Source organism: Nevskia soli DSM 19509 (assembly GCF_000711955.1).
GTDB lineage: Bacteria > Pseudomonadota > Gammaproteobacteria > Nevskiales > Nevskiaceae > Nevskia > Nevskia soli.
Map to the genome: position 1 here is coordinate 1 of NZ_KL543999.1, position 113,956 is coordinate 113,956.

The following is a 113,956-nucleotide window of genomic DNA, read 5'->3' on the forward strand; positions in this document are numbered from 1 at the left end:
TAGAGCATTTTTGATTTAACAATCAACATTTGGTAAACATTCCTCAGGTTCTACGGGAGGAATGTATGCGCGCGTATCCACAGGAGTTTCGGGACCGGGTGTTGGCGGCGCTAGGACGTGGGGAGAAGGCCAGCGAGATTGCCCGGCGGCTGGAAGTGAGTCGGTACTTTGTCTACCAAGTGCGCGATCGGTTCGTACTGGAAAGCGAGCGTGGCATCCGCCAACTGGGAGGCTATCGACGTTCAGCCATCGAGGGGATGGAATCCACGATCCAAGGTTGGCTCAAAGCCGAGCCAGACCTGACACTGCGGGACATGTGCGACCGGCTATCTTCCCAGGGCAGGGTCCTGAAGGTGCCGGCACTATGGCACCAGTTGAATCGGATGGGCCTGACGCTTAAAAAAAACCCTGCACGCCAGCGAGCAAGAGCGCGCCGACGTGCAGCAAGCACGGCATGAATGGAAGACCACCTTTCAGCCGACCCTGGATCCGGCCAAGCTGGTCTTCCTGGATGAAACCTGGGCCAGCACCAGCATGGCTCGCCGTTATGGGCGAGCGCCCCGAGGACAGCGCTGCGTAGCTGCCGTGCCTCATGGGCATTGGAAGACCACTACTTTCATCGCTGGGTTGCGCCAGGGTGGCCTGACGGCCCCTCTGGTGATCGATGGCCCCATGGACGGGGAAATATTCCTGGCTTATGTGCGGGACTTTCTATGCCCCACGCTCAAGCCTGGCGATACCGTCATCGCCGACAATCTGGGCAGCCACAAGGTTGATGGGGTGCGGCAGGCTATTGAAGCGGTAGGCGCAAGCATCCGTTACCTGCCGCCCTATTCCCCCGACCTCAATCCGATTGAGCAAGTCTTCGCCAAGCTCAAGACCCTGCTGCGCAAAGCCGCCAAACGTACCGTCGATGCGCTCTGGGACCACATTGGCAGCCTCCTCGACGCATTCTCTCCGGAAGAATGCAGAAACTATCTCACCAACGCAGGGTATGTCGATTAGTAAATCGAAAATGCTCTAGAACCCGTCCGGCATGCACTTTCCCGGTCCGGGTCATTCAGAAAGCCCGGATCGGTTCGCCGCGCCGCCAGCGCTCGACCGCACCCTCGGCGCCGAGGCGACGCAGGAACGGCCATTCCAGGGCATTTTCTTCCACGATCTTGCCCTCAGCTTCGTCAGCAAGGACCGCCGCCACGTGCACCGCGGTGGCCGCGCCGAAACGCGTTTCTCCTGAAGCGGATGGTCGATGATGGCAGGCTACGGCATCGATCAGGGGCAGGGGCAGGCCCCATAGCGCCAGCACCTGCGCGCCAATCTCAGCGTGGTCGCAGCCCAGTTTGTCCATCTCGACCCGCTCGATGGAAGTTGCACGGTCGAAGGCCTCGTCGCGCAATGACGTGTATTCAAGACGCAGGTTGACCGCGAGCATCAGATAAGCGATGTGGTGCAGCATGCCGGCGGAGAAGGCGGTTTTGATCTCCTCGGGGTCGCTGAGCATGGATACGGCCAGCCTTGCGACATGCGCCGAGTGGGTCTGCAGGACGTCCAGGGAAAAACCGGTGGGCAGGTCGCTGGCGTGGATCAGCCTGGACATTCCGGCAAGCAGAGCGATACTGCGTAGCGGCTCCAGGCCGAGCACAGTGGCGGCGTCGCGCACCGAGCGCACCTGCCGCTGCGCGCCGAAGAATGCGGAGTTGGCAAGCTGCAATACCCGGGTGGTGATGGCGGGATCCTGTTCGATGATGGCTGCCACCGAAGCGGAGTCAGCCCGTGGCCGTTCCAGTTCTCCGGCCAGCTCCCAGTAGATCCTCGGCAGTACCGGCAGGTTTGCCAGCATGCCCAGTACACGTTGTACGCTGGGTCGCTCGCGGCGCCGCAGCAGCTTGCAAACACGCTCGATGCAGCGCTCCAGGCCCCGCGTGTCGCTTGCATTGCCCAGCACCTGGTGCGCCAGCGGCATTACCCGGTGCATGTCGGAGATGCTGGCCTGGCCGCAGATTACCAGGCGAGCGGCCCGGGGCTGGTGCCGGTGCACATGCTGCAACAGCTCGGCACCGTCCATGCCGCGCAACGCCATCTCCGTCATCACTACTTCGAACGGCGACGCATCGATGAACCGGACGGCCTCATCGCTGCTGCGGGCGATCACCACCTTCCAGTCTTTTCGCGCAAGGGTCAACTGCTCGTACAACTTGAGCAGGTCCCTGGATTGGTCGCCTACGATCAATATGCGGATCATCTTCTGCCGCCAACGACTTTCTGGCGGCGCGATTACGCCGCTGATGCATATATCGGCAGCGCCGTATCCGCGGCGTATGGTAAAAACAGACCAGGCGGACGTCCGGCCGAACGGATCGATTCCGCCGGAGCCACAGGCAAAACCCCCGGCTATGCTCTGGTCAGCCTGAAGGCGCGACGGATGTCGGGGCGGCCAGGGTATCAAGCTTGACAACGCGGCAGCGCGGCACCGGGTGGTTTTTCGCGCCGACCCACCGCAGCAGCATGCCGCCGCTGCGGTGGCCGTCGGTATCGATAAAATTGCCGACACCCCGATCTTCCGCGGCGATGACCAGGGTGACGCTGCCATCGGCGTTGTAACGCGCGCCGCGCTGGTTCACCGACACCTGTCGGTGCACGGTATCCAGCGATTCCAGCCAGTAGTTGGCCAACTGGAAATTCCAGTACGGACAGTCCGGCACCTCGCTGTCGATCACCAGGGCCTCGTCCGGTGCCAGGCGCCAGAAGCCGTGGTAGTAGCAGATCTTCGGGTCGCCGCCGACGCGCATCGCAGCGGCCGCGTAGGGCTCGGCGGCCAGCTCGTTGGGCCGCTGCGCCACCATCTGCGCCCAGTCCGCCACCAGCCTGGCGGTGCCCTGCACGAAGGCGCTGGCCCGTGCCAGGCCGCCGCTGAGCGCCGCGCCGGATAGCGGTGCCGGGGCGGGCGGGGCGCCGATGCGCTCGATGCCGAGTTGTGCCGGGGTTTCGGTGGCACGGTCGAGAAAGGTCTGGCGCACGATCACCATGCTGGAGTCCTCGGCCATCGGCAGCCAGTTGCCCGGCTGCGGCTGGCGGCTCAGCACGAGCTCGAAGCTGCCGTCCGGCGCGATCTCCATATCCGCCGCTTCCAGTTCGCCGGTGGAGGCCATGGTGCCATCGACGGCATAGCGATTGGCCTTGGTGCCGAAGGACAGGTAGGCGACGCTGCCGCGCTGACCTCGGATACGGTACTCGCGGTCGCCGGCGATGCTGGCGTTGCAGTAGATGTTGTCCGGATTGGGCAGGAACACCTTGATGGTGTCGTCCGATGCGGCGTAGAACACCGGGAAGTCCGGATCGGCGAACTCCAGCATCATCTGCAGGCCGAGCCGGGTGTAGCGGCTGAGCAGGCGCCAGCCCTCGGTGCGATCCAGCAGGGTGTCCGGCGCTTCCGGCCGCTGGATGGTGCGGCCGGCAGCCTTCAGTTCATCGCAGAAGCTGTCCCAACTGGCTTCGACGGTATCGGAGTGCGCAGTATCGACCTTTTGCACGGCGGCATTCCTCAGCGGTTGCGGTCAGAACATCGGGTACTGGCTGGTCGGCACCACGTCCAGCCGCTCCATGTCGATGAAGCGGGCCACGCTGTCCATCATGCGCTTGAGGTTGTGCTGGAATTTCGCCTCGTCGCCCTCGGCATCGAAGAACACATAAGGGTCGGTCATGGCCGCCGCCGGGAAGCATTCCTCGACGATGGCATCGTAGGCCGGCCCGTCCGGCGTGAGCCGCCGCACCACCAGGTTCTGGATGTACTCGAAATTCGACTGGGTCTCGACCGCCACCGCGGTGTGCGAGTTATGCCAGATGTCGAGCCATTCCTCGTAGCCGAGTTTTTCCGGGCGCCGCAACAGGGCCATCTGGGCGAAGCCCTCGGTGCGCTCGCCGGGTTGCGGCTGACGGCGCCGGTTGCGCAGCGGCTGCGACTCGCTCACCAGGTAGGCGGCGTAGCGCAGGCTATGCGCGGCGATGACGGCGTCGAAGGGCTGGCGCTGGCTGGCGATGGCGCTGTCGACCCAGACGTTGATGAAGGCGTCGGCCTGCGGCAGGACGTGCATCTGCCGCAGGCCGGCGGCCGGCTCCACCGCCGTATCCGCCACATTGATTTTCAGGCCGCGCGCCCCGGCATCGCGCAGGCCGGCGGCGAGGCTCAGCCGCAGGCGCTGCGCGTACGCGTCCGGTGTTTCCACCGGATCGCGCCACAGGACATAGATCACTTTTTCCATGGTGTAGTGCCCGGTTGGGGAGCCTCTGATCGATCCCAGGCTCTTAGGGCATGTAGTGGCCGCCGTTGACGTCGAGCGTGGCGCCGGTGACCACGCTGGCGTAGTCCGACACCATGAACAGGGCGGCGCGGGCGCATTCCTCATCCGGCGGGATGCGGCCGATCGGGATCTGCGAGGAGATCTGCTTGATCAGGCTCTCCACCGGCACGCCGTTCTCCTTGGCCTGCCAGTTCATGTAGCCCTCCACCGGCGCGCCCCACATCCAGCCCATGTGCACGGTGTTGACGCGGATGCCGAACGGTCCCAGTTCCTTGGCCAGGAATTTGGAGGCGACGGCCAGCGCGCCCTTGGACGAAGCGTAGCCGGCCTCACCCAGCGGCGGCGGCACGCGCGCGGCCATGGTGTTGATCATGACGATGGCGCCCTTCTTCTGCTGCTTCATCTGCGGCAGCACCGCCTGGGTCAGCCGCAGGGTGCCGAGCAGGTTGGTTTCCAGGGTGGGAATCCAGGAGTCCAGCTTGGCGGTGGAGGCGTAATCCATGTCGCCGTGGAAGTAGGCGCTGTTGACCAGGGCGTCGATGCGGCCGAATTTCTCCGCCGCGGCCTTGGCCAGGCCTTCGCAATCCTTGTCCTTGGTGATGTCGGTGACCACTTTCAGCACCGGGGTCTTCAGGCCCAGCTCGCGGATGCGCGCTTCGGCCTCGTCCAGCTTGGCGGCGGTGCGGGCGGCGGCCACGATGCCGGCGGCGCCTTCGCGCGCGGCTTCGATGGCCAGCTTGATGCCCAGGCCGGGGCCGATGCCGGATACGACGACGATCTTGTCTTTGAGTAGCATTTTATTTTCCTCCAGTGAATCAGTGGTTAGTGATTAGTGGCTAGTGATTAGTAAAAACAGAACAATTGGCCGTGGCTTTTAACTGGCCACTGACCACTAGCCACTAATCACTGCTTTGTATGTATTTCTGCCGGTAGTCGGCAAAGTCGCGCCGCAACTGCCCGGCGCTGAGGCCGAACTTCTCCGGCGGGTAGTCGTGGCGGCCGTGGCGGGTCTTCTCGTCCTCGGTGAGCCAGTCCTGCATGCGCTTCTCCAGTTCGGCGCTCATCGGCAGGCCGAGGAAGGCATAGACCTGGCGTGCCACTTCCAGCGGGCGCTGCACCGTGTCCTTGAAGCGCACGTCGAAGAACTGGCCTGCCGGCGCCGTCTCGCGCAGCTTCATGGTGTGGCTGAGGCCGCGATGCATCACGTCGTTCCAGGCGCGGCCGGCGGAGACCGGATCGGGGTTTTCGCCGTAGATGCCCCACAGGGTGTGGATGAAGCTGGCGATGGACGGGATGCTCTGCACCGGGTCACGATGGGTCTGGATCACCTTGGTGCCCGGGAACACCTTGAGCAGGGTATCCATGCGCAGCAGGTGGTGCGGCGCCTTCAGCACCCAGCGCTCGCCGACGATGCCGCGCTGGCGTTTCTGCCATTGCAGGAACTGCATGCAGCGCTGCAGGAAGCGGTAGGGCGGGGTCTGGTCCTGCTGGTCGAGCCAGGCCATGTAGCCGGGCACATCGGCATAGGCATTGAGGCCGCAGAGGAAGGAATGCTCCATCAGGATGAATTCCTCGTCCGCCAGGTCCGCGTTCATCGGGTGGATGGCGGTGAGCGCCGGCATGGCCTGGACCATCATCTCGACGTCGGCGCGGCCCCGGGCGATGCGTCCCTCGGGATGCCCGGGCGTTTCGTCCGCGAAGGGCACGGGGTAGCAGGCCTCCCACCACGCCATCCACCAGAAGCGCGGATCGCAGGCCAGCAGGCGGTGCAGCTTGGTGGTGCCGGTGCGCGGCAGGCCGACGATCACCACCGGCGGTTCCAGTTTTTCCTGGGCGATCTCCGGATGGCGCTTGAAATAGTCCTCGATGCGCAGCCGGTTGACCAGCTGGTTGACGAACTTCATGCGGAACAGGTAACGCCCGGTGCCGGACAGTTTCGCCTCGTGCTCCAGCGCCTCGCAGCTGCGGGCCAGGCCGGTGCGGAAGGTGGGATCGCCGAAGTCGGTCGGGCCGTCGGCGAGCTTGAGGGCCTCCTCGATCATGCTGTCCGGGGCCAGGGAAATCTGATCGGGTGCGACGCTCATGCCTTCAGCTCCCGCGCGAGTGCGGATTGTTTCACCACGCGCGTGGTGGGATGGATATGTTCGCTGGCGCCGACCCAGCGGAAGCACAGGGTGCCGCGATCATGGCCGGCGGTTTCCAGCCAGTTGGCGTGGCCCGGGTCCTGGTGGGCGATGACGATGGTCACGCCGCCGTCGGCGTCCGCCTTGGCCGTGTGCTTGTTCAGGCTGATGCGGTAATAGCGGTAGTCCAGCGACTCCATCCACCAGTTGCTGACCTGGAGGTTCCAGAAGCGGCAGTCCGGAATGCGCTTCACGTGCACCAGCAGCGCCTCGTCCGGCTTCAGCTCCCAGTAGGAGTGGTAGTAGAAGATGTTGGGATCGCCGCCGACGCGCTGGCACAGGGCCTGGTCGGCGGGCGGCAGTTCATTGGGATGCTTGAGGTAGCTCTGCGACCAGTCGGCGAACAGGCGGGCGGTGCCTTCGACAAAGCGTGAGGCATTCCCGAGGCCGGCCTGCAGGCGTTGGGCCGACAGCGGCGCCGGCTTGGCCTCGGCGCCGGCGCGCGCGATGCGCATCTGCGCCGGCTTCTCCTTCGCGCGATCCATGAAGGTCTGGCGCACGATCACGGCGTTGCTCTCCGGCTCGATGCGCAGCCAGTTGCCCGGCTGCTTTTCCTGGCTCAGCCGGATCTCGAAATGGCCGTTGGCATCGGTCTGCAATTGCGCCGAGTCGATGGCGCCGGTGGGCTCCATGCGGCCGTTGGTCTCGTAGCCGCCCTTCTGCGTGCCGATGCTCAGGTAGGAAACGCTGCCGCGCTCGCCGCAGATGACGTACTCGTGCTTACCGTTGATGCGCGCGAACAGGTAGTGGTTGTCGGGATTGTCGGCGCCGATCTTGCCGGTCTCGTGCGAGGGCAGGAAGAAGCCCGGGAAATCCGGATCGGCGAATTCCAGATGCATTTCCAGGCCGATGCGCAGCAGGCGGCTCAGGTAGCGGAAGCCCTCGGCGCGATCCAGGGCGCTGGTGGGCGCTTCCGGGCGCAGGATCTGCTGGCCGGCGCGCTTGAGCGTGTCGCAGAACTCGTCCCAGACGCGGCCGCTGATGACGTCGGCTTCGACGCCCTTGTCGGACTGCATGCCGGCTTTCCTCCAGAAATTGTCCGGCGGGGGATGTGCCGGATCGTTCGGAAGAGGCTAGTGCCCGGGGGCGGCCGGGGCTTCATCTATTCGGACTAAAGGACCGCGCTGAATTGGGCCTCGGTTTCGGGGTTTTTTCACCCGAAATCCGCGCCAAAAACGAGGCCGCTCAGGCGCGACGCCTGACCCAGGAGCGGATCGAGCGGATGCGATCGAGCAGGCGCCCGGTGCCGGAGCTCGGCGGCGGTGGTTCCGGAGTATTGGCGACTTCGTAGCGCTGGTGCAGCTCGGGGCTGTGGGACAGGCGTTCGTGCTGCTTCAGCGCCGAGTTCACCGTGATCTTGCAGGCGTTGTCGATGATCGGCTTGGTGATGAAGCGGTAGATCTGGCCCTGGTTGATCAGGTCGATGGCGGCGCCGGCGTCGGCGCGCTCGGTCAGGATCACCGAGACCAGTTCCGGGTGGTGCTGCTTCAGCGTACCGATCAGGTTGACCACCGGGTGGTCCTGTACCCGCGTGTCGGAAATCACCACGCCGATATGCTCGCGCTCGAGCAGATCCACGGCCTCGCTCATGGTGGTGGCACCGAAGACGCGGCACTCGTTGCCGAGGATGGCCTGGATCTGCGGCGGCACCCGCGCGTCGTCGTCCATCACCAGCACCGCCGGCAGCGGTCCGCTCTGCGCCGGGGCGGGCCTCTCATCGGCCTTGGCCGTCATGGCGGCGCTGGCACGGGCGGCGGTGACGGCGCGGGCCACGGTGGTGGAGAGGTCGTCGTTGGACCAGGGCTTGTTGACGAAGCGGAAGATCTCGCCTTCGTTGATCGAGCCGATGATGGCGTTGAGGTCCGAATAGCCGGTGAGCAGGATGCGCATGGCGTTCGGATTGAGCTCGCGCGCCGCGCGCAGCAATTCGATGCCGGTCATGCCGGGCATGCGCTGGTCGCTGACGATGACGTCCACGGCCTGTTTCTTCAGCAGTTCCAGCGCCTGCGTGCCGCCCTCGGCGAAGTACACCTCGTAGTGGGCGCGGAACAGCATGCGCATGGTGGTCAGCACGCGCGGCTCGTCGTCGACGAACAGTACTCGGGCCTTGGCGGCGGGCGAGTTGATCAAGAGTTCTTCCTCCAACTGCACTTGCTGCTAAGCGGCGGCGAGCGCCGCTTCCTGAGCCGTTTCGGCCTGCTTTTTCTGTCTGAGCGGCAGGTGGATCGCGAATTCGCTGCCTTTGCCCGGGGTGGAGCGCACGTCGATCCGGCCGCCGTGTTCCTCGATGATACGGAAAACGATGGACAGGCCAAGCCCGGTGCCCTTGCCGACCGGCTTGGTGGTGAAGAAGGGCTCGAAGATGCGGCTGCGCACGTCCTCGCTCATGCCGCAGCCGGTGTCGAGGATGCGCACGTCGACGCCGTCCGTTCCGGACAGGGTGTGCACGTAGATGCGGCCGTTGCCCTCAATGGCCTGGGCGGCATTGGTGAACAGGTTGAGGAACACCTGGTTGAGCTGGGAGGGCGAGCATTCGATCTGCGGCAGTTCACCGTATTGCTTGACCACCTTGACGCGGCCCTTGATCTGGTTCTGGCAGATCTTGAGGGCGGAGTCGATGCCGTCGTTGACGCTGAACAGGTCGGTGCGCGAGCGATCGACGCGGGAGAAATCCTTCAGGCTGGAGACCAGTTCGCTGATCTGGCCCAGACCGTGGTCGGTGTCCTGCAGCAGGCCGTGCAGGTCGCCCAGCAGCTCTTCGGGCGCCAGCGCTTGGTTCTGCGCTTCGGCGGCTTCCATGGCGGCGGCGATTGCGGCCTCGGAGGCGTCCGGCGCGGTCAGCAGGCTCAGCGCCTTCTGCTGCGCCGCGCACAGGCCACGCACGTCGGCGAGGGAGTTGCGCACGATCTCGGTGTTGCTGCGGGCATAGCCCAGCGGCGTGTTGATCTCATGGGCCACGCCCGCGACCATCTGGCCAAGCGAGGCCATTTTTTCGGACTGCACCAGCTGTGCTTGCGAGGAGCGCAGATCCTGCAGCGCGGCGCTGAGGTCGTGGGTGCGCGATTCCACCTGGGCTTCCAGGGTTTCGTTGGCGCGGGTCAGGCCGGCGTTGGCGCGGTCCAGGTCGCGGTAGCTGGTGCGCAGGCGCAGGCCGAGCCAGGCCAGCACGCCCAGCAGCACCACGGCGTAGGCTACCAGCCCCAGTCGGTAGCGGCCCGCCAGGACCACCTGGCCGGCGTACCAGGAGGAGTAGGCCTGTTCCACGTCCTGCAACTGCGGGCCGGTGGGGCGATCGAGGAAGTCGCGCATCTTGCTGACCAGCTCGTCCTTGTCGCCGATCACGTCCTGGCAGCTCTGGTGCAGGCGCTGCAGGGCTTCCTGGAAAGCGGCGGACTGGCGCGGGGCCAGCTTGTCGAGGCCCTCCAGCAGCATCTGGATGTCTTTCTCGTTGGACGGCGAGGGCGTCACGCTGAAAGTGACGATCTGCGTGTTGAGCTGCTCGCCGAGGTCGCGTACCTGTGTGCGCGCCGCCGGCGTGGCGGCGGCGGCGAGGGCGGCGATATTGGTGGGCAGCGCATTGGTGCTGTTGATCAGGCGCTGGTTGAGCAGGGTGCTGCGCGCCTCGATGTCGAAGTCCAGCTCGAACTTGGACTGGATGGTATCGAGGAACTTGTCCAGTGCCTTGTCCAGCTCCGGGCTGAGGCCGTGCAGGGAATGGGTGCCTTTGTCGATGGCGTCCAGCGCTTCGCCCAGCTGGCTGGTGATGACCACGCGTTCGTCGCCCTCGTCCGACAGCGAGGCCACCCGGGCCTGCGTCAGCACGCGGTTCAGCTGCACATCGAGGTTGTTGATGGCGCGGATGTTGGCCAGGCGCTGCAAGTGCAGGTCGCTGTCCGCGCTCTGCGTCATGCGCAGCAGGAAGATCAGCACACCGATCGCCAGGCCGGCCAGTACGGCCGGCAGCAACATGCGCAGGTTCATCGCCCTTACTCCCTTTCCGCACCAGCTTCCTGAGACCTGGGGAGGGCATCCGGTCCACTACCGCAGTGAAGCCGGCAGGGGGAAACCACGCGTACCTGGGCTTGCCTGTGAGGAGGCCTTGGGGCCGCATCATGAGGCTAGGCCCGGACCATCTGTCGCAACCGCCTGGAGCGGCTGCCTCCCGGGGCAGTGCCGGCGGCTTCGAGGCCGCCAACTACTTGTTCTGTCTGGACAATAGTGCCACGAGGTGACGCAGGCATCACCTGTTTGGAGTAGTTGGCCCCCCATTCACAGGCGTATGGGCGAGCCGGAAAAGACAAAGGTCCAGTGGACCTTTGTCCCGGCGAACGCCCGGCCAGGGATGACCGGGCCGGGGTTTCCCGGTGTGCTGAAGCCCGCCAGGGACGGCAGTGCTGCCGGCCCTGGATCGATCAAGCCCGGATCAGGGCCGGATCAGGCTGTCTCAAGCAGTTTCCGTTCCTTGGCCATGGTCAGCGCGGTGTCCTCGATCATGTCTTCCTGGCCGCCGACCATGCGGCGCCGGCCCAGCTCAAGCAGGATTTCGCGGGCCGGGATGCCGTAGCGCTTTTCCGCCCGCTTGGCGAACAGCAGGAAGCTGGAATAGACGCCGGCATAGCCCAGCACCAGGGCGTTACGGTCGATGCGGATCTGGAAGTCGAGGATCGGCTGGATCAGGTCTTCGGCCACGTCGGAGATCTTGAACACGTCCACGCCGGTTTCGATGCCCATGCGGTTGCACACCGCCACGAACACTTCCGTCGGGGTGTTGCCTGCGCCGGCGCCGAGGCCGCCGCAGGCCCCGTCGATGCGCCGCGCGCCCGCTTCGATCGCCGCCAGCGAGTTGGAGATGCCCATCGACAGGTTGTGGTGGCCGTGGAAACCGATTTCGGTTTCCGGCTTGAGCTTCTCGCGCAGCGGCGCGATGCGGGCACTGACGTCGTCCGGCAGCATGTAGCCGGCCGAGTCGGTGACGTAAATGCAGTTGGCGCCATAGCTCTCCATCAGCAAGCCCTGCTCGACGATGGTTTCCGGCTCCACCATGTGCGCCATCATCAGGAAGCCCACCGTATCCAGGCCCATCTTGCGTGACAGCGAGATGTGCTGTTCGGATACGTCCGCCTCGGTGCAGTGGGTGGCGACGCGGATGGTGTGCACGCCGCAGTCCGCCGCCATGCGCAGGTGGTCCACGGTGCCGATGCCGGGGATCAGCAGGGCCGAGATCTTGGCGTTCTTCATCCCCGGAATCACCGCGCGCAGGTATTCCTCGTCGCTGGCGGCCGGGAAGCCGTAATTGACCGAGGCGCCGCCGAGGCCGTCGCCGTGGGTGACTTCGATCAGCGGTACGCCGGCGGCATCCAGCCCGCGGGAAATGCTCTGCATCTGCTCGATGGTGATCTGGTGCCGCTTGGGGTGCATGCCGTCGCGCAGCGACATGTCGTGCACTTTGATGCTGATGCCTTTGAGGTTCATCTCATTGCTCCTGTCTCCCCTCTCCCTCCGGGAGAGGGGTTGGGGGTGAGGGACCGCGGTCCCTTTGAAGTGGGCGCTCCGATCCGGCTGCGCCCCTCACCCTGACCCTCTCCCGGAGGGAGAGGGGACTGAATGCCTTTACGCCGCCACCGGTTCCAGATTGAGCCGGCCGGACAGCATCTCTTCCGCGAACATCTCCGCCGTGCGCGTGGCCGAGGCGGTCATGATGTCGAGGTTGCCGGCGTACTTGGGCAGGAAGTCGCCCAGGCCTTCCACTTCGAGGAAGGTGGTGACGCGGTTGTCCTCGAACACCGGGCCGTTCTTCAGGCGGTAGCCGGGGACGTACTTCTGCACCTCGGCGATCATCTCGTGCACCGACTTCTCGATCTCCGCCTGTTTCGGCGCGTCCACGGTGAGGCAGTGGATGGTGTCGCGCATGATCAGGGGCGGCTCGGCCGGGTTGATGACGATCAGCGCCTTGCCCTCTGCGGCACCGCCGATGCTGGCCACCGCGCCGGCGGTGGTGCGGGTGAACTCGTCGATGTTCTTGCGCGTGCCGGGGCCCACCGACTTGGACGACACCGTGGCGATGATCTCGGCGTACTTCACCTTCTGCACGCGCGACACGGCATAGACCATGGGGATGGTGGCCTGGCCGCCGCAGGTGACCATGTTGACGTTCATCTCGCGCTTGCCGGCGTGCTGCTTGAGGTTGATCGGCGGCACGCAGTAGGGGCCGATGGCGGCGGGAGTGAGGTCGATCATCATCACGCCCAGCGCATTGAGCTTGTCCGAGTTCTCCTTGTGGACGTAGGCCGAGGTGGCGTCGAAGGCAATCTGCACGCCGTCGGCGACAACGTGGGGCAGCATGCCGTCCACGCCCTTGTCGGTGGTCTTGAGGCCCAGCTCACGGGCGCGGGCCAGGCCCTCGCTGGTGGGGTCGACGCCGACCATCCACACCGGTTCCAGCACCTTGCTGCGGCGCAGCTTGTACAGCAGGTCGGTGCCGATGTTGCCCGGACCGATGATGGCGCATTTGATTTTCTTCATTGAATCACTCTGATTAAGCTTCGAACGAAATCGAAGCGGTGCCGATGCCGGTGAGGCTCATGTCGAAGCGGTCGCCGGGCGTGATGGGCAGCAGCGGCGCCAGCGAGCCGGACAGGATGATCTCGCCGGCGAGGAAGGGGATGCCGAAGCGGCCCAGGGTATTGGCCAGCCAGGCCACCGCGGCGGCCGGGTGGCCCTGCACGGCGGCGCCGGTGCCGCTGGCGATGTGGGTGCCGTTCTTCTGGATGTCCATCTTCACCGCGGCCAGGTCCAGGGCGTGCGGCGCGATGCGCGCCTCGCCGATGACGAAGACGCCGCAGGAGGCGTTGTCGGCCACGGTATCCTGGATGCGGATCTTCCAGTCGCGGATGCGCGAGTCGACGATCTCGAAGCAGGGGGAGACATAGTCGGTGGCGTCCAGCACCTGCTCCATGGTGACGCCGGGCTCGCGCAGGTCCTTCTTCAGCACGAAGGCGATCTCGCCTTCGGCGCGCGGCTGGATCAGGCCGGCCTGGGCCAGGCTGACGCGGCTGCCGTCCGGGATGTGCATGCGGTCGGTGAGGAAGCCGAAGTCGGGCTGGTGCACGCCGAGCATGTCCTGCACCGGCTTGCTGGTGACGCCGATCTTCTTGCCGATGACGCGTTCGCCGTCGGCCTTGCGGCGCTTCAGCATATGCAGGGAGATCTTGTAGGCGTCGTCCACCTCGATGGCCGGCTCGCGCGTGGTCAGCGGGTCCAGCACGTGGCGGCCGCGCAGGGCGGCGTAGAGCTCGTCGCCGAGACTGACGATCCGGGTCTGGTCGAGCATCAGCCGTTCTTCAGGAAGTCGAGCGTCATGCGGTTGAACAGGTCGCGGTGCTCGATCATCACCCAGTGGCCGGCCTGCGGCACCAGGATCATGCGCATGTGCGGCATGCCCTTGGCCAGCTTGAGGATGCCGGTCTCCGGCATGATCTGCTCGTTCATGCCCCAGAAGCCCAGGGCCGGGCACTTGATCTCGCCAAGGCGGTCGGCCATGTTCGGCACCTTCATGGTCTTGATCACCTGCGGGTTCTGCAGCTTCATCAGCTCGAAGCGCTCATGCGCCAGCTCGTCGTCGACGCAGGCGGCGTTGACCACGAAGGTCGACTGGAAGAAGGCCTTCATACGCGCTTCCGTCACCGGCTCCGGCGACATGAACAGCTCCTTCATCTTGGCCATGCCGGGCATGAGGAAGTAGTCCGGCTGGTTCTCGATGCCGCCGGGCGCCATCAACACCAGCTTCTCGACATGGGCGGGGTGGTCGACGGCGAAGCGCAGCGCCACCGCGCCGCCGAGGGAGTTGCCGACCAGGGTGTACTTGCCGGCGCCGACATGGTCCAGCGTCTGCTTGATGCACTCGACGAACAGCTCGATCGGGTACTCGATGTTGTCCGGCTTGTCGGAGTAGCCATAGCCGAGGTGGTCGATGACGATGTTGCGGTAGCCGTGCTCGACCAGGTAGGGGTAGTTGCCCTTGAAGTTGCTGTGGCCGCTGGCGCCGGAGCCGGAACCGTGCAGCCAGACCACCACCGGGCCCTTGCCCTGGTCCAGGTAATGGATTTTGTGGCCGTTGGGGAGCTTGACGTAGTGGCCTTCGGGTACGGGTTTGCTCGACATGGGAATCCTGTTTTTGGCAACGGATTGATGAGCCGCGCCCGCAGGCGCCAGCATGGTCCGGCAGACCGCGCCATGTTGAGGCCCGGGGCGCATCCGGGCTTCACCCTTTTGGACTACAGTGAGCGCGTGGTAATGGCCTAGGATGCGCGACTGCAAGTCATTCATACGCAACAGGAAGGTACTCGTGGAACAGCGCAGGGTGGTGCTGGTTACCGGCGGCGGCAAGGGCATCGGGCGCGGCATCAGCGAGCGCTTCCTCGCCAGCGGCGCCGCGGTGGTGATCTGCGGCCGCGAGCAGCCGGCCGCGCTGCCGCAATTCCAGGGGCGCAGCGCCGAGTTCATCGCCGCCGACGTGCGCGACCGCGCCGCGGTGGACGCCCTGTTCGCGGAGATCGCCAGCCGCCATGGCCGGCTCGACGTGCTGGTCAACAATGCCGGCGGCGCGCCTTTCGCCATGGCGGACAAGGTCTCGCCCCGTTTCCACGAGTCGATCTTCGCCCTCAACCTGCTGGCGCCGCTGCACCTGGCGCAGAAAGCCAATGCGCTGATGCAGGCACAGGAGGCGGGCGGGGTGATCGTGTTCATCGGCAGCGTCAGCGCCTCGCGGCCTTCACCGGGCACCGCCGCCTACGGGGCGGCCAAGGCGGCCATCCTCAGCCTGACGCAGTCGCTGGCGGTGGAGTGGGCACCGAAGGTGAGGGTGGTGGCGGTCAGCCCCGGCCTGGTGCACACCGAGCAGTCCGACCTGCACTACGGCGATGAGGCCGGCATCGCCGCCGTCGCCGCCACCATTCCGCAGGGAAGGCTGGCGCAGCCGGCGGAAATCGGCGATGCCTGCGTCTGGCTGTCCTCGCCGGCGGCGGCCTATGCCTCCGGCATCAACCTGCTGCTGCATGGCGGCGGGGAGCGCCCTGCCTTTCTGGCGGCGGCGAGTGCGAACAAGGTCTAGAAGCGCTTCACGATCCAATCGTCGTCCCCGCCTTCGCGGGGATGACGCAGGATGAAAGATCAGCGCGCCAGGAAGCCGCCATCCACGGCGAAGACCGCGCCATTGGCGTAGGACGCGCGATCCGAGCACAGCCATACCACCATGTTGGCGATCTCCTCCGCCGTGCCGACGCGGGCGCTCGGCACCGTGGCGGCGACCATGTCGCGGAATTGCTGCACCTCGAACACCGGTTTGGTCATCGGCGTTTCGATCAGGCCGGGCGCCACCGCGTTGCAGCGCACGCCCTGGGCGCCGTACTCGATGGCGATGGTCTTGGTCAGGCCGACCACGCCGTGCTTGCTGGCGACATAACCGGGCACGCCGGCGAATCCGATCTGGCCGGCGATGGAGGCGGTGTTGACGATGGCGCCGCCGCCGTTCTTCAGCATGGCGCGTACCTGGTAGCGCAGGCAGTAGAACACGCTGGACAGGTTGACCGCGATGAGACGGTCCCACAGTTCCAGCGGGTAGTCGATGGTGCCGGGCGGCAGGGGGCCGTCGGAGATGCCGGCGTTGTTGAAGGCGGCATCGAGGCGGCCGAATTTCTGCACGGCGGCCTGCACCAGCGCTTCGCACTCGGCCGCCCTGGAAACGTCGGTGCGCACGAAGACCGCTTCGCTGCCCTTGCCGCGCAACTCGGCGGCCAGGGCCTCGCCTGCTTCGACGCCGATGTCGGCCAGCACCAGCCGCGCGCCTTCCTCGGCGAAGCGCAGGGCCGCGGCGCGGCCGATGCCGCTGGCGGCGCCGGTGATGATGGCGACCTTGTTGCTGAGTTCGTGCATGGGGCTCCTCGCTGTTTCCGAATCATGGATTTATGCGGTGAACATTCGGTCATGAGCGAGATGGCCGCATCGTCTGCGTGGACTATCGGGTGTTCTGGTCATCCTGAGCGGCCGCAGCCTAGGCCTCGAAATCGATCACCTGATTCGCCTCACGGTTCCCGTCCCATTCCCGTGCCGCCTTCATGCCGCTGGCGAAGTTCTCCAGCACCACCGGCGCGGCCTCGATGAATTCCAACAACAGGCCGGGCTCCGCAGCGGATTCCATGTAGGCCACGCGCACCACGCCGTTGCTGGCTTCGAAAGCGGGCGCCAGCCCGCGCTGCTTCGCTTTGGCCACGTCGGCGTCGATGTCCTGCGACAGCCAGGCGATGTGGTGCATCCCGATCAGGCTGCGGCCGTCGGCGTCCTGGTAGGGGGAGGGCGTCTTGCTGTTGACCTGGATCAGCTCGATCTGCACCTCGCCCTGATAGGACAGGCCCACGTTCATCTTCACCGCCGTCTCCACGCCGCGGCAGTGGCCGCGCATGGTGGCGTTCTTGTAAACGGTCCAGGGGCCGATGCCGGCGAAGTCCATCCAGTGGCGGATGGCGGCGTCGAGGTCCGCCACGATGTAGGCGACCTGGCGGATCGGGCCGTAAGCTTGGGTATTCATGCGGTGCCGGCCTTCCGTATTTCGAGCGGACGCTGGTAGGAGATATCGTTGCGGTCGCGGCTGGAGCGGCTGTTGCGCATCAGCGCCGCCACCGCCTCGCGCATCTGCGGGTCCACCTCGGACTCGCCCGCCAGGCTGCTGATCCACTCCACCACGCAGACCCGGCGTGCGATGGCCCAGCGGCCCGCGCGCCGCTCCAGTCGGTCGATGTAGCGGTTGCCGATGACGTCGATGGTGCCGCTGCGGTTGACGCCGATGTAGAGGCAGTAGGTCTCGCTATGCGCGGTGTCGCCGTCCAGTTCGCAGCTGTGGTTGAGAATCAGGTGGTTGGTGTGCTTCTGGTGTTCGCGGTGATGGGGCAGGGCCCAGTCGGCGAAGTCCGCCGGCTTGCCGACGAAGGCGCCGTGATCGTCGATGGCGTCGGCATGGTAGGCGGAGAGCAGCAGTTCGCGGTCCAGGCGGTCGACGCCGCGCGTGTAGCGGTGCAGGCAATCCTGGATCGCCTGGCGGTCGAGCAGTTGGCGCAGTTCCGCCTGTTCGCGCTCGTTCATGGCCTGGTTTCTCCTGCGTGGTTTTCCTGTGCGTCAACCATCGGCCAGGGCCGGCCGGACCGCATCGTCTGGAAAGACGACCGGCACGGGCCCCGGCCGGTCGTCTCAATGGATGATGCCCGGCTGGCGCCGCCTCCCAATAATGCGTTCAACCGGAGGAGCCATAACAATGCAACAGAATGCGCAAAACGACTTTCCGCAGGGCGCGGTGCTGGTGTTCGGCGGCAGCGGCGGCATCGGCCAGGGCGTGGCGCTGACTTTCGCCCAGTCCGGCACGGATGTGGCCATCGCCTACCGCTCGAAGAAGGATGTGGCCGAGCGCGTCGCCGGCGAAATCCGCGGCTTCGGCCGCAAGGCCAGCATCCATGCCACCGACGTCACCGACCCCAAGCAGGTCGAAGCGGCGGTGGAAGCGGCGTTGAAGGAGCATGGCCGCATCCATACCGTGGTCTTCGCCGCGGGCCCGGTGGTGGAGCAGGTGCTGCTGGGCGATACCAGCCACGCCCTGTTCAAGCGTTCCATCGACACCGAGGTGATGGGCTTCTTCAACGTGGTGCAGGCGACGCTGCCGAAGCTGCGCGCGGCCGGTGGCGGCTCCTACGTGCACCTGGGCTCGGCCGGCCACGTCTGGTGGCCGCCCAAGGATGGCCTGTCCGTCGCGCCCAAGGCGGCCAACGAAGCCCTGATCAAGGGCATCGCCAAGGAAGAGGGCCGCAACAACGTGCGAGCCAACAGCGTGCTGGTGGGCGTGATCGAAGCCGGCATGTTCCTGGAGCTGCTCAAGCGCGGCGTGTTCGACCAGGCCTGGATCGAGGAAACGCAGAAATTATTGCCGTTGAAGCGCTGGGGCAAGCCGGAGGAGATCGGCCATACCGCCGTGTTCCTGGCCTCCACGCGCGGCGGCTACATCACCGGACAGCAGATCAATGTGTCGGGCGGTTTCGGCATCTGAGGTGGAACCAGCAACAGCGTCATACCGGCGGAAGCCGGTATGACGTATCGATTTTAGTTTTGACCTGCAAGCCGAGCCAGTTGATCCGCTCGATTATTGTCATCCAACAAAACGGAGGAAAACCATGTCCCTGCCACTCGAAGATCTCGAGCTGATCAAGCGCCTCAAGTACGCCTATTGCCGCTGTATCGACACCGCCAACATCAAGGAAGTGCGCGAACTGTTCACCGAGGACGCCGGCGTCTGCTACGTCGGCGGCACCTACCGCTTCGAGGTGCAGGGCCGCGACAAGATCGTCGAGGCCCTGGAAAACGCCTTCCACTCTGAAGCCATCGCGTTCCACCATGTCAACCACCCGGAAATCGACTTCCAGTCGCCGACCGAAGCCACCGGCACCTGGTACCTGAAGGACTGGTTCCTCGACCTGCGCCACAAGATCATCACCGACGGTTCCTCGCTGTACAAAGACCGTTACGTCAAGCGCAACGGCAAGTGGCTGATCCAGTTCGCCAGCTATGAGCGGGTGTTCGAGATCGTCACACCGGTGACGCAGGTACCGAACATCACCGCGCATTACCTGGCCAAGCACGGCAAGAAGCTGCCGCCGCTGTAAGCGGCCGGGGAGCACCGATGCGCGCAGCCGTGACGGGTGGGGGCGGTCGCCTGGGTTGTTCCCTGGTGCGCGCCCTGCTGCAACGCGGCCACAGCGTGCGCGTGCTGGAGCCGGGCGCGGCCACGCCGGCCTCGCTGGCTGGTCTCGACGTGGGGCTGGTGCACGGCTCGGTGCTGTCCGCCGATGACGTGGCGCGGCTGGTGGATGGCGTGGACGTGGTGTTCCATCTCGCCGCCAAGGTCAATCTGGACAAGGACCGCGACGGCAGCATCCGCGCGGTGAATGTCGACGGCACGCGCATCGTCGCCGAAGCCTGCCTTGCGCGCGGTATCCGCCTGGTGCATTGCTCCTCGCATCATGCCCTGGTGCGCCATCCGCTCGAACAGCCGCTGGACGAATCACGGCCGCTGGCGCTGGAAGAGCCCTGTGACTACCACCGCTGCAAGGCGCTGGCCGAGAAAATGATCCAGGAGCTGGTGCGCGAACGCGGCCTCGATGCCGTGGTGGTCAGCCCCGGCACCATGATCGGCCCGCAGGACTACGAGCCCTCGCTGATGGGCAAGGCCCTGATCGACCTCTACCACCGGTGCATCCCGATGCTGATGGAAGTGGTCAGCGATTACATCGACGTGCGCGACGTCGCCGCCGGCATGATCGCCGCTGCGGAGAAGGGGCGGCGCGGCGAGCGTTACCTGCTGACCGGCGCGGTGCACGATCTGCGCACCATCAGCGGCTACTGGCAGGAACTGACCGGTGTGACCATGCCCAAGGCGGTGATGCCGCTGTGGGTGGCCTGGGCCATGCTGCCGTTCACCACGCTGGCCTCGCGCTTCAGCGGCAAGCCGCCGCTGTTCACGCCGGGCGTGTTGCGCGCCAGCGTGTCGAATACCGTGGTATCGCATGCCAAGGCCGAGCGTGAACTGGGTTTTGCGCCGCGCGGGACCCGTGAGTCGCTGGCCGATGCGCTGGCGTTCTACCAGGAACAGGGCTGGCTGGAGCAGAAGCTGGCCGCCTGAGTAGCTGCCCGGGTTGCGCTACACGCTTCCCGGGCTACGGATTTTCCTGATCAGCCCAGCGTGATGACGCTGTTCAGCAGCAAGCGCACCAGCATGGTCTGACGCGTCACCCCGGTCTTGCAGAAGATCGAGCGCAGATGGGTGCGGGCGGTGTTGCGGCGCACGTCCATCTTTTCCGCCGCCTCGTCCAGGGTCAGGCCCTCGGCCAGCAGCAGGGCCAGGGCGGCTTCCATACGGGTCAGGCCGAACAGGCGGCGCACCAACTCGTGCGAGGGCTGGGCGGCGCTGGATTCGGGGTCGCGCAGGAACACCGCCACGGCGGGGCGCTGGCGGCTTTCCGACCAGGTGCCGAGCGGAATCTGCCGCACCAGCACGCCCAGCTTGGCGCGGCCGGAAGGGCGGGTGACGGACATGGCCTCGACCACCGCCGGTCCCTTGTCGGCGACGGTGCCGCTGAGCGCCTGGCGCACCATGCGCTGCAGCTCGCGGCCTTCCTGCGTCACTTCCACCGAGAGGTTGTTGCCGCTGAGCCAGATGCCGTCCTTCTCCGACAGGATGCGGCGCGCTTCCTGGTTGGTTTCGAGGATGGCGCCGTTCTGCGAGAAGCTGATGATGCCCAGCTGCATGCGGTTGACGGTACCGGCGAAGAGCTGCCGTTCGCACTCCAGGAAATCCAGGCGGGCATGCAGCTGGATGGAGCGCTTCAGGTGCGGCAGCAGGAAGCGCACCAGCGCCTTGTCCTCGCTGCTGAAGGGCTGGGCTTCGTGCGAGCGCGTCACACGCAGGCGGCACTCGATGCCTTCCTTGGTGTAGATGTCGGCGCCGAGCAGGTGGCGCACGCCCAGCGGGCGCAGGTATTCCTGGTACACGGTGCTTTGCAGCCACTGCTTGCCGATCAGCTCTTCCGCCGTGACCACCTCGCCCTCGGCCAGGCGCACGAAGGGGTCCATGGAGAAGAAGTGGGTTTCGTAGGACTCGATGCCCTGCTTGGTGACGGTGCCGGTATTGATCATCACCCCGGCGTTTTCCGAGGATGGCGGCCGCAGCATCAGGGTGACGTGGGCGGCCTGCAGGCTGTCGCGCATCAGTTGCAGTGCGGCCTGCCACGGCGGCGATTCCATGGCGCCCTCGTAGATGGCGCCGATCAGGCGGTCCAGCGGGGCCAGGCCCACGGCTTCCGCCAGGTTGTCCAGGGAAAACTTGCCGCCGTTGCGGCCGATGGACCCTTCATTGTCGGTAAATGTCGACTTCGCTACCAAAGGCATTGACCCTCCTCACTCTGTCATGCCGAACTTCATCCCCGGCGTTTTGGGATATTGGTATGAACGCCGCGGGTGAAGCCTGAAAATTTCGGTCGGTTCTGTTGGTCGGTCCTCGTACCGTAAGGCGGCTTACCTAAGTCAGCCTGCTCTCAATGGCCTAAGTATATGCCAGTGTGTAACCCGAACGGACGATTCTGGAGGATAGCCGGTCGGCGGAGCATGGCGCATTGACATTAGCCGCCAGCAGGGCCGTTTTGCGGCCCTTGACGGCAGCCCTCCACTGACCGACGGAAATCCGGATGCCCAGCGAAAAACTGATGAAACAGGGGATGCAGGCCTATATCGACGCCTTCAACCGCTCGGACGCCGACGGCGTCGCCGCCCTGTATGCCGACGATGCCACCGTGGAAGACCCGGTCGGCAAGGACGTGATGGTCGGCAAGGCGAAGATCGCCGCGTTCTACAAGATGTCCATCGCCACCGGCGCCCGCCTGGCGCTGGCGGCGCCGATCCGCGCCTCCCACGGCAATTCCGCCGCCATGGCCTTCGACGTGCAGCTCAACATGCCGCAGGGCAAGGCGGTGATCCGCGTCATCGACGTGATGACCTTCAACGAGGACGGCAAATTCACCTCGATGCGGGCTTTCTGGGGACCGGGCGATATGGAAATGGTCTGAGGCCGGGCGGGTCCAGGGAGCGTTGCCCGGAGGGAGGCAGTGATGAAGCGTCTGATCGTGATCGCCATGGTCGGATTCCTGCTGTGGCATGGCTACACCAGATACCGCTCGCTTCATCCGCCGCGAGCGGCCGCGCAAGGCATTGCTGAAATCCCGGCGTCGTCGCCGGCCATTGCGCCCGCGCAGCCGGAGCCCGATAGCGCTGGCCAGTTCAAATGCGACGGACGCACGTACTGTTCGCAGATGACTTCCTGCGCGGAAGCGACGTACTTCCTGAAGAACTGCCCGAACGTGAAGATGGATGGGGACAACGACGGCATTCCCTGCGAAAAACTAATGGTGTGGCCGGTAACAGGACGGCATTTGCCATTGATCACTAGTCATTTCGGACGATGACGCAACCTTCGTTTTCTGTGAAAAAGATCATCGACAAAAGCCGGTTTCCGCGCCCCACGTTTTCACGCCGCAACCGGAACCAAAAAACCGATCCAATTCTTTGAGTTTCAGGAGGACGCTGTGCCCACCCAAGCCCAGAAAGCCACGCCGCTGGTCAGCCCCGAGATCCTGCTGCAGCGCGCCCGCGAAATGGTGCCGGTGCTGGCCTCGCGCGCGAAGAAGACCGAGGAGCTGCGCCGCGTGCCGGACGAGACCGTGGCCGAGATGCAGGCGGCCGGCTTCTTCCGCGTGCTGCAGGCCAAGCAGTACGGCGGCTACGAGATGGACCCGCAGGTGTTCTACGACATCTGCATGACCCTGGCCGAAGGCTGCATGTCCACCGCCTGGATCTACGGCGTCATCGGCGTGCACAACTGGCAGCTGGCCTGCTTCGATCCGCGCGCTTCCGAAGACGTGTGGGGCAAGGACACCTCGGTGCTGGTGGCTTCGACCTATATGCCCAAGGGGCAGGTCAAGCCGGTCGAGGGCGGCTTCCAGTTCAGCGGGCGCTGGGGCTTCTCCAGCGGCATCGACCACGCCCAGTGGGTGCTGCTCGGCGGCCTGATCTTCCCGGCCGACGGCAAGGGCCCGCCGGAGTACCGCACCTTCCTGCTGCCGCGCAAGGATTTCGAAGTCATCGACACCTGGCACGTCATGGGCCTCAAGGGCACCGGCAGCAAGGACATCGTGGTCAAGGACGTGTTCGTGCCGGAATACCGCACGCACAAGGCCACCGACGGCTTCATGGGCACCAACCCGGGCCGCCACACCTTCACCGCCGACCTGTACAAGCTGCCCTTCGGCCAGATCTTCGTCCGCGCCGTGTCCTCGGCCGCGATCGGCGGCCTGCAGGGCGCGCTCAACACCTTCCTCGATTTCGCCAAGGTGCGCGTCGGCGACATGGGCAACAAGACTTCGGAGCAGGCGCCGGCGCAGCTGGCCGCCGCCGAGACGGCGCAGTCCATCGACGAGATGAAGCTGGTGCTGCACCGTAACTTCGACGTGCTGATGGGCAAGATCCGCGCGAACCAGCCGCTGGATGATATCGCCCAGCGCTCGCACTTCCGCTTCCAGGCGGCGCAGGTGGTGGACCGCTGCGCGCGTCACGCCTACCAGCTGTTCTCGGCTTGCGGCGGTCGCGGCATCTTCACCGACTTCCCGCTGCACCGCTACATGCACGACATCTATGCCGCACGCGGCCACTACGCCAACAACCCGGAGCAGTTCGGGCGCAACTACGGCAGCGTGTTGCTGGGGCGCGACAACACCGATTATTTCCTGTAGCAGGAACTGTCCCCTCTCCCTCCGGGAGAGGGTTAGGGTGAGGGGCGCAACTTGCCCTGCAGTGTGCTTCATGGAGAGTGCCTCCCTCACCCCCAACCCCTCTCCCGAAGGGAGAGGGGAGTTGAATGACCGAGACTCCGGATGGTGTGTGCGATGGGCATGAATGAAACGGCGCTCGCCGCAGCGGCGCCACGCGAGTACGACGTGATCGTCGTCGGTTCCGGCGCCGGCGGCATGACCGCCGCGCTGTGCTGCCAGGCGCAGGGTTTGTCGGCGCTGGTGATCGAGAAGCAGGACGTCTACGGCGGCACCAGTGCGGTGTCTGGCGGCGGTATCTGGATTCCCTGCAACGAGGACATTCCCAAGGTCGGCGGCACCGACTCCTTCGAGGAGGCGCTGACCTACCTCAAGGGCCTGATCGGCGAGGCGGTGCCGCAGAGCCGCATCGAGGCCTACCTGCGCCAGGCGCCGGCGATGGTTCGCTTCCTCAAGGAACGCTTCGGCATCGCCTTCCGCGCGGTGAAGAAGTACCCCGATTATTTCCCGGATGCGCCCGGCGGCAAGCCGGGCTACCGCACCATGGAACCGGTGGATTTCGACGCGTCCCGGCTCGGCGCGGAGTTCGAGCGCATGCGCGGGCCCTACAAGGGCACGCAGCTGATGGGCCGCATCTCGATGGACCAGGTCGAGGCGCACATCCTCTTCACCCGCGCGCCCGGCTGGATCTGGCTGATGCTGCGCATGATGGGCCGCTACTGGTTCGACCTGCGCTGGCGCCGCCGCACGCAACGCGACCGCCGCCTGGTGCTGGGGCAGGGCCTGGTGGCTTCGCTGCGCCAGGCCATGCTGGAGCAGAAGGTGCCGCTGTGGCTGGAGACGGGCTTTGAATCCCTGGTGGTGGAGAACGGCCGCGTCAGCGGCATCGAAGCGACGAGGAACGGCCAGCGCCTGCGCCTCAGCGCGCGGTGCGGCGTGATCATGGCCAGCGGCGGCTTCGAGGCCAACCAGCAGATGCGCGAGCAATATCTGCCCAAACCGACCAGCGTGGAATGGACCGCGGCGCCGCCGATCAACCACGGCGAGGGCATCCGCGCCGGCCAGGCGCTGGGCGCCGCCACCGATTTCATGAACCTGACCTGGGGCTCGCCCACCGTCGTCACCGGCAAGGGGCCGGCCTGCGGCATCTTCGTCGAGCGCGCCCTGCCGGGCAGCGTGGTGGTCAACAAGCTGGGCAAGCGCTTCGTCAACGAGGCCGCGCCCTACACCGAGTTTGTCTACGCCATGTACGACGAACAGGCGCGCAGCGGCGGCGGTGTGCCTTGCTGGCTGGTGTTCGACGCCACCTTCCGCAAGAAGTACCCGATGGGACCGCTGCTGCCCGGACAGATCCAGCCGGACTCGTCCCTGCCCAGGCACTGGCTGGACAAGGTCTACTACCGCGCCGACACCCTGGATGCGCTCGCCGCCAAGATCGGCGTCGACGCCGCCGGCCTGAAGGACACTGCGCGGCAGATGGGCGAGTTCGCCGCGCAGGGGAGCGATCCGCAGTTCAAGCGCGGCGGCAATGTGTTCGAGCGCTACTACAGCGACCCCAGCGTGAAGCCGAATCCCTGCCTGGGGCCCATCGTCAAGCCGCCGTTCTACGCCGCGCGCCTGGATGCCGGCGAGCTGGGCACCAAGGGCGGCCTGCTCACCGATGCCGCGGCCCGCGTACTGCGCGAGGACGGCGGCGTCATCGAAGGGCTGTATGCCGTCGGCAACTGTTCGGCGGCCGTGATGGGCCGTACCTATGCCGGGCCGGGCTCCACCCTGGGGCCCGCGATGACCTTCGCCTATGCCGCCGCGTGCGAAATCGCCAAGACGGCGGCGCAGCCAAAGGCGCAGGCTGGAGTGGCCGCAGCGGCCTGACGGTGTTGTCATCCTGAGCGCGGCGAAGGATCTGGCTCTGCGCTGAAGCCGGATTTTTCGCCGTGCTCAGGATGAAGGTATTTCCAGTTCGGCTCCTGCTTTCAGACAAGGACCATTCATGAGCAAACTCAAAGGCAAAGTGGCACTGGTGACCGGCGCCGGCCAGGGCGTGGGGCAGGGCATCGCCTTCGCGCTGGCGCAGGAGGGCGTGGCGGTGGCCGTCACCGGCCGCACCCTGTCCAAGGTGGAGAAGACCGCCGCCGAGATCGTCAAGCGCGGCGGCAAGGCGCTGGCGCTGGAGTGCGACGTCAAGGATGCCGCCTCCCTCCAACGCAGCGTCGAGCAGACGGTGAAGCAGCTCGGCGGCCTCAACATCCTGGTCAACAACGCGCAGGAAGTGCCGCTGGGCCCGCTGCTGGGCGTCAGCGACGAAGGCTTCACCAATGGCTGGGAGTCCGGTCCGCTGGCCACCTTCCGCCTGATGAAGCTGAGCCATCCGCACCTCGAGGGCGACGGCTGCATCATCAATCTCGCCAGTCCCGCCGCGATGCGTTGGGACGCCAGCAACTACGGCGTCTATGCCGCGGTGAAGGAAGCGATCCGTTCGCTGACCCGCGCCGCCGCCTGCGAGTGGGCCAAGGACGGCATCCGCACCAACGCCATCCTGCCGCTGGCCAACTCGCCCGGCATGGAGTGGTGGACGCGCGAGCATCCGCAGGAAGCGGCGGCCTTCATCGCCACCGTGCCGATGCAGCGGGTGGGCGAGTGCGAGGCCGACATCGGCCGCTTCGTCGTCTCACTGTGCTCGGACGATTGCCGCTACATCAACGGGCAGAGCATCGCCGTGGATGGCGGCCAGGCGTACCTGGGTTAAGACATTCAAGCGTCATACCGGCTTTCGCCGGTATGACGACAAGGAAATTGGTGACGGAGGAGCAATGAGCACGGAGCAACTGGTGTCCCTGAGCCATACGCCGGACGGCGTGGTGACCCTGAGCATGGGCGTCCCGGGCAAGCCCAGCGTGGTCACGCTGGAATCCGGCAAGGCGATGCAAGGGGCCCTGGCCGAAGTGGCCGCCATGCCGCAGGCCCGCGTGCTGGTGCTGCGCAGCGCCGGCAAGTCGTTCAATGCCGGCGGCGATCTCAAGGCGATCAAGGACACCCTGGTCGATTCCGATCGCCTGCTCGGCGCGGTCATCGATGCCTTCCACGGCGCCATCCTGGCGCTGCGCCGCCTGCCGATTCCGGTGATCGGCAGCGTCTACGGCGCCGCGGCCGGCGGCGGCTTCTCGCTGGCCCTGGCCTGCGATCAACTGGTGGCGGCGTCCAACGCCCGCTTCGTGGTGGCCTATCCGGCGCTCGGCACGTCTTCCGACGGCGGCCTCAGCCATTTCCTGACCAAGCGGCTGGGCGCGATGAAGGCGTTCGAAATCGTCCTCGGCAGCGGCGCCATCAACGCGGCGGAAGCGCAGGCGCTGGGGTTGGTGGCGAAGGTGGTGGAGGATGCCAGCCTCGATGCCGAAGCCGCCGCCTACGCCGCGAAGCTCGCCCAGCTCGCACCGCAGTCGGTACGCGAGTTCAAGCGCCTGATCGGCGGCGCCGAGGACGGCGAGCTGGAAGCACAGCTGCAACGCGAGAAAGAGGCTTTTCTGCGCTGCGCCAGGACCGAGGATTTCCGCAACCGCGTCACGGCGTTCCTGCAAAAGCGCGCATGAGCGCGGCCAGCACCGCCGAGCTGCTCGACGAAGCGCATGTGCGCGCGGGCTTGCAGCGGGTGCTGCGGCAGCACATCGGCGCCGAAGTCGGCATCGGCGGCTTGAAGCGCTTTCCGGTGGGCTACTCCTGGCTCACCTATGGCTTCGAGGCGAGCTGGGATTCCGCCGCCGGCCCGCAGCGGCGCGAGCTGATCCTGCGCCTGGGGCCGCCCAACGGCCTGTTCGCGCCCTACCTGGCGGGGCCGCAGTTCATCACCTTGCAGGCGGTGCGCGGCAGCGGCGTGCCGGTGCCGGAAGTGCACTGGTACGGCGACACGCCGGAAGTCTTCGGCGCGCCCTGGTTCATCTGCGAGAAGGTTTCCGGCCGCGCGCCGGTGATGTGGGGCGAACATTTCAGCGACAAGACCCGCACCGCCCTGGGCGAACAACTCGCTGACTCCCTGGCGGCGCTGCACCGCTTCGAATGGCGCGGCACGCCGATCGAAAGCCTCGGCAAAGGTGTCACGGTGGAAAACGCGGCGCGTACCCAGGTGGACTACTGGGAGCATGCCATGCGCGGCTGGGAGCTGCGGCGCATGCCGATGGCCGAGTCGGTGCTGGGCTGGCTGCGCCGCAACTGCCCGGTGGCCCCGAGGATCAGCGTGGTGCACGGCGACTACCGCATCGGCAACTTCCTCGCCGAAGGGGACCACATCACCGCCATCCTCGACTGGGAACTGGTCCACCTCGGCGACCCGCACGAAGACCTGGGCTGGATGTGCCAGCGCACCTTCCGTCCCGGCACGCCGCTGATCTGCACCCTGATCCGCCGCGAGGACCTGTACGCGCGCTACCAATCGCTCACCGGCATCGAGATTTCCCCTAGCGCCGTGCACTTCTACGAGGTGCTGGGCCTGTTCAAGTTCTACGTCATCGACGTCGGCGCGGAGCGCTGCTTCGAGGAAGGGCGGCACAACGACCTGCGCCTGCCCTCGATGAGCATGCAGGGGCCGCGCCTGCTGCTCCAGCTGGAAAAGCTGATCGCGGAGGCGCCATGAACAATTCGCTCGACCGGCTCTTCGCCGGCATCGTGGCCAGTCTCGGCAGCGAGATCATCCCGCGCCTGGAGGACGAGTTCGCCCGCGGCCAGGCCTATGCCATCGTCGACCTGCTGACCAACCTGCGCCCGCGCATCGACTGGGCGGTCGGCCCCCTGGCCGAACAGATCGCGGCACAACTGGCCGCGGCGCGGCGCGTCGATGAGTTGGCGCAGGGCCTGCAAGACGGCCCGCCGAATTTGCCGCCGGCACTCGCGGCCCTGCCCGAACCCGCTGCCGGCGAAACCCTGCGGCGCCTGCGCGACCAACTCGACGAACACCTGTGCAAGGTCATCGACTGGCAGAACCAGCCGCCCGCGGGCGTGCCCGACGCGGCGCTTGCCGCCATCATCGCGGTGACCGCCAAGTACATGCAGGAACAGGTGCGGCGCGAGGTCAGCCTGCTGGCCAAACCCCTGTTCGGCGAGATCGCCGGCAATACCGGCACGAAGAAGCAGCCGGATAAAAACCAGTAGCAGGAGGCGTAAGCATGCTGACCCCACAGGACGACTGGATCGGCCACCAGCTGCCGACCACCTTCGACCACGTCGGCACCAGCGACCCGGCCTGGATGGAGCGGCTCTGGTACACCGGACACCTGACGCCGTCCGGCGAGGTCATCTTCGATCTCGGCCTGGGTTATCACGCCAACCGCAACGTCATGGACGCCTTCGCCGGCGTCACCGTCGGCGGCAAGCAGTACAACTTCCGCGCTTCGCGGCACCTGCGCCCCGATCCGCTGGCAACGAAGGTCGGCCCACTGGAATTCACGGTGATCGAAGGCTTCCGCCGTCACCGCCTGAGCCTGGCCGAGAACGACTCCGGCGTCAGCTTCGACATCGAATTCCTCGGCGCCTTCAACCCGCACGAGGAAGCCCAGCGCTTCCGCCGCCGCAACGGCCGCATCACCGAGAACCTGGCGCGTGCGCAGCAGCTCGGGCGCTATTCCGGCTGGCTCAAGGTCGATGGCCAGCGTTACGAATTGCGGCCTGAACAATGGTGCGGCCAGCGCGACCACTCCTGGGGCATCCGCGGCGAGCTGCGCACCGACGAGACCAGCCCGCCGCTGACCCACTTCCAGCCCTCGTTCTGGACCTGGGTGGCGGTGCAGTTCCCCATGCGTGGACTGCTCTGGTCCTTCACCGAACGGGCGCCGGGCGACATCGCCTACCTGACCGGCGAGGAAACCCTGCCGCTGGGCCAGCGCGCCAGCCGCGGCCTGCATGTCGATGACGTCAAGCATGAATTGAGTTGGGCCAAGGACGGACTCGGGCAGACGCTCGAACACGGGGTGTTCGACCTGACCATGGCCAACGGCAGCAGGCGGCACCTGGAGCTGCGTACCCTGCCGGCGCGCTACTTCCTCAAGGGCGGCCTCTACGGCGGCCTGCGCGGCTGGTTCCACGGCGACGATCGCGGTGCGCTGTACGTCGAGCACGACCGCTGGAACCTGCGCGATGCCGAAACCCGCCGCATCGCGTGCACCCTCAGCGACCATGTGGTCGAGGTGCGCGAAGGCGACGAGGTCGGCTACGGCGTCATCGAGTACGCAGTGGCCAAGGGCTATCCGAAGTACGAGGAAGTGCAGCAGTTTCCGGCATATTGAACCTGGTCCCTGTCATCCCGAGCACAGACATGAGCACACCATCCGCCTTCGATCCCATCCGCATCGGCCCGCTGCAACTGCGCAATCGCTTCATCAAGTCCGGCGCCAACGAGGGCATGGCCAAGGGCGGCACGCCGTCGAAGATGCTGGTGGAGCACCATCGAGCCATCGCCGCGGGCGGCGCCGCCATGACCACCGTGGCCTATTGCGCGGTCAGCGCGGACGGGCGCACCTTCGTCGACCAGGTGCAGCTCGAGCCGGGCTCGGTCAGGCACCTGCGCGTCCTGACCGATGCGGTGCACGGCGAGGGCGCGGCGGCCTGCGCCCAGATCACCCACGGCGGCGCCTTCACCTTCCTGCCGGAACTGAGCACCCGCTACCCGCGCAGCGCATCAGGCGGCTTCAACGCCGCCGGCGTCATCAGCGGCCGGCTGTTCCGCACCGGCATGAAGCCGGACGACCTGGAACGTACCGCCAATGAGTTCGTCGCCGCCGCCAGGCTGGCGCGCGAGGCCGGCTTCGATGCGGTGGAGCTGCATATGGGCCACGGCTACCTGCTCAGCCAGTTTCTGTCGCCGGCCTACAACAAGCGCCGCGACCAGTACGGCGGCAGCACCGAGAACCGTGCCCGCTTCCCGGCCATGGTGCTGCGCCGCGTGCTCGACGCGGTGGGCAAGGACCTGGCCGTGACCTGCAAGGTCTGCGTCACAGAGGGCTTCAAGGGCGGCGCCACCGCCGAGGACGCGGCCATCGTCGCGCAGGTGCTGGAACGGGAAGGGGCGCACCTGCTGGTGCTGAGCGGCGGCATGAACGTCGAGGCGCCCTGGGCCATCTTCGGCAGCCCGATGCCGCGGGCCGCCACCGAAGGCTTGCAGAACCCGGTGATCCGCACCGCCACCCGCATCATGCGGCTGTGGGAGCCGAAGATCAGCTTCCATGAACTGTATTTCATGGAGCACTCGCGCAAGGTGCGCGCCGCCGTGCGCATGCCGCTGGCCTACCTGGGCGGCGTCAAGTCGGTCGCCGGCGTGGAGCAGGCCATGGCCGAGGGTTTCGACTGCGTGGTGATGGCGCGCGCCCTCATCCACGACGCGCAGCTGGTCAATAAATTCCGCAGCGGCGAGGCCACGCAGTCCGGCTGCACCGCCTGCAACGAATGCGTGGTGATGATGTACACGCCGGGCGGCACCAGTTGCGTGCTCAATGCCCCCAACGACGCCGAACTGAACCGGACGCCAGCCGCTTCCTGACCGAAACCCGTAGCCCGGGAAGCGCGCCAGCGCTACCCGGGAGGCCTTGGCGCCAAAGCTCCAGACAGTCGCGGTGCCGAAAGCCCCGGGTAGCGCTGGCGCGCTTCCCGGGCTACGTTATGTCTCTATGGTCCAATATCGGCGAAATCGGGTGCCCGGTGGTACTTACTCTCTGACGTTGGCGCTGCGGGATCGTGGAGCGCGTTACTTGGTAGATCACGTAGAAATCCTGCGACAGTCGTTTCGACAGGTGCGAGCTACGCGTGCTTTCTCCGTCGATGCTGTTGTGGTCATGCCGGACCATCTGCATCTGCTTTGTACGCTTCCGGAAAGGGACACCGATTATTCGGAGCGTGTGCGTTTGATCAAGCGATACTTCACCCAATCTTTGATTGCGGCGGGTGTCGTACGCCGTGGAATCTGGCAACCACGTTTCTGGGAACACACCATCCGCGACGACGAGGATTTTCGCCGGCACGTGGATTACATTCATTTCAATCCGGTCAAACATGGTTATGTCTCCGGGGTGAGTGAATGGCCGCATTCATCGTTTCATCGATATGTACGCCAAGGTCTGTTACGGTCCGATTGGGGTGGTGACATGGCTGACGTTCCAGGCGAAGGGGTCGGAGAGTAGGCAAGACCGGCCCCCCCCCCGCGGCAGCCTAGCGCCGCGACGCGCGCATCAGGCTCAGCGCCATCCAGATCACCGACGCGGCGGCGAGCACCAGCACCGCCCACAGCAGGATCTGGCGCAAGGGCGTCGGCCTGGGCAGCGGCGACAGCACGGCCACGCCGCCGAGCTCGCGGACCGCGCCGGCCTGGGCCGTGCCGATCATCGCTTGCAGTTCCGCCGGCGGCAATCCTTGCAGCAGCGCTTCGCAGCCCGGCGCGGGAGGAATCTCCGCACGGGCGCTGCCGTAGGCCAGCAGGAAGTTGCCGCTGCCTTGAACCAGGAAGCGCAGGCGCGCCGGGATGTAGCCGAGGCGCAAGGCCGGCACGCCGGCGCCCAGCGAGTCCGCACCCTGCTGCACCTGGACGCGCCAGTAGCGGTCGCTGTCCGCCGCGAAACGCAGGTCGTCGTTGTGATGCTCGGCCGCGCCTGCGCCGACCGAATACACCGCGCCGCTCCACACGGTGCGCCAGGTTCCGTCGGCGCGCGCGCGGCTTTGCAAGGCCAGTTGCAGGGTCATGTTGCCGGCGGGCAAGGCGATCTGCGCGGTATGCACCGGCGCCAGGCGGGCGGCGTCGAAGACGTAGCCGTGTTCGGGGTCCCGCGGCAGCACCGCCGGCGCGAACCAGCGCGCCTGCTCCAGCGCCTTGCCCCCCTGCAGCTCGGCGATCACGGCGTCGAGCGCGGGTGCCGGGCCGGCGTCATTGCGGGTGACGCGCAGGTAGGCATGGCGCCCGCTCGGCAGCGGAATGCGCTCGCGCTGCAAGGTCTGGCCCGCGCTGCCGGCCTGCACCAGCGTCGCCTGCGGTACCAGCGTGGTCCAGCGGTCGAGGTCTTCGCTGCCCTCCACGCGTACCTGCAATTCCGAGGCGCCGTCGGCGGTATGCCAGCGGAAGCGCAACGCATCCAGCGGTCTCTCGGCGCTGCGCGCGTCGATGACGTAAGCGGAGACTTGGGTCTGTGCCGCCGCGGCTTCCCCGGTGGGTTTGACGTCCACCGTCACCGCGCCGCCGCTATCGACCTCCAGCCGCGTGCCGGCACCCGCCGCGGCTTTCGCCGCCTGCAGCGGATAGACCTTGAGCGGCAGTTCCTGGACCGCACCGGCCGGTGCCGGCGGCGGCGTGCACAGCGCGGCGGGGACCGGCGTGCTCTCGGCGTTGAATACGCGCAGGTCGCCCAGGTCGGCCCGGGTCACGCCCTGGTAGATGGCGTCGGGCAGGTCCAGCTCGGCGATCGGATGTCCGGCCTGCGGCAGCAGCTCGATGCCGGAACGGAAGTCCTGTGGCCCGGCGCTTCCTGCCGCGGCGGACAGGGCCAGGAGCGAGAGCATCAATACGGGAAGGGATTTCATGGGTAGGTATCGGTGTCCGAAGCTGGGTCCGCCGGTTCCGGGGCATCCTTGCGCGGCGGCAGCGGCGACAGGTAGCCGGTCACCAGCAGCAGCGCGCCGACGATCAGGAAGGAGACGATGCGCGCAAGGGTGCCGCGGCCGGCGGTGTCCACCAGGAACAGTTTCACCAGCAGCACTGCCATCAGTCCGGCGCCGGCCAGCCAGGTGCTGCGCTGTGCGCGTCGCGCGGCGAGCGTCATCGCGGCAAAGGCGAGCAGGCCCCAGAACACCGAGAGCGAGGCCTGTACGGTGATGGAACGGGCGATGCCGTCGAGATCCAGCGGTGTTCCCGCCAGGTAGTGCAGGGCGCGGATCAGTGCGGCGTTGAGCCATAGGAAGACCAGGGCGGCGGCGATACCGGGGAGGATGCGCGGATCGGCCGGGGTGAAGCGCGCGCGCCGCTCCGGGCCCAGCGACTTCCAGTGCAGGGCCTGCGCCGTGAATACCAGGGCGACGCCCAGGTCCAGCGGATTCAGCAGGGGCAGGTAGGGCAGCTCGCGCGGGTCGCCGTCGCTGAGCAGGTTCATCGCCACCGTCCACAACGCGGCGAACAGGCTCAGGGGCAGCGCCGCCAGCTCGCGATAGGTCTGTTCATGCCGCGCCAGCGGCCATGCCGGAATCAGGCAGGCCCGGCTGAGCCAGCCGAGCAGCAGCGCCGGCACCACGCCCCAGGGCAGGGCCTGCCAGACGCCGCCGATTGCCTGGCCGATGCGCCAGGACAATTCCCAGGCGACGAGCAGCGCCAGCAGCCACACGGTGGCGGCATGCAGGCCCGGTAGCGTACTGCGCAGGACCGTATCGTCGCTCCGCTCGAGCCGGAACAGGATCCACCATGCCGCGGCCAGCAGCAGCGGCCAGCCCAGCCAGGCAGCTTCGGCCAGGGGATGAACGGCGTGCAGCGAAGCCGCAAGGCCGCACCAGACCGCAAGCGGCAGCAGGGCGACGGCGACGCGCAACAGCAGCGGCCACGACAGGCGCGCACTGAGTCCGCACAGCGCCGCCGCGCTGAAGGCGACGAAGGCCAGCCCGCTGCCCATCACATAGGGATGGGCCGAGCGGCCGATCTCCGCCAGGCCGCCGCCCAGCCACCAGGCGATGCCCCACAGCGCAAAGCCGGAGTCCAGGCGCGCTTCGTAGGCGGCTTGCCGCGGACGGTTGCGGAACAGCCACCAGCCGCTGGCCAGGCCGGCGGCCGCCAGCGCCACGCTGCCAAGGTACTGGCTGTTGAGCACGGGATGCCCGGGGATGTGTCCGGCGCGATCCGCCAGGCAGGCGAACCCGGCGATGAACTGCAGCAGCACGCCGAAGGCGCGCGCCAGCTTGCGCTCCTGGCGCACGCCCAGCCACACCAAGCCGGCGCCTTCGATGGCCCAGGCGGTCGCGGCCGTATCGCGTTCGAAACCCAGCGGTATCGCCAGCGTGGCGAAGATCACGCCGAGCGCGGCGAAGGCTTCGACCAGCAGGCGCAGGTTGTCGACCCGGCTGCGCAGCAGTGCCGCCGCCAGCGCGAGGTAGAACACGCCCAGTCCCAACGCGCTCCAGGCCAGCACCAGGCCCTGGTGACCGACCACGCTGCCGTGCAGGGTGAATACCGCCAGCGGCAGGCCGAACACCAGCGAGCCGGAGACGTAACCCTTCAGATCGGGCTTCTGTCGCAACGAGAACAGCACCGAGACCGCGACGTACATGAGGAAGAACAGCCACAGGAAGAAGTCCATGGTGGACTGCTGCTGCGCCGTGTAGGCGGTGGCGCGGAACAGTCCGGCCACGCCGAAGGTGAAGACGAAGCCGACCAGATTGAGGACCCGCCAGGCGCGGAACCAGGCGACCGCGAACACGCCCAGGTTGAGGATCGCGTAATAGGTGAACAGGGCGGCGAGGCTGCCGCCGCCGGTGGAGAGCAGGATCGGCGCCAGGAAGCCGCCGCTGGTGCCGATCACCGCCAGGGCCAGCGCGTCCTGCGCCACCGCCAGCACCGCGGCGCACAACGCCACCACCACCATCAGGCCCAGCGCGGCCTGGGTCGGCAGCAGTCGATAGAGGCGGGTGGCGGCGAACACGGTGAGATAGAAGCCGGCGATGCCGCCGCCCTGCAGGGTCTGCGCGTACAACGGACGCGCGCCGCGCAGGCGCCAGCCGATCAGCAGCAGGGCCAGGGCGCCGACACCGAGCGCGGCCATGCGCAGTTCGATCGGGAACATGCTGTGCTCGGCGGCGTATTTCGCCAGGAAGCTGCCGCCGAAGAACAGGGTCACGATGCCGGCGCGCGCCAGCGGATTGCCGCGCTTGAGCCAGGCCAGCGCCGCGGCGAGGGCGCGGTCGAGCGGACCGGGTTCGGCCGGCGGCATGGGCGCGGGGGCGGGGCGCGGGACCGGCGGCGGCCGGGGCGCCTCGGGCTGTGCGGTGGGCACGGGCTGGCTGATCGCGGCCGTGGCGGGCTGCGGGCCTTGTGCTTCCGATGGCCGGGGCGCAGGGGCCTGCGGCACTGCCGCGGGAGTAGCCGGAACAACCGCCTGCTGTTCCAGGCTTTGCAGGCGCTGTTCGAGAGCGCCGACGCGATGGCGCAGCCGATACAGCAGGGCGACGGCAAAACCCAGCAGGACGCCGATGACGCTGGCGCCGGAACCTTCGGCCGCCAGCGAGGCGATGACCGCCACCCCGATGAACAGGACCACGCTCAGCCAGACGCTAGGCGCCGCTGTCTTCGACATCGATTTCCGCTCCCCCGTGTCCCGGCTCGCCCAGTCTAGCCCGGCGCGGCCGCCGGCGGCGCGGGCCGCGGGATCAGGCGCGTGCTTCGAGCACGCTGACCCGGTCAGCGCCGGAGATGTGCGCGATGTCCCGCACCGCCGGGATGCCGCGGGCCTGATGCACGATAGCCTCACGGAAGCCGCAGTCGCGCAGGCGCTGGTTGGCCTGTGCCTCGCAGTTGAAGTGCGTGTGCATGCGGCCGCGCACGAAGGCCTGCATCAGCTTGCCGAAGGCGCCGACCACGGCGCCGTTGTTGCGGTTGTCCAGGTACAGGTCGGACAGGTAGATGCCCTGCGGGAAGCGCGCCAGCGCCCGGGCGAAGCGGCGCCACACGTCCCGCGCCACCTCGGGTGCGAAGTAGTTCATCAGGCCCTCGGTGATGATGGCGGTGCCGACCTTGGGGTCCAGCGTCTCCATCACCGCTTCCAGCGCGCGGGGACCGTCGGCGGCCAGCACGTCCAGTTCCACCACGCGGTGACGTGCCGACAGCAGCCCGGCGCCTTCGAGCAGCTGCCGCTTGGTCGCGGCCATCGCGGGCAAATCCGTTTCCAGATAGGTCAGGCGCCGCTCGTAGCGCCGCATGAAGTCCCAGCCGCGCGGCGACAGTCCGGCGGCGACCTCGACCACCTGGCCGACACGGCCCTCCTCGATGGCGCGCGACAACACGCCGTCGATGCCGCGATGCCGCGCCAGCAGCAGCGCATCCATCGACAGGCCGCCGAAGATCCGCGTTCCGGCGATGAATGGCCGGAAGGCATAGTGCAGGCGCCGGCCCTGGGCCGTGGCCAGGGCCGGGTGGGACATGCCCTGCTTGTACCAGAAATAACCGGTGGCGTAGGCCGTCGGGCTGATCCTGCCGGTACCGCCTTCCACCGGTTTGTCCAAACAGAGGCTCCCTAAACGCCGGGTGCGCCCGGGAAGCCGACATAGTACTGGCCGGTGAGCATGCCGCCGTCCACCGCGATCTCCGCGCCGCAGAGGTAGGAGGAATCGTCGCTGGCCAGGAACAGGCTGGTGCGCGCGGCCTCGATCGGGTCGCCCACGCGCTGCAGCGGCACCATGGTGTAGCGCTTGTTCACCTCGGTGCGGTTCTCGCTGTAGGGATTGCCCATGGCGGTGTCGATGCCGCCCGGGTGGATCGAGTTGACGCGCACGCCCTTGTGGCCGAATTCCATCGCGGCGACGCGGGTCAGGCCGCGCAGGCCCCACTTGCTGGAACTGTAGGCGCCCAGGCTATTGGCGCCCTTCATGCCGTCGACCGAAGAGACGTTGACGATGGAGCCGTTGCCGCGCTCGATCATGTGCGGCGCCACCGCCTTGATGCCGAGGAAGGCGCCCATCAGGTTGACGCCGAGCACGCGCTCGTAGTCGGCCTTGCTGGTATCGAGCAGGGTCTTGAACAGCAGGATGCCGGCGTTGTTGACCAGGATGTCGACCTTGCCGAAGGTGGCGATGGCCTTGGCCACCACATTGGCCCAGCTGGCCTCGTCGGTGACGTCGTGGTGCTGGAAGATGGCCGAGCCCTTCAGCTCCTGCGCCAGTTCCGCGCCTTCCTTGTCGAGCACGTCGGCGATGACCACCTTGGCGCCCTCCGCCGCGAACAGCCGTGAAGTCGCCCCGCCCATGCCGCGGGCGCCGCCGGTGATGATTGCCACCTTGCCGTCCAGTCTAGCCATCGTTCTCCTCCAACCGCTCGTTATCGTTTCGTTGTTTTTGAACCTGCTTCAAGGGCCCAGCGTACCGCGCAGTCCTATTCCACGACGGCCGGATGCGCCTGCGTCGGCCCGCCCAGCATCGGGCGGTGCGAGGGTGGCTGCGCGCCGTCGATGTCCTTCATGCCGTATTCCAGCGCCAGCTCCGCGCCGATGATGACCTGGCCGGATTTCTCCATGCGCTTGGGATCGCGGTAGATGCGGCTGATGAGGTGCCCGGTGAACTCCGGGTTCTCCGCCATGTCCCAGAAGCCGGCGTACTTGGCCGCGTCCGCATCCATCACGCGGCGCGTGCGGTCGGTCTTGAGCATGCCCATCCAGATCGAGACGGCGGCGACCTCGTGCTTGCGCAGGTCCACCGCCATGTCCTTGGCGAACTTGTCGACGCCGACCTTCTGCGCGCCATAGGCCGGCCCATGCATGTAGCAGCTCGCGCCGAAGGAGGAGGTGAAGGCGATCAGGCCGCGCTTCTGCGCCACCATCAGCGGCGCCGCGTACCAGCTCGCCACGTAGCCGGAGCGCAGGCCCACGTCGAGGATGTCCACCTGCTCCAGCGGCTTCTCCCAGAAGCCGCCTTTCTCGATCAGGGTGTCGTGGATCACCGTGGCGTTGTTGACCAGGATGTCGAGCCGGCCCTGTTCCTTCTTCACCTGTTCGAACAGGCGCTTGACCTGCGCATCGTCGGCATGGTCCACGATCACGGCGATGCCCTTGCCGCCGGCCTTGGTCACGCCATCGGCGGTGGCTTGGACGGTGCCGGGCAGCGGCGCATCGCCTTCCTTCTGCGAGCGGCCGGTGACGTAGACGGTGGCGCCCTCGGCGCCCAGGGCGAGGGCGATGCCCTTGCCGGCGCCGCGCGAGGCGCCGGTGACGACGGCGACCACGCCCTTCAGCGGTTTGTCCTGACTCATGGATGTGCTCCTCCGGGTTTGGTTTATTGGTTGGATTTAATGCAAAGCCCGTTCGCCCCGAGTGCGTTGCGGAGCAACGTGTATCGAGGGGCCAGCGCGAACGGTGCGGCTGGTCCCTCGATACGTCCGCTGCGCGGACACTCGGGACGAACGGACATGGGCAATGATAGGGAGGTCATGCCGACGCCGCCGCCTTGCGCAATTCGAACTTGAGCACCTTGCCCGAGGCATTGGTCGGCAGGCTGCCGACCACCTCGACGAAGCGCGGCACCTTGTAATTGGCCATGTGCTCGCGGCACCAGGCGATCAGCGCCTTCGGCTCCAGCGCAGTGTGCGGCCGCAGCACCACGAAGGCCTTGCCGACCTCGCCCAGGCGCTCGTCCGGCACGCCGACCACCGCCACCTGGGCCACCGCCGGGTGCCCGGCGACGATGCGCTCGATCTCCGCCGGGTAGCAATTGAAGCCGCCAGCGATGTACATGTCCTTGAGGCGGTCGGTGATGCGCAGATAACCGCGCGCATCGAGGATGCCGATGTCGCCGGTATGCATCCAGCCATCCGCGTCGATGGTCTCCGCGGTAGCCTTGGCGTCGTCCAGGTAGCCCTGCATGACGTTGTAGCCGCGCACCACGATCTCGCCGGCCTCTCCCGCCGGAACCGGTTTGCCGTCGCCATCGACGCAGCGTACCTCGGTGCCGGGCAGGGGCTTGCCGCTGGTCAGGGCCACCGTTTCGGCGTCGTCGCCGGCGCCGCACAGCGAAACCACGCCGCAGGACTCGGTCAGGCCGTAGCCGGTCAGCACCACCTTGAAGCCCAGCTCCGCGCGGATGCGCTCGATCAGGGCGGGCGCGACGGCCGCCGCCCCGGTGATGGTGGCGCGCAGGCTGGACAGGTCCGACGCACCGCGCCGTGGATCGTTGAGGATGCTGATGAACAGTGTGGGCGGCCCCGGCAGCACCGAGATCCGCTCCTGCGCCACCCGCGCCATCAGCGCGGCAGCGTCGAATACCGCATGCGGCAGCACCATGGCCCCGGCAAGCAGGCCGGCGAGCCAGCCGAACTTGTAGCCGAAGGTGTGGAAGAAGGGATTGACCACCAGATAACGGTCTTCCGGCACCAGGCCCATGTGACGCGACCACTCCGCCACCGTGCGCAGGTTCTGCCCGTGCGAGGTCATCACGCCCTTGGGCAGGCCGGTGGTGCCGGAGGTGAAGATCACATCCATCAGGCTGTCCGGCGTCACCGCGCGTTCGCGCTCCGCCACCGCTTCGGCCGGCACGCCCTCGGCGCGGGCCAGGAAGCCCTGCCAGTCGAGATCGCCGGCCTGCGCATCGCGCATCACCACGATGGTGTGCAGGCCCTTGGGCCGGTGCGGCGCCAGCAGTTCGGGGTAGTACTGGTCGAGGAAGCGCCCGGCGCTGAACAGCAGGCGTGCGCCGCTGCGTTCCAGCACATAGGCCACTTCGCTGCCGCGCATGCGCGTGTTCACCGGCACCACGGCCGCGCCGACGCTGTGCACGGCCAGCGCCGCGATGATCCATTCGACGCAGTTCTGCCCCCACAGGCCGACCCGCTCGCCCGGCTGCACGCCCAGGGCGAGCAGGGCGCGCGCCGCATCCAGGCGCAGACGGTCGAGCTGCTCGAAGCTCAATACCTGTCCATCTTCGCCGACCACGGCAATGCGGCCGGCATGCCGCTGCACGGCGGCGGCGAAAGCCCTGGGTACGGTATCGTTCATGGCGGTCACGGGGACTACCTCACGTAGCGCACGCGGATGCGCGGCGTCTTCGGCACGGACTGGCAACCGAGAATCCACCGCTCGTCCAGTTCACCCTGGTCGAGCACATGGTTTTCCAGCATCTCCACTTCGCCTTCCTCCAGCTTGCAGATGCAGGACGCGCAGGCGCCGGCGCGGCAGGAGTAGGGCGGCGACAGGCCGGCATCCTCCAGCGCCTCCAGCACCAGCTGGCCCGGATAGGCGGTGACGATGTGCGAGACGCCGTCGAGTTCCGCTTCGATGGTGACTGGGCCGTTGTGATGAACCATGATCAGCTAGCTATCCTGCTTATTTGAATAGTCGGCGCCATGGATGGCGCCGTCTTGTTCAGGACGAACATTTAGTCCGCCCACATCAAATAACCGTTGTCGATGCGCATCTCGGCGCCCTGGATGAAGCGCGACTCGTCCGAAGCCAGGAACAGCACCAGGTTGGCGATGTCCTGCGGCTCTGCGAAACGGGCCATGATCTGCTTGGGGTCCTTCTCGCGCACCGAGGGCATCTGCCCGGGCTTCAGTGTGGTGTGCAGGCCGGAAACCATCGGCGTCTTGATGCCGTCCGGGTGGATCGAATTGCAGCGGATCTTGTAGCCCTTGCTGCGGCAATGCGCCGCGATGCTGCGCGTCATCGCCGCCACCGCGCCCTTGGAGGCGCTGTAGGCGCAGAACGAGGACACGCCGCCGATACCGGCCATCGAGGACATGTTGATGATCGAGCCGCCGCCGCGCTCCTTCATCGCCAGCAGAGCATGCTTGCAGCCCAGGAAATAACCGTCCGAATTCACCTTCTGGATCTTCTGCCACAGCTCCAGGGAGGTATCCTCGATGGTGCCGTAGGCCAGGATGGCGGCGTTGTTGACCAGGATGTCGAGGCCGCCGAAGCTTTCGTGGGTGAGCTTCATCACCTTGAGCCAGTCGTCCTCGGAGGCGATGTCATGGCGCACGAACAGCGCCTGCCTGGCCCCGATCTGCTCGGCGACGGCGCGGCCGGCTTCCTCGTTGACGTCGGTCAGCACCACCCTGGCGCCTTCCCTGGCCAGCAGGATCGCATCTTCCTTGCCCACGCCGCTGGCGGCCCCGGTGACGATGGCGACCTTGTCCTGCACCCTGCCCATGTGCTGCTCCTCGATTGATGGATGTTTTGAAAAGCCGATAGCGCGCTCCGCTTCGCTGCGATTTCATCCGGAAACGGCCTGGAAAAGGCCGGAAAAGGGGACGGGGCGCAAGGCGGGAGAATCCGTTACGCCATTATTTCCATTCGCTTAGGCGATTCATCATCCAATGAGACTAGCCAAGTGGAGCATTCCTGCTCAAAGGTCTCGTCTAATTGGGTGAAGCAGTACCCCCCGCCGGGTCTTGATAATTGCGGTCATCCAACCCAATCCAATCAATATACGGCGGACACCCCATGGTGAAGATCGACGCACTGGCCTACGTCGTAGCGGAAAGCACCGATGTCTCCAAGTGGAAGCACTTCGGCGAAGAGGTGCTGGGCGTGGCCACCGCGGAGGCCCCGGAAGGCGGCCTGTACCTGAAACTGGACGAGCGCAAGTATCGCATCGCCATCGTCAAGGGTAAGGAAGACCGCTACCAGGCTTCCGGCTGGGAAGTGGCCAACGAGACCGCCTTCGACGCCGTCGCCGCCGCCCTGAAGCAGGCCGGCGTGACCACCACCAAGGGCAGCGAGGCGCAGCGCAAGGCCCGCTGCGTGCAGGACCTGCTGTCCTTCACCGATCCCTCCGGCAACCTGCACGAAGTGTCCTGGGGCTTCACCACCGACTTCGCGCGCTTCGTCTCGCCGATCGGCGTCGAAGGCTTCGTCACCGGCGAGCATGGCGTCGGCCACACCGTGCTGCCGGCGGTGGAGTTCGACGCCACCTGGGCCCTGTTCCGCGACGTGCTCGGCTTCAACCTCTCCGACATCTTCCGCCACAAGTTCACGCCGGACCCGAACGAGCCGGTCAAGCGCATCTACTTCACCCACTGCGCCAACCCGCGCCACCACAGCCTGGCGCTGTTCGAGATGGCCATGCCCAGCGGCTGCGTGCACATCATGATCGAAGTGCCGAGCATGGACGAAGTCGGCCGTGCCTACGACCGCATGCAGAAGCAGGGCGTCAAGCTGATGGCCACGCTTGGCCGTCACGTCAACGACCGCATGACCTCGTTCTACATGAACACCCCGTCCAACTTCGCCCTCGAATACGGCTACGGCGGCCTGATGGTCGACTGGGAACATCACCAGGCCTTCGAATCCACCGCCGTGAGCCTGTGGGGCCACGACTTCTCCGTCGGCTTCAAGTAAGCCCAAAAGAACCAAGCAAGAATGGCACTGAACAAGGAATTGACGGCGGCAGCGGCAATCGCCCAGCTGCGCTCCGGCATGACGCTCGGCATCGGCGGCTGGGGCCCGCGGCGCAAGCCGATGGCCCTGGTGCGCGAGATCCTGCGTTCCGACCTGAAAGACCTGACCGTGGTCTCCTACGGCGGCCCGGACGTCGGCATGCTCTGCGCCGCCGGCAAGGTGAAGAAGCTGATCTTCCCCTTCGTCACGCTCGACGCCATCCCGCTGGAGCCGTACTACCGCAAGGCACGCGAGGGCGGCAGCATCGAGGTGATGGAACTGGATGAGGGCATGTTCGAGTGGGGCCTGCGCGCCGCCGGCATGCGCATGTCCTTCCTGCCCACCCGCGTCGGCCTCGCTACCGACGTGCTGGCGAAGAACCCGCAGATCAAGACCATCACCTCGCCCTATGAAGACGGCGAAGTCTATGTCGCCATGCCGGCGCTCAAGCTCGATGCGGCGCTGCTGCACGTCAACGAGTGCGACCGCCTCGGCAATACCCTGGTGCGCGGCGCCGATACCTTCTTCGATCACCTCTTCGCCCGCGCCGCCGGGCGCTGCTACGTCAGCACCGAAGTGCTGCACGACAAGCTGGCCCTGGACGCCGAGACGGCCAAGCTCAATCCCTACGAGCGCTACCTCGTCGCCGGCGTGGTGCACGCTCCGTGCGGCGCGCATCCGACCTATTTCGGCCCGAACTACGGCTGGGACATGGAGCACCTCAAGCGCTACAACAGCTCCGCCACCGAGGACAACGGCTGGCACAAATACCTGGACGAGTTCGTCGCGGGCGGCGAAGCCGAGTACCTGACGAAAGTGGGTGGGGCCGAGCGCATCGGCAAGCTCAAGCTGCCGGTATTCTGAACATGACCACGAATACTGAAATCACCCTGGCCGAGCTGATGATCGTCGCCGCTTCCGAAGCCTGGCGCGACAACGGCGAGGTGCTGGCCTCCGGCATCACCACCATCCCGCGCCTGGGCGCCTCGCTGGCCAAGCTGACGCACTCGCCCGAGCTGCTGATGACCGACAGCGAAGCCTTCCTGGTATCCGAGCCGGTACCGGTCGGCCCGCGCGGCGACTACCAGCCCAAGTACGAAGGCTATATGTCCTTCGACCGCGTGTTCGAATGCGTCTGGGGCGGCAAGCGCCACGCCATGATCGGCCCGACGCAGATCGACCGCTGGGGCCAGACCAACCTGTCGGCGGTGGGCGACTACGCCAAGCCCAAGTCGGCGGTGCTGGGCGTGCGCGGCCTCCCCGGCAACAGCATCAACCACATCAACTCCCTGTTCGTGCCCAACCACGGCCCGCGCGTCTTCGTCGCCGGGGAAGTGGATATGGTTTCCGGCGTGGGCTACAACCCCAAGCGCTGGGGCGAGGGCATGAACCAGGATTTCCTCGACCTGCGCCTGATCGTCACCGACCTCTGCGTGCTCGATTTCGGCGGTCCGCAGCATGCGATCCGGGTCAAGTCCCTGCACCCCGGCGTCAGCTTCGAACAGGTCCAGGCCGCCACCGGCTTCCCCCTGCTCCAGGCCGAAGGGATGGGCGAGACGCCGCTGCCGACCGCCGAGCAGCTGGCCATCATCGGCCGCCTCGACCCGCACAACCTGCGCGGCGCGATACTCAAAAACAACCCGCCGGCGCGGAAAGCCGCCTGATGGACACCCCGGTCAAGACCCCGGTGCTGGAAGGCTGGTTCACGCTCGATGAGCGCGAGCCGCACCTGCTCGGCGCCCGCTGCGCCGCCTGCGGCACCTATTACTTCCCCAAGGCCATCAAGTTCTGCCGCCATCCGGATTGCGCCGGCGAGAGCTTCGAGGAAGTGAAGCTGTCGCGCACCGGCCGCATCTGGTCCTATACCAATGCGGCCTACAAGCCGCCGGAGCCTTATATCTCCAACGATCCCTTCGTGCCCTACGGCATCGCCGCGGTGGAGCTGGAGCAGGAACGCATGATCGTGCTCGGTCAGGTCGCCAGCGGCGTCGGCGTCGAGGCGCTGAAAGTCGGCATGCGGGTGGAACTGATACTGGAGCCGCTGGACGACGGCAAGCTCAGCTGGAAGTGGAAGCCGCTGCCGGAGAACAAGCCTTGAACAAGGACATCGCCATCCTCGGCGTCGGCATGCACCCCTGGGGCAAGTGGGGCCGCAATTTCGTCGAATACGGTGTCGTCGCCGCGCGCGCCGCGCTGGCCGATGCCGGCGTCAACTGGCGCGACGTGCAGTTCGTCTCCGGCGCCGCCACCATGCGCAACGGCTATCCCGGCTACGTCGCCGGCGCCACCTTCGCCCAGGCCCTCGGCTGGCAGGGCGCGCAGGTCAACACTTCTTACGCCGCCTGCGCCTCCGGTTCGCAGGCCCTGGCTGCCGCGCGCTCCAAGATCCTCTCCGGCGAATGCGAAGTAGCCATGGTCATCGGCGCCGACACCACGCCCAAGGGCTTCCTGGCGCCGCAGAAAGGCGAGCGACCGGACGATCCGGACTGGGTGCGCTTCCGCGTCGGCATCACCAATCCCACCTATTTCGCCCTCTATGCGCGCCGCCGCATGGCGCTGTACGGCGACACCCAGGACGACTTCGCCCTGGTCAAGGTGAAGAACGCCGAACACGGCTTCGACAATCCCAACGCCCGCTACCGCAAGAAATTCTCCGCGCAGGACGTGGCCGCTTCCGCCATGGTCGCCGACCCGCTGCGCCTGATGGACATCTGCGCCACCTCCGACGGCGCCGCCGCCCTGATCGTCTCCAGCCTCGACTACGCCCGCCGCATCGGCAAGAAGGATGCGCCGCGCGTCGCCGCCGTCTCCACCGTGACCCCGACCTTCGCCACCGACACGGTGGAGATGCCGGACCTCGCCACCGACTCCGCCGTCGCCGCCGAGCCGCAGCGCTTCCGCGCCGCGCTGCCGCGCAAGGCCTATGAGGAAGCCGGCATCGGCCCGGAAGACGTCAGCCTGGCCGAGGTCTACGACCTTTCCACCGCGCTGGAACTGGACTGGATGGAAGACCTGCAATTCTGCGCCCGCGGCGAAGCGGCGAAGCTGGTGCGCGAGGGTGTCACCCGCATCGGCGGCCGCCTGCCGGTGAATCCTTCCGGCGGCCTGGCCTGCTTCGGCGAAGCGGTACCCGCCCAGGCCCTGGCCCAGGTGTGCGAGCTGACCTGGCAGTTGCGCGGCCAGTCCGGCTCGCGCCAGGTGCAGGGCGCCAAGGTCGGCATCACCGCCAACCAGGGCCTGTTCGGCCATGGCTCGTCCGTGATCGTGAAGCGCTGACGATGAGCCAAACCTCTACGCCCATTACCAATGTCCGTTCGCCCCGAGTGCCCGCGAAGCGGGTGTATCGAGGGGCCAGCGCACCACCGGCCCCTCGATACGCGTTGCTGTGCAACGCACTCGGGGCGAACGGACTTAGGTGCTTGTGAGATGAACAGCATAAGCTCCTTGCCCAGCATTCTCCACACGGTCCTGTGTGAACGCCTCGGCTGCCGCTATCCCATCGTGCAGACGGCGATGGGCTGGGTGGCGGACGCGAAGCTGGTCGCCGCCACCAGCAATGCCGGCGGCTTCGGCTTCCTCGCCGCCGCCACCATCCAGGCCGACGTGCTGGAAGCGGAAATCCTCAAGGTGCGCTCGCTCACCGACCGCCCCTTCGGCATCAACTTCCACATGTTCCAGCCGAACGCGCAGCAGGTGATCGACCTCACCATCAAGCACCGCCTGCGCGCCGTCAGCTACGGCCGCGGGCCGGACGCCAAGACCATCGGCCGCTTCAAGCAGGCCGGCGTGCTGTGCATGCCCACCGTCGGCGCGCTCAAGCACGCGCAGAAGGCCGTCGAGCTGGGCGCCGACATCATCACCGTGCAGGGTGCGGAGGGCGGCGGCCACACCGGCTCGGTGCCGACCACGCTGCTGCTGCCGCAGGTGCTGGATGCGGTGAAGGTGCCGGTGGTCGCCGCCGGCGGCTTCTACAACGGCCGCGGCCTGGCCGGCGCGCTGGCCTTCGGCGCTTCCGGCATCGCCATGGGCACGCGCTTCCTGATGACCGCCGAGTCGCCGGTGCCGCGCGCCACCCTGCAGAAATACCTCGACGCGAAGGATCCCGCGAAGATTCGCGCCTCCACCGCCGTCGACGGCATGCCGCAACGCATGATCGACAATCCCTACCTGCTGCGCCTGGAGAGCGGCGGCCTGCTGCATCGCCTGTTCGTGGCGCTGAACAGCGCCTGGCAATGGCGCGCCCACACCGGCATGTCCATCGCCCACATGCTGCGCACCGCCATCACCGCGCTGGGCGAGGGCGACTCCGCCATCCAGACCATGATGGCCGCCAATGCCCCGGTGCTGATCCAGCGCGCCATGGTCGAAGGCCGGCCGGACGAAGGGGTGCTGCCCAGCGGCCAGGTCGCTTCCAACATCGACAGCCTGCCCAGCGTGGCCGAGCTGATCGCCGCCATCGTCGGCGAGGCCGAGGCGCGCCTGGCCGCACTGACTGCGCAAACCAATAAAACAGAGGCCGCCGCATGAGCGTTCCCGCAAGCCGGCAGTTCAGCACCACCATCAGCGACGGCATCGCCGAGATCGTCATCGACCGGCCTCCGGTCAACGCCCTCAACGACGCCGGCTGGCACGGCCTGGCCGACGCCATCATCCGCGCCGGCAACGATCCTGCGGCGCGCGTCATCGTGCTGCGCGCCGAAGGCCGCGGCTTCTGCGCCGGGGTCGACATCAAGGAACTGGACAAGAATCCGGAGCGCATCGTCTCGGTCAACGCCGGCAACTACCGCAGCTTCGAGGCGGTGCACCGCAACCCGTTGCCGGTGATCGTCGCCGTGCACGGCTTCGTGCTGGGCGGCGGCATCGGCCTGGCCGGCGCGGCGGACATCGTCGTCGCCGCCGAGGACGCCACCTTCGGCGTGCCGGAAGTGGACCGCGGCGCCATGGGCGGCGGCGCCCATCTGCAGCGCCTGTTCCCGGTGCAGAAGGTGCGCATGATGTATTTCACCGGCGAGCCCATCACCGCCGCCGACGCCTACCGCCTCGGCGCGGTCGAAAAGGTGGTGCCGCGCGCCGAGCTGCGCGAAGCGGCCCTGGCCATCGCCCGCAAGATCGCGGCCAAGAGCGGCACCATGATCCGCCTGGCCAAGGAATCGCTCAACGGCATCGAGGACGGCAACCTCGAGAACAAGTACCGCTGGGAGCAGGGCTTCACCCTGCAGGCTTACATGAGCGCCGAATCCGCCGAGACGCGCCGCGCCTTCGTCGAGAAGCGCGAGGCGCAGCTCAATACCAACAACGATGCACAGGGGCCGTCGGGGGCTCGTAAATAAATGAGACTTGCCAAGTGAGACTCGAGTACACGGACCGCCAGCAGCGCTTCCGCCAGGAAGTGCGCGACTGGCTGGAGCAGCATGTGCCGAAGCAGCCGCTGCGCAGCTTCGATACCGAGGAAGGCTTCGCCGACCACCGCGCCTGGGAAGGCAAGCTCGCCGGCGGCCGCTGGAGCGCGGTGACCTGGCCCAAGGAAGTCGGCGGCCGCGGCTGTGATTTGATCGAGTGGCTGATCTTCGAGGAAGAATACTGGCGTGCCGGCGCGCCGCTGCGCGTCAACCAGAACGGCATCTTCCTGCTGGCGCCGACCCTGATGGAATACGGCACCGAGGAACAGAAGCAGCGCTTCCTGCCGCGCATGGCCACGGGCGAGGACATCTGGGCCCAGGGCTGGTCCGAGCCGGGCGCCGGTTCCGACATGGCGGCCATCCGCTGCAAGGCCGTGCGCGACGGCGACCACTACGTCATCAGCGGCCAGAAGACCTGGTCCACCCGCGCGGTATGGGCCGACTGGCTGTTCGGCCTGTTCCGCACCGATCCCGAATCCGTGCGCCACCACGGCCTCACCTTCATCCTGCTGCCGCTGAACCTGCCGGGCATCACCATCCGCCCGGTGCAGCAGCTCAACGGCCAGACCGGCTTCGCCGAAATCTTCTTCGACGAGGTGCGCGTGCCGGTGCACAACCGCCTGGCCGACGAAGGCGCCGGCTGGCAGGTGGCGATGGCCACCGCCGGCTTCGAGCGCGGCCTGATGCTGCGCTCGCCCGGCCGCTTCCAGCAGACCGCGAAGTCGCTGGTGGAGCTGTACCTGCGCCACCAGGCGCATGCCGACGCCGACCCTTCCGTGCGCGACGCGGTGATGCAGAGCTGGATGGGCGCCGAAGCCTACGCCCTTGCCACCTACCGCACCGCCAGCCGCATGGCCAAGGGCGCCCAGATCGGCGCCGAGGCCAGCACCAACAAGATCTTCTGGTCCGAGCTGGACCTGCTGATGCACGAAACCGCCATGCGAATCCTCGGCGCCCGCGCCGAACTGATGCCGCACGCCCCGGATGCCGGCGACATCGGCAACTGGCTGGACGGCTTCCTCTTCGCGCAGGCCGGGCCGATCTACGCCGGCACCAACGAGATCCAGAGAAACATCATCGCCGAGCGCATGCTCGGCCTGCCGAGGTCTTAGCTGTGCGTTCCAAGGTTCTTAGATCCCCGTTCACCCCGAGTGTCCGCGTAGCGGACGTATCGAGGGGCCGCGCGGAAATTTCACCGCACCCCCTCGATACGCGCGTGCTACTCGGGGTGAACGGACGGTGTTTAGTGCAGGCTCACAAAACGGCTAACTGACATGGACTTCACCTTCGAAGAACAACAAGTCGCCTTCCGCGACGCCGTGCGCAAGTTCCTGATGGTCGAGGCGGCGCCGGAAATGCTGCGCGAGATCTGGGAGACCGAGAGCGGCCGCTCCCGCGACCTGCGCGCCAAGCTCGCCGACCAGGGCATCACTGCGCTGTCGGTGCCGGAAGAATTCGGCGGCATCGGCCTGGGCGACCTGGACTGGGTGCTGATCAACCAGGAACTGGGCTACTACGCCATCCCGGATTCCCTGTCGGACACCGCCTACCTCGCGGCCTGGCTGCTGACCCGCCTGCCCAGCGACATCTCGTTGAAGAAGGCCTGGCTGCCGCGCATCGCCAACGGCACCGCGCGCATCGCCCTCGGCCACCCGGTCAACCCCTTCGTCGCCGACGCGCAGCTCGCCGACCTGCTGCTGCTCTGGCACAACGACGAAGTGCACGCGGTGCAGCGCGACCAGGTCAAGCTCTCCTTCAACCCCAGCATCGAGATGTCGCGCCGCCTCTACAAGGTGGAGTGGACGCCGAGCGACGCCACCCGCGTCGCCCCGGCGCGCATCGGCCGCGACCTGTGGGAAGGCGTGCTCAACCGCGCCGCCCTGGCGGTCAGCGCGCAGCAGCTGGGCCTGGCGCAGCGCATGCTCGACCTCGGCATCGACCACAGCGCCCAGCGCAAGCAGTTCGGCAAACCCATCGGCTCGTTCCAGGCGGTGAAGCACCAGCTCGCCGACGTGGCGGTGAAGATCGAGTTCGCCAAGCCGGTGGTGTTCCGCGCCGCCCAGGCCCTGGCCACCAACCGGCCGCGCGCCGCGGTGCACGTGTCGCACGCCAAGCTGGCCGCCTGCGAAGCCGCGTGGCTGTCGGCACGGCGCAGCATGCAGGTACATGGCGCCATGGGCTACACCTGGGAAGCGGATCTCCAGATGTTCATGAAGCGGGCCTGGGCCCTGGACGCCGCCTGGGGCGACCGCGCTTTCCATAAAACCAGGGTTGCGAAATTCATCTTTGCCGAGGGCTCGGAACTGGGCCCCGGCGACACCTTCAACTGATCCATTCGAGAAACGGAAACTGACATGGCAGAAGCCTATATCGTCGACGCGGTGCGCAGCCCCGTCGGCAAGCGCCGCGGCAAGCTGGCCCACATCCACGGCGCCGACCTCGGCGCCCACGTGCTCAAGGCACTGGTCGAACGCAACCCCTCGATCCCGGCGGAAGACTACGACGACGTGGTGTTCGGCTGCCTCGATGCCATCGGCCCCCTGGCCGGCAACATCGCGCGCTCCTGCTGGCTCGCCGCCGGCTTGCCGTTGACCGTGCCGGGCGTGACGGTGGACCGCCAGTGCGGCTCCTCGCAGCAGGCCCTGCATTTCGCCGCGCAGGCGGTGATGAGCGGCGTCAACGACGTGGTCGTCGCCGGCGGCGTGCAGACCATGAGCCAGATCCCGATCTCCTCGGCCATGATCGCCGCCAAGCCGCTCGGCTTCAGCGATCCCTTCTCCGGCAGCAAGGGCTGGGCCGCGCGCTTCGGCGACCAGCCGGTGTCGCAGTTCTACGCCGCGCAGAAGATCGCCGACCAGTGGAACATCTCGCGCGAGGAGATGGAAGTGTTCTCCCTGGAGAGCCACCAGCGCGCCCTCAAGGCCATCGCCGCCGGCCGCTTCAACAAGGAAATCGTGCCCCTCGAAGGCCTGGAGCAGGACGAAACGCCGCGCCAGACCTCGCTGGAGAAAATGAAGTCCCTGGAGCCGCTGGAGCCGGGCGGCAAGCTCACCGCCGGCGTCTCCAGCCAGACCTGCGACGGTTCCTCCGCACTGCTGGTGGTGTCCGAGAAAGCGCTGAAGCGCTACAACCTCACGCCGCGCGCCCGCGTGCACCACATGAGCGTGCTCGGCGACGACCCCATCATGATGCTTACCGCGCCGATCCCCGCCACCCGCCACGCCCTGAAGAAGGCCGGCATGAAGCTGGAGGACATCGACCTGGTCGAGATCAACGAGGCCTTCGCCTCGGTGGTGCTGGCCTGGTTCAAGGAGATCGGCTACCCGCACGAGAAGACCAACGTCAACGGCGGCGCCATCGCCCTGGGTCATCCGCTCGGCGCCACCGGCGCCAAGCTGATGTGCACCCTGCTCAACGAGCTGGAGCGCACCAACAAGCGCTACGGCCTGCAGACCATGTGCGAAGGCGGCGGCGTCGCCAACGTCACCATCATCGAACGGTTGGGTTGATCCATGGGTATCTGCGACAACCGCACCATCATCGTCACCGGCTCGGGCAGCGGCCTGGGCCGCGAGTACGCGCTGTTGCTGGCGGGCGAGGGCGCCAACGTCATCGTCAACGACATCCGTCCCGAGGCCGCGGCTTCCGTGGTCAAGGAGATCGAGGCGGCCGGCGGCAAGGCCCTGGCCAACAGCGACGACATCACCAGCATGGACGGTGCGCAGCGCATCGTCGACGGCGCCGTGGCGCGCTTCGGCGACGTGCAGGGCGTGGTCAACAATGCCGGCATCGTGCGCGACCGCATGTTCGCCAGCCTGTCCGAACAGGACTGGGACGACGTCATCCGCGTGCACTTGAAAGGCCATTTCTGCCTGGCCAGCATCCTGGTGCGCCGCTGGCGCGACCAGGTCAAGAACGGCCAGAAGGTCGACGCCCGCATCGTCAACACCAGCTCCGGCGCTGGTCTCCAGGGCTCAGTCGGGCAAAGCAACTACGCCGCCGCCAAGGGCGGCATCGCCTCCCTCACCCTGGTGCAGGCGGCCGAACTGGGCCGCTACGGCATCACCGCCAATGCCCTGGCCCCGGCGGCGCGCACCGGCATGACCGAGAAGGTCTTCGCCGACGTGATGAAGAAGCCCGATGGCGAGGCCTTCGACCACTTCCACCCCGGCAACGTCGCCCCGCTGGTGGTGTGGCTGTGCAGCCCGCTGTCGGCCGGCGTCACGGGCAAGGTCTTCGAAGTGGAAGGCGGCAAGCTCTCCATCGGCGACGGCTGGCGTACCGGCAAGGTGCGCGACAAGAAGGCACGCTGGCAGCCGGCCGAACTCACCGAGGTGGTCGAGTCGCTGATCGCCGAAGCGCCCAAGCCGCAGAAAGTCTACGGAACCTGATCAGCCGCCACGCATGAACTTCGCCTTCACCGAAGACCAGGTCATGATCCGCGACGCCGCCCGCAGCTTCCTGGCGGAAGAGAGCGGCTCGGCCGCGGTGCGCGCGGCCATGTCCGGCGAACACGGCTTCGACGCCGGCGTGTGGCAACGCATCGGCTCCGAACTGGGCTGGTGCGGTATCCCGGTGGCCGAAGAGTACGGCGGCCTGGGCCTGGGCGCGGTGGAGCTGGTGCTGGTGCTGGAGCAGATGGGCCGCCAGCTCCTCTGCGCCCCGTACTTCTCCACCGTCTGCCTGGCCGCCAACCTGCTGGCGCAGCTCGGCAGCGAGCAGGCGCGGCGGCGCTTCCTGCCCGCCATCGCCGAAGGCCGGCTGTGCCTGACGGCTCCGCTCGACAGCGGCGTCGAAGACTGGCACGAAGCCGCGGCCCTGGTGCAGGCCAACCGCAAGGGCGAGGTCTGGACCCTCAGCGGCCACTGCCCGCGTGTACCCGATGCGGGCGCCGCCGACTGGCTGCTGATCTTCGCCTGGGTCGAGGGCGAGCGCCTGCCCGCATTGTTCGCAGTGCCGCGCGAAATCTCCGGCCTGGACATCAAGCCGCTCGAAGGCTGGGACGCCACCCGCCGTTTCAGCAGCATCAGCCTCGGCGGCGTCACCCTGCCGGCCGAAGACCGCATCGACGACGCCCTGCGCCTGGAAGACGGCCTGTCGCGCGCGGCCGCGCTGACCCGCCTGGCCATCGCCGCCGAACAGCTCGGCGTGGCGCAGCAATGCCTGGACCTCACCGTCGCCTATACCGCCACGCGCAAGCAGTTCGGCCGCGCCATCGCCTCGTTCCAGGCGGTCAAGCACCGCTGCGCCGAAATGATGGTGCGCATCGAGGCCACGCGCTCCGCCGTGTACGGCGCCGCCGCCCTGGCGGCGGGCGGCAGCACCACCGACGCCCAGGCCATCGAATGCGCCGTGGCCCGCACCCTGGCCGCGGACACCTGTTTCTTCTGCGCCCAGGAAGCCATCCAGCTGCATGGCGGCGTCGGCTTCACCTGGGAATACGACCCCCAGCTCTATTTCAAGCGCGCCCAGGCCAGCAGCCATTGGCTGGGCAACGCCGATGCCTTGCGCGAACGCATCGCGCGGGCGCTGCTCGCCGCCTGATCCCGCACATGAATCTCCAGCCTAGCACCACCGATGAAGCCTTCCGCGCCGAAGTGGCGGAATGGATGCGCCGGCACCTGAGCGGCCGCTTCGAAAGCCTGCGTCATCGCGGCGGCCCCGGCGACGAGGAAGCCGATCCGGTCCTGCGCAAGGAGTGGGAGCGCGAGCTCGCCGCCGGTCGCTGGACCTGCGTCGGCTGGCCCGCCGAACACGGCGGCCGCGGCCTGAGCATCGAGCAGCAGGTCATCTTCCACGAGGAATACGCCCGCGCCGGCGGCCCCGGCCGCATGGGCCACATCGGCGAAGGCCTGATCGGTCCCACCCTGATCGCCTTCGGCAGCGAAGCGCAGAAGCGGCGCTTCCTGCCCGGCATCGTCGCCGGCACCGAGTACTGGGCCCAGGGCTATTCCGAACCCGGCGCCGGTTCCGACCTCGCCAACGTCCAGACCCGCTGCTGGCAGGAAGCGGACGGGAGCTGGCGCGTGCAGGGCCAGAAGGTATGGACCTCGCTGGCACACGAGTCGGAATGGATCTTCGTGCTGGCGCGCAGCGAGCCGGGCAGCAAGGGCCGCAACGGTCTCAGCTTCCTGCTGCTGCCCCTGGCCCAGCCCGGCGTGCGCATCCAGCCGATCCGCCAGATGGGCGGCGGCTCCGAATTCAACGAAGTGTTCTTCGACGGCGCGGCCGCCGAGGCCGGCCACCTCGTCGGCAAGCCGGGCGAGGGCTGGAAGGTGGCGATGGGCCTGCTCGAATTCGAGCGCGGCGTCAGCACCCTGGGCCAGCAGATGCACTTCGCCTACGAGTTCGACCTGGTGGTGAAGGCGGCCCAGGCCAACGGCAGCGCCGCCAACCCGCAGGTGCGCCAGCGCATCGCCCAGGCCTGGTGCGGCCTGCGCGTGATGCGCTACAACGCCCTGCGCATGCTGTCGGGCGGCGAAGGCCCCGGCCTGAAGCGCGAAGCCCTGATCTACAAGTACTACTGGTCCAACTGGCACCGTGAGCTGGGCAAGCTGGCCCTGGACGTGCTGGGCCCGGCCGGCGACGTCGTCTCCGATGACCCGCGCATCCGCCCCCTGCAGCAACTGTTCTTCTTCTCGCGCGCCGACACCATCTACGCCGGCACCAACGAAATCCAGCTCAACCTGATCGCGGAGCGCGGCCTCGACATGCCGCGCGAACCGCGTCCAACAGCCTGAGCAAGCGAAAACAATATGCAAAGCGCCAAACCTTTCTGCCCAACACCAAAGCCCGTTCGCCCCGAGTGCCCGCGCAGCGGGTGTATCGAGGGGCCAGCGCCTCGCTCGCCACTCGAGACGAACGGAGACTCTGAGCGATGATCACCATCCCGCCTCCCCCCTACGTCCCCGGCCACGACCTGCTCAAGGGCAAGTCCGTGCTGATCACCGCCGCGGCCGGCGGCGGCATCGGTTTCGCCACCGCCCGCCGCTGCCTGGAAGAAGGCTGCCGCGCGCTGCTCGTCTCGGACATCCACCAGCGCCGTTTGGACGAGGCGGTGGCGGCCCTGCACAAGGATCATCCGGACCAGGCAATCCACGGCAAGCTCGCCAATGTCGCTGTCGAAGCCGATGTGCAGGCCCTGGTCGACGAAGCGGAGCAGAAGCTCGGCGGCGTCGACGTGCTGCTCAACAACGCCGGCCTCGGCGGCAGCAGGCGCGTGGTCGACATGTCCGACGAGGAATGGCACAAGGTACTGGACATCACCCTCACCGGCACCTTCCGCATGACCCGGGCCATGCTCAAGGTGATGCAGCCGCGCGGCCGCGGCGCCATCGTCAACAACGCCTCGGTGCTGGGCTGGCGCGGACAGAAGGAGCAGGCCCACTACGCCGCCGCCAAGGCCGGCGTGATGGCGCTGACCCGCTGCTCCGCCCTCGAAGCCGCCGAGTTCGGCGTGCGCATCAACGCCGTGTCGCCCTCCATCGTGTTCCACGACCACCTGCGCAAGAGCGCCCCTGAAGCCCTGCTCAACGAACTTGCCAGCCGCGAAGCCTTCGGCCGCGGCGCCGAGGCCTGGGAGATCGCCAACGTCATGGTGTTCCTGGCCTCCGACTATTCCTCCTACCTGGTCGGCGAAGTGATTTCCGCTTCGAGCCAGCGGGCCTGAGGCGAAGCTAAATGAAAAAGCGCTCATTCACATCCATCGTCATACCGGCGAAAGCCGGTATCCAGGGGCCTGGTGCGCCGCAGTCAGCCCTGGACCCCGGCTTCCGCCGGGGTGACGAAGCAATCGTGAGGAGAACACCCTGATGGCCACAGTCTTCGACAACGCCGAAGCCATCCTCGCCGCGGTCGGCCACAAGCTCGGCAGCAGCGAGTGGGTGACTATCACCCAGGAGCGCGTCAACCTGTTCGCCGACGCCACCGACGACCACCAGTGGATCCACGTGGACCCGGTGCGCGCCAAGGACGGCCCCTTCGGCGCCTGCATCGCCCACGGCTACCTGACCCTGTCCCTGGTCTCCCGCTTCCTGCCGCAGATCGTCGACGTGCGCATGAAGATGGGCGTGAACTACGGCTGCGAGAAGGTGCGCTTCCCCAACGCGGTGAAAGTCGGCGCCCGCGTGCGCGGCAGCGGCGAACTGATCGCCGCCGAGAAAACCAGGGACGGCGGCGTGCAGGCCACCATCCGCGTCACTGTCGAGATCGAAGGCGAAAGCCGTCCCGGCTGCGTGGCAGACACCATCTCCCGTTACTACTTTGATGTGCGTCCTGCACAAGAACGCGTCATCCCTGACGCGACTGTTAAAACAAGCTAGGCATCTCCCATGAACGAAGCAGTTATTGTGAGTGTTGCACGCACCCCCATCGGCAAGGCCTTCCGCGGCGCCTTCAACGACACCGAAGCCCCCGTCCTCGGCGGCCACGTACTGCGCGCCGTCGCCGAGCGCGCCGGCGTGGAGCCGGCCGCCATCGAGGACGTCCTGCTCGGCGCCGCCGCGCAGCAGGGCACCCAGGCCTACAACCTGGCCCGTCTCTGCACCTATACCGCCGGCTTCCCCGACACCGTGCCGGGCATGACGGTGGACCGCCAGTGCTCCTCCGGCCTGATGACCATCGCCGCCGTGGCCAAGAGCATCATGGTGGGCGAGGTGGACATCGCCATCGGCGGCGGCCTGGAGTCGATCTCCCTGGTGCAGAACTCGCACAAGAACAACTACCGCGCCGTGTCCGAGGCGGTGCTGGCCGCCGTGCCCACCGCCTACATCCCGATGATCGAGACCGCCGAGCTGGTGGCCGAACGCTACGGCATCAGCCGCGCGGCGCAGGACGAGTACTCCCTGCAAAGCCAGCAGCGCACCGCCGCCGCGCAGAAGGCGAACCTGTTCGCCGACGAGATCGTGCCGCTGACGACGACCAAGCAGCTCTTCGACAAGGAAGGCAAGCCGACCACCAGGGAGCAGGTCACCCTGGCCAGGGACGAGGGTAACCGCGCCGAGACCACGCTGGAAGGCCTGGCCTCGCTCAAGCCGGTGTTCAAGGACGGCCGCTGGGTCAAGCAGGGCCAGCACATCACCGCCGGCAACGCCTCGCAGCTCTCCGACGGCGCCGCCGCCGCCCTGCTGATGAGCCGCGCCGAGGCGCAACGCCGCGGCCTCGAGCCGCTGGGCATCTACCGCGGCTCCGCCGTCGCCGGCTGCAAGCCGGACGAGATGGGCATTGGCCCGGTCTTCGCCGTGCCCAAGCTGCTGGCCAAACACGGCCTCAAGGTCGCGGACATCGGCCTGTGGGAACTGAACGAGGCGTTCGCCTGCCAGGTGCTGTACTGTCGCGACAAGCTCGGCATTCCCAACGACCGCCTCAATGTCAATGGCGGCGCGATCGCCATCGGCCATCCTTTCGGCATGTCGGGCGCGCGCATGGTCGGGCATGCTCTGCTGGAAGGACGCCGCCGCGGCGTGAAGTACGCGGTGGTGACCATGTGCATCGGCGGCGGCATGGGGGCTGCGGCCCTGTTCGAGTTGCCTGCTTGAGTTTTTACATCGTTCCGGCTTGCGGCGCGCCTGATCGGGTGAGGGGCTGCGCGAATGACTCAATGTCATTCGCGTGGCCCCGAACGCCCGGCCAGGGATGGCCGGGCCGGGCTATCAGAGAAGTGCTCGGTAGCGCCAGGGATGGCAGCGCTTGAACATGCAAGCAAGTGTGGTTGTAGAACAAATTACGAGAATCGTCCGTCGCGGTACCGGTTCATCCGGCCAGCGGCGTGACGGCGGAATCTGGAGGAGAGGGCGATGAATCAGACACTGTCCGCGCCGGTCAAGGCGCAGCGCGACAAGGCAAGCAACAGCGGCTGGCCGGCGGCGGTCTTCACCGGCATGGTGCTGGGCGCCGCCCTGTACGCCTTCTCGCCGCGTCCGGCGGCGCCGTTCCCCGCCACCCAGGTCTATCCCGACCGCGTGCTGATCAACGGCCTCGCCGAAAACGGCAAGCGCCTGCTCGCCGCCGGCGAGCAGGGCCACATCCTGGTCGCCGACGATCCCAAGGGCCCCTGGCGCGATGCCGCCGTCAGCCCCCAGCGCGGCGCCACCTTCACCCAGGTCCATTACATCGGCGACAACGTGGCGCTGGCGGTCGGTCATGACGACTGGATCGTGCGCAGCGAGGACAACGGCCAGACCTGGAAGGAAGTCTCCTACAACGAGGACGCGGACCAGGCCGCGCCGCTGTTCGGCGTGGCCGGCCCCTACGACGGCAAGGTCTACGCCTTCGGCGCCTTCGGCACCCTGATGGTCTCCGCCGACCTGGGCAAGACCTGGCAGTCGCAGAAGTCCGACGCCATCGGCGACAAGCACCTCTACGGCATGCTCGACGGCGGCAGCGCCCTGCTGCTGGTCGGCGAACAGGGCCTGATGCTCAAATCCACGGACGGCGGCGCCAACTGGCAGGCGCTGAAGCAGATCTACAAGGGTTCCTTCTTCGGCGCGCTGGAGCTGCCGGACAAGGGCTGGCTGGCCTACGGCATGCGCGGCCACGTCTTCGTCAGCCACGATGCCGGCGACACCTGGAAGGAGAGCGCCACCCCGGCGCCGCTGTCGATCTTCGGCGGCGCGCTGCGGGCCGACGGCAGGATCTTCCTGGCCGGCGCCCAGCGCACCGTGCTGGAGTCTGACGACGGCGGCGCGCACTTCAAGCTCTACGCCCAGGGCGAACGCCAGACCCTGGCCGCGGTGCTGCCCCTGGCCGATGGCCAGGTGCTGGTGGCCGGTGAACCGGGCCTGAGCATCCAGCATTCCGAAGCCGCGCCCGCCGCCGGGGGTGCCAAGTGATGAAGGCCAACAGCAGCTTCATCAGCCGCATGGTCGACGGCATCTCCAACGTCCTCATCGGCCGCCGCCACGTCCTCTCGGTGGTGTTCGCCGCGATGACCCTGTTCTTCGGCTACAGCGCCACCCACGTCAAGCTGGACCCCGGCTTCCTCAAGCTCCTGCCGGTGAAGCATGAATACATGCGCACCATGATGGAGTACATGAAGGACTTCTCCGGCGCCAACACCTTGCTGGTCAACCTGCGCTGGAAGGGGCAGGGCGACATCTACAACAAGGAGTTCATGGACGACCTGCGCAAGGCCACCGACGACGTCTTCTTCATCCCCGGCATCAACCGCACCCACGTCACCTCGCTGTTCACCCCCAATACCTGGTACCTGGAAATCACCGAGGACGGTTTCCGCGGCGAGCCGGTGGTGCCGGCCAAGTTCAGCGCCACCGACGAGGAGCTGGAGCGGGTGCGCCACAACGTCACCCTGTCCGGCCAGATCGGCCTGCTGGTGGCCAACGACCTCAAGGGCGCCCTGATCCGCGCCGACCTGCAGGACGTCGATCCCAACGCGCCGCCCGACCAGATGCGCGTCGACTACTGGGAAGTGCAGAAGAAGCTCGAGGAGATCCGCGGCCGCTTCGAGAGCCCGCAGAAATACGTCTACAAGATCAAGCAGGCCCAGGGCCCGTTCAAGGCCGGCGACGTGGTCGGCGAGGGCTATGTCGACTACGGCTGGATGCTGCGCTACGAAACCTTCCAGGCCATCCCCAGGACCGATACCGGCGAAGCCGGTGAAGCCGTGCCGGTCAAGGGCAGCGAAGTCACCGTCGAGACGGTCAAGAACCCGGAATACGACCCGAACATCGAGGTCAACGTCATCGGCTTCGCCCGCCTGCTGGGCGACGTCATCAAGGGCCTGCTCGGCGTCTTCACCTTCTTCGGCCTGGCCTTCATCATCACCTTAGGCCTGCTCTACTGGTACACCCGCTCGCCGCGCCTGACCCTCACCGCCCTGGTGGTGGCCTTGCTGCCGGTACTGTGGCTGATCGGCATCCTGCCCCTGATCGGCTTCGGCGTGGACCCCATGTCCATCCTGGTGCCATTCCTGATCTTCTCCATCGGCGTCTCCCACGCGGTGCAGATGACCAACGCCTGGCGCCAGGAGGTGGTGGCCGGCGCCAGCGCCGTGGAAGCCTCGCGCAGCGCCTTCCGCAAGCTGTTCGTGCCGGGCGCGGTGGCGCTGCTGACCAACGCGCTGGGCTTCGCCGTGATCATGTTCATCCAGATCCCCATCGTGCACGAACTGGGCATCACCGCCTGCCTCGGCGTGCTGCTGATGATCATCACCAACAAGATGATCCTGCCGATCATCCTCACCCACATCCGCCTGGAGCAGTCCTGCCGCCAGCACACCGACGATGCCCGCGGCGGCGGCGAAGGCGCGAAGATCTGGAGCATCATCGCCAAGTGCGCCGAACCGCGCTGCGCCGTCTGGGTCTTCGTCGTCTGCGGCGTGCTGCTGCTCGGCACCACCTGGCTGTCGCGCGGCCTGGTCATCGGCGACTCCGGCCACGGCGCGCCCGAACTGCGCCCGGATTCGCGCTACAACCGCGACAGCGAGCAGATCGCCAGCACCTACCTGATCGGCGTCGACGTGCTGACCATCATCGTCGAGGCCAAGGACTTCGAGGGCGATTCCTGCCTGCACTACCCGGTGACCAACCTCATCGACCGCTTCGAGAGCAATATGCGCGGCGTCGCCGGCGTGCAGTCGGTGATGAGCGTGGGCGGCATCGGCCGCCTCGTCATCTCCGCCTTCAACGAGGGCAGCCCGCGCTGGGAAGCCCTGCCGCGCAGCGAGTCCGGCCTGTCCGTCGGCTCCCGCGCCTTCGATCCCAACCTGGGCTTCAACAACGAGAGCTGCCGCGCCATCCAGGTGATGATCTTCACCAAGAACCATGACGGCCCCACCGTCGCCCACGTGGTCGAAGAGGCGAAGAAGTTCATCGCCGCCAACCCGGTGGACGGCGTCAAGATGCGCCTGGCCAGCGGCAACGTCGGCGTCATGGCCGCCACCAACGAGGCGGTGGGCGATGCCGAGGTGAAGATGCTGCTGTCCATCTTCGGCGCCCTGATCCTGCTGTGCCTGCTCACCTTCCGCTCGGTCACCGCCGTGATCTGCGTCATCGTGCCGCTGACCATGGTCTCGATCTTCTGCAACGCCCTGATGGCCTCGCTCAGCATCGGCCTCAAGGTGGCCACCCTGCCGGTGATCGCCCTGGGCGTCGGCGTCGGCGTGGACTACGGCATCTACCTGTTCGAGCGCATCCAGCACCACATGCGCTGCGACGACATGAACTTCCACGACGCCTTCCACGCCGCCATGCGCCAGCGCGGCACCGCCGCCGTCTTCACCGCCATTACCATGGCCGTGGCCGTCGGCACCTGGACCCTGTCCGCGCTCAAGTTCCAGGCCGACATGGGCCTGCTGCTCTCGTTCATGTTCCTGGTCAACATGCTCGGCGCCATCTGCCTGCTGCCGGCCCTGGGCGCCTGGTTCTACTACGGCCAGGGCAAGCCCTCGAAGGCCTGATGAGGGGTCAGAAATGCCGCCCAGGACTGGAGTAAGCTAGGCCCAGTACTCCAAACCAAAATCCCCTCTCCCCTGCGACCGAAGGAAGTCCCCGTGGGACGGGAGAGGGCTAGGGAGAGGGGTGCTGCCTCTTCCGCAGGAAGAGGCAGTTGGTAGGGCGGCCCATGGCCGCCGCACGCCGCACTGGCCCAGAGACATCGGAGGAGGAACCAATCATGGTGGCATCCGGCCTGATCAACCGCTTCGCGCGCGCCATGATCGGCAATGCCACGTCCAAGGGCTACCACGTCGAAGTCATCAGCGACGCCCTCCAGATCACGCCCGCCCTGGTGCGCGACAAGAGCGCCAGCTTCGATGCGCAGACCTTTTGCCGCATCTCGCGCAACGTCAAGCTGCTGATGGACGACGAGTTCTGCGGCTTCACCACCGCGCCCTGCCGGGTCGGCTCCTTCCAGCACATGTGCGAAACCGCCCTGGACAGCCGCACCCTGGGCGAGGCCTTGCAACGGGCCTTCGGCTTCTACGGCCAGCTCACCCACGATATCGGCTTCGAGCTGGACGCCCACCAGGACACTGCCAGCCTGCGCATGAGCCTGGCGCACCCGGAACTGGACCGCTACAACTTCCTTTACGAGTGGTGGTTCATCGTCTGGTCGCACTTCGGGGCCTGGCTGATCGGGGAGGAAGTGCCGGTGGTCGCGGCGGACTTTCCCCATCCCCGGGCCGGTTCGCTGGAAGAGTATGGCGATACCCTCACCGGCAACTGCCGCTTCTCACGTCCGGTCGGCAGCCTGTTGCTGCCGGTGCAGTACCTGGAGCGGCGCATCATCCGCAAGCCGGAAGAGCTGGCGGCTTTCCTCCAGCCCAGCGGCTATGACATTGCCAATGTTTTCGGGGTCCATCGCAGTTTCCGCTCGCTGCTGCGGTCCCGTCTGCGTGAACATCTGGGGCAGACCCAGGCGCTGCTCTCCATCGAGGACGCTGCGGCCCACTACAACATCAGCAGCCAGACCTTGCGCCGTCGTCTTCAATCGGAATGCACCAGCTATCGGCTGGTCAAGGAAGAAGTGCGGCGGGAGGCGGTGCTGGAAATGTTGGGGCGGAGCGATGTCCGGATTGGGGAGGTTTCTTTGATGGCGGGGTTTGCGGAGACTAATGGGTTGTCGCGCGCCCTCAAGAATTGGGTGGGGATTAGTCCGAGCGCGTATCGGCAGCAATCGTAAGACCAAGTATGTCGATAGCCGTCCTAACAGCATTTCTTACTGCTCTCGGAAGCATAGTGATCGCTGGGGCAACCTACTGGTTTACCAAGCAGCGAGAGCGTGATGCCGAATTGCGAAAGGAAAAGCTGGAACATTACAAGGACTTTGTCGCAAGTCTTAGCGGTATTGTCTCAGGCGATGCGACGCCTGAGGGCCAACGTGTTTTTGCAAGGGCATCTAACAAACTAATGTTGGTGGCGCCACAAGTAGTGATTGAAGCCCTTCAGGCATTCCAGCACGAAATACGAATATCCAACGACAATAAGAGCATTCAGCGTCATGACCAGACGCTGTCGCAGTTGTTCTTCGAAATACGACGTGATCTAGGTATGTCGCCAGCGGATGATTCAAGAACATTTCAAGTAGGTCTGTGGGCATCAGGGGTCAAACCGGATAATTCTTAAAATGTAGCGGGTATAGGGCGCAATAAGCGAAGCGCATTGCGCCGGATGGGATGTTGAAACTTCACCGAGCGCGCTTGCGCGCGGCCTGTATCCTCCCTGCGGCTGACCGGAGCTTTTCGCCTCCGGCGACCTACTTCTTGTCAACAGCGACAAGAAGTAGGCAAGAAACGCCGCCCCGGAGTCTGCGCCCAACAATCGCCTGCGGCGATTGCTGGGTTCCCTGCGCTTCTCGCTCGTGGCGGGGTCCGCAGACAGGCCGTCCCTGGCCTGTCTGCGGACGCTTCGGCATCCCTGCCTCGCCCCGCGCAAAAGGCGCGGGCCCGTGTCGCCACGAGCTGCGATGCTCGGCGCAGACAACGGGGAGGAACGTCAAAAGCCACGGCAACGGCGCAAAGCAACGTCAAAGGCCCAAAGCAAAATCAAAAGCACGCTCTTCCACCCTTCGTCATTCCCGCGTAGGCGAATCCAGTTTTGCCCTGCCGCTCTGGTGAAGCAGAGTAGGGCGGGAGATATCCCGCCTTCCGCGATTGGCGGGATGTCTCCCGCCCTAATGGTTCTCCTCCGCATCCCCGGTCTCCTGACACCATGTTGTCAGCAGCAAATCCATACGCTGCCTGCAAGCCAATCCGGCCTGACAACACTCCGGAAAATACGGAGCAAATGGGAGCACCCATGAGCGTCACCTACATCGGCCAGTCCCAGGCCAAGCCCGACACGATCGAGGAACTGCGCCACCTCCTATCTTCCGTGGTCGTGCCGGCGGTGAACAGTTCTCCGGGTTGTGAATCCTGCCGTTTCTACCAGAGCGAGGACGATCCGAGCCGGTTTATCGGCATCGAGGTCTGGACTTCCGTCGAAGCGCACCGTGCGGCGATCAGGAACATTCCCGCCAATGCCATCGCCGAATTCATGAAGCTGGTTGCCGGCGCCCCCACCGGCGGCTACCACTTCAACCTGTAACCACCGCATTCGCGGGATTGACGCCCTGACGGCGTTGCCGCCACCATGAGCCGGCTCGGCCGTCCGGCTGAAATATGACCGGCATCGATTCGGCATTCGGAGGTGGAAGATGGGCGACTACAAGGGAAGCTGTTTCTGCGGCGCGGTGGAGTTCACGGTGAGCGGGGAGCCGGCTGCGATGGGTTACTGCCATTGCGAATCCTGCCGCCACTGGTCCGCGGGCCCGGTCAATGCCTTCACCCTGTGGCAGCCCGAGGCGGTGAAGGTGACCAAGGGGGCGGACAATATCGGCACCTACAACAAGACGCCGACGAGTTTCCGCAAGTGGTGCAAGACCTGCGGCGGCCACCTGTTCAATGACCACCCGCCGTTCAAGCTCACCGACGTGTTCGCCGCGATGATCCCTGGCCTCAAGTTCCAGCCCGCCTTGCATGTGAACTACCAGGAAACGGTGATGAGGGTGAAGGACGGCCTGCCGAAGATGAAGGATTTCCCGGCGGAGATGGGCGGCTCGGGTGTGACCTTGCCGGAATAGCGGCCGGATGTCGTTTCGGGTCGTAGGGCGGCCCGTGGCCGCCGAAGGGTGTCGCGCCAATACCCGGGAACGTGACGGCCTGGGCACCTTCGTAGTGCAGGTAGGGCGGGTCGGCAACCCGCCGTTCACCGCGGCAGGTATCCGGGCCGGAGTTGGTGCAACTCATGACGCTCACCGCATGCGTGCCAACAAAAAACCTTGGCACGCATGGCACGCATGGCACGCATGACACAGATTTGACGCCGGGGCTGAAATCGTCAGCGAATGGATCATCCCCCGCGCCGCATTGGTGCACCCGGGCGCCCCTGCCAGCGCCCACTTCCCGCCCAATCCGCCGGCGCTTTCAAAACCCCCAATAAGCCCCTGAATTCAAAGACCTGCCTTCCCGGGCAAAGTCTCACCCATTTGCAGCAGGCGCAGACGGGCCTGCGGAGGGTAATTTGTCCGTACAGCCAACCAGCTCCAGCCGCCCGGAGCTGCGGGTTTTCGGATTTCCTGGCGGTTGTCACTTTTTGATATGGGCCGGCGCACCCCGGCTACCTAGACTGATGAAGTCCATCAGTCCCGAAACGGTGACGTCCGATGGCGAAATTTGGACCCTGATAAGGCCTGGCAGCATCTGGAGGAATAGAAAATGACTGAACTTGCAACGGAACGTCTGATTTCGGTTGATTCGCATGTGCACTTCACCGACGAATGGGTGAAGGGGCGCCTGCGCAAGGAAATGCAGGTGGTGTGGGACGAGGCCAACAAGAAGGCCGAGGAATACGCCGCCAAGGTGCTGCGCGGCGGCCAGCCGCAGCTGGAGCTGGAGGATTTCGTCGATCCGGAAGCGGCGATGGACCCTGGCCACTTCGAGCCGCACGCCAAGCTCAAGGCGATGGACCGTGACGGCGTCTACGCCGAGGTCATCTTCCCGGAGCTGGCCGGCGCCAAGATCGCCAATCCGCACCTGATGGGCAGCGACTGGAAGGAAGTGTTCCAGGGCTACAACAACGCCATGGGCGACTTCGCTTCGATCGACCCCAAGCGCCTGATGACGGCCTACCAGCTGCCGCTGTACGACATCGCCTTCGCGGTGAAGGAAGTCGAGCGCCTGGCGCGCGACAAGAAGGCGCGCTGCGTGCAGATCACCCCGTTCCCCTCGGACCTGGGCCTGCCGGACGTCTACGACAAGAGCTACGAGCCCTTGTGGGCGGCGATCCAGGCCAACGAGCTGACCATCCTCAACCACCTCGATCTCAAGAAAGAGCTGTGGGACCTGTTCCGCCGCGATCCCACGCCGCAGAAGGGCATCTTCACCGGCCTGGCCTGGGCGCCGCTGGCCGAGTCGATCTGCATGTGGATCCTCACCGGCACGCTGGAGAAATTCCCCGGCCTGAAGGTGCTGCTGGTCGAGCCGGGCCTGGGCTGGCTGCCGTGGTTCTTCGAGTTCCTGCTCGATCCACGCATGCACCAGCACTACACCTTCCCCGGGGTGAAGAAGCCGCCGAGCGAGTATTTCAAGCAGCAGATGGGCGCCACCTTCATGTACGAGCCCACCGGCCTCAAGGCCTGCTACGACTACTTCGGCCCGGACTGCATCTACTGGTCCACCGACTTCCCGCATCCGGCCACCTGCTGGCCGAATTCGCGCAAGCAGGTCGTATCGCAGTTCGCCGAAGCCGGCATCCCCGAGGCCGATCGCCGCAAGATCACCTCGGAAAACGGCCTCAAGCTGTTCGGCCTGAAGTAAGCGTTTTGACGTAGAGCCGGCCGGTTGTTTTCGACGGGAAGCAACCCGCCGGTGCGTTCAACAAGTTACGAATCAACTATCAGATGGCGGTCAGGAGGAGACGATGGCAGCGGTTCTCGACAAGCTCCGGGTTCTGGATCTTTCATGGGGCATTGCTGGCCCGATGACGGCCATGCTGATGGCCGACAACGGCGCGCAGGTCACCAAGATCGAGCCGCCGGGCGGGGATCCGTTCCGCAACCAGCTCGGCTACAAGGTGTGGAACCGCGGCAAGCGCAGCGCGGTGTACGACCTGAAAAACGCCGCCGACAAGGACAACTTCCTGGCCCTGGTGAAAACCGCCGACGTGCTGATCGAAAGCTACGCGCCGGGCGTCACCAAAAAACTGGGTATCGATTACGACACCCTGCACAAGCTCAACCCGCGGCTGGTCTACTGCTCGATCACCGGCTACGGCCGCGACAACGAGAACTCCGACCGCCCGGCCTACGACGCCCTGGTGGCGGCGCGCTCCGGCCTGCATTGGGAGCAGCGCGGCTGGCCGGAAGGCGCCATGAATCACCTGCTGGGCCGGCCCGATCCGTTCCCCGACCTGGAAATTCCCTATGAGTGGGTGCAGGGCGCACCGCGCCCCGGTCCGCTGTTTCCGGCCTCGCACTGGCCCAGCCTCGGCGCCTTCTTCAGCGCCTCGGTCGGCATCAGCGCCGCGCTGCGCGCGCGTGAGATCAACGGCACCGGCCAGTGGGTCGAAGCCTCGCTGCTGCAGGGCGCCATGGCCGGCGCCGCCGGCGTGTGGCAGCGCGCCGAGAACATCGACGCCGACGGCTTCGACAGCTGGATCCTCGGCAGCCGTTCCCCTAAGGGCCACTTCCAGTGCAAGGACGGCCGCTGGATCCAGAACTGGGTGCCGAACCCGCGCTTCATCCTCACCGCCTCCGAAGGCGAGCACATCAACGCCACGCCGAACCTCACCGTGCAGAACGACCCGGACCGCTTCGGCACCGGGCCGGAAGAGTTGCTGGTGATGGCGCATTACCAGCCGATCCTGGCCGAGGCCATCGCCAAGTTCACCGCCAAGGAATGGGTGGACGCCGCCGCCGTCGCCGAGATGACCATGCAGGACATCCGCTCGGTGGAAGCCTCGCTGGCCGACCCGCTGTTCCTGGCGGATGGCTGCGTCACCGAGATGAACGACCCCGAACTGGGGAAGATCCGCGCCGTCGGTGCCGCGTACAAGATGAGCGCCACGCCGGGCAAGATCGGCGGCCCCGCGCCGAAAGTGGGGCAGCACACCGCCGAGGTGAAGGCCGAGGCGGAGAAGGCGAAGTCGGCCTCGGCTGCCGCGCCAGCCGCGACCGGCAAGAAGATCAAGCGCCCGCTGGAAGGCATCACCGTGCTCGACCTGGGCCTGGCCATCGCCGGTCCCTTCGGCGCGCAGCTGCTGTCGGACCTGGGCGCCAACGTCATCAAGATCAACGGCCTGTTCGACATGTTCTGGCACCGCGTGCACATCGCCTACATGGCGAACCGCGGCAAGAAGAGCATCACCCTCAACCTCAAGCACCCCGAGGCGATGAAGATCTTCCTCGAGCTGGTGAAGACGGCCGACGTGGTGCATCACAACATGCGCTACGACGCCGCGGAGCGCCTGAAGATCGACTACGAGAGCCTGAAGCAGATCAACCCCAAGCTGATCTACTGCCACACCCGCGGCTTCGAGACCGGCGTCCGTGCCAGCCTGCCCGGCAACGACCAGACCGGCGCCTGCCTGTCCGGCATCCAGTACGAGGACGGCGGCATGGACCGCGGCGGCAAGCCGATCTGGAGCCTGACCTCCTTCGGCGACACCGGCAACGGTTTCCTCTCCGCCGTGGCGGTGATCAACGCCATCTATCACCGCGACCGCACCGGCGAAGGCCAGATGGTGGACACCTCCATCATCAACGCCGCGCTGCTCAATACCTCCTACGCGGTGGCCACGCCCGACGGCAAGGGCTTCGAGCGCCCGAAGATCGACGGTATGCAGTACGGCTACTCCGCTGGCCACCGCCTGTATGAAACCAAGCAGGGCTGGCTCTGCGTGCTGCTGCTCAACCAGGCGCACTGGGATGAGCTGCTCACCGTGCTGGGCCTGCCGGAGCTGGTCACCGACGCCCGCTTCGCCACCGAGGAGGCGCGCAAGAAGAACGACGAGGTTCTGGCCCAGCTCATCGCCGAGCGCTTCATGACCGCCACCGCCGCCGACTGGTTCGCCAGGCTCGACGCCGCCGGCGTGCCGCTGGAAATCGTCTCCGAGGATTTCTCGCTCAAGCTCTACGAGAACCCGCAGTTCCTGAAGCAGCAGTGGGTCACCTCCTATCCGCATCCGGTGGTCGGCAAGCTCGACCAGATCGGGCTGCTGTTCAGCCTGTCGGAAACGCCGGGCGTGATCCAGGGGCGGCCGCTGCTGGTGGGCGAGCACACCAAGGAAATTCTTGCCGGCATGGGCTACCCCGAAGACAAGGTGAAGGCCCTGGAAGAGCAGTTCGCCATCGGCTTCGTCGGCATGCCGCGCATGCCGCCGCGTCCGCCGGCTGGACAGCCGGCCGCGCCGAAGCAGGGCATGGCCAGCATGCTGGAAAAAGAAGCTGTCAAGAAATAGATCAAACCGCATCCCCTCTCCCTGTGGGAGAGGGGCAGGGGTGAGGGGCGCACTTTCACCTTTCGATACTTCCAATCAGACAACGAAACCGCCATGACCGATCCGACCGAGTCAGCACCGAATCCCCCGCCCAAGCCTACCCGCCTGGCCCCCATCGTCACCCTCGATGCCAAGTTCTTCTGGGATGCGGCCGACAGGGGTGAGTTCGTCGGTGAGGCCTGCGCCGACTGCGGCAAGCTGCGCTTCCCGCCGCGGCCGATGTGCCCGCATTGCCACAGCGTCAAGCGCAACGAAGTGAAGCTGTCCGGGCGCGGCACCGTCTACACCTGGATCCAGCCGCGTCACCCTGCGCCGTTCGGATTCAAGGAACCGCCGATCGTCGCCACCATCGAGCTGGAGGAAGGCTATCGCCTGGTCTCCAACCTCTACGACATCGCCCTGGAAGACGTGAAGGCGGGGATGCCGGTGGAAGTGTTCTTCGTGCCCACCATGGGCAACCATCAAGTGCCGGTGTTCCGGCCGCGTGCGAAATAAGCGAAAAGGAAAACAATCATGGCACGCACCTTCCGTGAAGCAGCCATCGCCGGCATCGGCGCCACCGAATTCTCCAAGGCCTCCGGCCGTAGCGAACTGCAACTTGCCGCCGAGTGCTCCAAGGCGGCGCTGGACGACGCCGGCATCCATCCGTCCGAAGTCGACGGCATGATCACCTTCACCATCGACAACAGCGACGAGATCGGCCTGTGCCGCTGCCTCGGCGTGAAAGACCTGGCCTATACCGCGCGCATTCCGGGGGGCGGCGCCGCCGCGGTGGCGACCATCTACCAGGCCATGGCCCTGGTCAACGCCGGCCTGTGCAACACCGTGCTGGTGTGGCGCGCGATGAACGAGCGCTCGCAGTACCGCTTCGGCCAGCCGCATACGCAGAACCTCGGCCCGCAGGCCGGCAACGGCACCGGCTCGCTGCTCTGGTGCATGCCCTTCGGCGCGCAGACCCCGGCCACCTGGGAGTCCCTGGCGGCGCAGCGCTACATGCAGCAGTACGGCGTCACCAACGAAGACCTCGGCCGCGTCGCCGTGGCGCAACGCAAGTACGCCGCCACCAATCCCGCTGCCTGGTTCTACGGCAAGCCGATCACGCTGGAGGAGCACCAGAGCTCGAAGTGGATCGTCGAGCCGATCCTGCGCCTGCTCGACTGCTGCCAGGAGAGCGACGGCGGCGTCGCCATCGTCATCACCAGCCTGGAGCGCGCCAAGGATCTGAGGCAGAAGCCGGTGAAGATCGTCGGCGCCTGCCAATCGATTCCCTACAACGTGGAAGTGATTTCCAATTACTACCACGCCGACCTGTCGATGATGCCGGAAGCCGAGGGCACCGCGAAGCGCCTCTACGCCCAGACCGGCATGAAGCCGACCGACATGCAGGCGGCGATGATCTACGACGCCTTCACCCCGCAGGTGCTGAAGCAGATGGAAGGCTTCGGCTTCTGCAAGCGCGGCGAGGCCAAGGATTTCATCAAGAGCGGCGGGATCGACATCGACGGCATCCTGCCGGTCAACACGCACGGCGGCCTCATCGGCGAAGCCTACATCCACGGCATGAACAGCATCGCCGAGGGCGTACGCCAGGTGCGCGGCACCGCCGTCAATCAGGTGAAGAACGTCGAGCACGTGCTGGTGTCCTCCGGCATGGCCGGCGCCATCTTCGAGAAGGTTTGAGGCTTGCTCCTGATCCGGCCCCAACCGTTCGTGTCGAGTAGCGCCGCGCAGCGGCGCGTATCGAGACGGTGCGCAAGGTGACGGCGTGAGCGATCAAGCCATCACCCTGCGCCTGGATTCCGGCATCTCGCTGCCCGGCGTCGGCACACTGCGCGTCGCGGTGGAAGTGCGCGCGCCGGACCGTGCCAGCCTCGGCGCGGCACCGGTGGCGCTGGTCTGTCTCCCTGGCGGCGGCATGAACCGGCGCTTCTTCGACCTGATGCCCGGCGGCGATGCGGCGGACGATGCGAGCTTCAGTTTCGCCCGCCAGATGGTGCAGCGCGGCTTCATCGTCGTCTCCATCGATCACCTCGGCGTGGGCGAGAGCGATCGGCCGGAGGACGGTTACCTGCTGACGCCGGAGGTCCTGGTCGACGCCAACCAGCATGCGCTGGAGCAGGTGCTGGCCGGCCTGCGGGCCGGTACCCTGCTCGCCGGCCTGCCGCCCTTGCCGGGGCTGCTCAGCATCGGCGTCGGCCATTCCATGGGCGCCATGCTGACCCTGCTGCAGCAGGCGGCCCACCGTCCGCACGCGGGCCTGGCGCTGCTGGGCTTCAGCACGCGCGGCATGCCCGAATACCTGATTCCCGAAGCCAAGGCGCTATCCGCCGACACGCAGCCGCGAGGTACCGAATTGGTGCGCCTGGCCAAGGCCACCTTCGTGGTGCCGTACCCGGAAGTGAAGCCCTCGCCGCAGTCGAACAGCCTGTTCGCCGGAGCAGCGGCCGAGGCGCGCGGGGTCGAGGCGATCAAGGCGGCGCGCGACAAGATGCTGCCGGTGACCGCTTTCATGTCGATGCTGCCGGGCAACGTGGCGCCGGAAGCGGCGCAGATCGAGGTACCCCTGTTCCTGGCCCTGGGCGAGCGCGATATCGCCGGGGCCCCGCACAAGGTTCCGGCGGCGTTCACCAACAGCCGCGACCTCAGCTTGCACATCCTGCCGGAAACGGGACACAGTCACTTCCTGTTCCCGGCTCGCGCCGGCTTGTTCAAACGCCTCGGCGTCTGGGCGCGGCAGGTGGCGGAAGGTTTATAAGATACGGTTCATGATATTCACCGAGTTTGGAGACTGGAGATGGCAGTAGCACTGAAAGCCGGCGCGAAGCTGAAGAGCGCGGTTTGCGACACACAGCTGATGGTGGTGAAAGCACCGGCGGGTGAGTACGACATCCGCTGCGGCGGCGTCGACATGCTGGCCGGCACGGCCACCGCCCCGGAAGGCGCCCAGCTCGACCCGGCGCAGGCCGGTGGCACGCTGATCGGCAAGCGTTACGTCGATGCGGAAGAGAAAGTCGAACTGCTCTGCACCAAGGGCGGCAAGGGTTCGGTCGTGCTGAATGGCGTGGCCATGGAAATCAAGCAGGCCAAACAGCTGCCGTCGTCGGATTGAGGCTCCTGATCACCTTATGAATATCGCGACCATCCTCGACATGGCCGCCGAGGCGTTCGGCGATCGCATCGCCGTGGTTTCCGGCGCCACCCGCATGAGCTACGCCGAGTTGCGCGCGGCGGCACAGCGCGCCGCCGGCGCCATCCGCGCCAGCAAGGCCGCCTATGTGGCCCTGCTCGACGTGAATACCCCGGCCGCGCCGGTGGCGATCTTCGCCGCCGCCTACGCCGGCGTGCCCTATGTGCCGCTCAACTACCGCCTGACCAAGGCCGAGATCAACGAGCTGGTCGAGCGCGTCGCGCCTGCTTACCTCATCACCAGCGGCGACTATCGCGCGCTGCTGCAGCCGCGTGCCGATGTGCAGGTGGTCGACCGCGCCGAGTTCCTCAACCTGCCGGATTCGCTCGCCGAAGGTCTGCCCGAGCCGGGCGACGATCCGCGCGCGGTGGCGGTGCAGCTGTTCACCAGCGGCACCACCGGCAAACCCAAGGCGGCGATCCTGCGCCATGAGAACCTGATGTCCTACATCGTCGGCACGGTGGAGTTCGCCGCGGCCGAAGAGGACGACGCCATCGTCGTCACCGTGCCGCCGTACCACATCGCCGGCATTTCCTCGGCGCTCAGCTCCACCTACGCCTGCCGCCGCATGGTGCAGCTCGACGGCTTCGACGCGCGTACCTGGCTCGAAGCCTGCCGCAGCGAGAACGTCAGCAATGCCTTCCTGGTGCCGACCATGCTCAGCCGCATCGTCGATCACCTGAGCGAGGAGGGGAAGGGCGCCAACCTGCCGGCCCTGCGTTCCATCGCCTATGGCGGCGGCAAGATGCCGCTGAGCGCGATCCAGCGCGCCATGAACCTGTTCCCGCAGGTCGATTTCACCAATGCCTATGGTCTCACCGAGACCAGCTCCACCGTCGCCGTGCTCGGCCCGGATGATCATCGCGCCGCGGCAGCCAGCGAAGACCCGCTGGTGCGCAAGCGCCTGTCCTCGGTCGGCCGCCCGACCGGCGCCGTGGAAATCGTCATCCGCGACGAAGACGGCAAGCCGCTCGGTGCCAACCAGCCTGGGCTGGTGTTCGTGCGCGGCGGCCAGGTGTCCGGCGAGTACCTGTCCCTGGGCAGCGCGCTCGATGCCGACGGCTGGTTCTCCACCCGCGATCGCGGCTATCTCGATGATGAAGGTTTCCTGTTCCTCGAAGGCCGCGCCGACGATGTCATCGTCCGCGGCGGCGAGAACATCTCTCCCGGAGAGATCGAAGACGTGCTGCTGAGCCACCCGGCCGTCGCCGACGCGGCGGTGGTGGCGGTGCCGGACGAGCAATGGGGCGAGGGCGTCGGCGCCGCGGTGGTGCTGAAGGAAAACGCCAGGGCCAGCGTCGCCGAACTGCAGGAGCTGGTGAAGCAGCGCCTGCGTTCCTCCCGCGTGCCGCAGGCCATCGTCTTCCGCGACGCGCTGCCCTATAACGAGCTGGGCAAGGTGCTGCGCCGGGTCATCCGCCAGGAATTCGCCGAAGCCAAGCCCGCCGTATCGGCTTGAGCGGTGACGGGGGGGGTGGCGGAGGACTAAGCTTCCGCATGCCCGCCGATGCCCAAGATTCATCCGAGAGTACCGCCGCCGCCTACGCGGCACGGTTGCTGCGCTCGCTGGGCTTGATTCCGTCACCGACGCTCTATGCTCCGCGCGAGCATCCCGCCATGGCCTGGGCTGCCTCCGGCCTGATGGAACTGACCGGCCTGAGCGACGGTCCCCCGCAGATGTGCCCGGTTCCGCTCGCTGCCTGCGCCGACGGCGCGCTGGCCGCCCTGGCCAGCCTTGCGCCCGAAGGAAGCTTCGATGGCCTGAGCGGTGCCCGCCTGCTGGGCGAACGCGCCGCCATCATGGACCTGCACCGCGCCGGCGCGGTGTCGCCGGGCGGCGCCTGCCGCCTGTACCGGGCGGGGGATGGCTGGATCGCATTGAACCTGGCGCGCGACGAGGACCGTCAAGTGCTGCCCGCGTGGTTGCAGCTGGAAGACGCCCTCGCACCTGATGCCTTGCCACAAATGATCGCGGCACGCCGTTCGCACGAGCTGGTGGAGCAAGGGCGCCTGCTGGGCCTGGCAGTAGCTGCTGACGATGCTCCTGGCCCGAAACCCAAAGGCTGGTTTGCGCTGGGCGTGGAAGGCAAGCCACGGCAATCCAGCAAGCGCCGCGCCCTGCGCGTGGTCGATCTGTCATCCCTGTGGGCCGGCCCTCTATGCAGCCATCTGTTGCAAAGGCTCGGCGCCGAGGTGATCAAGGTGGAAAGTCCGGCGCGGCCGGATGGTGCGCGGGCAGGGCACCCGGGATTTTTCGACCTGCTCAACGCTGGCAAGAAATGCGTAGCCGTCGATCCGCGCGATGAGTCCGGCCGAAGACAGCTGCGCGCCCTGATCGCCGGCGCCGACATCGTCATCGAAGGCTCGCGCCCGCGCGGCCTGCGCCAGCTCGGCATCGATGCCGAAGTCCTGGTACGCGATACGCCGGGGTTGACCTGGATCGCCATCAGCGGCCATGGCCGCGGCGAGCCGCAGGAGAACTGGGTGGCGTACGGCGACGATGCCGGCGTGGCGGCTGGCCTGTCCCATCTCATGTATCGAGCGACCGGGCACCACCTGATCTGCGGTGATGCCATCGCCGATCCGCTTGCCGGTCTGCATGCCGCGCTGGCGGCCTGGGTCAGTCACATCAACGGCGGTGGTCGGCTGCTGTCCCTGGCGTTGAGCGGGGTGGTGGCGCATTGCATCGCCTTCGATCTGCCTGGATCGGAGGGCGCCTTGCGCGAGCGGCAACAGCAGTGGACGGCGCTGGCGCATGAAAGCGGTGTGAGCAAACCGCGAACGCGACCTCCATCAGGCCACGCATCCGCGCTGGGTGCGGATACTTCCGCAGTACTGGCCGGGCTGGGCATCGCATGCTGATCCGCCGGGCCGAAATCAATTTCAGTGTAGTGGTCGACCTGCGCGTCGCCAATGGACGTGTTGCCGCCATCGCCCCGCAGCTGCTCGCGCAAGACCATGAAACGGTGATCGAAGCGAATGGCGCCGCCCTGGTGCCGGGCTTGCGCGATCATCATCTGCACCTGGCCTCCCTGGCCGCCTCGCGCTCCTCGCTGCGTTGTGGTCCGCCGCAGGTGCATACAGCCGCGCAACTGGCTGCCTTGCTCGGGGCGCAAGGCGAAGGCTGCGGCTGGGTGCGCGGCATCGGCTACCACGAGTCGGTAGCGGGGGAGATCGACCGCGACTGGATCGACTGCCACCTGTCGAACCGGCCGGTACGCATCCAGCACCGGGGCGGCCGCCTGTGGGTGCTCAACTCCCTGGCCCTGCAGGTGCTGGGTGTCGACGAGGCCGGTGCCGACCCGCTGGAGCGCATCGGCGGCAGACTCAGCGGCCGCCTGTACGACAATGACCGCTGGCTGCGGCAACGCCTGGGCCGCGAGCGTCCGAACCTGGCCGGGGTCAGCCTCCACCTGGCCAGCCGAGGCGTGACCGGACTCACCGACGCCAGTCCCAACAACGGGCCGGAGGAAGTGCGCTGGCTGCGGCAGGCGCAGCAGCGCGGCGAACTGCTGCAGGAGCTGCTGGTGATGGGCGATGCCAGCCTGGATGATTTCGGCATGGAGCCGGCGGCATCGGATACTGTCGCATCCTCGCTGCGGATCGGTCCGCGCAAATTCCACCTGCACGAGGCTCATCTGCCGGATTACGAGCAGGTCTGTGCCGGCATCCGGCAGGCCCGCCAGGCCGCCCGCAATGTCGCCTTCCACTGCGTCACCCGCGCCGAACTGGTGTACACCCTCGGAGCGCTGCGGGAAGCCGGCGTAAGCGCCGGCGACCGCATCGAGCATGCCTCGGTGACGCCGCCGGAGCTGCTCGAAGAAATCCGCGAACTCGGCCTGACCGTGGTCAGCCAGCCCGGCTTCGTCGCCGAGCGCGGCGACAGCTACCTCGAAGCGGTGGAAGCCGACGACCAACCCTGGCTGTACCGGCTCAGGGCCTTCGTCGATGCCGGCGTGCCGCTCGCCGGCAGCAGCGATGCTCCCTTCGCCGAAGCCGAGCCCTGGCAGGCCATGCAGGCGGCCGTGACGCGCCGCTCCGCCGCCGGCCGTTCCGTGGGTGCCGCCGAGGCCCTCAGTCCCGAACAGGCCCTGGCCCTGTTCACCTCGCCGCTGGACACCCCGGGGCAGGCGCCCGGCCGGGTCGAAGTCGGCGCCGTCGCCGACCTGTGCCTGCTCGATGCCGGCTGGAAGAGCGTCCGTCTCGACCTGGCCGCGGCACGGCCGCGGTTGACCTTGCGTGGCGGCCAGGTGATCTGGGCCGGATGAAGCCTGTTTTGTAATCCTGGCAGAGTAGGCGGGCTCCCCGCTGATTTGCCATGCTGCGCTACCGATAACCAGAACAGAGGCCCAGGAGGAAGTCCATGCAGCATAAAAGCCAGGTGCGTTACCCGGCGCCGTCGGACGTGGTCATCAGGATGTTCACCGACAAGGCTTTCCACACCGGCAAGCTCGACGCCATGGGCCTGAAGAACTACCAGGTGCTCGACCATGCCCTGGTTGGCGCGGACTTCCGCATCAGGATCCAGCGCAAGGTGCCGATGCAGGCGCCGGCCATGGTGAAGAAGATCGTTCCGGCAGAATCCACCGTGGTCAACGAGGAGCGCTGGAACATCAAGAGCAAGACCGGCCGGGTGGTGGTCGAGCCCCAGGGCATGCCGCTCGAGATGTCGTGCCTTACCGCACTGAAGGACCAGGGCGGTGAATGTATCGTCAGCTACGACTGGACCATCAAGGCCAAAATCCCCCTGGTCGGCGGCGCGCTGGAAAAGTTCGTGGTCTCCGACCTGGAGCGGCGCTCCGCCGAGGAAACCGCAATCGCCATTGGCATGCTCAAGGACTATCGCTGAAAAAGCGCGAAACAGGGGTCTTGCGCGGCCCGGAAAGCCCTGTTTTCCGTACTCCCCGGTGAAATCGCCAAAAACCCTAATCGGTTTGGATGAGGCGCCTGCCGGGGCTCACGCTACCATTCCCACAGCGGTAAAAAGCGGATGCCGACCAGCGGCCTTGAAGGGGGCTTTCCCCAGACGGTCGTGATTGCTCAGGTAGCCGGTGTAGTTCCCCTCGCGCCGTGCAAATGCACGAGAAAAGGATCGGCGCGGCGGGATGCGAAGACAGCAGCAAGGATCGCGCAGGCGTCTCCGCCATCGGCAGATCGGAACCCAATGCACGCCACCAGTGCCCGGTGCTTTTGAGGAAATCGTAATGAAAATGAAGTTAGTCGCCGCGTCGTTGTTGCTCGTTGGCGGGATCGGCCTGCCCCTGCAGACGGCGTTCGCCAAGGTCACGGCCGACAAGGCCAAGGAACTCGACGGCCCCAGGCTGACCTGCATGGGTGCCGAAAAGGCCGGCAGCCCCGCCGGCACCGCGGCCTTCACCGGAAAGTTCGTCGGCACCTGGCCCGGCATCAAGGGCAAGGAGGGCTACGAGCCCGGCCCCTTCGCCGACGAGAAGCCCACGCTGACCATCACCTCGCAGAACATGTCCCAGTACGCGGACAAGCTGACCGAGGGCATGAAGACCATGCTGACCAAGTATCCGCAATCGTTCCGCATGAACGTGTATCCCAGCCACCGCGATTTCGGCTATCCGGCCTGGGTCTGCGACACCACCAAGAAGAACGCGGTCACTTCGGAAGTGATCCATGACGGCAAGGGCGTCACCGGCACCGCCGGCAGCATCCCGTTCCCGTTCCCGGCCAGCGGCATCGAGGCGGTGTGGAACACCATCGACCCGTTCCGCGCCTGGACCGAGGACGCGGTGGTCGACATCGCCGACGTCTACGCCAACGGCACCATCGCCTGGGGCAAGCAGCACTTCATGGTGCTGGCGCCGGCCAACGATCCGAACAAGCGCGGCTCCTACCAGGACAAGATCAACGCCTACTTCTACACCGGCTACATGCTGCCGCAGCGTGAAAAGGGCTTCGTCGCGGTGGGCTACCAGCCCAACGACTTCAACAACGATTCCACCCAGTCCTGGCAGTACCTGCCCGGCATCCGCCGCGTGCGCGAGGCGCCTGAAGTGGGCTTCGATTACCCGGTGCCGCCGGCCGGCCAGCGTACGGTGGACGACGACTACGGCTTCAACGGCTCGCCCGAGCGCTACACCTGGAAACTGGTCGGCAAGAAGGAGCTGTACGTCCCGTACGACAACTTCAGGATCAACGACACCTCCATCAAGTACAGCGACCTGATCAAGCCCAACACCGTCAACCCGGACTACGAGCGCTACGAGATGCACCGCGTCTGGGTCATCGAGGGCAACCTCAAGCCCGGCGTGCGCCACATCTACAGCAAGCGCATCCTTTACGTCGATGAGGACAGCTGGTTGACCCTGTGGGCCGACAACTACGATGCGCGCGGCCAGCTGTACCGCATCACCCTGATCAACTATCACTATTCGCAGGAATCCAGCTCCTGGCACCGCGGCGTGTCGCTGTACCACGATCTTACTGCGAATGCCTACGAAGCCGGCTACCTCGTCAACGAGGCGCAGGGCGACAAGTGGTGGAAGATCAACCGCACCAATATCACTCCGGTGCTGTTCACGCCGGACGCGGCGGCGCGCGGCGGACATTGAAATATTGATGGAATCCCCTCTCCCGAAGGGAGAAGGGGCAGGGGCGGGGGGCGCACGATCGGCTGGCGGTTCGCTTTGCCGATCGTGCGCCCCTTGTCCGTCTCTGAACAACAAAGGTGCGTCATGAATGCAGTCCTGAGGGAATCCAGCGTGGTCCGCGCCGCATTCGAGCGCATCGCCGCCCGCGCCCCGGCGCTGGTCGAGACCACGGCGGAACAGCGCATCGCCAGGATCCGCAAGCTGCTCGCGGCCATCCTCGAGGCGCGCCCGAAGATCCATGAGGCCGTGCGCAAGGAACTGGGCCTGTGCGATACGGACATCGACGCGCAACTGCTGATGGTCAAGGCCGAATGCGAATTCATCATCAAGCACCTGGCGCAGTGGATGCGCCGGCAGCCGGTGAAGGGCTCGCTGATGACCCTGGGCAAGAAGAGCTATATCCAGTACGAACCCAAGGGCGTGGTGCTGAATCTCGCCACCTGGAACGCGCCGTATGCCATCAGCTTCGTTCCGGCCCTGGGCGCCATCGCCGGCGGCAACGGCGTCATCATCAAGCCGTCCGAACTGGCGCCGCACTCGGCCCAGGTCATCGCCGACATCGTGCGCGCGGCCCTGCCGGAAGACGAGGCCACCGTGCTGCAGGGCGGCCCCGAAGTGGCGCAGGAGCTGCTGGCCCAGCCGTTCAACCATATCTTCTACATCGGCGGCCACCAGGTCGGCCGGCTGGTGATGCGCGCGGCGGCGGAATATTTCGCCTCCATCACCCTGGAGATGGGCGGCAAGAACCCGACCATCGTCGACGCCAGCGCCGACATCGAGGATGCCGCCCGCAAAATCAGCTGGGGCCGCCTCAGCAACGCCGGCCAGGTCTGCATCGCCCCGGATTACGCGCTGGTGCATGAGTCGGTGCAGCAGCCCTTCGTCGAAGCGCTGAAGCGTTCGATGACGGCGATGTACAACGCCGACGGCAAGGGCTTCGACCGGTCGCCCGAGTACCCGCGCATCATCAACCAGCGCCATTTCGAGCGCATCCGCGACCTGATCGAGGACGCCCGCGCCAAGGGCGCCACCATCGCCTTCGGCGGCGACACCAAGGCCGAGGAACGCTTCATCGCGCCGACCGTCATCACCGATGTGAGCGACGACATGAAGATCATGCACGACGAGATCTTCGGCCCGGTGATCGCGGTGGTGCCGTTCCGTAAGCGCGAAGACGTGCTGCGCACGGTGCGCGGCAAGCCCAAGCCGCTGGCGCTGTACATCTACGCCAAGGACCGGACGGAGATCGAGTACTACCTGCGCCACACCACCTCGGGCAGTACCGTGGTGAACCACAACATGATCCAGTCCGGCACCAATCCCTGCCTGCCGTTCGGCGGCGTCAACGCCAGCGGTATCGGCCGGCTCGGCGGCTGGTATACCTTCAACGAGACCTCCAACGCCCGCGCCGTGGTGGAGGAGGGGCCGCCGCTGGACAAGAACCCCAATGCCTTCTTCCCGCCGTATACCGACAAGTACAGGAAGATGGCGAATTCGATGCTGGGCCGCCCGATCGTCGTGGCCGATGGCCTGGTCAAGGCCATCAACGGCATGATCAGGGTAGGCAGCTTTTTTTCAAAGAAGTAGACTAGGAATATAGACTGGACTCCACAGCCTCGGGTTGGCCAGGATTTTGCGGGAAAGAGGGCGTGTCTATCTGTGCTGCCGGTTTCGGGGGAAACTGGCGCCGGAGTAGTTGGGAGCAAGCTGCCACGGATGGCTAATCGATTCAGACAAACCAGGCCCCGGAGGCGCGAGCCCCGGGGCCTTCCGCTTTCCGGAACCGGGCCTCGCCTCAGTGTGGCGGCCGGTTGAGCGCCTTCAGCAAGGGAGCATCGAGGTTGTAGATGTCTGATTTGAAGGCCGGCCGGTTGTTTTCGTGCAGGTCCACCGTCCAGTAGGCCAACAATATGGTCACCGGCCTGGCCAGCTTGTAGGTACGGGTGCTGCCTTCCGCCACCGCGGCATCGATGGCGGCGCGGTTCCAGCGCACGGGGTCGTCGAACAGGCGTTCCGCCAGGTCGTAGGGCTGCTGCACCCGGATGCAGCCGGAACTGAAGGCGCGCGCCCCCCGGTCGAACAGTTCCGGGTGCGGCGTATCGTGCAGGTAGACGGCATAGGGATTGGGGAAGCTGATCTTGATGCGGCCCAGCGCGCCTCCGGGCCCCGCTTCCTGCCGCAGCCGCAGCCCCGCCGGCGGCTTGTTCCAGTCTACGCTTTGCGGCGACACTTCCCGCCACTGCGCATCGAACACATGCAGCCGGTTGGCCGCCAGGTAAGCACGATTGCGGCGGACCTTGGGCAGGATGTCCTTGAGATAGACCGTCGGCGGTACCACCCAGGCCGGGTTGAAGGTGATCTCGTCGATCGCCGACTTGAACACCGGCGTCATGCGATACGGTTTGCCGACCTGCACGCGGGTGCTCCAGGCCGGCATTTCCCCACTCGTCACCGGTGCTTGCGATTGCGGGTCGATGGGCGCTTGCGCGGCCGGCGCGGCGGTTGTCGTGTCCTGCTTCGGCGCTTGCGCCGCCGCGTCGGCGGCTCCGGAAAAATAGTGCAGCTTGTAACCCGCGATATCCACCACCACCAGCTTGTTCTGGACCTCGTGCAGCAGCCAGCGCGCCCGCTCCTCGTTGACGCGCAGCTGCTGGATGCGCGCCTCCACCGGCACATTCAGCGCCGCGCGGGTAGCAGGGCCGATGGCTCCGTCGGCACCCAGGTATTGCTCGGTCTGATAGCGGATGACGGCGGCGGTCAGCTGCGCATCATAGTTCGGGGAATCGAGTACTTCGGCATCGAGATCGGTGGGGAGGTAACCGGCGTCGATGATGCGCCGCCGCAGCAGCGGCACGCGCGGATCGGTCACGCCCGGTTTCAGCGCCGGCCCGTCAGGCAATCGCGGCCAGCCGCCCCGTCCCGCCACGTCGCGCAGGGAGCCCATGGCTTCACGCAGCCCGCGATACAGCGGGTGCTGCGGTCGGGCGCGGGCAAAAGCGGAGGCGATGTCGCCGTCGCCGACGGCGGCCAGAGCCGCTTGCAGGCCCTGTGTCGGATCAAGCTGGCGCGCATCGAAGTTGCGGCCCGGATCGAAGTCGCGCGGATCGACCTTGCCGCGATAGAGGTGGGTCAGCGCCAGCAGGTAGGACCGTGTGGCCAGCAGGTCGAAATCGGCGCGCTGGCTGGCCGTGCCGGCGAGGGCGCTACGGCCGCGTTCGATATCGCCGGCGCGGTAGTCCTCCGGGTCGAGGCCATCGAGAGTCAATTCATGCAGGGCGCCCAGCAGCGTGTCGACGCGGTGATCATCCGGCCACGCCGGTTCGAAGCCGCGCTGCCGGTAAAATTGCGCGACCGCCTGGTTGAGCGTCAGCTTGATGTCGGGCAGGAGCATCACGCCGCCCGGGCCAAGCGCCTCGACTTCGGCCTGGATCCGCTGCGGCTCGTCTCCCGCGGTCGGCGCTTGCGCCGGGACATTGGAGGCGGGCAGGACCAGCAGCCATAGCAGCGCCAGGCGGATAAGCCGGCCGCAGCCATGCGCTGTCCCGCGACCTGGATCAGATGCCATGCGTAAGGTCCCGATTAGTGTGGCCGACGCCACCGTCCGGCGCGGCCGGATGTCAATGCATAAAGCCCTCGGGTAGCATAGCCGCTGCTTCGACTATCCGTGTGTCCGCTACGATGCGCCCGACTTCCCGGGCGGCGCTCGCCGCCCTGCTGAGCCTGTTGTCACCGTTTGCGGCAGCCGTCGCAAGCGACAGCCTGCCCGAAGCCCTGCGCCGCGCCGCGCCGGCGGCGGACCCCGCGGTGCTTGGCCTGGCGCTGGAAGCGAGGCAATGCGCTGTGGAGCGTGGCCTGCCGTCTTCGCAGCGGCTTGCGGTGATCGATTACTCGCGGCCATCCACCGAGGCGCGGTTATGGGTGTTCGACCTGTCCACGCGGCAGTTGCTTTACCAGGAGCTGGTTGCCCATGGCCGCAACAGCGGCGAGAACCAGGCACGCAGTTTTTCCAATGTCGAAGGCAGTCTGGAATCGAGCATCGGCCTGTTCCGCACTCTCGATCCGTATGACGGCCATAACGGCTATTCCCTGCGGATGGAAGGGCTCGAGCCCGGGACCAATGACCACGCCTTGCAGCGCGCCCTGGTGATCCACGGCGCCTCCTACGTCAGCTATGCGGCGGCTCGCAGCCAGGGGCGCATCGGCCGCAGTTGGGGGTGTCCGGCGGTACCGCAGGCTGTCGCCCCCAAGCTGATCAACGTCCTCAAGGGCGGCCAGTATGTGTTCGCCTATTACCCCGATCGCCGCTGGCTCTCCTCTTCACCTTATCTGCATTGCTCGGGGACTGAAATCGCTGCCGTACACTGAAGCAGAACGGCGTCGTTCATTAATTTCGCCTATATAGCTATTAAAATTGACTATAAGACGTTAAATTTAGTTATCGTGCCTTCTGCTTCAATCTGTAACCAAATTGGTCTTGAATTATTGGCGTGCACTCCCTACAATGTTGCGATGCAACATAAGGAGGCTGCCATGCACCCCTTGCCTATCGTCGGATTGATTATTGGTTTATTCCTGCTCTGTGCCCTGACGCTGACCGCCCTCATCCTCGGCGACTGGCTGGCCGAACGCCGCCTGCGCCTGCCGAAACAGGACGCACTGCAACTCAACCTCGAGTCGCTGATCGGGGAGTTGACCGTCTACGGTTGATTTTCGGCCGTACTGGTCAAGAGATCGCGGCGCCGCTCCCTGGACGGCGCCGCCGTGAGTCAGCTCAAGAGTGATGCCGCGCCGGGAGGTAAAGCCGTTCCGGCGCCCCGCACTCGCTACGGCTTGTCCTTCTGCCGCTGCTCCGCGTTCCGACCCTGTTCCATCGAACGGTCCCGCTGATCCTGCGGGTTGCGCGGGGCGTCCATGGAACCCGAGCCGTGCTGGCGGTTGCCCTGGCTGAGGTCATCCTGCCGGTGCTGGCCGGAACGCTGCTGGGAGCCTGGTTGAGGGGACTGCTGGCCTTGCGGCTGCCCGCCATGCTGCTGGCGGCTCTGCTCGTTCTGGTGCTGCTGTCCGGCGCGCGGGGCTTCCCGCTCGGTATCCGGCTGGCCCGGGCGTTTTTCCGGGTGATCCTTCTGCTGCTTGGACATGTCTGCCTCTCCTTCCATGAAATGGCCACGTGCCGTGGGCGGGGATTTCATATCCCCTGCCTGATATAAGAACGGCACGGTTCACGGGAGTTCAATTGGATTTCGGCCTGTTTCGGCCGCATCCAACGCGTTGTTTTGCCCAGCTCCGGGGAAATCCGCCTAGCGCTGGGCTTCCAGCGATTCCCAGCGCGCGTAGGCCGTCGTCAATTCGGCACCGATCGCCGCCAGGCGTTCCTGGATGGTGACCGCCCTGGCCTTGTCGCGCTGATAGATGCTGCCGTCGCTGAGCAGTTCGGACAGCTGGCCCTGTTCGGCTTCCAGTTTTTCGATCAGGCCGGGCAGGGTGGCGAGCTCCCGCTGTTCCTTGTAGTTCAGCTTGGCGTTGGCGGTGGACTTGGCCTGCAGCGCGGCCTGCTGCCGGGGCGTGGATGCGGAGGGCTTGCCCTCGCTCTTGCCCGATCCCGGGGAGAAGCGCTGCCGCAGCCAGTCCTGGTAGCCGCCGATGTACTCGCCGATGCGGCCGCGGCCCTCGAACACCAGGCAGCGCGTCACCACGTTGTCGAGGAATTCGCGGTCATGGCTGACCAGCAGCACGGTGCCGGTGTATTCGCCGAGCTTTTCCTCCAGCAGGTCCAGCGTCTCCACGTCCAGATCGTTGGTCGGCTCGTCCAGCACCAGCAGGTTCGACGGCTGGGCGAACAGTCGCGCCAGCAGCAGGCGTGAGCGCTCGCCGCCGGAAAGGGCCTTCACCGGGCTGCGCGCACGGTCCGGCGTGAACAGGAAGTTCTGCAGGTAGCTCATCACATGCATTTGATTGCCGTCGATCTCGACGAAATCCTTGCCGTCGCCGATGTTCTCGTAAACCGGCTTGTTCTCGTCCAGCAGCGCGCGCAGCTGGTCGAAGTAGGCCACCTGCAGGTTGGTGCCGTTCTTCAGCGTGCCGCTGTCCGGCGCCAGCTTGCCCAGCAGCAGGTTGAGCAGGGTGGTCTTGCCGGCGCCGTTGGGGCCGATGATGCCGAGCTTGTCGCCGCGCAGCAGGGTGGTGGAAAAATTATTCACCAGCAGGCGTTCGCCGCGGGCGAAGCTCACGTTTTCCGCTTCCACCACCAGCTTGCCGGAGCGTTCCGCTTCCTGCACCGCCAGCTTCACCTGCCCGGGCAGCTTGCGCCGCGCGCGGTCCTCGTCGCGCAGCTTGTACAGGCGTTCGACGCGGCCCTGGTTGCGGGTGCGGCGTGCCTCGATGCCCTTGCGGATCCAGGCTTCCTCCTGGGCCAGCCGCTTGTCGAACAGGGCGCCCTGCTGCGCTTCCGCGCGCAAGGCTTCTTCCTTGCGGCGCAGGTAGTCGTCGTAGGTGCCGGGCCAGCTGCGCAGGATGCCGCGGTCCAGCTCGATGATGCGCGTCGCCAGGCGGCGCAGGAAGGCGCGGTCATGGGTGACGAACAGCAGGGTGCCGTTCCAGCCGAGCAGGAATTCCTCCAGCCACGCGATGCTGTCGATATCCAGATGGTTGGTCGGCTCGTCCAGCAGCAGCAGGTCCGGCTCCGCCACCAGGGCCTGGGCCAGCAGGGTGCGGCGCTTGAGGCCGCCGGAGAGGGCGGAGAATTCGACATCGCCGTCCAGGTCCAGGCGCGTCAGCACCGCCTGCACCCGGCTGTCCAGCGACCAGCCGTCGTGGGCTTCCAGCGCGCTCTGGATGTCGCCCAGGGCCTTCATGTTGTCCGGATCGTCGTGCAGCAGGCGGTGGTACTCGGCCACCAGGCGGCCGGCTTCGCCCAGTCCGGCCGCGGCCACCTGGTAGACGGTGCCGGCCAGGCCTTTCGGCACGTCCTGCGGCAACTGCGCCACGCGCAGGTTCTGCGCGCGGACGATATCGCCGCCGTCGGGGAGGATGCTGCCGGCGATCAGCTTCATCAGGGTAGACTTGCCGGTGCCGTTGCGGCCCACCAGGCACAGCCGTTCGCCCCGCTCCAGCGTCAGTTCCACCTTGTCGAGCAGCACGGTGCTGCCCAGGTTCAGGCTCAGGTTTTTGAGGTTCAGCAGCATGGGGCGGACGCAGGGGGAAGATCAGGCGCGCTATTGTAGTCGTTGCGGACCGACCACATGATCGGAGAGGGTCGGCGCCGCCGCGTTGAGCTGCCCCGAAGCACCGGTTACCCTGCACCCCGGAATCCGTCCAGGATTCCGGACCAATTCCGTTTCGCAAGACCTCAGGACCCTACATGAACAGAAGCTTCTCCTCCCTCGGCCCCAACCCGAAAGCGGCCGACCCCGAGGATGTGCCGCCGGGCGCCGAGGCCGCCACGCCGCCGCCGGCTGCCGTGAACGAGCTGGAGCTGCGCCTGCTCAACCAGCGCAAGGTCCTGATCTTCGGCGAGATCAACGACAAGCTGGCGCGCGACGTGGTGGCGCGCCTGCTGTCCCTGGCCAGCGATTCCGACAAGCCCATCGACGTCTACGTCAATTCCCCCGGCGGCCACGTCGAGAGCGGCGACAGCATCCACGACATGATCCGCTTCGTCGACGCCATCGCCCCGGTACGCATCATCGGCACCGGCTGGGTCGCCAGCGCCGGCGCCACCATCTTCCTGGCCGGCGTCAAAGAACGCCGCCTGTGCCTGCCCAACACCCGCTTCCTGCTGCACCAGCCGCTGGGCGGCATCCGCGGCCGTGCCGGCGACATCGCCATCGAGGCGCGCGAGATCGTCAAGATCCGCGAGCGCATCAACCACCTCATCGCGCGCGAAACCGGCCAGAGCTACGAGAAGGTGACACAGGATACCGACAGCAATCACTGGATGAGTGCCGAGGAAGCCATCGCCTACGGCATGGTCAGCCGCATCGTCCAGAATGCGAAAGATCTGTAAAGCCGCCGCCACCTTCTTCCGGAATATGGTTTCATGACGCAGGTCGAAGAAAACGTACGCCGCGTGGTGCATCTGTTGCCCGCCAAGCCGGCCGCCCTGACCGGCTCGGCCGAAGTGCTGCGCGCCCTGCCGCGTCGCGAGCAGCGCCGCGTCGGCTCGTTCGTCTTCTTCGACCATTTCGGCCCGCATGAAACCACTTCCGGGGCGATGGACGTGCCGCCGCACCCGCATGTAGGGTTGCAGACCGTCACTTACCTGTTCTCCGGCGCCATCGAGCATCGTGACTCGCTCGGCTCGGTGCAGGTGATCAGCCCGGGCGACGTCAACTGGATGACCGCCGGCCGCGCCATCACCCATGCGGAAACCGTAGTGCGCAACGGCGAGGCCCTGCACGGCATCCAGACCTGGGTCGGGCTGCCGCGCGAGCGGCGCAAGATGGATCCCGCCTTCGAGCATTTCGCCGCCGCGGTGCTGCCGCGGGTGGAGTATCCGGGCGCGGTGGTGCGGGTCATCGCCGGCACGCTGGGCGAGCGGCGGTCGCCGGTGTCGACGCATCTGCCGCTGACTTACCTCGATCTGACCCTGCAGGCCGGCGCGGAACTTGCGTTACCCGTCAGTGCGGACCATGAGCTGGCCTTGTATGTCGCCATCGGAGAGGTGACACTGGGCGGGACCGCTGTCCCCGCCGGCGTGCTGGCCACGCTCGGTACCGGGGGCGTCAGTATCCGCATCGGTTCGACACAAGGGGCGCGAGCCCTGTTGTTTGGCGGCGTACCGCTGCCGGAGCCCACCGCGATCTGGTGGAATTTCATCGTGGACAGTGTCGAGGAGGGGCGCGCGTGCGAGGCGGACTGGAAGGCGGGCAAGTTTCCCCGGGTGCCGGGTTTCGCATGAAACCGTACCCGGCAATACGCGCACCGCTGCGCCTGACGCTGGCACTCGTCCTGGCTGTCTGTGGCGGCAATGTCCTGGCCCAGTCGGCCCCGGCGCAAAAGTCCGTGCCCGCAACGCCCCCGGCATCGGCGCCGGCAGCACCTCCGGCCGAGCAGGCCAAGCCAGCGCCGCCCTCCAATCTGCAGATGGCTCCCGCGCCCGAGCCCATCGTCGGGGCCGGCGAGCATCCGGATACGCCGGGTACCACCGCCAACGTCACGCTGCCCCGCGTCAACGTCCAGGGCCAGCGCAATGTCTTCAACGACAATGACAAGAAGCTGAAGGATTTGCAGGACAACCTGCCGTGCGCCGGCTGCGACGCCACGCCGCACGTCAAGAAGAAGCTGGTGAAGCGGGTGCTCGAAGCGGTGGGTGAACGCGTATTGCCGACCGAGGCGCCGGATCACAGCGACCGCGACCCCAACGACAAGGCCGCGGAGTTCTCGCAGCAGAATGCCTGCAACGCCGGCAATGTCGGCGGCTGCGTGCCCGATAACCTCAAGCCCTGAGAAACGGCCCGCGGCTGCGCCGCGGGCTGCCGGCTAGGTTTGCGCGTACCTGGTGCGCAGCCGCTTCTTGTCGAGCTTGCCGACGCTGGTCTTCTCCAGCGCCTCCACCAGCAATACCTTGTCCGGGATGCCGTACTTGGAGATCACGCCCTTGTCGACGTAGCCGGCGATATGCCGGCGCACCGCCTCGGGGTCGATGTTGGTCTGCGCTTGCGGCACTACCAGCGCCAGCGGCCGTTCGCCCCATTTGGCGTCGTGCACGCCGATCACCGCCACTTCGCTGACTCCTGGGAACTGCGAGATGATGTCCTCCAGGTCCAGCGAGGAAATCCATTCGCCGCCGGTCTTCACCACGTCCTTGACGCGGTCGGCGATATGCAGGAAGCCGTCCTCGGAGAAGCTGCCGATGTCGCCGGAGTGCAGGGCGCCGCCCTTCCATAGTTCCTCGGACTTCTGCGGGTCGTTCAGATAGCCCTGGGTCAGCCAGGGCGAGCGGAACACGATCTCGCCGGTGCTCTTGCCGTCGCGTGGCTGGGACTGCATCTTGTCGTCCACCGCGCGCACCTCGCAGAACACCACCGCGCGCCCGGCGCGACCGCGCAAGGCCGCCTGCGTGTCGAGATCCTGCTTGAGGTCTTCGCTGGACAGGTGATTGACCACCTGCAAGGGCCCGGTTTCGGACATGCCGTAGCCGGAATAGACGTCGATGCCGCGCTCCAGCGCCGCCTTCGCCAGCCCCTTGGACATGGCCGAACCGCCGATCACCATTTTCAGCTTCGACAGGTCCACGTCCTTGCCGGCCGGGTGGTTGATCAGCATGTGCAGCAGGGTCGGCACGCAGTGCGAATGGGTCACGCCCTCTTCGCGGATCAGCTTGAGCAGCAGTTCCGGCACGTAGCGCCCCGGGTAGATCTGTTTGATGCCGAGCAAGGTCGCGGCGAAGGGCATGCCCCAGCCGTGCACATGGAACATCGGCGTGATCGGCATGTACACGTCCTCACGGTGGATGCGGCCCTGTACCGGCGCGGTGCCGAACCAGGCCAGGATGCCCATGGCGTGCAGCACGATCTGGCGGTGGCTGAAGTACACGCCCTTGGGCAGTCCGGTGGTGCCGGTGGTGTAGAAGGTGGTGGCGCGGGTGTTCTCGTCGAAGTCCGGGAAGTCGTAAGCCGGATCGGACTTCGCCAGCAGCGCCTCGTACTCGCCGGCGAAACTGAGCGGCGATTGCGGCGGCGTGCCGGTATCGTCGATCAGGATGAAGGTCTTGACCGATTCCAGCTTGTCGCGGTTCGCTTCCAGGCAGGGCAGGAATTCGGCATTGACCAGCACCACGTCGGCGCGCGCATGATTCAGGGTGTAGAGGATCTGGTCCGGCGATAACCGGATATTCACCGTCTGCAGCACGCAGCCCATCATCGGGATGGCGAAGAAGCATTCCAGGTAGCGGTGGCTGTCCCAGTCCATCACCGCCACCGTCATGCCCGGCTTCACGCCCAGGCCGCTCAGGGTCGATGCCAGCTGACCGACACGCGCGCGCGTCTGCACATAGGTCTGCCGTCGCTCGTCGCGATACAGGATCTCCTGCTGCGGCGCATTGGCCAGCGGTGTGATCCATAGCTGCTTGATCAGCAACGGAAAGTCGTAGGCGGATGGCGTACGGAAAATCGGGTTGAAGCTCATGCGTGCTCCGATGCGGTGCGTTGTTTCAATGCAGGCTGGCGAGGAATTTTTCGATCTGCGGATTGACCTGGTCGGGGTGGGTCAGGTTCGCGGCATGGCCGCCGCCCTCGATCACCGCCAGTTGTGCCTGCGGCAGGCCTTCGGCCATGGCCTTGGCGCGATCCAGCGAGATCGCCATGTCCAGGTCGCCGTGGACCACCAGGGCCGGTACCTTGATCTGTTCCAGCTTCGATGAAATATCGTCACGTCCGCCGAGGGTCTGGAAGCACTGCAGCAGATTGTGCGCCTTCCAGCCGCGCCACTTGTCCTTCCAGGCGGCGGCGCCGGACCAGTTCTGGCCGAGGATGATCTGCCCGATGGTGTCGGCGATCGGGTCGGGCAGGCCCTGCGCGGCCCAGATGTCCATCATCTGCTTGTAGCCGGGCATCTTGGCTGGATCCTCCGGCAGGGCCTGGGTGTCGATCAGGATCAGCGCCCGCACGATTTGTGGGTGGGTCAGGGCGCAGCGCAGGGACAGGTAACCGCCCTGGGACATGCCGGCCAGCACGGCCTTCCCGATGCCCAGGTGCGCGAGCAGGGCGGCGAGGTCGTCGGCCGAATCGTAATAACTGAATGGCGCCAGCGCATCGCCCGCGGTGCGGCCGTGGCCGCGCTCGTCCCAGCTTATGCAGCGGTAACGATCCCGCAGCGCCGCCACCTGCGGTGCGAACATGCTTTGGTCCATCAGCAGGCCGTGGGAGAACACCACCACCGGGCCCTTGCCGCCGGTGTCCTCGAAATACAGCTTCTGGCCATTGACCTGTGCGTAGGGCATGCGTGTTCTCCTCCAGCTGATTTTGTTATGGGAAGGCGCGATGATTGCCGCGCCTCCTGGTGAGACGAGTCTAGCGCGGATTTCGGCGCTTGCCGCACAACTTTGGATGGGGTTTCAGATCTCTGAATGGCGCCTCAGATCGGCAGGCGATGCAGCCAGCCTGCCTCGATCCAGAACTCCTGCCTGACACCTGCCTCATCCTGGAAGCTGACGGCGATGGTGCCGCAGTCGTCCAGGTCCGTGACGGTCACCACCTTGCCGAGCCAGCCCTCGAAGACATCCTGTTTCTCGACCGGCAAACCGTACAGGTACAGCCGGTCGATATGGGCGAGGGTGGCGCGGTCGCCGACACAGACCATCTGGCCCAGGGCATCGAGCAGATGGTCCGTATGGTTTCCCGCGCGCTTGGCCACGCTGCGTTCGCCGCCGCTGCGGATTGGCGGATTCCTACAGCCCGCCGGCGAGGAAGCCGCCGTCTACCGTCAGCGTGGTGCCGGTGACGTAGCTCGCCGCGTCCGAGGCCAGGAACAGGACGGCCGGCGCGATCTCGGTCGGCTGCGCCATCCGCCCCAGCGGGATCTGCGGCAGCACCGTCTTCAGGATCTGGTCGTTTTTGGTCAGGGCAGAGGCGAATTTGGTGTCGGTCAGACCCGGCAGTACCGCATTGACCCGCACCTTCCACGGCGCGCACTCCTTGGCGAAGGCCAGGGTCATGTTGATCACCGCCGCCTTGGTGATGGAATAGATGCCCTGCATGTTGCCGGGCTTGACGCCGTTGATCGAGGCGATGTTGACGATGGCGCCGCCGCCGCCCTTCTTCATCAGCTTGCTGGCCAGGGCCGACAGCTCGAAGTAGCCCTTGATGTTGACCTGCAGGGTCTTGTCGATCATGCCGGCATCGGTATCCGAGATATGCCCGAAGTACGGATTGGTGGCCGCGTTGTTGACCAGGATGTCGAGCCGGCCGAACTGCCCCGTAATCTCTTCCATCAGGTTCTTCAGCGCCGCGGATTCGCCCTGGTGGGCGGCGATGGCGGTGGCCTTGCCGCCGGCCGCCGTGATCGAAGCCGCCACCTTGTCCAGATCCTCCTGTTTGCGCGAGGAGACGATGACGTGGGCGCCCTGTTCCGCCAGCAGCCGCGCCGTGGCCTCGCCGATGCCGCGCGAAGCGCCGGTGATCAGGGCGACGCGACCGCTGAGATCGAACAGTTTGGTGGACATGGTGGCTCCTCTATTGTTTTGATTGAGGTGGATATTCTAGCTGGGTGCGCCCGCCGCGGTTCTAACCGGCCTGCAGCGTGAAGGGATAGCGCAGCCGCGTTCCTTCGCGAACCGCCCACGGGGTGAGGGTATGCAGTTGCCGGAGCCCTGCGTCGACGATGTGCTGCACCGTCACCTTGCGCACGCTCAAGGCATCGGCGATGAGGGAGCGATGGCATTGGCTGGGTAGCGCCTCGGCGCACATCAGGCTCAGCCTTTTCGTTTGTGCCAGCGCGATCAACTCGGCGAGCTGCGCCTCGAATCCCGAAGTCTGCATATAGTCGGCGTAGCCGCGAAAGCCCTCACTCTCCCACCCATCGTTGAACGAATCGATGCGTGGTTTGCGCAGGCCGCCCAGGCCTGGCATATGGCGATAGGCCAGTCCGGTGGCGGCCAGCGAGTTGCGCAGGGCATCACCGTTGAACTGAGGGTTGTAACGCGAGCGCGGCACGCTGCGCACGTCGACCACTTCCTCGACGCCGTTCTGCCGCAGCAGATCGACCAGTGTTTCCACAGTTCGCGTGGAATGGCCGATGGTGTGGATTTCCATGGCTGGGCCTAGGGAGCCTCTGATCAATTCCAAGCCCTGTCGTTGCCCCCCATTTTGTGCCAGGCAAGGCGCGAGCGACGAAGTGTGCTGAAGCACATGAGGAGCGAGCAACGCAGCCTGGTGCAAAATGGGGGGCAACCCTTCGGGCGGCTTGCCCTTTGACGCAGGGCGGCGTTGCTCGTCGCTCGTGTACATTCAGTACACCACGCTCCTCGCGCCTTGCCCTGCGTCAAAGAGCAAACCGCGGCAGGGCTTGGAATTGATCAGAGGCTCCCTAGAGGGTGGATTTCTGGATCACCCCGTCGGCCACCTGCGCCAGCACCGTGACGAACATGCCGAAGGCCTGGAACCTGGGGTTCCTGGTCTGGCCCAGCTTGTAGCGGTAGTAGATCTGCTGCGCGATCACCGCCAGCCGGAACAGGCCGAAGACATAGTAGAAGTCGTAATTGCCGATCTCGCGCCCGGTCTTTTCGCCGTAGTAGCGCACGATCTCGTCGCGCCTCAGCATGCCCGGCAGGTTGCTGGGCTGCATGCGGATCGTCTGCATCATTTCCGGATCATCCTGTTGCACCCAGTAGGCGAGGGAGTTGCCCAGGTCCAGCAGCGGGTCGCCCAGCGTCGCCATCTCCCAGTCGAGCACGCCGACGATGCTGGTGCCGTCCTCGGGCGACAGCACCACGTTGTCGAAGCGGTAGTCGTTGTGGATGATGCCGGGCCGTGCCGAGTCCGCCGGGCGCTTGGCCTTGATCCAGGCCATCAGTGCTTCGCATCTGGGTACGTCGTCGGTGATGGCCTTCTCGAAGCGCTCGCACCAGCCGCTGACCTGCCGCTCGACATAGCCCGCCGGCTTGCCCAGGTCGGACAGCCCGGCCTGCTCGTAGTCCAGCGTGTGCAGCTTGATCAGGGTGTCGATCAGGTTGAGGCACAGCTGCCGCGCCTGCTCCGGCGCATAGCTCAGGCCCTTGGGCAGGTCGCGGCGCAGGATCACGCCCTGCAACTTTTCCATGACATAGAAGGTGCTGCCGATCAGGCTTTCGTCCTCGCAATAGGCGAGAGGCCGGGGGCAGGGGAAGTGTGGGCTGAGCCGCTGCATGAAGCGGAATTCGCGGCCCATGTCGTGTGCCGACTTGGCCTTGGTGCCGCCCGGCGGACGGCGCAGGATGGTCTCGCGGCCGCCGATCTTCAGCAGGTAGGTGAGGTTGGACGCGCCGCCCTGGAACTGCTTCAACTCGATGGGACCGTCGGCAAGGCCGGGGATCCGGCTTTTGAGGAAAGGCAGAATACGCAGCGGGTCGAAACTGTTCTCGTCGCGGACTGCGCCGGGCTGATCCAGCGGGGCGGTCGACATGCTCAGCCTTCCTCCTCTTCAGAAGCGGGTGCGGATCGCTACTTTAAAAATAAAGCGCAATCCATTGATTATGATTTAATTAATAAAATGATAAGCAGATGTCGGTGAGGTTGCGAGCGTTCTCTTATTCCCAATTGGACTAAGAAAATAACCGGTAACCGCTTTTTCCGCAGTGCAGCAGGCCCTATCATTCGCGACTTCATGAACCTCCATGTTCAAACACCGGCCATCCATGGCCGGACTATTCAATACAGCCATGATACATACTGACACGGTGATTATCGGTGCCGGACCTTGCGGCCTGTTCCAGGTGTTCGAACTGGGTCTGCTCGGCATCAAGGCCCACCTGATCGACACGCTGCCCGAACCCGGCGGCCAGTGCACCGAGTTGTATCCGGACAAGCCCATCTACGACATTCCGGCCCTGCCGGTGTGCGGCGCGCGCGAGCTGATCGAGCGCCTGATGGAGCAGATCAAGCCCTTCGGCCCGACCTTCCACCTCGGTCAGCAGGCCACCGAGGTGCGCAGCTTCGAGGACGGCTCCTTCTACATGAAGACCAGCAAGGGCACCGAGTTCCACACCAGGACCATCATCATCGCCGGCGGCGTCGGCGCCTTCCAGCCGGTCGAGCTGCAGGTGCCGGGCGTGGCCGAACATGTCGACCGCGACCTGTTCTACAAGGTGCGCGATCCCGAGATCCATCGCGGCAAGAACGTGGTGGTGCTTGGCGGCGGCGACTCCGCCCTGGACTGGGCCCTGGCGCTCAAGGACAAGGCCGCCAGCGTGGTGCTGATCCACCGCTCCGACAAGTTCAAGGCCGCGCCGGCTTCGGTGGCCAAGATGCACCAGCTCTGCGAAGAGCTGGAAATGCAGTTCCTGGCCGGCAGCGTCACCGAGCTGCGCAATGCCGAGGATGGCAGCCTGCGCGAGATCCAGGTCACCGGTACCGACGGCGTGGCGCGCCGCCTGGAGCTGGACCACCTGCTGGTGTTCTTCGGCCTGCATCCCAAGCTCGGTCCCATCGCCGAGTGGGGGCTGAACCTGCACAAGAACCAGATCCACGTCGACACCGAGAAGTTCGAGACCTCCACGCCGGGCATCTACGCCGTGGGCGACATCAATTTTTACCCAGGCAAGAAGAAGCTGATCCTGTCCGGCTTCCATGAGGCCGCGCTGGCGGCGTTCGCCATCAAGGCCAGGCTCAATCCGGGGGAGAAGGTGCATTTGCAATACACCACGACCAGCCCGGTGATGCACAAGCGGCTGGGGGTGGATGATCCGTTCGCGGACGAGAAGCGGGCGGCCTGACCGGTACGCAGCGTCATGAAAAACGGCCCGCAAGCGGGCCGTTTTTCGTTGTCACACACAGGGCCGCTTCAACGACCAGCACCTCTATCCCCAGCGTGTCATTCCCGCGCACGCGAGCCCTGAGGCCCAAGCTGCGAACTCCGTTATCCGGCCCTTATCCGCAGGGCTGCGTTGGCGTTGTGTCAGGACAGAGACTCTTTCTGAGTGTCGCTCTCGACCGCGCCGATTGCTCGATGCCAATCCCGAAAGAACAAATGCACACACCACAGCGCGGCAGGTGTCGGAATCACGGCGCAAAGCAGCTCGAACGCTGGCGAAAGCATCCGATGCTGGCTGGCCCATCCGACCGCCGCAAAGAACGGCGCGCCCATCATGGGGACCAGCAACATCCCCTTCGGACGGACCAGTAGCGCCAGTCCGGCCAGCCCCTGTTCCGCCAGCGCCAGCTGCACGTTCCAGCGCACCACCACGATGGTGCTCACCAGGTAGACGCTTGCCACGTAGAACCAGGGCCAGACCTCTTGCTGCCCGACGAAAGAAGTCGCCGCCAGGATCAGCACCGGCGGCAGGATCGCGAACAGGGAATCTCCCAGGGTCGGGATGTGCTTTCTCGAAACGCCGATGTGGGCATAGACGATCCACACCGTCATGGCGGAGGTGCCGTTGGCGAACAGCTGGCTCCAGGTGCGCAGGCTGTCCATGTTCAGCGGCCACAGGTGCATGCGCGCCCGCGCTTCGGTGACGAGGTCCTGGAACACCAGGCCGATCAGCACGCTGACCAGGGTGATGAACAGATTGGGAAATTGTTCCTTCACCCGCTCCGTCAGAGTCTGCGGGGGAGGTGCTGTCCCAGGTTCCCGCTCAGGCTTTTCCGGTGTGTCCATCAGGCTTCCCCGTGCCGATGCCTTTTTTTGCGGCATTGATCCGGGCGACCCCGGCCTTGCCCTAACGATACGTGAACAGGTCCGGGTCCTGCATCACTTCGAGATGGGCCGTTTCGTTGAACCGTTGCAGGATCAGGCCGCGCTTGCCCAGCTTGAATGTGTGCACCGAGGCATTGAGGATTTCCCAGTTGAGGTGGAAAGCCTTGTCGGCGTCGAGATTCAGTGCCGCGCGCAGCGCTGCGGTAATGACGCCTCCGGAGGTAAAGGCGACGACCCGCTTGGCCCCGCTGTCGGCGATGCGCCGCAGACCGTCCATGCAGCGTGCCTGGAAAGCCTCCCAGCTTTCGTCGATGGGCGCCGCGCCTTTGCGCTCGCCGATCCAGCAGGCAATGATCAGGTCGAACAGGCGCTGGAAGGCGTCGTGGTCATTGAACAGGGTCCTGGGATCGACCTGGAACCGGGGGTGTTCCTTGGCTACCAGCGGCAGGTAGGCGCGGATCAACTGGGTGTGGTCGAATTCGTTGAAGGCGGTGTCGATCGCCACCGCGGTATCCGGTGCGTCCATCGCCCCGAAGGCGCGGGTTGCCGTCAGTTTCTGGCGCTCCATGCCGCCGCTCCAGGCGGCATCGAAGCGGCGCCCGCAACGTTGCCAGTACTCTCCCAGCAGCACGCCCTGGCGTTCGCCGAGGGCGGACAGCTCATCGTAATTGCGGGCGCCGAACGAAGCCTGGCCGTGGCGCACCAGGACCAGGCTGGTCACGTGCGGAAGTACTCCGCGCCGCTCAGTGCACGTACACCGGGCCGTGCAGGCCGGTGCCCAGGGTCTTTCCCGACAGGCCGGCCAGTTCCGGCGCCAGGATCAGGGTGTAGCGGCCCGGCTTGGTCTTGAAGAGCAGCATGCGCGCGTTCTGCGGGCTGACTTCCCAATGCCCGGCGGCGGGCTTGCCGCTGCTGTCCAGGATCTGGATGTGGCTGGCAGCCGCGGATACATTGCCGATGTTGTCGGAGAACAGCAGGACGGCGGCTTTTTCGGAAGCGGCTTCACCGGCATAGACCAGGTTGAGCTGGCTGTCCTTCTGCTTGTCGAGCGCCGGCCACCAGGTGGTGATGGCATCGGTTGACTGTTCACCCGGACGTGACTTGGCGGTTGCCTTTGCGGGCGTCGGCGCGGCGTTACTGGATGCGGTTGCGGCCGGTGCGGCGGCGCTGGTGTGCTTGCTCTTCTTCGGTGCGGGCGCGGGGGCGGCCTCTGCCGGTGCGGCTTCAGCCGTGGCGGCCGGTGCGGGCGCTTCGGCCGGTGCAGCCGCAGCGGCGGGTTCTGCGGCCGGCGCGGCCGCCGGCGCCTGGTCGGCGCTGCCCGAGCTCGAACTGCCGGCCGCGGCGGTGTCCGTCGTCGCCGGCGCGGTATCCGTGGCGGGCTGTGCGGGCTGGTTGCTCTGCACCACGGAGGAGGCGACCTGCGTGGCGACCTTGCGGCCGACTTCCTCGGCGATCTTGCGGGCTTCTTCCTCGCTCAGGCCCTGGGCGGGCGCAGCCGGAGCTGCGGCAGCGGTGGCTGCGGTCTCGGTGGAACCCGCCGGCGGCGGCACCGCAGCTCCGGCGGTCGCAGCGGCAGGCGCCTCCTGGTCTGCAGGAGGTGTGGCGGCAGGAGCGGGCGTGGCGTCCGCAGTCGTGCTGAAGACCTGGTCGGGGGTGGTGCCGCCAGCGGCCTTCTGTTCCGCCGTGTTGTGCGGCAACAGCAGGTTCAGTCCGAAATAAACCGCGACCGCGGTGATGACTACGATGATGCCGACACGAGTGAATGTCATTGCAAAAGCCCCCGAAAGCCTGAGTGTCCTGCTACCTGCGTGGTAGGTTCCCGGCCTGCAGCACCCTGAACACGCGGGCATGCAAAGCACTTGTGCCGACCGGTCGGGCGCGACCACAACACGCGCCCTGCGCCTCCTTTACTCGACACCCTGACTTTACCGAAATATCCAGCAAAAATCAGCGACTGGCGGTTTTTTGTTCGACCGGGCGAGCTTGCTGTTGCGCGTGCAGGCGACTCATCGTCACCGATTTGGCCGTCTGTGCAGCGGTACGCGCCGCCACTTCGGCGACCATTTTTGCCATGCGGTCGCGGGCGGCGATATCGGCCGGACTGCGCTGCAGGACCGTATGGACGAGTTTTGGCTTGGCGCCGGCGGACGCGACGAGCGCGGTATAACCCGACACAGCGAGGCTGAGGGCGGCGACGATGGCGCCCATAGTTGTTTTCTTCATGGCGACTCCCTGAGAGCGCCCCCAGTCCGGTCTGTGCCGGATGTATCTACTTAGTATCGTCGAAACGCTTGAAGCAAGACATATGCCGGGGGTGCTGGGCACAGGTCACTCCCGCACTATATAACCGTGGCTGATCAAGGCAACGGGTAAAATTGGCCTCCTATGGCTGCGTAAGGCCTGTTCGCCGGCAGCTCGAAGCACCTCGATATCCCTTCGCAAGTGCCTGATCCACAGGGACAGTTCGCCTCGGCGCCATGGCGCTGTCGCGCGAGGGGCGAGGCTGCGATAATACGCGCCCCCAGGGGGTTGTCGACAGCCGTTTCAGTGCCCATATGGGCTGTCGACAGACCCTTGTCCCCCGAGCCGTTGCAGCCCCCGGAGCACCCATGTCCGATCGGTACCTCGAATTCGCCAATTCTCCCCTCGGCAAGAGCATCGCCACCGCGCTGGGCCTGCCCGCCGCGCCGCGCCTGCGCCGCGCCAAGTCGGGCTATGCCGCCAGGCCCCTGGCCGACCGCGCGGTCCTGCTGGGCGGGGGTAGCCATGGTGAGCTCGCAGCGTCGCTGCTGACTGCGCTCGACGGCGCCGGCGCCACCGTGCAGATCGTCCCCAGCCATCCCGGCCTGCCGCCGATCAAGCACGCCGCCGCGGCTGCCGGCGTCACACTGAAGACCGAGCCGGGCGCGGAGGAGCGCAACAGCGCCGCCTACGCCCTAGTATTCGACGCCACCGGCGTCAACGGCCCCTCCGGCTTGCGCGAGCTGTACGATTTCTGTCAGCCGCGCGTGGGCCGCATTCCGGGCAATGGCCGCGTGCTGCTGCTGTCGCGCGCGCCGGCCGAGAACAAGGATGCGGCGGCCCACGCCGCCAGCCAGGCCCTGCGCGGTTTCGTGCGCTCCCTGGCCAAGGAAGTCGGCAAGAAGGGCATCACCGTCAACCTGCTCGAAGTCGGCGGTGATGCCGACGGCCTGCTGGCCGGGCCGCTGCGCTTCTTCCTGTCGGAGCATTCCGCCTTCATCACCGGCCAGGTGCTGCCGCTGGGCGCGCCGTTCGCCCCGGCCAAGGCCCTGAAGGAATTCGAAGCCCCGCTCGCCGGCAAGGTGGCTGTGGTCACCGGTGCCGCGCGCGGCATCGGCGCCGCCATTGCCGCCACCCTGGCGCGCGAGGGCGCCCAGGTGGTCGGCATCGACCGGCCGCAGGAAGAGGGCGTGCTGGGCCAGACCCTGGCCGCCTTCAACGGCCTCGGCCTGCCGCTGGACATCACCGCCGCGGACGCTCCGGCGCGCATCGCCGAGGAGCTGGAGCGGCGCTTCGGCGGCGCCGATATCGTCGTGCACAACGCCGGCATCACCCGCGACAAGATGCTGAAGAACATGCCTGCCCATTTCTGGGACCAGGTGCTGGACGTCAACTTCGGCGCCATCCTGCGCATCAACGAGAAGCTGCTCTCCGGCGGCCTCAAGGATGGCGGGCGCCTGGTGTGCATTTCCTCCATCGGCGGCATCGGCGGCAACGCCGGCCAGACCAACTACGGCTCGACCAAGGCCGGCGTCATCGGCTACGTCGAGGCGCTGGCGGCTGAAATGGCCCGCCGCGGCGGCGCCATCAACGCGGTGGCCCCGGGCTTCATCGAGACGCAGATGACCGCGGCGATGCCGGCGGTGCCGCGCGAAGTCGGGCGGCGCCTGTCCTCGCTGGGCCAGGGCGGCCTGCCCATCGACATCGCCGAGGCGGTGACCTTCTTCGCCAGCGCGCATGCCGCCGCCGTCAACGGCCGCACCCTGCGCGTCTGCGGCCAGAACTTCTTCGGCGCATGACTCTTTTGGAAAACCCTGCGAAGACGCTGAAGCACATCGCCACGGCGCAGCTGCCCACGCCGTTCGCGCTGTTCACGGTGCAGGCCTACAAGTCATCGGACGGCAAGGAACACCTGGCGATGACCCTGGGCGACCTGTCGGGTTCCGGCAAGAAGGATCCCGTAATCCCGGGCAGGCTGGCGCCGCTGGTGCGGGTGCATTCGGAATGCCTCACCGGCGACGCCCTGTTCTCGCTGCGCTGCGACTGCGGTTTCCAGCTGCGCGCGGCGCTGGAAGCCATCGCCCGCGAGGGCCGCGGCGCCCTGCTGTACCTGCGCCAGGAAGGGCGCGGCATCGGCCTCGGCAACAAGATCCGCGCCTATGCGCTGCAGGATCTGGGCGCCGACACGGTGGAAGCCAATCACCAGCTCGGCTTTCCCGCCGACGCGCGCGAGTATGGTTTGGCGGTCCAGTTATTGCGAGAACTGGGACTTTGCCGGATCCGCTTGATGACCAACAATCCCGCCAAGCTCGATGCCCTGGTCAAGGACGGCGTGGAAGTGGTCGAGCGGGTCGAGGTGGAGCACGGCCGCAACCCGCACAACACCGCCTATCTCGATACCAAGATGCAGAAGATGGGGCACCTGCTGCTCGGCGGCAAGGGCGAAAGCAAACCGTGACCCAGCCCGCCGCGCCCACCGACACGGTTCGCGCGGACCCCCCCGAAAAATCGCGGGGGCTGGTACGGGAACTTGGGGCGCTGGGGCTGTCGACGGTACGCGTGTCGCGCGGCTTCGTGCCGCTGCTCAAGCTGCTTGCCTCGGAAGAGGATGTCGACCGCGCCCAGCTCGGCCTGGTCATCGACCGCGCCTTTGGCGGCCTCTATCAGCATCCGGTGCTGCGCTCCACCGAGCGCATCACCCAGCTGTTGCGCAAGCGGCGCCTCATCCCGGACGAGCAGTCCACCGAAGACCTGATCCGCTTCGTGGTCGAGCAGGTGGTGGCGCGCAGCCCGGTGCCGGTGCCCGAGGCCCTGGTCAACGAGTTCTGGCAGTTCTTCAACGAATTGTTTTCCGCGCCGGAGCTGAAGGGCCTGGGCGAGCTGGGCCTGGACATGGTGCGCCTGGTGCTGCGCTCCTACGAGCCGCTGCTGGTCGAAGTCATCAACCTGCTCAAGGCCGGCAAGCGCTTCAACCAGTGGCAGCTCAACGAGCTGCTCAAGCGCGCCGCGCAGATCAAACATGATGCCGCCATCGTGCGTCGCCAGATCCGCGCCATCCGCTACATCAAGCCGTTCTTCCAGGCCGATCCCAAGGACTTCGGCGCCCAGGCCAGGATCGTCGCGGCGATGGTCAACGAGTTCGGCCCGTTCTTCGTCAAGCTGGCCCAGGTCGCCGCCGCCAACGCCGACTTCCTGCCCGATGAAATCGCGCGTGAGCTGGCGGTGTTCCACGAAGACGTCACGCCGATGAACGCGGACGAGGTCAACGCCGCCTTCATCGAATGCTTCGGCAAGCTGCCGGACAAGCTGTACATGGGCTTCGAGGCGGACAAGCCGCTCAAGTCCGGCTCCATCGGCTCGGTCTACCTGGCGAAGAAGCCCTTCCTCGAAGGGGGCAGGGAAGTACTGCGGCCGATCATCATCAAGGTCGGCCGCCACAACATCGATCGGGAGTTCGCCATCGGCAAGCTGGTCATCGGCCTCGCCATCATGTCGAGTCAGTACTGGGCGCCGCACTCCAAGCTGACGCCGTTCCTGCGCGCGCTGCACGAACAGGTCGATGAGTTCGTCGCCGGCTTCGTCGAGGAGCTGGACTTCGAAGCCGAAGCGCGCAACCACCAGCGTTTCTATCAGCGCAGCCTCAAGGGCCGTCTGTGGCGCGTGCCGGAGTTGTACGGCAGCAGCCGTCGCATCCTCGAAATGGAATATCTGGGCGATGCCCAGAGCCTGCCGCGGGCCCTGGCGCGGATGCCCAAGCGCGAGCGTCGTCGCTTCCAGATCAAGCTGGCGGAGCAGCTGCTGTATACCGTGCTCTATCACGCCTTCGCCTTCCGCGAGATGCACGGCGACCTGCATCCGGGCAACGTCATGGTGGCGCCTGACGGCCGCCTCAACCTGATCGACTGGGGCAACGTCATCGACCTCAACGGCAAGTGGGGCCCGGTGTGGGATTATCTGGCCGGCGCCATCCTGGCCGATACCGAACTGCTCACCGATGCGCTGATCCGCATCAGCACGCAGCCGGAAGTCGACGCCGCGCGCCGCGAGGAAATCCGCATGGCCCTTGACGAAACCCTGCGCAAGAAGAACGTCAGCCGCCTGACCCGCGGCAGCTTCATCGCCGAGGTGCGTCGCGGCGGCCTGGCCGGCCTGCACGCGCGTGGCCAGACCGTGCTGCACCTGATGTCCAACACGCAGCAGGTGGGTCTGGTGCTGAAGCGCGATTACCTGCACCTGTCGCGGGCCCTGTTCGCCCTGGCCGGCAGTATCGGCACGCTCTACGAGGGCGAGCCGGGCCGGCGCCTGGCCATCGACCTGGCCATCGTCGCCCTGCGCCTGCCCGCCACCTTCAGCAGAGAGGTGTTCGTGCGCGAACTGAACGCCGTGCGTGGCCGCCTGGCGCGCCGCTTGGTGCCGCCGGTACCCGCCGCTGTGCCGATGCCCCTGCCGCGGCCGCCATTGTCCAAGGCGCAGCCGGTGCCCGCCCTGATTCCAGGCTGATGCGCTGTATCATCGGCCCGCACACGCTTTCGCCCTGACCAACCCTCATCAATGTTTCTGTATCCGCTTGTCCGCCCGCTGTTGTTTTCGCTCGACGCCGAGCATGTCCATGAAATGACCGTCGCCTGGCTGTCGCGCCATCCGGACATGGCCGGCATGCTGGCCGGTGGCACCGTGGAAGATCCGGTACGGTTGATGGGGCTGGAGTTCCGCAACCGCGTGGGCCTCGCGGCCGGCCTGGACAAGAACGGCGAGTGCATCGAGGCTTTCGATCGCATGGGCTTCGGCTTCATCGAGATCGGCACGGTGACGCCGCGGCCGCAGGCGGGCAATCCGCGTCCGCGCATGTTCCGCCTGCCACATGAACGCGCCATCATCAACCGCCTCGGCTTCAACAATCAGGGCGTGGATGCACTGGTGGCCCGCGCCACCCGCGCGCGCCGCCGCGCGGTCCTCGGCATCAACATCGGCAAGAACGCCGACACCCCGATCGAGCGTGCCGAGGACGATTACCTGATCTGCCTGGGCAAGGTCTACCCGGTCGCCGACTACATCACCATCAATATTTCCTCGCCGAATACCGCCGGCCTGCGCGACCTGCAGCAGTCCGGACGATTCGACCAGCTGCTGCGCAAGCTCACGGACGCGCGCGAGCAGCTCTCCGACCGCCACGGCAAGCGCCGACCCTTGTTGATCAAGATCGCGCCCGATATCGATGACGCCCAGCTCATCGATATCGCGCAGACCGCACGGGAACGGGGCATCGATGGCCTCATCGCCACCAACACTACCATTACGCGCACCGGCGTCGAGCATCGCGCCCTGGCCAAGGAAGCGGGCGGTCTATCCGGCGCGCCGCTGCGGCCACTGGCCGATCGCGTACTGCGCCGCCTGCGCCAGGCGGTGGGTCCGGATTTTCCCCTGATCGGAGTGGGCGGCATCCTCAGCGGGGCGGATGCCGCGGCGCGCCGCGAGGCCGGCGCCGATCTGGTGCAGATCTACACCGGCTTCATCTACCGCGGCCCGGGTTTCATCGGCGACTGCGCCCGCGCATTGCGTCGTTAATCGTTCATCTACAGGCATTAGGCTCTTTTTACCTGTCATTTACATCGGACGAGTGCGAGGCTCGCGCCGCTTCCGTTAGAATGATGGCGCTGCAGGGAAAAAATCAGTCCACCGGAGAGGGGAAAAACTAGATGCGTAAGTTACTGTGGGGCTTCTTTGCTGCCGGTGCGCTGTGGGCGCAACAGGCGGCAGCCGTCAATACCGATGGCTATGACATTCCGTACGCCACCGGCTCGTTTGTCTACGAACTCAGCGATGGCAGCCGCGATTCCAACAACGGTCTCGGCTTCAACGTCGGCGGCGGCATTCCGCTGACCGAGCACGGCGCGGTGGAACTGAATTACTACGGCCTCAGCCGCAAGCGCGACATCGACGGCAACGACGACTACCAGAACGGCGTCTTCGCCAACTATGTGTACGACTTCGGCCTGTTCGGCTTCAACCAGAAGTACCTGCCGAACTTCAAGCCCTACGTACTGGGCGGCCCGGGCTACGTCCTCGACGACGTGCGCGGCTCCAAGCACAACCACTTCGGCCTCGACGCCGGCGCCGGCCTGCTGTTCCCGCTGCATGTCGGCAGCTGGGACTGGGGCTGGGCGGTGCGCACCGAAGCCGGCGTGGTCGGCCAGCTCGACAACGGCAAGTCGGTGGACAACCAGAGCACCCTGTGGGACGTCCACTTCACGGTCGGCCTGCAGATCCCGCTGACCCCGTTCTTCAAGCCGCACCAGTCCGCCACCCCGGTCCAGCCGGAATGCGCCCTGGCCGTGGTCAACCCGGTCACCGGCCGCAAGGACTGCGTGGCCGACTCCGACGGCGACGGCGTTCCCGACAACCTCGATCAGTGCCCGGGTACACCCGCCGGCACCAAGGTCGACGAGAAGGGCTGCCCGGTCGAGAACGGCAACGATGCCGACGGCGACGGCGTGACGGATGACGCGGACCAGTGCCCGAACACCCCGGCCGGCGTGCAGGTCGATGCCAAGGGTTGCGCCATCGAGCAGACCATCGTGCTGCAGAACGTGAACTTCGAGACCGGCTCCGCCGTGCTCACCGGCCAGGCCACCAAGGTGCTCGACGGCATCGCCTCGGCGCTCAAGGGCCAGCCGAACATCCACGTCGAGATCAGCGGCCACACCGACAGCACCGGTACCCCGGCGTTCAACCTGGCCCTGTCGCAGCAGCGCGCAGAGTCGGTCCGCCAGTACCTGATCGGCAAGGGCATCGATGCCGGCCGCATGATGACGCAGGGCTTCGGCGAGACCAAGCCGCTGGTGTCCAACAACAGCGAAGCGGGCCGTGCGCAGAACCGCCGCGTCGAGTTCAAGATCCTGCTGAACTGATCGGCAAGCGGTAAATCAGGGCGGCCGCGCAGCGATGCGCGGCCGTTTTTTATGGGCGCCGCTTTTTCGCCGTCATCGATAAAATAAAGTTGCTGTCATCCCAAGCTCAGCGAAGGATCCGGCCCGATGCATTACCGCATCCGGAATAGTCGGCACTTTCTCGATTCGATCTCCACGGCGTTGTCGGACGACAGCTCCCGCGACTCAAGGCTTGTTTTCAGACAGGCTTTGCAGCGTGAGCCGTTCCGCAGCCGACAGGTCCACGTCTGGTGGCGAGCGCTTCCATCGCCATCTCCAGGGGCTCCGGCGAGGTATAGGGCGAAGGTTCTTGCGGGCTGTTGCCGTGTGTGGAACCGCTCATATCGCACCGACTCCGACCAGCTTCTGGAAGCGCGGGTCCTTGCGGACCGGATCCCACATCGGGTCCTCCACCAGAAGCGCCGGGGTGAGGCCGGCCGGCATCTGCAGCAGGCGCGGCAGCAGGGCGATGGCGGCGTCCGCCTGGCCGAGCTGGGCGTAGACCTGGGCCTGCGCGGCCAGTGCCGTCGGCAGCTTGATGGCGTCGCCGGCGTTGAGCTCCACACCGATGCGCGCCGCCTCCAGCGCCTCGTCGTTGCGGCCCAGCCCGGCATAGGCAAGCGCCAGGGTCTGGTGACCGATCAGTTCGACGTGCTCCATGACATCCGGGCTTTCGGACAGGGTGAGCGCCGCGCGCTCGAACGCGGCGTGCGCGCCGGCGGCATCACCCAGCCATTTCCTGGCATAGCCCAGGGCGACCAGGTTCTGCAGGTCCTGGGCGGAAAGCGGCGTTCCTTCCCGGGGCAACGAGGCCTCGATCATGGACGCCACCTTGCGGTAGTCGCGCCGGTACATCACCTGCTGGATGCTGACGAAGCCGGAGATGTCCTGGAGGCTGATGTGGGCGCGCGCCAGGAGCGCATCGGCGGCGTCGAGGCGGCCCTGGGCCTGCTCGATCATTGCCAGGCAACCGAGCGTGTTGGCCGCGTCGGGGGTGACGGCCAGGGCCTGGTTGAGATAGGCGCGCGCCTCGTCGAAGCGGCGCAGGTAGTTGACGCCCTCGCAGCCCATCGGCGAAGTCGCGCCCACGTCCTTGGGGTTGCGCCGGATCAGTTCCGCGGAAACGGCGATGGCCTCGTCCCACTTGCCCATGCGGCGCTGGACCAGGAACATGCCTTCCATTGCGTCGCGATCATTCGGCAGCTTGGTCAGGACCTGCTGGAAGTCGCGCATCGCTCCGGCGTAGTCGCGCTCGACCCGGTACAGGTAGTAGCCATGGGCGAGCAGGGCTTCGCCGGAATCCGGCTTCAGCCGCAGCGCCGTCTCCGCCGCTTCACGAATCGCGGCGGCGGTATTGTGCGCCAGGTCCCAGCCGTCGAAGTACAGCACGCTGCGCGCCAGGGCGATCTGGGCCCAGGCCAATGCGAATTTCGGGTCGCGTTGCACCGCTTCGCTGAAATACGCGAGCGCGCGTTCGTTGGCGCCAACCGAGTAGTCGGCGCCGATGGCGGCGCGGCCGCGCAGATAGGCCTGGTAGGCATCGGGGTCGGAAGTCGGCTTGGCGGTCACCGCTTCCTGTTCGGCGCCGCTCAGTTTCGTGTTCAGTGCTTCCGCCACCGCCTGCGCTACCTCGCCTTCGACCCCGAACATGTCGTCGAGCTTGCGGTTGTAGCTCTCGGCCCACAGATGGCGGTCGCCGTCGGCGTGGATCAGCTGCACGTTGATGTGCACCGCATCACCGGCCTTCTGCACACTGCCTTCCAGGATGTTGGCCACTCCCAGCTGCCTGGCGATCTCCGGCAGATTGCCGGGTTTGGCGCCGTACTGCTGCGTCGAAGTGCGCGAGATCACGCGCAGCGCGCCGACCTTGGCCAGCTTGGTCAGGATCTCGTCCTGCATGCCGTCGGCGAAGAAGGCGTTGTCCGGATCGCGGCTGAGGTTGGCGAAGGGCAGCACCGCGATCGACTTGTCGCTGGCGATCGCCTGCGACGCCGACGCCCCGATGCTCTCGGCACCGTGCGGCCACAGCAGCTTGCCCAGCAACACCAGCACCGCCACGCTGAGCACGGCGATGATGGCGCGATTCAGCTTCTGCCCGGTGGCCTGCGTCACCGAGGCGTCCGGTGTCACCTCGTCGGTCCTGACGATGCCCTGCGGCGTCAGCTCATAGATCCAGGACAGTACCAGCGCCACCGGGAATCCGGCGACGATGGCGATCACCACCACCCGTACCACCCAGTTCGGAATGTCGAAGAAGGGGAATACCTGCGTTGCCACCTGCACCAGCAGCCAGCCGGCGACGCCGTACATCGCGCCGACCTTGTAGACATTGCGACGCTTCAGCTCCGAGAAGAAGGAGGGCCTGGTATTCAAGCGTGACTCCCGGCCAGCAGCTTCTGGAAGCGCGGATCGTCGCGCAGCGGATCCCACATCGGGTCGAGCTTCATTTGCGACGGGGGGCTGGCACCATAAGTGCCCTGCAGTGCCTGCAGCGTTGCCATGGCGCCGTCCCGGTCGCCAGCCCAGGCTTGTACCTGCGCCTGCGATTCGACCACCCGGGCGAGCCAGATGTGATCGTCGCGATACAGCTCGGTGGCGTGCCGGGCCTGCTCGACCGCTTTGCGCATATCGCCGGTACCAGCATAGCCGACCGCCAGCAGCATCGGCCGCAGCGAGTCGTCGACACGGTCGGCGCCATCCGGGCCGACATCATGGATCAGTTGTGCGAAGGTGGCATGCGCATCCGCGCCGCGGCCGGCACGCAGTTGGGCGATGCCCAGATCGCGCCGCAGAAACGGTCCGAAGCCTTCCAGTTCGTCTTGCGGCCGCGCCAGTACCGGCGCGCTCTCGGCGATGGCCTGGTCGTAGCGGTGCTCGAGCAGGCGCTGTTCGATGCGGATGAAGGAGAGCAGGGGATCCTCGCCGGCCTCCGGCTTCTCGCCCAGAAGCTTCGCGGCATCCTCGATGCGGCCTTCCCGCTGTCGCCCCAGGATCTTGTACGTGCGGGCCAGCGGGTCGTTCGGCGTCAGCGCCAGTGCGCGATCCAGCCACATCTGTGCCTCATCCCAGCGCCACATCCCCAGTAAGGTCTCGCCGCCGATGGAGGAGAACAACTGCGCATTGTGCGGGTCGAGTTCGGCCGCTTTCTCCAGGTGCGCCAGGGCTTGTTCGAAATGCCCCTGGCGGCGTTCGTCCCAGCCGAGCATGGAGAGGATGCCGACGTCGTTCGGCGCCAATGCCAGTGCCGCTTCCAGCGAGGATTGCGCCGCCGGAAAGTCGTGCTTGACGCGATACAGGTAGGCGCCCTGTGCCTGCCGCGCCAGTGGCAGGTCGGGCTGCAGGTGGATCGCGGTTTCGGCAGTGGTCCGGACCAGCTCCGGCGTATAGGTCTGCTGCTCGATGCCGTTGAAGTAGAGGTAGCCGGCGGCGATCGATTGCTCGGCCCAGGCCTGGGCGAATTGCGGATCGATCCTGACGGCTTCCGCCATCGCGGCGGCGAGCCGCTTGTAGCCAGGAACGCTCTGGTCGTCGGCAAAGGCCGCGCGCCCGCGCAGGTAGAGGTCATAGGCTTGCGGATTGTCCGTCAGCTTCAGGTCCAGCGCCTGCTGCTCGGCGCCGCTGAGCCTGGCCTTGAGCTGCGCCGCGATGGCGCCCGCCACTTCGCCTTCGACGCCGAAGATGTCGTCCAGCTTGCGATCGTAGGTCTCGGCCCACAGGTGGTCGTCGGTGGCGGCGCGGATCAGCTGCACATTGACATGCACCGCGTCGCCCACCTTCTGCACGCTGCCTTCGAGAATATTGGCCACACCCAGCGCGCGGGCGATTTGCGGCAGGTTGTCCGGGCTGCTGGCGTAGTGCGCGGTGGAGGTGCGCGAGATGACCTTGAGTGCGCCGATCTTGGCCAGCTTGGTCAGGATCTCGTCCTGGATGCCGGAGGCGAAGTAGGCGTTGGCCTTGTCGTCCGACAGGTTCTCGAACGGCAGCACGGCGATGGACTTGTCGCCGTCCACCGCCGCTGTCTGCGGCGAGGGCGCGATATCCACGTGCGGCCAGAGCAGCCGCGCCGCCAGCATCAGCACCGCCAGGCTCAATATGCCGATGATGGCGCGGTTGAGCTTCTGCCCGGTGGCGCGCGTCACGGAGGCGTCCGGCGCCACCTCGTCGGTCCTGACGATGCCCTGCGGCGTCAGCTCATAAATCCAGGACAGCACCAGCGCCACCGGAAAGCCGGCGACGACGGCCAGCACCAGGATCCGCTGCACCAGTTCGCTGACGTGGAAGATCGGGAACACCTGGGTGACGATCTGCACCAGCAGCCAGCCGGCCACGGCGTACATCGCCCCGACCTTGTAGACGTTGCGGCGCTTGAGTTCGGAAAAGAAGGAGGGACGGGCGCTCAAGCGTGGTTTCCCGCAAGCAGTTCCTGGAAGCGCGGATCGCCGCGCAGGCTATCGAAATCGGGATCCAGACGCAGCAGCGCCGGCGTCAGCGGACCGCTGGAGTACAGGCCCTGTGCCGGCACCGCCAGCAGATGACGCAGGATGGCGAGTGCCTCGTCCTTGTGTCCGAAGCGCAGCAGCAGGCGCGCCCGCAGGTCGAGCAGGCGCCGTCCGACGATGGCGTCCCTGGATTCGGGCACCTCGCGCTGCGCCAGGTCGAGTTGGGCGAACGCCGCTTTCTCGTCGCCCAAACCCGCCAGCGACTGTGCCAGGCAGAAACGCAGCTGCGAGTTATGCGGCGAACGCTCCAGTTCGGCCTGAGCCCGATTGCTCACCAACCGGTAGCCGGCGCTGGCTGCCGCCGCATCGCCGGACAACCAGCGCAGCTTGGCCAGACTGAGGCGTATGCTGATCCAGTCCGCCTCGACGGCATCGGGGTCCGGGCGCGCGAGCACGCCTTCCAGCCAGGCGATGGCGGTTTTCCAGTTGCGTTGCAGCAGCATCAACTCCAGATAGGTGCCGTCGTCTTCCGACGCCAGTAGGGGCGGATGGTCGAGCAGGCTTGCGGCCTCGGCCAGCTGGCCTTGCTCCATCAGGGTATCCGCCCGCATCGCGCGCCACTCCGGATCATCCGGCGCGATCGCCTGCACGCGGGCGAGCGCCTTCAGGGCGTCGTCGAAGCGGCGTTCGTAGGCATCCTCGATGGCTTCCAGCTTGTGCAGCTGGATGTTCAGCGGATCGAGCTGCAGCGCCTTCTGCACGCACCGCGCGGCTTCGTCCAGCCGGTCCTGTCGGGCCAGGATGTAGCTCATCACCGTCAGCACTTCGACGTCGTTTGGCCAGCTCTCGTGCAGGGCCTGGAACTGGCGCAAGGCTTCGTCGTAGTCGAGCTGGACGCGATAGGTGTAGTAGGCCCGTGCGCTGCGCGTCTCCAGCGTGTCCGGTGCCATCCGTTCGGCCTGCTCCAGCGCGTGCAGGGCCGCGGCACGCCGTTCCGGACTGGCGTCGTCACCAAAAAAGACCATCAGCGAATAGCCACGGCACAGCAGCGCCCAGGCCTGCGCGAAGCCCGGGTCGGCGGCTACCGCCTCCTCGAAGGCATGGGTGGCGGCGCGGGAGTTGGCGTTGGAATAACCCTTGCGGTACAGGGAAACGCCCCGCAGGTAGGCGTCGTAGGCCGCGGCATTGCGGGTCGGCGCCGCCGTCACTTCCCGCCGCGCCGCGCCGGTGAGCCGGGCACCGAGGGTGTCGGCGATGGTGGCCGCCACTTCGCCCTGCACGCCGAAGACGTCGTCCAGCGTGCGGTCATAGGTCTCCGCCCACAGGTGGCTGTCGCCGGCGGCGCGGATCAGCTGAACGTTGACCCGCACCTTGTTGCCGGCTTTCTGCACGCTGCCCTCGAGGATGCTCGCCACGCCGAGCTGTTGCGCGATCTCGCCGATATTGTCCGGCGAGCTGGCGTAGCGCAGTGTCGAAGTGCGCGAGATCACCCGCAGGCTGCCGATCTTGGCCAGCCGCGTCAGGATTTCGTCCTGCATGCCTTCGGCGAAGTAGGCATTGGCCTTGTCGTCCGAGAGATTGGCGAAGGGCAGTACGGCGATGGACTTGTCGCCGCCCGCGGCACTCGCCGCCGCGGCGGAAGGCGCGACCGGCTGCGCCTGGTGCAACACCAGCTTGTCCGCCAGCAACAGCACCACCGCTAGCCCCAGTACGACGATGATCCAGCGATCCAGCTTGCGCCCGGTTTGCCGGGTGATCGACTCGGCCGGCGTGATCTCGCTTTCCAGCTTCAGGCCCTGCGGCGTCAGCTCATAGAACCAGGCCAGGGCCAGGGCGGCGGGGAAGCCCAGCGCGATGGCCACGACCACCACGCGCACCACCCAGTTGGCGATATCGAAGAAGGGAAACACCTGGGTGGCGACCTGCACCAACAGCCATCCCGCGGCCGCGTAGAAAGCAGCCACCCGCAGGACATTGCGGCGCCGAAGCTCCGATATGAACGACTGCATCCCCGGTCCCTTTCCCGATGGCCTTACTTTACTGGGGATTGGGACCCCCCGTCTGCCGTCCCGGGGCATTTTTTTACGACGGGCCGGGCTGGATCGATCCAGCCGGCTTCGCCTCAGGGCTTTCAACCAATCGCGGCGAAGGTGCCGCTCTGCCTGCAGACGCTGACACCGGCGGCTGGATCGTCATGGCCGCGTGTCCGTGGCGTCGCGGATCAGGCCGGAACGAGGATCTTGCGCAGCAGCGGCAGATTCGGACCGCCGGCCCAGATCCTCAGGGCATCCGGGCACTTCGGCGCCGGCTCGAAGCCGATGGTGATGCGCCACACGTCCGCCGCGAGGCGCTCCAGCGCGCCGCGGTATTCGCGGAAGAGGGTTTCCGTGCTGGCGTGCATCCGCGACAGCGAATCAAGGAAGTCCGCCGGATGTACGTAGGGCGCCAGCCGGTCCAGCACCTTGCCGACCAGCAGCGCGTCCTTGTCTTTCGGCCCCTCGTTGAGCATCACGCTCACCAGCTTGGGATTGCCGCCGTTGCGGTCGGCATTGCGCTTGCGCAGCACCGGATCGTGGGTCAGGTAGAGCGCCGCCGCCAGCACCACGAACAGCTCGTCGTAGGAGTCGCCGCTGTAGTTCTGGTCGTCCGGCACCAGGCCCAGCAATACCGGTTTCAGGGCGGCCAGCAAGCCGGGAAATTCCTCATCCTGGCGCGCGATGTCGCGCAAGGGCTTGTTGCTCGAATTGGACATGCGTGATCCCCAAGAATAAATGTCGTGCCGACTTACATCCCGCTTACAGCGCATGCCCGGCAGGTTCCCAACTCCCGTTCCGTGCGACGGCGGCCGCTAACTGCTAGGCTTTTGTGCTGTGGTGCACATTCAAGCAGGCCCGTTCTCAGGAATCCTTTGCCTGTCCTCAGGACTTGTCAGGACTTGTGATCGGTTTTCTTCGGGGAGCGGGGAAGCACGATGGATGCGTCAAACGAGGCCAGTTACCGGTTCGGCCCTTTCCATCTCGATAGTGGTGCCCGCCTGCTGATGCGGGAAGGTCAGCCCGTGGCATTGGCGCCCAAGGCTTTCGACCTGCTGTGCCACCTCCTCGCCAATCCGCACCGCCTGCTGGGCAAGGATGAATTGCTCAAGGCCGTATGGCCCCGCGGTTTCGTCGAGGAAGGCAACCTCAGCCACAACATCTTCCTGCTGCGCAAGGCCCTGGGCGAATCGCCCGAAGAGCATCGCTACATCATCACCGTGCCGGGGCGTGGTTACAAATTCGTCGGCCAGCTGCAGAAAGAGGCGGCGCCGCTGCCGTCCGGGCTCCCTGCTCCTGCGCCGGACCTGCTCGCCAGCGCCATCGGCGCAACGCCGGGCCGCGCCGGGCAGACCTATGCCATCGCCGCCGGCGACTTCAACGGCGACGGCAAGCTGGACCTTGCCGTGGTGAACCAGCTCGACGGCACGGTCTCGATTCTGCTCAATACCACCGAGCCGGGTGCCGACAGCCTCAGCTTCGCCCCTGCGATGAGCCTGGGCAAAGCCGGCGCGGCGACTGCCGCCGGGAACGACGTGATGGCGGAACCGCAGCCGCAAGCGGGCAAAGCCGGCGGTTGATGCGGCGGACGGCAGCGCATGCCGCCGCTCAGAATACGATCACCTGCCGCACCGCCTCGCCGCTGGCCAGGCGGTCGAACGCCTCATTGACCTCTTCCAGCTTCAGGCGGTGCGTCAGCAGTCGGTCCACCGGCAGCCGCCCGGCCTTGTACAGGGCGATGTAGCGCGGCAGGTCGCGTGAAGGCACCGCCGAGCCCATGTAGGAACCCTTCACCGTGCGCTCCTCGGCCACCAGGCTGACCGCCGGC

At 66.4% G+C, this 113,956-nt stretch carries 104 protein-coding genes (1 of these 104 cut by a window edge); 62 read left to right on the forward strand and 42 right to left on the reverse strand.

Annotated features, from left to right (window positions below; translation table 11 throughout):
• The first annotated feature begins 65 nt into the window (after window positions 1-65).
• Window positions 66-1,005, forward strand: a protein-coding gene (locus BP26_RS29925) for an IS630 family transposase (RefSeq protein ID WP_436233358.1) whose coding sequence is annotated in 2 segments (ribosomal slippage) — window positions 66-400 and window positions 399-1,005 — 942 coding nt in all. Because the reading frame shifts where the segments join, the coding sequence is not laid out codon by codon here.
• Between the two features lie 55 nt (window positions 1,006-1,060).
• On the opposite strand, the gene BP26_RS0124250 is transcribed toward BP26_RS29925, so the two are convergent.
• The 12 genes from BP26_RS0124250 to BP26_RS0124305 all read right to left on the reverse strand — a co-directional run bounded on the left by BP26_RS0124250 (window position 1,061) and on the right by BP26_RS0124305 (window position 14,641).
• Entirely contained in the window at window positions 1,061-2,242 is a 1,182-nt protein-coding gene (locus tag BP26_RS0124250; RefSeq protein WP_029923132.1) for an HDOD domain-containing protein, read from the reverse strand.
• Window positions 2,243-2,402: 160 nt separating this feature from the next.
• A complete protein-coding gene (locus tag BP26_RS0124255; RefSeq protein WP_036517966.1) occupies window positions 2,403-3,530 on the reverse strand; it encodes a DUF1214 domain-containing protein in 1,128 nt (375 codons plus the stop codon).
• Window positions 3,531-3,554: 24 nt separating this feature from the next.
• Window positions 3,555-4,259: an EthD domain-containing protein gene (locus BP26_RS0124260; protein ID WP_029923134.1), complete on the reverse strand. Its 705-nt coding sequence runs from the start codon at window positions 4,257-4,259 to the stop codon at window positions 3,555-3,557.
• A gap of 43 nt (window positions 4,260-4,302) precedes the next feature.
• The gene (locus tag BP26_RS0124265) at window positions 4,303-5,094 is read right to left on the reverse strand and encodes an SDR family oxidoreductase (RefSeq protein WP_029923135.1); all 792 of its coding nucleotides are present in this window, start codon (window positions 5,092-5,094) and stop codon (window positions 4,303-4,305) included.
• A gap of 103 nt (window positions 5,095-5,197) precedes the next feature.
• Complete coding sequence (locus BP26_RS0124270; RefSeq protein ID WP_029923136.1) at window positions 5,198-6,382, reverse strand: sulfotransferase family protein; 1,185 nt, start codon at window positions 6,380-6,382, stop codon at window positions 5,198-5,200.
• Window positions 6,379-7,497, reverse strand: a complete 1,119-nt coding sequence (locus tag BP26_RS0124275; RefSeq protein ID WP_029923137.1) for a DUF1214 domain-containing protein — start codon at window positions 7,495-7,497, stop codon at window positions 6,379-6,381. Before BP26_RS0124275 ends, BP26_RS0124270 begins: the two co-directional genes overlap by 4 nt.
• A gap of 169 nt (window positions 7,498-7,666) precedes the next feature.
• The gene (locus tag BP26_RS0124280) at window positions 7,667-8,611 is read right to left on the reverse strand and encodes a response regulator (RefSeq protein ID WP_157572752.1); all 945 of its coding nucleotides are present in this window, start codon (window positions 8,609-8,611) and stop codon (window positions 7,667-7,669) included.
• A 27-nt stretch (window positions 8,612-8,638) separates the two neighbouring features.
• The gene (locus tag BP26_RS28060) at window positions 8,639-10,462 is read right to left on the reverse strand and encodes a DAHL domain-containing sensor histidine kinase (RefSeq protein WP_051749429.1); all 1,824 of its coding nucleotides are present in this window, start codon (window positions 10,460-10,462) and stop codon (window positions 8,639-8,641) included.
• Window positions 10,463-10,915: 453 nt separating this feature from the next.
• Complete coding sequence (gene dmpG, locus BP26_RS0124290) at window positions 10,916-11,953, reverse strand: 4-hydroxy-2-oxovalerate aldolase (protein ID WP_029923140.1); 1,038 nt, start codon at window positions 11,951-11,953, stop codon at window positions 10,916-10,918.
• Window positions 11,954-12,091: 138 nt separating this feature from the next.
• Window positions 12,092-13,003 carry an acetaldehyde dehydrogenase (acetylating) gene (locus BP26_RS0124295; RefSeq protein ID WP_029923141.1) on the reverse strand — a complete coding sequence of 304 codons (912 nt, stop codon included), beginning with the start codon at window positions 13,001-13,003 and terminating at the stop codon, window positions 12,092-12,094.
• Between the two features lie 13 nt (window positions 13,004-13,016).
• A complete protein-coding gene (locus BP26_RS0124300) occupies window positions 13,017-13,811 on the reverse strand; it encodes a fumarylacetoacetate hydrolase family protein (protein ID WP_029923142.1) in 795 nt (264 codons plus the stop codon).
• Window positions 13,811-14,641 carry an alpha/beta fold hydrolase gene (locus BP26_RS0124305; RefSeq protein WP_029923143.1) on the reverse strand — a complete coding sequence of 277 codons (831 nt, stop codon included), beginning with the start codon at window positions 14,639-14,641 and terminating at the stop codon, window positions 13,811-13,813. The genes BP26_RS0124300 and BP26_RS0124305 overlap by 1 nt, the downstream gene beginning before the upstream one ends.
• 184 nt (window positions 14,642-14,825) lie before the next feature.
• Between BP26_RS0124305 and BP26_RS0124310 the strand changes: the two genes are divergently transcribed.
• Window positions 14,826-15,590: an SDR family oxidoreductase gene (locus BP26_RS0124310; protein WP_029923144.1), complete on the forward strand. Its 765-nt coding sequence runs from the start codon at window positions 14,826-14,828 to the stop codon at window positions 15,588-15,590.
• Window positions 15,591-15,649: 59 nt separating this feature from the next.
• Here BP26_RS0124310 and BP26_RS0124315 read toward each other — a convergent pair whose 3' ends face one another.
• The 3 genes from BP26_RS0124315 to BP26_RS0124325 form a co-directional block, all read right to left on the reverse strand.
• Window positions 15,650-16,411, reverse strand: coding sequence for an SDR family NAD(P)-dependent oxidoreductase (locus BP26_RS0124315; protein ID WP_029923145.1), 762 nt, complete (start codon window positions 16,409-16,411; stop codon window positions 15,650-15,652).
• A gap of 118 nt (window positions 16,412-16,529) precedes the next feature.
• Entirely contained in the window at window positions 16,530-17,063 is a 534-nt protein-coding gene (locus BP26_RS0124320; protein ID WP_029923146.1) for a VOC family protein, read from the reverse strand.
• Window positions 17,060-17,614, reverse strand: a complete 555-nt coding sequence (locus BP26_RS0124325) for a nuclear transport factor 2 family protein (RefSeq protein WP_029923147.1) — start codon at window positions 17,612-17,614, stop codon at window positions 17,060-17,062. The genes BP26_RS0124320 and BP26_RS0124325 overlap by 4 nt, the downstream gene beginning before the upstream one ends.
• Window positions 17,615-17,783: 169 nt before the next feature.
• Here BP26_RS0124325 and BP26_RS0124330 point away from each other — a divergent pair, with 169 nt between their 5' ends.
• The 3 genes from BP26_RS0124330 to BP26_RS0124340 all read left to right on the forward strand — a co-directional run bounded on the left by BP26_RS0124330 (window position 17,784) and on the right by BP26_RS0124340 (window position 20,195).
• The gene (locus BP26_RS0124330) at window positions 17,784-18,566 is read left to right on the forward strand and encodes an SDR family NAD(P)-dependent oxidoreductase (protein WP_029923148.1); all 783 of its coding nucleotides are present in this window, start codon (window positions 17,784-17,786) and stop codon (window positions 18,564-18,566) included.
• A gap of 124 nt (window positions 18,567-18,690) precedes the next feature.
• On the forward strand, window positions 18,691-19,179 hold the full coding sequence (locus BP26_RS0124335; protein ID WP_029923149.1) for a nuclear transport factor 2 family protein: 489 nt from the start codon (window positions 18,691-18,693) through the stop codon (window positions 19,177-19,179).
• Between the two features lie 17 nt (window positions 19,180-19,196).
• The gene (locus BP26_RS0124340; protein ID WP_084183417.1) at window positions 19,197-20,195 is read left to right on the forward strand and encodes an NAD-dependent epimerase/dehydratase family protein; all 999 of its coding nucleotides are present in this window, start codon (window positions 19,197-19,199) and stop codon (window positions 20,193-20,195) included.
• 50 nt (window positions 20,196-20,245) lie between these two features.
• On the opposite strand, the gene BP26_RS0124345 is transcribed toward BP26_RS0124340, so the two are convergent.
• Window positions 20,246-21,460: a helix-turn-helix transcriptional regulator gene (locus tag BP26_RS0124345; protein ID WP_245611884.1), complete on the reverse strand. Its 1,215-nt coding sequence runs from the start codon at window positions 21,458-21,460 to the stop codon at window positions 20,246-20,248.
• A gap of 296 nt (window positions 21,461-21,756) precedes the next feature.
• Between BP26_RS0124345 and BP26_RS0124350 the strand changes: the two genes are divergently transcribed.
• From BP26_RS0124350 to BP26_RS29070, 11 genes are all read left to right on the forward strand, one after another.
• Window positions 21,757-22,134 (forward strand): steroid Delta-isomerase, encoded by a 378-nt coding sequence (locus BP26_RS0124350; protein ID WP_029923152.1) that lies wholly within the window; start codon window positions 21,757-21,759, stop codon window positions 22,132-22,134.
• A gap of 42 nt (window positions 22,135-22,176) precedes the next feature.
• Window positions 22,177-22,530, forward strand: a complete 354-nt coding sequence (locus tag BP26_RS0124355; protein WP_084183418.1) for an excalibur calcium-binding domain-containing protein — start codon at window positions 22,177-22,179, stop codon at window positions 22,528-22,530.
• Window positions 22,531-22,719: 189 nt separating this feature from the next.
• The gene (locus BP26_RS0124360; protein WP_051749501.1) at window positions 22,720-23,853 is read left to right on the forward strand and encodes an acyl-CoA dehydrogenase family protein; all 1,134 of its coding nucleotides are present in this window, start codon (window positions 22,720-22,722) and stop codon (window positions 23,851-23,853) included.
• Between the two features lie 153 nt (window positions 23,854-24,006).
• Window positions 24,007-25,761 carry an FAD-dependent oxidoreductase gene (locus BP26_RS0124365; RefSeq protein WP_211255043.1) on the forward strand — a complete coding sequence of 585 codons (1,755 nt, stop codon included), beginning with the start codon at window positions 24,007-24,009 and terminating at the stop codon, window positions 25,759-25,761.
• A gap of 118 nt (window positions 25,762-25,879) precedes the next feature.
• Window positions 25,880-26,635 (forward strand): SDR family NAD(P)-dependent oxidoreductase, encoded by a 756-nt coding sequence (locus BP26_RS0124370; RefSeq protein ID WP_029923156.1) that lies wholly within the window; start codon window positions 25,880-25,882, stop codon window positions 26,633-26,635.
• Between the two features lie 64 nt (window positions 26,636-26,699).
• On the forward strand, window positions 26,700-27,476 hold the full coding sequence (locus tag BP26_RS0124375) for an enoyl-CoA hydratase/isomerase family protein (RefSeq protein WP_029923157.1): 777 nt from the start codon (window positions 26,700-26,702) through the stop codon (window positions 27,474-27,476).
• A complete protein-coding gene (locus BP26_RS0124380; RefSeq protein WP_029923158.1) occupies window positions 27,473-28,513 on the forward strand; it encodes a phosphotransferase family protein in 1,041 nt (346 codons plus the stop codon). Before BP26_RS0124375 ends, BP26_RS0124380 begins: the two co-directional genes overlap by 4 nt.
• A complete protein-coding gene (locus BP26_RS0124385; protein WP_029923159.1) occupies window positions 28,510-29,028 on the forward strand; it encodes a hypothetical protein in 519 nt (172 codons plus the stop codon). The genes BP26_RS0124380 and BP26_RS0124385 overlap by 4 nt, the downstream gene beginning before the upstream one ends.
• Window positions 29,029-29,042: 14 nt before the next feature.
• Window positions 29,043-30,158: an Rv3169 family protein gene (locus tag BP26_RS0124390; protein ID WP_029923160.1), complete on the forward strand. Its 1,116-nt coding sequence runs from the start codon at window positions 29,043-29,045 to the stop codon at window positions 30,156-30,158.
• A gap of 29 nt (window positions 30,159-30,187) precedes the next feature.
• Entirely contained in the window at window positions 30,188-31,408 is a 1,221-nt protein-coding gene (locus tag BP26_RS0124395) for an NADH:flavin oxidoreductase (RefSeq protein ID WP_029923161.1), read from the forward strand.
• Between the two features lie 127 nt (window positions 31,409-31,535).
• Window positions 31,536-32,045 (forward strand): REP-associated tyrosine transposase, encoded by a 510-nt coding sequence (locus BP26_RS29070; protein WP_084183420.1) that lies wholly within the window; start codon window positions 31,536-31,538, stop codon window positions 32,043-32,045.
• A gap of 28 nt (window positions 32,046-32,073) precedes the next feature.
• On the opposite strand, the gene BP26_RS0124405 is transcribed toward BP26_RS29070, so the two are convergent.
• The 8 genes from BP26_RS0124405 to BP26_RS0124440 all read right to left on the reverse strand — a co-directional run bounded on the left by BP26_RS0124405 (window position 32,074) and on the right by BP26_RS0124440 (window position 41,736).
• The gene (locus tag BP26_RS0124405; RefSeq protein ID WP_084183421.1) at window positions 32,074-33,432 is read right to left on the reverse strand and encodes a DUF3999 domain-containing protein; all 1,359 of its coding nucleotides are present in this window, start codon (window positions 33,430-33,432) and stop codon (window positions 32,074-32,076) included.
• The gene (locus BP26_RS0124410) at window positions 33,429-36,182 is read right to left on the reverse strand and encodes a DUF2339 domain-containing protein (protein ID WP_051749432.1); all 2,754 of its coding nucleotides are present in this window, start codon (window positions 36,180-36,182) and stop codon (window positions 33,429-33,431) included. Before BP26_RS0124410 ends, BP26_RS0124405 begins: the two co-directional genes overlap by 4 nt.
• Before the next feature lie 73 nt (window positions 36,183-36,255).
• Window positions 36,256-37,107, reverse strand: a complete 852-nt coding sequence (locus BP26_RS0124415) for a class I SAM-dependent methyltransferase (protein WP_157572753.1) — start codon at window positions 37,105-37,107, stop codon at window positions 36,256-36,258.
• Window positions 37,108-37,118: 11 nt separating this feature from the next.
• On the reverse strand, window positions 37,119-37,898 hold the full coding sequence (locus tag BP26_RS0124420) for an SDR family NAD(P)-dependent oxidoreductase (RefSeq protein ID WP_029923166.1): 780 nt from the start codon (window positions 37,896-37,898) through the stop codon (window positions 37,119-37,121).
• A 74-nt stretch (window positions 37,899-37,972) separates the two neighbouring features.
• On the reverse strand, window positions 37,973-38,845 hold the full coding sequence (locus tag BP26_RS0124425) for an SDR family NAD(P)-dependent oxidoreductase (protein ID WP_029923167.1): 873 nt from the start codon (window positions 38,843-38,845) through the stop codon (window positions 37,973-37,975).
• 175 nt (window positions 38,846-39,020) lie between these two features.
• Entirely contained in the window at window positions 39,021-40,583 is a 1,563-nt protein-coding gene (locus tag BP26_RS0124430; protein WP_084183422.1) for a FadD3 family acyl-CoA ligase, read from the reverse strand.
• A gap of 14 nt (window positions 40,584-40,597) precedes the next feature.
• Complete coding sequence (locus BP26_RS0124435; protein WP_029923169.1) at window positions 40,598-40,891, reverse strand: 2Fe-2S iron-sulfur cluster-binding protein; 294 nt, start codon at window positions 40,889-40,891, stop codon at window positions 40,598-40,600.
• Window positions 40,892-40,962: 71 nt separating this feature from the next.
• A complete protein-coding gene (locus BP26_RS0124440) occupies window positions 40,963-41,736 on the reverse strand; it encodes a glucose 1-dehydrogenase (protein WP_029923170.1) in 774 nt (257 codons plus the stop codon).
• Window positions 41,737-42,029: 293 nt separating this feature from the next.
• Between BP26_RS0124440 and BP26_RS0124445 the strand changes: the two genes are divergently transcribed.
• The 34 genes from BP26_RS0124445 (at window position 42,030) to BP26_RS0124605 (ending at window position 80,748) form a co-directional block, all read left to right on the forward strand.
• Window positions 42,030-42,926 (forward strand): VOC family protein, encoded by an 897-nt coding sequence (locus tag BP26_RS0124445; RefSeq protein WP_029923171.1) that lies wholly within the window; start codon window positions 42,030-42,032, stop codon window positions 42,924-42,926.
• A gap of 27 nt (window positions 42,927-42,953) precedes the next feature.
• Window positions 42,954-43,829 (forward strand): CoA transferase subunit A, encoded by an 876-nt coding sequence (locus BP26_RS0124450; protein ID WP_029923172.1) that lies wholly within the window; start codon window positions 42,954-42,956, stop codon window positions 43,827-43,829.
• 2 nt (window positions 43,830-43,831) lie between these two features.
• Complete coding sequence (locus BP26_RS0124455) at window positions 43,832-44,629, forward strand: CoA-transferase subunit beta (protein WP_029923173.1); 798 nt, start codon at window positions 43,832-43,834, stop codon at window positions 44,627-44,629.
• The gene (locus BP26_RS0124460; protein ID WP_029923174.1) at window positions 44,629-45,063 is read left to right on the forward strand and encodes a Zn-ribbon domain-containing OB-fold protein; all 435 of its coding nucleotides are present in this window, start codon (window positions 44,629-44,631) and stop codon (window positions 45,061-45,063) included. Before BP26_RS0124455 ends, BP26_RS0124460 begins: the two co-directional genes overlap by 1 nt.
• Entirely contained in the window at window positions 45,060-46,241 is a 1,182-nt protein-coding gene (locus BP26_RS0124465; protein ID WP_029923175.1) for a lipid-transfer protein, read from the forward strand. Before BP26_RS0124460 ends, BP26_RS0124465 begins: the two co-directional genes overlap by 4 nt.
• Before the next feature lie 150 nt (window positions 46,242-46,391).
• Window positions 46,392-47,492, forward strand: a complete 1,101-nt coding sequence (locus BP26_RS0124470; protein ID WP_029923176.1) for an NAD(P)H-dependent flavin oxidoreductase — start codon at window positions 46,392-46,394, stop codon at window positions 47,490-47,492.
• Window positions 47,489-48,295 carry an enoyl-CoA hydratase family protein gene (locus tag BP26_RS0124475; RefSeq protein ID WP_036517969.1) on the forward strand — a complete coding sequence of 269 codons (807 nt, stop codon included), beginning with the start codon at window positions 47,489-47,491 and terminating at the stop codon, window positions 48,293-48,295. The genes BP26_RS0124470 and BP26_RS0124475 overlap by 4 nt, the downstream gene beginning before the upstream one ends.
• Window positions 48,296-48,309: 14 nt before the next feature.
• Complete coding sequence (locus BP26_RS0124480) at window positions 48,310-49,476, forward strand: acyl-CoA dehydrogenase family protein (RefSeq protein WP_029923178.1); 1,167 nt, start codon at window positions 48,310-48,312, stop codon at window positions 49,474-49,476.
• A gap of 162 nt (window positions 49,477-49,638) precedes the next feature.
• Window positions 49,639-50,694 carry an acyl-CoA dehydrogenase family protein gene (locus tag BP26_RS0124485; protein ID WP_029923179.1) on the forward strand — a complete coding sequence of 352 codons (1,056 nt, stop codon included), beginning with the start codon at window positions 49,639-49,641 and terminating at the stop codon, window positions 50,692-50,694.
• A 24-nt stretch (window positions 50,695-50,718) separates the two neighbouring features.
• The gene (locus BP26_RS0124490; protein WP_029923180.1) at window positions 50,719-51,873 is read left to right on the forward strand and encodes an acetyl-CoA C-acetyltransferase; all 1,155 of its coding nucleotides are present in this window, start codon (window positions 50,719-50,721) and stop codon (window positions 51,871-51,873) included.
• 3 nt (window positions 51,874-51,876) lie between these two features.
• Window positions 51,877-52,755 (forward strand): SDR family oxidoreductase, encoded by an 879-nt coding sequence (locus BP26_RS0124495; protein WP_029923181.1) that lies wholly within the window; start codon window positions 51,877-51,879, stop codon window positions 52,753-52,755.
• A 13-nt stretch (window positions 52,756-52,768) separates the two neighbouring features.
• A complete protein-coding gene (locus BP26_RS0124500) occupies window positions 52,769-53,908 on the forward strand; it encodes an acyl-CoA dehydrogenase family protein (protein ID WP_029923182.1) in 1,140 nt (379 codons plus the stop codon).
• Window positions 53,909-53,916: 8 nt separating this feature from the next.
• Window positions 53,917-55,104: an acyl-CoA dehydrogenase family protein gene (locus BP26_RS0124505; protein WP_029923183.1), complete on the forward strand. Its 1,188-nt coding sequence runs from the start codon at window positions 53,917-53,919 to the stop codon at window positions 55,102-55,104.
• Between the two features lie 137 nt (window positions 55,105-55,241).
• Window positions 55,242-56,033, forward strand: coding sequence for an SDR family oxidoreductase (locus BP26_RS0124510; RefSeq protein ID WP_029923184.1), 792 nt, complete (start codon window positions 55,242-55,244; stop codon window positions 56,031-56,033).
• A gap of 142 nt (window positions 56,034-56,175) precedes the next feature.
• A complete protein-coding gene (locus BP26_RS0124515; RefSeq protein WP_051749434.1) occupies window positions 56,176-56,685 on the forward strand; it encodes a MaoC family dehydratase in 510 nt (169 codons plus the stop codon).
• Window positions 56,686-56,694: 9 nt separating this feature from the next.
• Window positions 56,695-57,900, forward strand: a complete 1,206-nt coding sequence (locus BP26_RS0124520) for an acetyl-CoA C-acyltransferase (RefSeq protein ID WP_029923186.1) — start codon at window positions 56,695-56,697, stop codon at window positions 57,898-57,900.
• 258 nt (window positions 57,901-58,158) lie between these two features.
• Window positions 58,159-59,193, forward strand: a complete 1,035-nt coding sequence (locus BP26_RS0124525) for a WD40/YVTN/BNR-like repeat-containing protein (protein WP_051749436.1) — start codon at window positions 58,159-58,161, stop codon at window positions 59,191-59,193.
• Window positions 59,193-61,778 carry an efflux RND transporter permease subunit gene (locus BP26_RS0124530; RefSeq protein ID WP_036517971.1) on the forward strand — a complete coding sequence of 862 codons (2,586 nt, stop codon included), beginning with the start codon at window positions 59,193-59,195 and terminating at the stop codon, window positions 61,776-61,778. Before BP26_RS0124525 ends, BP26_RS0124530 begins: the two co-directional genes overlap by 1 nt.
• Window positions 61,779-61,993: 215 nt before the next feature.
• On the forward strand, window positions 61,994-63,001 hold the full coding sequence (locus tag BP26_RS28065) for an AraC family transcriptional regulator (RefSeq protein ID WP_051749439.1): 1,008 nt from the start codon (window positions 61,994-61,996) through the stop codon (window positions 62,999-63,001).
• An 8-nt stretch (window positions 63,002-63,009) separates the two neighbouring features.
• Window positions 63,010-63,444, forward strand: coding sequence for a hypothetical protein (locus tag BP26_RS29930; RefSeq protein WP_157572754.1), 435 nt, complete (start codon window positions 63,010-63,012; stop codon window positions 63,442-63,444).
• Between the two features lie 672 nt (window positions 63,445-64,116).
• On the forward strand, window positions 64,117-64,404 hold the full coding sequence (locus BP26_RS0124540; RefSeq protein WP_029923190.1) for a putative quinol monooxygenase: 288 nt from the start codon (window positions 64,117-64,119) through the stop codon (window positions 64,402-64,404).
• Window positions 64,405-64,513: 109 nt separating this feature from the next.
• Window positions 64,514-64,939 (forward strand): GFA family protein, encoded by a 426-nt coding sequence (locus BP26_RS0124545; protein WP_029923191.1) that lies wholly within the window; start codon window positions 64,514-64,516, stop codon window positions 64,937-64,939.
• Window positions 64,940-65,573: 634 nt separating this feature from the next.
• Window positions 65,574-66,674: an amidohydrolase family protein gene (locus tag BP26_RS0124550; RefSeq protein WP_029923192.1), complete on the forward strand. Its 1,101-nt coding sequence runs from the start codon at window positions 65,574-65,576 to the stop codon at window positions 66,672-66,674.
• Between the two features lie 103 nt (window positions 66,675-66,777).
• Window positions 66,778-69,315: a CaiB/BaiF CoA transferase family protein gene (locus BP26_RS0124555; protein ID WP_051749440.1), complete on the forward strand. Its 2,538-nt coding sequence runs from the start codon at window positions 66,778-66,780 to the stop codon at window positions 69,313-69,315.
• 93 nt (window positions 69,316-69,408) lie between these two features.
• Window positions 69,409-69,849, forward strand: coding sequence for a Zn-ribbon domain-containing OB-fold protein (locus BP26_RS0124560; RefSeq protein ID WP_051749442.1), 441 nt, complete (start codon window positions 69,409-69,411; stop codon window positions 69,847-69,849).
• Between the two features lie 18 nt (window positions 69,850-69,867).
• Window positions 69,868-71,034 (forward strand): lipid-transfer protein, encoded by a 1,167-nt coding sequence (locus tag BP26_RS0124565; RefSeq protein WP_029923195.1) that lies wholly within the window; start codon window positions 69,868-69,870, stop codon window positions 71,032-71,034.
• A gap of 85 nt (window positions 71,035-71,119) precedes the next feature.
• Window positions 71,120-72,109, forward strand: a complete 990-nt coding sequence (locus BP26_RS0124570) for an alpha/beta hydrolase (protein ID WP_029923196.1) — start codon at window positions 71,120-71,122, stop codon at window positions 72,107-72,109.
• Between the two features lie 39 nt (window positions 72,110-72,148).
• The gene (locus tag BP26_RS0124575; RefSeq protein WP_029923197.1) at window positions 72,149-72,463 is read left to right on the forward strand and encodes a hypothetical protein; all 315 of its coding nucleotides are present in this window, start codon (window positions 72,149-72,151) and stop codon (window positions 72,461-72,463) included.
• A gap of 16 nt (window positions 72,464-72,479) precedes the next feature.
• Window positions 72,480-74,000: a class I adenylate-forming enzyme family protein gene (locus BP26_RS0124580; protein WP_029923198.1), complete on the forward strand. Its 1,521-nt coding sequence runs from the start codon at window positions 72,480-72,482 to the stop codon at window positions 73,998-74,000.
• A gap of 38 nt (window positions 74,001-74,038) precedes the next feature.
• Window positions 74,039-75,403 (forward strand): CoA transferase, encoded by a 1,365-nt coding sequence (locus tag BP26_RS0124585; protein WP_051749444.1) that lies wholly within the window; start codon window positions 74,039-74,041, stop codon window positions 75,401-75,403.
• Window positions 75,397-76,809 carry an amidohydrolase family protein gene (locus BP26_RS0124590; RefSeq protein ID WP_036517974.1) on the forward strand — a complete coding sequence of 471 codons (1,413 nt, stop codon included), beginning with the start codon at window positions 75,397-75,399 and terminating at the stop codon, window positions 76,807-76,809. Before BP26_RS0124585 ends, BP26_RS0124590 begins: the two co-directional genes overlap by 7 nt.
• A 95-nt stretch (window positions 76,810-76,904) precedes the next feature.
• On the forward strand, window positions 76,905-77,390 hold the full coding sequence (locus BP26_RS0124595; protein WP_029923201.1) for a DUF2505 domain-containing protein: 486 nt from the start codon (window positions 76,905-76,907) through the stop codon (window positions 77,388-77,390).
• Between the two features lie 355 nt (window positions 77,391-77,745).
• Complete coding sequence (locus BP26_RS0124600) at window positions 77,746-79,122, forward strand: DUF1329 domain-containing protein (protein WP_084183425.1); 1,377 nt, start codon at window positions 77,746-77,748, stop codon at window positions 79,120-79,122.
• 123 nt (window positions 79,123-79,245) lie between these two features.
• Window positions 79,246-80,748 (forward strand): aldehyde dehydrogenase family protein, encoded by a 1,503-nt coding sequence (locus BP26_RS0124605; protein ID WP_029923203.1) that lies wholly within the window; start codon window positions 79,246-79,248, stop codon window positions 80,746-80,748.
• Window positions 80,749-80,956: 208 nt separating this feature from the next.
• On the opposite strand, the gene BP26_RS27120 is transcribed toward BP26_RS0124605, so the two are convergent.
• Window positions 80,957-82,726 carry a L,D-transpeptidase family protein gene (locus BP26_RS27120; RefSeq protein ID WP_051749445.1) on the reverse strand — a complete coding sequence of 590 codons (1,770 nt, stop codon included), beginning with the start codon at window positions 82,724-82,726 and terminating at the stop codon, window positions 80,957-80,959.
• A gap of 113 nt (window positions 82,727-82,839) precedes the next feature.
• Here BP26_RS27120 and BP26_RS0124620 point away from each other — a divergent pair, with 113 nt between their 5' ends.
• Both BP26_RS0124620 and BP26_RS0124625 read left to right on the forward strand, forming a co-directional pair.
• A complete protein-coding gene (locus tag BP26_RS0124620; protein WP_029923204.1) occupies window positions 82,840-83,526 on the forward strand; it encodes a murein L,D-transpeptidase catalytic domain family protein in 687 nt (228 codons plus the stop codon).
• A gap of 165 nt (window positions 83,527-83,691) precedes the next feature.
• Entirely contained in the window at window positions 83,692-83,868 is a 177-nt protein-coding gene (locus BP26_RS0124625) for a hypothetical protein (RefSeq protein WP_157572755.1), read from the forward strand.
• Between the two features lie 116 nt (window positions 83,869-83,984).
• Here BP26_RS0124625 and BP26_RS0124630 read toward each other — a convergent pair whose 3' ends face one another.
• On the reverse strand, window positions 83,985-84,299 hold the full coding sequence (locus BP26_RS0124630) for a hypothetical protein (protein ID WP_029923206.1): 315 nt from the start codon (window positions 84,297-84,299) through the stop codon (window positions 83,985-83,987).
• 159 nt (window positions 84,300-84,458) lie between these two features.
• On the reverse strand, window positions 84,459-86,342 hold the full coding sequence (locus BP26_RS0124635; protein WP_029923207.1) for an ATP-binding cassette domain-containing protein: 1,884 nt from the start codon (window positions 86,340-86,342) through the stop codon (window positions 84,459-84,461).
• Between the two features lie 176 nt (window positions 86,343-86,518).
• On the opposite strand from BP26_RS0124635, the gene BP26_RS0124640 reads away from it, so the two are divergent.
• Genes BP26_RS0124640 through BP26_RS0124650 form a run of 3 tightly spaced genes read left to right on the forward strand, consistent with a single transcriptional unit; the run spans window position 86,519 to window position 88,605 of the window.
• Window positions 86,519-87,163 (forward strand): ATP-dependent Clp protease proteolytic subunit, encoded by a 645-nt coding sequence (locus BP26_RS0124640; protein ID WP_029923208.1) that lies wholly within the window; start codon window positions 86,519-86,521, stop codon window positions 87,161-87,163.
• Between the two features lie 33 nt (window positions 87,164-87,196).
• Complete coding sequence (locus BP26_RS0124645) at window positions 87,197-88,057, forward strand: pirin family protein (protein ID WP_084183426.1); 861 nt, start codon at window positions 87,197-87,199, stop codon at window positions 88,055-88,057.
• Window positions 88,054-88,605, forward strand: coding sequence for a hypothetical protein (locus BP26_RS0124650; RefSeq protein WP_029923210.1), 552 nt, complete (start codon window positions 88,054-88,056; stop codon window positions 88,603-88,605). The genes BP26_RS0124645 and BP26_RS0124650 overlap by 4 nt, the downstream gene beginning before the upstream one ends.
• 33 nt (window positions 88,606-88,638) lie before the next feature.
• On the opposite strand, the gene BP26_RS0124655 is transcribed toward BP26_RS0124650, so the two are convergent.
• From BP26_RS0124655 to BP26_RS0124680, 6 genes are all read right to left on the reverse strand, one after another.
• A complete protein-coding gene (locus BP26_RS0124655; RefSeq protein WP_029923211.1) occupies window positions 88,639-90,285 on the reverse strand; it encodes a fatty acid--CoA ligase in 1,647 nt (548 codons plus the stop codon).
• Between the two features lie 25 nt (window positions 90,286-90,310).
• Window positions 90,311-91,099, reverse strand: coding sequence for an alpha/beta fold hydrolase (locus tag BP26_RS0124660; RefSeq protein WP_029923212.1), 789 nt, complete (start codon window positions 91,097-91,099; stop codon window positions 90,311-90,313).
• A 134-nt stretch (window positions 91,100-91,233) separates the two neighbouring features.
• Complete coding sequence (locus tag BP26_RS0124665) at window positions 91,234-91,512, reverse strand: hypothetical protein (RefSeq protein ID WP_029923213.1); 279 nt, start codon at window positions 91,510-91,512, stop codon at window positions 91,234-91,236.
• Between the two features lie 34 nt (window positions 91,513-91,546).
• Complete coding sequence (locus BP26_RS0124670) at window positions 91,547-92,320, reverse strand: SDR family oxidoreductase (RefSeq protein WP_029923214.1); 774 nt, start codon at window positions 92,318-92,320, stop codon at window positions 91,547-91,549.
• A gap of 61 nt (window positions 92,321-92,381) precedes the next feature.
• Window positions 92,382-92,909 carry a DUF488 domain-containing protein gene (locus tag BP26_RS0124675; protein ID WP_029923215.1) on the reverse strand — a complete coding sequence of 176 codons (528 nt, stop codon included), beginning with the start codon at window positions 92,907-92,909 and terminating at the stop codon, window positions 92,382-92,384.
• A 274-nt stretch (window positions 92,910-93,183) separates the two neighbouring features.
• Window positions 93,184-94,257, reverse strand: a complete 1,074-nt coding sequence (locus BP26_RS0124680; RefSeq protein ID WP_029923216.1) for a phosphotransferase family protein — start codon at window positions 94,255-94,257, stop codon at window positions 93,184-93,186.
• 256 nt (window positions 94,258-94,513) lie between these two features.
• Between BP26_RS0124680 and BP26_RS0124685 the strand changes: the two genes are divergently transcribed.
• Window positions 94,514-95,566 carry an NAD(P)/FAD-dependent oxidoreductase gene (locus BP26_RS0124685; protein ID WP_211255045.1) on the forward strand — a complete coding sequence of 351 codons (1,053 nt, stop codon included), beginning with the start codon at window positions 94,514-94,516 and terminating at the stop codon, window positions 95,564-95,566.
• Window positions 95,567-95,748: 182 nt separating this feature from the next.
• Here BP26_RS0124685 and BP26_RS0124690 read toward each other — a convergent pair whose 3' ends face one another.
• From BP26_RS0124690 to BP26_RS0124705, 4 genes are all read right to left on the reverse strand, one after another.
• The gene (locus BP26_RS0124690) at window positions 95,749-96,450 is read right to left on the reverse strand and encodes a hypothetical protein (RefSeq protein WP_157572756.1); all 702 of its coding nucleotides are present in this window, start codon (window positions 96,448-96,450) and stop codon (window positions 95,749-95,751) included.
• A 61-nt stretch (window positions 96,451-96,511) separates the two neighbouring features.
• The gene (locus BP26_RS0124695; protein ID WP_029923219.1) at window positions 96,512-97,210 is read right to left on the reverse strand and encodes a histidine phosphatase family protein; all 699 of its coding nucleotides are present in this window, start codon (window positions 97,208-97,210) and stop codon (window positions 96,512-96,514) included.
• Between the two features lie 22 nt (window positions 97,211-97,232).
• Complete coding sequence (locus tag BP26_RS28070) at window positions 97,233-98,258, reverse strand: hypothetical protein (protein WP_051749447.1); 1,026 nt, start codon at window positions 98,256-98,258, stop codon at window positions 97,233-97,235.
• Window positions 98,259-98,436: 178 nt separating this feature from the next.
• Window positions 98,437-98,712, reverse strand: a complete 276-nt coding sequence (locus BP26_RS0124705) for a hypothetical protein (RefSeq protein ID WP_157572757.1) — start codon at window positions 98,710-98,712, stop codon at window positions 98,437-98,439.
• A gap of 386 nt (window positions 98,713-99,098) precedes the next feature.
• Between BP26_RS0124705 and BP26_RS0124710 the strand changes: the two genes are divergently transcribed.
• The 5 genes from BP26_RS0124710 to BP26_RS28075 all read left to right on the forward strand — a co-directional run bounded on the left by BP26_RS0124710 (window position 99,099) and on the right by BP26_RS28075 (window position 105,638).
• Window positions 99,099-100,529 (forward strand): 3-oxoacyl-ACP reductase, encoded by a 1,431-nt coding sequence (locus BP26_RS0124710; protein ID WP_029923222.1) that lies wholly within the window; start codon window positions 99,099-99,101, stop codon window positions 100,527-100,529.
• Window positions 100,526-101,188, forward strand: a complete 663-nt coding sequence (ribA, locus tag BP26_RS0124715; protein WP_029923223.1) for a GTP cyclohydrolase II — start codon at window positions 100,526-100,528, stop codon at window positions 101,186-101,188. Before BP26_RS0124710 ends, ribA begins: the two co-directional genes overlap by 4 nt.
• Window positions 101,185-103,230, forward strand: coding sequence for an AarF/UbiB family protein (locus BP26_RS0124720; RefSeq protein WP_084183427.1), 2,046 nt, complete (start codon window positions 101,185-101,187; stop codon window positions 103,228-103,230). Before ribA ends, BP26_RS0124720 begins: the two co-directional genes overlap by 4 nt.
• A 51-nt stretch (window positions 103,231-103,281) precedes the next feature.
• Window positions 103,282-104,295, forward strand: a complete 1,014-nt coding sequence (locus BP26_RS0124725; RefSeq protein WP_029923225.1) for a quinone-dependent dihydroorotate dehydrogenase — start codon at window positions 103,282-103,284, stop codon at window positions 104,293-104,295.
• A 131-nt stretch (window positions 104,296-104,426) separates the two neighbouring features.
• Window positions 104,427-105,638, forward strand: coding sequence for an OmpA family protein (locus tag BP26_RS28075; protein WP_051749449.1), 1,212 nt, complete (start codon window positions 104,427-104,429; stop codon window positions 105,636-105,638).
• 357 nt (window positions 105,639-105,995) lie between these two features.
• Here BP26_RS28075 and BP26_RS28080 read toward each other — a convergent pair whose 3' ends face one another.
• The 4 genes from BP26_RS28080 to BP26_RS0124750 all read right to left on the reverse strand — a co-directional run bounded on the left by BP26_RS28080 (window position 105,996) and on the right by BP26_RS0124750 (window position 112,847).
• Complete coding sequence (locus BP26_RS28080) at window positions 105,996-108,029, reverse strand: hypothetical protein (RefSeq protein WP_029923227.1); 2,034 nt, start codon at window positions 108,027-108,029, stop codon at window positions 105,996-105,998.
• On the reverse strand, window positions 108,026-110,056 hold the full coding sequence (locus BP26_RS0124740) for a tetratricopeptide repeat protein (RefSeq protein ID WP_029923228.1): 2,031 nt from the start codon (window positions 110,054-110,056) through the stop codon (window positions 108,026-108,028). The genes BP26_RS28080 and BP26_RS0124740 overlap by 4 nt, the downstream gene beginning before the upstream one ends.
• The gene (locus BP26_RS28085; RefSeq protein ID WP_029923229.1) at window positions 110,053-112,104 is read right to left on the reverse strand and encodes a tetratricopeptide repeat protein; all 2,052 of its coding nucleotides are present in this window, start codon (window positions 112,102-112,104) and stop codon (window positions 110,053-110,055) included. The genes BP26_RS0124740 and BP26_RS28085 overlap by 4 nt, the downstream gene beginning before the upstream one ends.
• Window positions 112,105-112,316: 212 nt before the next feature.
• Entirely contained in the window at window positions 112,317-112,847 is a 531-nt protein-coding gene (locus BP26_RS0124750) for a hypothetical protein (protein ID WP_029923230.1), read from the reverse strand.
• 219 nt (window positions 112,848-113,066) lie between these two features.
• Between BP26_RS0124750 and BP26_RS0124755 the strand changes: the two genes are divergently transcribed.
• Window positions 113,067-113,708, forward strand: a complete 642-nt coding sequence (locus BP26_RS0124755) for a winged helix-turn-helix domain-containing protein (protein WP_029923231.1) — start codon at window positions 113,067-113,069, stop codon at window positions 113,706-113,708.
• Between the two features lie 28 nt (window positions 113,709-113,736).
• On the opposite strand, the gene BP26_RS0124760 is transcribed toward BP26_RS0124755, so the two are convergent.
• On the reverse strand, window positions 113,737-113,956 hold the 3' end of the coding sequence (locus tag BP26_RS0124760; protein ID WP_029923232.1) for a zinc-dependent alcohol dehydrogenase family protein. The gene runs 920 nt beyond the window's last position; 220 of the gene's 1,140 nt are visible here — the last part of the coding sequence; the start codon falls outside the window, past its right edge; the stop codon is at window positions 113,737-113,739.

Bases quoted from the DNA above. Each gene is read 5' to 3' on its own strand.
- BP26_RS0124250 (WP_029923132.1), bottom strand. From the start codon at position 2,242: ATGATCCGCATATTGATCGTAGGCGACCAATCCAGGGACCTGCTCAAG.
- BP26_RS0124260 (WP_029923134.1), bottom strand. From the start codon at position 4,259: ATGGAAAAAGTGATCTATGTCCTGTGGCGCGATCCGGTGGAAACACCG.
- BP26_RS0124265 (WP_029923135.1), bottom strand. From the start codon at position 5,094: ATGCTACTCAAAGACAAGATCGTCGTCGTATCCGGCATCGGCCCCGGC.
- BP26_RS0124270 (WP_029923136.1), bottom strand. From the start codon at position 6,382: ATGAGCGTCGCACCCGATCAGATTTCCCTGGCCCCGGACAGCATGATC.
- BP26_RS0124275 (WP_029923137.1), bottom strand. From the start codon at position 7,497: ATGCAGTCCGACAAGGGCGTCGAAGCCGACGTCATCAGCGGCCGCGTC.
- BP26_RS28060 (WP_051749429.1), bottom strand. From the start codon at position 10,462: ATGAACCTGCGCATGTTGCTGCCGGCCGTACTGGCCGGCCTGGCGATC.
- dmpG (WP_029923140.1), bottom strand. From the start codon at position 11,953: ATGAACCTCAAAGGCATCAGCATCAAAGTGCACGACATGTCGCTGCGC.
- BP26_RS0124295 (WP_029923141.1), bottom strand. From the start codon at position 13,003: ATGAAGAAAATCAAATGCGCCATCATCGGTCCGGGCAACATCGGCACC.
- BP26_RS0124300 (WP_029923142.1), bottom strand. From the start codon at position 13,811: ATGCTCGACCAGACCCGGATCGTCAGTCTCGGCGACGAGCTCTACGCC.
- BP26_RS0124305 (WP_029923143.1), bottom strand. From the start codon at position 14,641: ATGTCGAGCAAACCCGTACCCGAAGGCCACTACGTCAAGCTCCCCAAC.
- BP26_RS0124315 (WP_029923145.1), bottom strand. From the start codon at position 16,411: ATGCACGAACTCAGCAACAAGGTCGCCATCATCACCGGCGCCGCCAGC.
- BP26_RS0124320 (WP_029923146.1), bottom strand. From the start codon at position 17,063: ATGAATACCCAAGCTTACGGCCCGATCCGCCAGGTCGCCTACATCGTG.
- BP26_RS0124325 (WP_029923147.1), bottom strand. From the start codon at position 17,614: ATGAACGAGCGCGAACAGGCGGAACTGCGCCAACTGCTCGACCGCCAG.
- BP26_RS0124330 (WP_029923148.1), top strand. From the start codon at position 17,784: ATGCAACAGAATGCGCAAAACGACTTTCCGCAGGGCGCGGTGCTGGTG.
- BP26_RS0124335 (WP_029923149.1), top strand. From the start codon at position 18,691: ATGTCCCTGCCACTCGAAGATCTCGAGCTGATCAAGCGCCTCAAGTAC.
- BP26_RS0124340 (WP_084183417.1), top strand. From the start codon at position 19,197: ATGCGCGCAGCCGTGACGGGTGGGGGCGGTCGCCTGGGTTGTTCCCTG.
- BP26_RS0124345 (WP_245611884.1), bottom strand. From the start codon at position 21,460: ATGCCTTTGGTAGCGAAGTCGACATTTACCGACAATGAAGGGTCCATC.
- BP26_RS0124350 (WP_029923152.1), top strand. From the start codon at position 21,757: ATGCCCAGCGAAAAACTGATGAAACAGGGGATGCAGGCCTATATCGAC.
- BP26_RS0124355 (WP_084183418.1), top strand. From the start codon at position 22,177: ATGAAGCGTCTGATCGTGATCGCCATGGTCGGATTCCTGCTGTGGCAT.
- BP26_RS0124360 (WP_051749501.1), top strand. From the start codon at position 22,720: ATGGTGCCGGTGCTGGCCTCGCGCGCGAAGAAGACCGAGGAGCTGCGC.
- BP26_RS0124365 (WP_211255043.1), top strand. From the start codon at position 24,007: ATGGGCATGAATGAAACGGCGCTCGCCGCAGCGGCGCCACGCGAGTAC.
- BP26_RS0124370 (WP_029923156.1), top strand. From the start codon at position 25,880: ATGAGCAAACTCAAAGGCAAAGTGGCACTGGTGACCGGCGCCGGCCAG.
- BP26_RS0124375 (WP_029923157.1), top strand. From the start codon at position 26,700: ATGAGCACGGAGCAACTGGTGTCCCTGAGCCATACGCCGGACGGCGTG.
- BP26_RS0124380 (WP_029923158.1), top strand. From the start codon at position 27,473: ATGAGCGCGGCCAGCACCGCCGAGCTGCTCGACGAAGCGCATGTGCGC.
- BP26_RS0124385 (WP_029923159.1), top strand. From the start codon at position 28,510: ATGAACAATTCGCTCGACCGGCTCTTCGCCGGCATCGTGGCCAGTCTC.
- BP26_RS0124390 (WP_029923160.1), top strand. From the start codon at position 29,043: ATGCTGACCCCACAGGACGACTGGATCGGCCACCAGCTGCCGACCACC.
- BP26_RS0124395 (WP_029923161.1), top strand. From the start codon at position 30,188: ATGAGCACACCATCCGCCTTCGATCCCATCCGCATCGGCCCGCTGCAA.
- BP26_RS29070 (WP_084183420.1), top strand. From the start codon at position 31,536: ATGGTCCAATATCGGCGAAATCGGGTGCCCGGTGGTACTTACTCTCTG.
- BP26_RS0124405 (WP_084183421.1), bottom strand. From the start codon at position 33,432: ATGAAATCCCTTCCCGTATTGATGCTCTCGCTCCTGGCCCTGTCCGCC.
- BP26_RS0124410 (WP_051749432.1), bottom strand. From the start codon at position 36,182: ATGTCGAAGACAGCGGCGCCTAGCGTCTGGCTGAGCGTGGTCCTGTTC.
- BP26_RS0124420 (WP_029923166.1), bottom strand. From the start codon at position 37,898: ATGGCTAGACTGGACGGCAAGGTGGCAATCATCACCGGCGGCGCCCGC.
- BP26_RS0124425 (WP_029923167.1), bottom strand. From the start codon at position 38,845: ATGAGTCAGGACAAACCGCTGAAGGGCGTGGTCGCCGTCGTCACCGGC.
- BP26_RS0124430 (WP_084183422.1), bottom strand. From the start codon at position 40,583: ATGAACGATACCGTACCCAGGGCTTTCGCCGCCGCCGTGCAGCGGCAT.
- BP26_RS0124435 (WP_029923169.1), bottom strand. From the start codon at position 40,891: ATGGTTCATCACAACGGCCCAGTCACCATCGAAGCGGAACTCGACGGC.
- BP26_RS0124440 (WP_029923170.1), bottom strand. From the start codon at position 41,736: ATGGGCAGGGTGCAGGACAAGGTCGCCATCGTCACCGGGGCCGCCAGC.
- BP26_RS0124445 (WP_029923171.1), top strand. From the start codon at position 42,030: ATGGTGAAGATCGACGCACTGGCCTACGTCGTAGCGGAAAGCACCGAT.
- BP26_RS0124455 (WP_029923173.1), top strand. From the start codon at position 43,832: ATGACCACGAATACTGAAATCACCCTGGCCGAGCTGATGATCGTCGCC.
- BP26_RS0124460 (WP_029923174.1), top strand. From the start codon at position 44,629: ATGGACACCCCGGTCAAGACCCCGGTGCTGGAAGGCTGGTTCACGCTC.
- BP26_RS0124470 (WP_029923176.1), top strand. From the start codon at position 46,392: ATGAACAGCATAAGCTCCTTGCCCAGCATTCTCCACACGGTCCTGTGT.
- BP26_RS0124475 (WP_036517969.1), top strand. From the start codon at position 47,489: ATGAGCGTTCCCGCAAGCCGGCAGTTCAGCACCACCATCAGCGACGGC.
- BP26_RS0124485 (WP_029923179.1), top strand. From the start codon at position 49,639: ATGGACTTCACCTTCGAAGAACAACAAGTCGCCTTCCGCGACGCCGTG.
- BP26_RS0124490 (WP_029923180.1), top strand. From the start codon at position 50,719: ATGGCAGAAGCCTATATCGTCGACGCGGTGCGCAGCCCCGTCGGCAAG.
- BP26_RS0124495 (WP_029923181.1), top strand. From the start codon at position 51,877: ATGGGTATCTGCGACAACCGCACCATCATCGTCACCGGCTCGGGCAGC.
- BP26_RS0124500 (WP_029923182.1), top strand. From the start codon at position 52,769: ATGAACTTCGCCTTCACCGAAGACCAGGTCATGATCCGCGACGCCGCC.
- BP26_RS0124505 (WP_029923183.1), top strand. From the start codon at position 53,917: ATGAATCTCCAGCCTAGCACCACCGATGAAGCCTTCCGCGCCGAAGTG.
- BP26_RS0124510 (WP_029923184.1), top strand. From the start codon at position 55,242: ATGATCACCATCCCGCCTCCCCCCTACGTCCCCGGCCACGACCTGCTC.
- BP26_RS0124515 (WP_051749434.1), top strand. From the start codon at position 56,176: ATGGCCACAGTCTTCGACAACGCCGAAGCCATCCTCGCCGCGGTCGGC.
- BP26_RS0124520 (WP_029923186.1), top strand. From the start codon at position 56,695: ATGAACGAAGCAGTTATTGTGAGTGTTGCACGCACCCCCATCGGCAAG.
- BP26_RS0124525 (WP_051749436.1), top strand. From the start codon at position 58,159: ATGAATCAGACACTGTCCGCGCCGGTCAAGGCGCAGCGCGACAAGGCA.
- BP26_RS0124530 (WP_036517971.1), top strand. From the start codon at position 59,193: ATGAAGGCCAACAGCAGCTTCATCAGCCGCATGGTCGACGGCATCTCC.
- BP26_RS28065 (WP_051749439.1), top strand. From the start codon at position 61,994: ATGGTGGCATCCGGCCTGATCAACCGCTTCGCGCGCGCCATGATCGGC.
- BP26_RS29930 (WP_157572754.1), top strand. From the start codon at position 63,010: ATGTCGATAGCCGTCCTAACAGCATTTCTTACTGCTCTCGGAAGCATA.
- BP26_RS0124540 (WP_029923190.1), top strand. From the start codon at position 64,117: ATGAGCGTCACCTACATCGGCCAGTCCCAGGCCAAGCCCGACACGATC.
- BP26_RS0124545 (WP_029923191.1), top strand. From the start codon at position 64,514: ATGGGCGACTACAAGGGAAGCTGTTTCTGCGGCGCGGTGGAGTTCACG.
- BP26_RS0124550 (WP_029923192.1), top strand. From the start codon at position 65,574: ATGACTGAACTTGCAACGGAACGTCTGATTTCGGTTGATTCGCATGTG.
- BP26_RS0124555 (WP_051749440.1), top strand. From the start codon at position 66,778: ATGGCAGCGGTTCTCGACAAGCTCCGGGTTCTGGATCTTTCATGGGGC.
- BP26_RS0124560 (WP_051749442.1), top strand. From the start codon at position 69,409: ATGACCGATCCGACCGAGTCAGCACCGAATCCCCCGCCCAAGCCTACC.
- BP26_RS0124565 (WP_029923195.1), top strand. From the start codon at position 69,868: ATGGCACGCACCTTCCGTGAAGCAGCCATCGCCGGCATCGGCGCCACC.
- BP26_RS0124575 (WP_029923197.1), top strand. From the start codon at position 72,149: ATGGCAGTAGCACTGAAAGCCGGCGCGAAGCTGAAGAGCGCGGTTTGC.
- BP26_RS0124580 (WP_029923198.1), top strand. From the start codon at position 72,480: ATGAATATCGCGACCATCCTCGACATGGCCGCCGAGGCGTTCGGCGAT.
- BP26_RS0124585 (WP_051749444.1), top strand. From the start codon at position 74,039: ATGCCCGCCGATGCCCAAGATTCATCCGAGAGTACCGCCGCCGCCTAC.
- BP26_RS0124590 (WP_036517974.1), top strand. From the start codon at position 75,397: ATGCTGATCCGCCGGGCCGAAATCAATTTCAGTGTAGTGGTCGACCTG.
- BP26_RS0124595 (WP_029923201.1), top strand. From the start codon at position 76,905: ATGCAGCATAAAAGCCAGGTGCGTTACCCGGCGCCGTCGGACGTGGTC.
- BP26_RS0124600 (WP_084183425.1), top strand. From the start codon at position 77,746: ATGAAAATGAAGTTAGTCGCCGCGTCGTTGTTGCTCGTTGGCGGGATC.
- BP26_RS0124605 (WP_029923203.1), top strand. From the start codon at position 79,246: ATGAATGCAGTCCTGAGGGAATCCAGCGTGGTCCGCGCCGCATTCGAG.
- BP26_RS27120 (WP_051749445.1), bottom strand. From the start codon at position 82,726: ATGGCATCTGATCCAGGTCGCGGGACAGCGCATGGCTGCGGCCGGCTT.
- BP26_RS0124620 (WP_029923204.1), top strand. From the start codon at position 82,840: ATGCGCCCGACTTCCCGGGCGGCGCTCGCCGCCCTGCTGAGCCTGTTG.
- BP26_RS0124625 (WP_157572755.1), top strand. From the start codon at position 83,692: ATGCACCCCTTGCCTATCGTCGGATTGATTATTGGTTTATTCCTGCTC.
- BP26_RS0124630 (WP_029923206.1), bottom strand. From the start codon at position 84,299: ATGTCCAAGCAGCAGAAGGATCACCCGGAAAAACGCCCGGGCCAGCCG.
- BP26_RS0124635 (WP_029923207.1), bottom strand. From the start codon at position 86,342: ATGCTGCTGAACCTCAAAAACCTGAGCCTGAACCTGGGCAGCACCGTG.
- BP26_RS0124640 (WP_029923208.1), top strand. From the start codon at position 86,519: ATGAACAGAAGCTTCTCCTCCCTCGGCCCCAACCCGAAAGCGGCCGAC.
- BP26_RS0124645 (WP_084183426.1), top strand. From the start codon at position 87,197: ATGACGCAGGTCGAAGAAAACGTACGCCGCGTGGTGCATCTGTTGCCC.
- BP26_RS0124650 (WP_029923210.1), top strand. From the start codon at position 88,054: ATGAAACCGTACCCGGCAATACGCGCACCGCTGCGCCTGACGCTGGCA.
- BP26_RS0124655 (WP_029923211.1), bottom strand. From the start codon at position 90,285: ATGAGCTTCAACCCGATTTTCCGTACGCCATCCGCCTACGACTTTCCG.
- BP26_RS0124660 (WP_029923212.1), bottom strand. From the start codon at position 91,099: ATGCCCTACGCACAGGTCAATGGCCAGAAGCTGTATTTCGAGGACACC.
- BP26_RS0124670 (WP_029923214.1), bottom strand. From the start codon at position 92,320: ATGTCCACCAAACTGTTCGATCTCAGCGGTCGCGTCGCCCTGATCACC.
- BP26_RS0124675 (WP_029923215.1), bottom strand. From the start codon at position 92,909: ATGGAAATCCACACCATCGGCCATTCCACGCGAACTGTGGAAACACTG.
- BP26_RS0124680 (WP_029923216.1), bottom strand. From the start codon at position 94,257: ATGTCGACCGCCCCGCTGGATCAGCCCGGCGCAGTCCGCGACGAGAAC.
- BP26_RS0124685 (WP_211255045.1), top strand. From the start codon at position 94,514: ATGATACATACTGACACGGTGATTATCGGTGCCGGACCTTGCGGCCTG.
- BP26_RS0124690 (WP_157572756.1), bottom strand. From the start codon at position 96,450: ATGGACACACCGGAAAAGCCTGAGCGGGAACCTGGGACAGCACCTCCC.
- BP26_RS28070 (WP_051749447.1), bottom strand. From the start codon at position 98,258: ATGACATTCACTCGTGTCGGCATCATCGTAGTCATCACCGCGGTCGCG.
- BP26_RS0124705 (WP_157572757.1), bottom strand. From the start codon at position 98,712: ATGAAGAAAACAACTATGGGCGCCATCGTCGCCGCCCTCAGCCTCGCT.
- BP26_RS0124710 (WP_029923222.1), top strand. From the start codon at position 99,099: ATGTCCGATCGGTACCTCGAATTCGCCAATTCTCCCCTCGGCAAGAGC.
- ribA (WP_029923223.1), top strand. From the start codon at position 100,526: ATGACTCTTTTGGAAAACCCTGCGAAGACGCTGAAGCACATCGCCACG.
- BP26_RS0124725 (WP_029923225.1), top strand. From the start codon at position 103,282: ATGTTTCTGTATCCGCTTGTCCGCCCGCTGTTGTTTTCGCTCGACGCC.
- BP26_RS28075 (WP_051749449.1), top strand. From the start codon at position 104,427: ATGCGTAAGTTACTGTGGGGCTTCTTTGCTGCCGGTGCGCTGTGGGCG.
- BP26_RS28085 (WP_029923229.1), bottom strand. From the start codon at position 112,104: ATGCAGTCGTTCATATCGGAGCTTCGGCGCCGCAATGTCCTGCGGGTG.
- BP26_RS0124750 (WP_029923230.1), bottom strand. From the start codon at position 112,847: ATGTCCAATTCGAGCAACAAGCCCTTGCGCGACATCGCGCGCCAGGAT.
- BP26_RS0124755 (WP_029923231.1), top strand. From the start codon at position 113,067: ATGGATGCGTCAAACGAGGCCAGTTACCGGTTCGGCCCTTTCCATCTC.